The organism is Arthrobacter sp. 35W, from assembly GCF_000482545.1.
In the GTDB taxonomy this organism is placed as follows: domain Bacteria; phylum Actinomycetota; class Actinomycetes; order Actinomycetales; family Micrococcaceae; genus Specibacter.
In genome coordinates, this window is record NZ_KI519455.1 from 1,172,918 (window position 1) to 1,286,552 (window position 113,635).

A 113,635-nucleotide genomic window follows, 5' to 3' on the forward strand; every position below is an offset into this window, starting at 1 on the left:
AGGTCCGGTGGTCGAGCTTGTCGAGACCCAGGGCACTGAGGCGGGTTCACCGTTTGAAGAGACTCTCCTCCTCAAACGCATGACCCAATTCCTCTGCGTCGATGACCCCGAACGCGCCGATGCCTACACAATGCTCACGTCATCGGGCTGCCCGCAGTACGCGGACCTTGGGCCGCGTGAGCAGACCTTTGGCGCCATGCTTGTTTTCGCGGTGTGGCCCGAGGCCACCGGATTCAGCAGCTACGACGAAGCCCTGAAATTCCTGCGGCGGCACCCTCTGGTCTGCTCCGAGATCCAGCAGTTGGTTGCGTTCACCCTCGAGCGCTCTCGGTACGCACCCAAGGGCCTTGGCCGTGGACTCCAGCACGTACCGCTCTACTCCCACGCTACATACCGCCGCGAGGAGATCCTGGCAGCCCTCGGCTACCTCGCCATTGACGGCCGCCGGTCCCGACACAGGGAGGGAGTGGCTTGGTGCGACGCGACGGCAACAGACGCCCTTTTCGTCACTCTGGAGAAGGACGCCAAAGACCGTGCGGCGTCCATCATGTACAAGGACTATGCGATCAGTGACGAGCTTTTCCACTGGGAGTCCCAGAACTCAACCACGCCGGACAGCCCGGTCGGTCGCCGCTACCTGGACCACAAGGCCAACAACTCGCAAATCGTCCTCTTCACGCGTGCAACGGAGAACGACGACGCAGGCATGACCATGCCGTATACATGCCTCGGCCAGGTCGACTACGTTCAGCACTCCGGGTCCAAGCCGATCGCGATTACTTGGAAACTACAGCGGCCGATGCCGGCGGATGTCCTGGCTGTTGCCCGGGCCGTAGCTCAGTAGCATCGCTCCTCCACAGACGGTGTCGGGCAGCCATGCAAGCCGCGCCCCATGAAAGATGGAGCTAGACGTCCGGCGCCTGCTCGGAGCCTGGCGCGACAGCAAAATCGGCAAGACCAAGGGCGCTGGCAAAGCTCCAGGGGAGTATGGGGTTGTCGCTCGGCTGCGCCGCGGGGTCTCGACCGGCTCGACCAGCGAGCTGGACTACGCCGAAGCGCCGACTAGCTCCCCGGAAACCCGTGACTCCGAAACGCTCCGCCGGTGCCCAACCCACGCCACTGCACCAGTAATCACCGCAGACAATGCCGGCCCGAGCCAGAGATGCACGTGCAGGGCGGCGGATCCGGCCAGGGCGCCCAGCAGGATCAGCGCGATCGCCAGTGCGCGGCGTGCCCACAGGGCACCTGAACCGCCGGCCAGGCGGGAATCTGCGGCCAGGCCGGTGATGGTGGAGGTGACCACCACCGTCGTCACGTCGGCGACCTTGAGGCGGCGGGCCGTCGCAGCCTGGATGCCCATGAGCAGCGCCATCACCGAGGTGGTGATGCTGCCCTCAAGCTCGCTGTGCTGCACGGGCGCCACTGCCACGAAGATGGACAGTGCCGCCATGCCCGCGGCCACGGCGCCGAAGACCGCCGAGGTGCGTGGGGACCATCCCGACGGGGCCGCGCGCAGCACGCGGCCGGCGCAGGCGGCGCCCACCATGAACGCCACCAGGGCCAGGGCGGGCCGCAGGATAGGCAGGGTGGTGCCGCCGGCGAAGGCCATGCCCAGCATCACCACGTTCCCTGTCATGTTGCCGGTGAAGACCCGGTCAAGACCCAGATAGCCCACGGCATCCACCACTCCGGTGGAGAAGGTCAGGGCGAGCATCAGGATCAGGTGCAGTCGGTCGGTGGCGAGCGGCAGTCGGCTTCTCATTCAGGATTCCTCATGTCGAAGGCTTGTTTTTAATGTATACGAAGCTTAGGTTCTTTAGAACGATTGTATGCAATCCAAGTGAATCATGACTCCCTGAGGAATTGAATGCAGCACCCACCACACCTTTTGCCGCATGCCGGGGGCCGGCGCCGGGGCCTGGGGCGGCTGGCCAGCCTGGCCGCCGTCGTCCTCGTGGCGCTGGGCACCAGCGCCTGCCAGCCGATCCAACCCCTGCAGGAGGCCCCTGACCGGGCGGACATCACCTCGGTCCCGCTCGAGGGCCGGACCATCATCGAGGGCGGGGACCTGGTGATGGCGCTCTCCGCCGAGCCGGACCGCCTGGACCCGACCACGTCGTCGTCGCTCTATACGCGCTACGTAATGCAGACCATGTGCCAGAAGCTGTACGACATCGACGCCGACGGCGCGATTGTGCCGCAGCTGGCCACCGCCCTCCCCGAGGTGTCCGCGGACGGGCTCACGGTGGTCATCCCCGTGCGCACCGACGCCACCTTCGCCGACGGCACCCCGTTCAACGCCGAGGCCGTCCGCACCACCCTGGACCGGGCGCTGACCATGAAGGGCTCGGTCCGCAAGGGCGAGCTGGGCCCGATCAGCGCCGTGGAAACGGTGGATGGCTCGCATGTGAAGATCACCTACAAGACGCCGTTCGCGCCGCTGACCGCCGCCCTGGCCGACAGGGCCGGGATGATGCTTTCACCCACCGCCTTGGCCGACACCAGCAAGGCCTTTGGCGACCACCCGGTGTGCGTGGGCCCCTTCAAGTTCGTCAACCGGGTGCCGCAGACCTCCATCAAGGTGGAGCGCGATCCGTTGTACTACGACGCCGGAAACGTCCACCTGGACACCATCACCTACCGGATCATGACGGATTCCAACATCCGCGCGGCCAATCTGCGCTCGGGTGATGTGGACGTGGCGGACTCGATCTCCCCGCAGGACGTTGACCCGCTGATGCAGGAGAAGGGCGTGGGCGTGCTGCAGGTGGGTTCGCTGGGATACCAGGGCCTGACCGTCAACGTGGGCAATGTGAATGGAACCGGCAAGCCGGTCGGCACGATCGACACCCCGCTGGCCCAGCAGGCGGCCGTGCGCAAGGCGCTCTCCATGGCGGTGGACCGCAAGGCGCTGGTGAACACAGTCTTCAACAACTGGTACCAGCCGGCCTGCTCGCCCATCCCGCCGTCGAGCCACTTTGCCTCCGAGCTCAGCAACGCCTGCCCCGAGTACGATCCCGCGGCCGCGAAGAAGCTGCTGGCCGACGCCGGCGTGCCGGTGCCGTACCCGATCCAGATGAAGGTGAGCAATTCCCCCGATGCGCTGCGCTATGCGCAGGCCCTGCAGGCGGCCATTGCCGACGGCGGTTTTGCCCTGACGGTGAACCCGGTGGAGTACGCCACCCTGCTGGACGTCCAGACCCGCGGCGACTTCGAGATGATCCAGCTGGGCTGGTCCGGGCGCATCGATCCGGACGGGAACCTGACCCGGTTCCTCTCCACCGGTGCGGGCAACAATGATTCCGGCTACAGCACTCCGGCGATGGACAAGCTGCTCAAGTCCGCGGCCCAGACCATCGATCCCGCCGAGCGCGCGGCACTCTACGGGCAGGTGGTGGAGCAGGTCCAGGCGGACAATCCCGTCATCTACCTCTACCGGGTCCGCAGCCTCACCGCCTACAGCACCGCTGTGGCAGGGATCCAGACCTTCGCCGACGGCGTGGTCCACCTGAGCAATGCGGCGTTCGTGGAAGCGGGGAAGTAGCACGATGATTCGATACATTGGCACCAAATTGTGGCAATCCGCCCTGACCCTGGTCCTGGCCTCCCTGGTGGTGTTCATCGGCGTCCGGCAGCTGCCGGGCGATCCGGCCCTGGCCATGGCGGGGGAGGACGCCAGCCCCGAGGTGCTGGCCGCCGTCCGCACCCAGCTGGGCCTGGACCAGCCGCTGGTGAACCAGTACCTGACCTTTGTGGGCAACATCCTGCGCGGCGATTTCGGCAACTCCACCCGCACCGGCACCCCCGTGGTGGATCTGATCGGCACCACGCTGCCGGTGACGATGTGGCTGTCGGTCTACGCGATTGTGGTGGCCATCGTGGTCGGTGTGGCCTTCGGTGTCATCGCCGAGCGCTTCCGCGGCCGCTGGCCCGAGTGGATCACCAACGGCTTCGCGCTGGTCGGCCTCTCCGTCCCCAACTTCTGGCTGGGCATCCTGGCCATCCTGTACCTGGCCGTCACGCTGGGCTGGTTCCCGGCGTCGGGCTATGTCGACGTCCTCACCGACCCGGTCCGCGGCATCTACTACCTGACCCTGCCGGCGATGATCCTGGGCACGGCACTGGCCGCGGTGATCATGCGCCAGACCCGGGCCTCCATGATCGAGACCATGAACACGGACTATGTGCGCACGGCCCGGGCCAAGGGGCTGGGGCGTGGACGGGTTCTGGTGAAGTACGGCCTGCGGAACTCGCTGATTGTGGTGATCACCATCGTGGGCCTGCAGCTGGGCGGCCTGATTTCCGGCGCCGTGGTCACCGAACGCATCTTCGCCCTGCCGGGGTTTGGCAAACTGACCCTGGACGCCGTCTTCACCCGTGACTACCCCGTCATCCAGGCCGTGGTGCTGGTGATTACGGTGAGCTACATCCTGATCAACCTGGCCGTGGACGTTCTGTACTCGGTGGCCAATCCGCGGATCCGAGTGGGAGGAAGCAACTGATGTCCGTCATCACGGCTCAACGAACAAGAAAGTCCGACGCCGAGGGGCTGGGTTCCGGCCGCGGCCGGGTGTGGCAGCTGCTGCGCCGCAACCCGCTGGGCATGGCCGGCGCCGTCATGCTGGCGCTGGTGGTCCTGGTGGCCGTCTTCGCACCACTCATTGCCCCCTATGGTCCGGCCGAGGTGCACTTCTCGACGCCGTACCAGAAGCCGGGCACGGTGGGCTTCCTGCTGGGCACAGATGATCTGGGTCGGGACATCTTCTCCCGGATGGTCTACGGCATCCAGGCCTCGCTGAAGGTCGGCGCCCTCTGCGTGGCGGTGTCGGTGCTGGTCGGCACGCCGCTGGGCCTGCTGGCCGGCTACTGGAAGTGGCTCGATGCGATCATCTCCCGGCTCACTGACGTCACGCTGGCGTTCCCCTTCCTGATCATCGCCGTCGGCCTGGCCGCCATCAGCGGACCCAGCCTGACCAACGCCGCCATCGCCCTGGGCATCGCCCACATCCCCACGATGATCCGTGTGGTGCGCGGGGAGACGCTGCGGCTGAAGGAGAGCGACTTTGTGCTGGCGGCCAAGACCATGGACGCATCCGGCCTGCGCATCATCTTCAGCCACGTGCTGCCCAACGCGGCCTCCGCGATCATCGTGCAGGCCACCGTCATCATGCCGGTGGCGGTGATCGGCGAGGCGCTGCTGTCCTTCCTGGGCCTGGGCATCCAGCCGCCCACCCCCAGCCTGGGCATCATGCTCTCCGACGCCCAGCAGTACATCTTCCGCTCGCCCACCGCGGCGATCTTCCCCGGCCTGGGCATCGCCGTCATCTGCCTGGGCTTCAACCTCTTTGGCGACGCCCTGCGCGATGCCCTTGACCCGACCTCCTCGAGCCGAAAGTAGCACCGATGACCTTTACAGTTCCCGATTCCTTTACAACGCGCCCCACCCTCGAGGGCACCTTCGGCATGAGCGCCTCCACCCACTGGATTGCCACTGCCACCGCCCAGGCCGTTCTGGAGCGCGGCGGCAACGCGTTCGACGCCGCCACCGCCTCCGCCTTTGTGCTGCATGTGGTGGAGCCGCACCTCAACGGTCCCGGCGGCGACATGACCGCTGTCTTCACGACGGCGGACGCCCCCGGGACGCCGGTGGTGCTGATGGGCCAGGGCCCCGCACCCGCCGCGGCCACCCGCGAGCACTACCTGGCCGAGGGCCTCGAGTTGGTGCCCGGCGCCGGTGCCCTGGCCGCTGCAGTGCCCGGGGCCGTGGATGCGTGGCTGCTGCTGCTGCGCGACCACGGCACCTGGGAGCTGGGGCCCATTCTGGAGTTCGCCATCGGCTACGCCCGCGATGGACACCCCATGCTGGCCCGGGTGGGAACCACCATCGCCTCGGTGGCCGAGCTGTTCGCCGAGCACTGGCCAACGTCGGCGCAGCAGTGGATGCCCGGCGGCCGGATCCCCGCCGAGGGCGAGCTGATCAGGAACCCGGCCTACGCCACGGTGCTGGAACGGCTGGTTGCCGCCGGTGGCGCCTCCGGCGGCGGTGGCGCGCTTGGCGGCCCGACGGCGGTTGCCGCGCGGACCCGCGCGGAGCGGATCGACGCCGCACGCGCCGAATGGAGCACCGGATTCGTCGCCCGCGAGGCCGTGGCCTTCCTGGCCGAACCGCACCGGCACTCCTCCGGCACCGACCACGCCGGCGTCATGACGGAGGCGGACTTTGCCGCGTTCTCGGCGTCGTACGAGCCCGCCGCGGTGCTGGATTTCCGCGGCTACACCATCGCCAAGACTGGCCCCTGGGGCCAGGGCCCGGCGCTGCTGCAGACGCTGGCCATCCTGGACGGCTTCGATGACGAGCATCTGGATCCCTCCACAGCCCTTGGGGCGCACACCATCCTGGAGGCCCAGAAGCTCGCCATCGCGGACCGCGAGTCCTACTACGGCGATGCGGACGTGGATCTGGACCACCTGCTCAGCCCGGAGTATGCCGCACAGCGCCGCGCACTCATCACCGAGACCGCCTCCCACGAGTTCCGCCCCGGCACCGTGGGCGCAGAGGCACCCTTCATGCCGCCGTTGCGGACCGAATACCTGCCGCCGGCGCTCGCCGAGGGCGGGATGGCCTTTGCCGGCGTCGGCGAACCCACCGTCATGGCGACGGGGGAGACGCGCGGGGACACCTGCCACGTGGACGTGGTGGACCGTTGGGGCAATATGATCTCGGCTACGCCCTCCGGCGGCTGGCTGCAGTCCTCACCCACCATTCCGGCCCTGGGCTTCTGCCTCGGTTCTCGCCTGCAGATGACCTGGCTGGAGGAGGGTGCGCCCTCCACGCTGGAGCCGGGCAAGCGCCCGCGCACCACGCTCACCCCCACGCTGGTGCTCAAGGACGGCCACGCCGTCGTCGCACTGGGCTCCCCGGGCGGGGACCAGCAGGACCAGTGGCAGCTGCTCTACCTGCTGCGCACCATCGTGGGCGGCTACACGCCGCAGCAGGCTGTCGACGCTCCGGCCCTGCACACCACCTCGGTCCCCGGCTCCTTCTGGCCGCGCACCTGGACCCCGGGCGGCGCCGTGGTGGAGGACCGGCTGGGTGAGGATGTCATCACCGAGCTGGAACGCCGCGGCCATGTGGTCACGCGCGCCGGCGACTGGGCGCTGGGCCGGCTCTCCTCGGTGGTCCGCGAACCCTCCACCGGCCTGTTGAAGGCCTCCGCCAACCCGAGGGGAGCTCAGGGCTATGCTGCAGGACGTTAAGGAAACCCCGCTGCCGATTCTTCAGGTCAGGAACCTGGAGGTCTCCTTCGGTGCGGTGCCGGTGCTCCACCAGGTCAGCTTCGACGTGCAAAAGGGCGAGCGGGTGGCCATCGTGGGCCAGTCCGGCTCCGGGAAGTCCACCACCGTGGCGGCCATTCTGCGGCTGCTGCCGGGCCTGGGCCAGATTTCCCGCGGCGAGATTCTGCTGGATGGCCTGGACCTGGCCGACGCCACCGAACGGCAGCTGCGCACGGTCCGCGGCCGCCGGATCGGCCTGGTGCCCCAGGACCCCATGTCTAATCTGAACCCGTCCATGAAGGTCGGGGCACAGATTGCCGACACGCTGTGGGGCGCCGGAATGCGCAACCGCGCCGAGATCAAGGCGCGGGCGGTGGAGCTGATGGCGGAGGCCGGCATCCCCGACGCCGAGCGCCGCTACGGGCAGTTCCCGCACGAGTTCTCCGGCGGCATGCGCCAGCGGATGCTCATCGCCATTGCGCTCGCCGGGGAGCCGGAGCTGCTCATCGCCGACGAGCCCACCTCCGCGCTGGATGTCACGGTGCAGCGGCAGATCCTCAACCACCTGCAGACACTGGTGGATGCCCGCGGCACCTCGCTGCTGTTCATCACCCATGACCTGGGGCTCGCTGCGGACCGCTGCGACAGGATCATCGTCATGGCGGACGGCCGGATTGTGGAGGTGGGCACCCCCGCGGAGATCCTGCTGAATCCGCAGGAGGAGTACACCAAGGCTCTGGTGGCGGCCGCGCCGTCGCTCTCCCCGGAGCCCCCGTCCACATCCACGTCCACGGGCGCGCCGGCCGCCGTCGTTCCCGACACGTCGTCAAAGGCCGTGCCGATTCTCGTGGTCAAGGACCTGGTCAAGGAGTTCAAACTCCGCGGCCAGCGCGGCGGCATTGTCCGCGCCGTCGACGGAGTGTCCTTCGCGGTGGAGCGCGGGACGACGACGGCGGTCGTGGGGGAATCGGGCTCGGGCAAGACCACGCTGGCCCGGATCATCCTCGGCCTGGAAAGCCAGACGAGCGGCGAGACCCTGATCAAGGGCCAGAGCCTGTCGGCCAGCGGTTCCGCCGAACGCCGGGCGCTGCGGCGCATGGTCCAGCCGGTGTTCCAGAACCCCTACGGTTCACTGGATCCGACCTACAGCATCGAGCGGCTGATCGACGAGCCGCTGCGGATCTTTGGCGTGGGCACCAAGGAGAGCCGGCAGCGCCGCGTGGCGGAACTGCTGGACAACGTCGCATTGCCGCGCTCGATCGCCCAGCGGCGGCCCAACGAGCTCTCGGGCGGCCAGCGCCAGCGGGTGGCGATTGCCCGGGCACTGGCGCTGGATCCGGAGCTGATCATTTGTGACGAGGCCGTGTCCGCGCTGGATGTGCTGGTCCAGGACGCGGTGCTGACGCTGCTGGGGGACCTGCAGGATAATCTGGGGCTGACGTACCTTTTCATTACCCATGATTTGGCCGTCGTGCGCCAGATTGCCCACAATGTGGTGGTCATGAAATCCGGCCGAATCATCGAAAACGGTGGTGTGGACCAGGTGTTCCTGGCTCCGCAGGCCGACTACACGAAAGAGCTACTTGGTGCCATCCCCGGTGCGGCCTTCGCCAGATAACGGCGATCTTGCCCCCAAACAGCGCGTCCAGGACGAAATCCGCCGGGACATCATTTTGGGCACCCTGCCCGCGGGAACCCGCATCACCGAAACGGCGCTTGCCAAGAAGTACGGCATTTCGCGGGTTCCCGTGCGGGAGGCGCTCCACGCCCTGGAGGCGGAGGGGTTTGTCGAGTCCAAGCCCTTCGCAGGCTCAACCGTCTGCGCCATCCCGGTGGATGATGCGGACGATCTCTTTGCCGTTCGCGAGGCTCTGGAGTCCGCCACCGCACGCCGGGCGGCGGAACAGGCGGCCGCGCAGTTCGCCTCCGGGGCTCCGGACGAGCGCTGGTGGCGGATCCGCAAGGAACTCGCCAAGATCCTGGACGACGGCGATGTGGCGGTGCAGAGAGATGAGCTCCACCGCCTGCCGGAGCTGAACATGCGCTTCCACCTGGGCATTGCCGAGCTCAGCGGCAGCGCCTCGCTGGCGGGGCTGCTGCGGCAGATCGCCAACAAGATCGAATGGCTCTACGCCTCGGATGTGGGCTCACGCGGCAAGCAGGCGTGGGCCGAGCACCGGGCCATCATGGCTGCCATCGACGCCGGACACTCCGGTGACGCCGAGGGCGCCATGGGGCGGCACGTCCACAAGTCCCGCGAGGGCTACATGCGCCGGTTCTCCGGGAAGTGACCTTGTCTCCGTCCGGGACGCAGTTTCCCGCTTGGGACATGACCACTACTGCGTCCTGAAAGGGAATCGACGTCGGTGGCGGATCCGTCGTGCGGGGTTTCGGCTTCGCTCAACCAGCGAGAGTCACCGGAGCGCCCTCGTCGCGGCGGCGCGGACGGCGTCGGTGAGCTGGTCCAATGCGGGGGAGTGGAGCTTCCAGCGCTGCCAGTAGAGGGCGACGTCGGTGGGGGTTCCGGGAAACAGCTCGACCAGCGTCCCATCGGCCAGATCCGACAGGCAGTGCTGCTCGGGCAGCAGGGCCCAGCCCATGCCGAGCCGGGCCGCGTGCGCAAACTCGGCCGGATCTGGGATGAAGTGCTGCGGTGCGGAGATCGTTCCGCCGGTGCGCTCCCGGAAGAAACGGTCCTGCAGGGAGTCCGACCTGTCGAACTGGACGACGGGCGCCAGGGCAAATGATTCGGCAGAAACGCCGTCGGGCATCCACCGGTCCACGAACCCCGGGCTGGCCACGGCCCGGTAGCGCAGGGCACCCAGCGGCGCCACGCTGCAGCCCTGGACCGCCTCCGGGATCGACGTCACCGCCGCCATGACGGCACCGGAGCGCAGCAGCGCGGTGGAGTGGGCCTCGTCCTCGCGCAGGATCTCGAAGGTGCAGCCGGCGTCCGGCGGCAGCGAGGCCAGGGCGTCCAGAAACCACGTCGCCAGCGAATCGGCGTTGACCACCAGTGGAATGGGCGCGGCGCTGCCGAGGCCGTTCAGTCCAAGCTCGGAGGCAGCGTCCTGCTCGAGCTGGCGCAGCTGCCGGGCCAGGCGCAGCACGGTTTCTCCCGCGGCCGTGGGCTGGACCGGAGTGGTGCGCCGCAGCAGGACCTGCCCCGCCGCCTGTTCCATGGCCTTGATCCGTTGGGAGACCGCGGAGGCCGTGACGTGCAAGGCACCCGCGGCGGCGTCGAAGGTGCCGGCCTCGACGACGGCGGCAAAGGTGCGCAGGTGTTCCGACTGGAAGTGGACCATAAGTTTTCCTTAGCTATCCCAAGAATCATTAGCTGTACTCATCATGGTGCACGCCGTAGCGTCAACTGTGTGAATCCCTCTGAATTTCTCTCCGCTGCGGGCCTGGGCCTGGGCACCGGGCTGGCCTTGATCGTCGCCATCGGTGCGCAGAATGCCTTCGTGCTGCGCCAGGGCATCCTTGGCCAGCATGTCCTGCCCGTGGTGCTGGTCTGTGCCATTTCCGATGCGCTGCTGATCGCGGCCGGAATCGCCGGCATCGGCGTCGTGATCACGGCGGTTCCCGCCGTCGTCGTCGTGATCCGGCTGGCGGGGGCAGCATTCCTGGTGGCCTATGGGGTGCTGGCCGCAAAGCGGGCCATACATCCGGGGGCGCTCACGGCGTCGGGGCCGGGGTCTCGACAGGCTCGACCAGCGGGCCCGGCTCGACCACCGTTGGCCCCAGTGCTGGCGACGGTGCTGGCGCTGACCTGGCTGAATCCGCACGTGTATCTGGACACGGTGCTGCTGCTGGGATCGGTGGCAAACCAGCAGGGGCCGGAGCTGCGCTGGTGGTTTGGTGCGGGCGCGGGGCTGGCAAGCGTGCTCTGGTTCAGCGCGCTGGGCTTTGGTGCGCGGTACCTGCGGCCGGTGTTCGCCAAACCGGCGGCCTGGCGCGTGCTGGACGGCATCATCGCCGTCGTCATGGTCGCGCTCGGCGTGAAGATGGTCCTGGGCCTGTAGCCCGCCCCAACTGAGTGACAGTTATCGCACATTTTTGGCGGTTTTTTGTGCGATAACTGTCACTCAGTTGGGGGGGGCGGGGCGGGTTGGCTCAACCAGCGACGACGGCGGCTACCACGGGAGTCGGGCCGGTGATGGGGACGTCGGAGACGGTCTGGACGAAGCGCTTGATCCGGGGATCGGCGCCGGGGCCGAAGACGGATTCCGGCGGGCCCTGCTGGCCCACGGCGCCATCCTCCATGAAGACCACCCAGTCCGCCACATCGCGGGCCAGTTTCATTTCGTGGGTGACGATCACCATGGTGATGCCCTCCTGCGCCAGGTCGGCGATGACGGCGAGCACCTCCTGCACCAGCTCCGGATCCAGGGCCGAGGTGGGCTCGTCGAAGAGCATCACGGACGGCTTCATGGCCAGCGCCCGGGCGATGGCGACGCGCTGCTGCTGTCCGCCGGAGAGCTGGTGCGGGTACTTCTTGGCGTGGGCGGCCATGCCCACCTTGCGCAGCAGCTCCATGCCGAAGGCTTCCGCCTGCGGAGCTGACATCTGCCGCAGCTGGACGGGGGCCAGGGTGACGTTCTCCAGCACCGTCTTGTGCGGGAAGAGGTTGAACCGCTGGAACACCATGCCCACATTGCGCCGCTGGATCGAGATGTCCTTGTCGGACAGCGCCACAATCCGGCCATGGGAGCCGTGCTTGTTGCCCAGCAGCTGGCCGTTGACCTCGATCACGCCGCCGTCGGCCGGCTCCAGGTGGTTCAGCGTGCGCACCAGCGTGGTCTTGCCTGAACCGGAGGGCCCGATGACCACCACCACCTCGCCGGCGTGGACATCGACGTCCACGCCCTTGAGCACCTGGTTGCCGTGGAAGGACTTGGTGACGCCCTGGGCGCGGACCAGCTTCTCGCCGTCGTGCGGCCGGCGCTCGCGGCCCCGGGCCACCCGCAGGTCCTCGGCAGCCTCCGGCTGCGTCTGCAGGGCGGGCCGGCGCCGGTTGACGTCCAGCTTGCGCTCCAGCAGGGCCCGCAGCTGGTCGAACACCGTCACCAGCAGGATGTAGAAGATGGCGACGGCCAGCAGGGTTTCCAGCACGAGGAAGTTCTGCGTGTACAGGCGCTGGCCCACCAGCAGGATCTCCTGGAGCGAGATGACGCTGGCCAGGGAGGTCAGCTTCAGGATGGAGATGAACTCATTGCCCAGGGCGGGGAGGGCAATCCGGAAGGCCTGCGGAATCACCACGTGCCGCTGGACGTGCCCGTACGGCAGGCCCAGGGCCCGCGCCGCCTCACGCTGGTCGATGGAGACGGCCAGCAGACCGCCGCGGTGGATCTCCGCCATGTAGGCTGCCTCGCTCAGCACCAGCGCAATGAGAGCGGCGTTGAACGAGGAGCCAAGCACCACCTGCGTGGCCGGGAAGACCTGCGGCACGTTGTACGCGAAGACCAACAGCACCAGCAGCGGGAGCGAGCGGAACAGCCACACGTAGACGCCGGCCACACGGGAGAGCAGTTTCGACCGCGATTCCTTCATCAACGCCAGGAGGATGCCTGCAATGTTCGCGATGAACCATGCGAGAACGCTCAGGACGACGACGACGCCGGCGGCCTTCCAGAGTTCTGGATCGCCAAAGAGGGAGAAGGTGTAGGCCCAGTCGAAGGTCATGGCTAGCCCTGCTTCAGGGATTCGGCCAGCACCGCGGAGTCGACGGGCTCAAGGTTGTACTTCTTCAGGATGGTCCCGTAGGTGCCGGCGGAGGTCAGGTTCGCCAGGCTCTTGGTGAGCGCCTCCTGCAGCTCCGCGTTGCCCTTCTGGACCGCGAGGCCGACGGCGACGGGGTAGATGAGGGCGCCGGAGCTGATCTTCACGCGGCCGTTGGACTTCTCCACCACCGTGGTGGCCACGGCGGCGTCGGTCATCTGGGCATCAACCTGGTTGGACAGCAGGGCCTGGGTGGCCTCCGGGTCCGTGGGGAATTCCTGGACCGTGATGGCGTCCTTGCCATTGGTCTTGCACTTATCGCTCTCGGTGGTGGTCATGAGCTTGGCGATCACCGTCGCCGTCACCACCGAAACCCGCTTGCCACACAGCGACTGGGCATCGGCCAACGGTGCGGCGTCCTTGCCGACGATGATCGAGTTGCCGGTCTGGAAGTAGGGGACAAAGTCCACTTCCTTGCTGCGGGCGGAGGAGACGTAGAGGGTGGAGGCAATGACGTCGTAGCGGTCGGCCTTGATGCCGGCCACGATCTGGGCAAAGCGGGTGTCGGCGAACTGCGCCTTGAGCCCCAGATCGGCGGCGACGGCGTTCATCACCTCGACGTCGAAGCCGGCGGGCTTGCCGTCCACCAGCATGTCGTAGGGCGGGTAGGTGAGGTCGACGCCGACGTTCAGCACGCCGGAGGTGTTGGTGGACACCGACGGCGACTTCCCGGCGTCGGCGGCCGGAGCGGACCCGCCGCAGGCGGAGAGGGTGAGGGCTGCGGCCAGGGCAGCACCGGTCAGAACGGAGATGCGGGTGAGATTCTTCATGGGAGCAAAGTTCCTTTTCGCGTAGGGGGGAGCGCTTACTTGCACCAGAGGTTGACGGCGTTGGCGTAGATGTCGACGATTTGCCGATACTTGGCCAGTTCGACCCACTCGTCGGCCCAGCTGTAGGGGGGAGTGCCGGGGCCGACGTTGACGGCCGGGATGCCGAACTGCTTCAGCGGCACCATGTCCGTCCAGAACTGGATGCCTTGGTAGACGGGTTCTGTGCCCGTGGCGGCGACGGCGGCCGCCACGGTGGTGGAGATGTCAGAGGATTTGTCGATCTCGTACGGGAACCGCGGGCCGGAAAGCCAGTGGTCGCTGAACTCCACGGTGGCCTCGATGCGGGGATCGACGGCCTTGAGGTTCGCGATCATCTGCTCCACCTGGAGTTTGACGTCGTAGGGGTCCTGCGAGGGGAGCAGGCGGATGTCGCAGGTCATTTCGCAGCGGTCCGGCACCTGGTTGTGTTTGGTGCCGCCGTTGATGGTGCCGATGTTCAGATTGGGGCCGCCCGGAAGGTCCGGGTGCGGGGTGTAGGGCATCACGCCCTCGAGTTCGCGCATCGCCACGAGGATGGGTTCCATGGTCTCGATGGCGTTCAGGCCCAGCTCCTTGGCGGAGGTGTGCGCCTGCTTCCCGAAGGTGGTGATCTTCAGGTACGCGGCTCCGCGGTGCACGGTGCCGATGGTGTTGTCGGTGGGCTCGCCGCAGATGGCCGCATCGGCAGTGAAACCGGCCTCCAGCAGCGAGCGGGTCCCCACGCCACCCTCAAAATGACACGAAACACCCTGGAATATTACGTCGCCGCGGGGGCGCTCGCCGGAGGTGGCGATGCGGCGCATGACGGCCAGGGCCGCCGTCGTCGCGGCCTTCATGTCGGCGATTCCGGCACCATAGACGCGGCCGTTTTCGACCACCGGGCCGAAGGGGTCCTTGGTCCAGTCGGGGGAGGCTGCGTAGATGTCCAGGTGGCCGTTGAGAATCAGCGATTTTCCGCCGCCTGTACCGCGGATCCGCCCGCCAACGCTGGGCCGGCCGGGCATGGACTCGACCAATTCGACGTCGTCCACGCCCCAGGAAAGCATCTGCTCGGCCATGAATTCGGCCAGCTCCTTCTCCAGTCCCCACGTTGAATCGATGGCGAGCGTGTCGAACAAAAGCTGAAGATCGGGATCGATCATGGTCTTCTCCTTGGGTCTAGCGACTGCGTTGGCGCTGAGATCGACTATGCAGTGGAACACACACCGTGTAAAACAGATGTATTCGAAGAAGGGTTTCGGTTAAATCGATGTCTAACGTCAGTCTGCGCCAACTTGAGTACCTGATAGCCGCCGCGGAAACGGGAAGTGTAACGGCGGCCGCAGCACGCGTCTACCTTTCCCAGTCGGCAGTTTCGACGGCGTTGACCGACTTGGAAGAGGCCCTCGGGGTGCAGGTGTTCATCCGGCATCCGCGCGGACTGTCGCTGACCAATGTGGGCCAGCAGGTGCTCACCGATGCCCGCCGGCTGCTGGCCGGCATGGAGGACCTGCGCAACTCGGCGCGCGAGTCCAGCGAATCCCTCTCCGGCAAACTGGTGGTGGGCTGCTACAGCACGCTGGCGCCCATCCTGCTGCCGCGCGTCATTGCGGACTTCACCAAGAACCACCCCGGAGTGGACCTGAGCTTCATCGAGGGCTCCCACACCCAGATGGAGGAGCAGCTGCGCGACGGCTCGCTGGACCTGGCGATCATGTACGAATATGACTTCGGCAAGGGCCGTTTTTCCAAGGATTTGGCGGTCAGTGTGGTCGTCTCCACGCCGCCGTACGTCATCCTGCCGGAGCGCCACGAGCTGGCCAGCCGCGAGACGCTGACCCTGAAGGAGCTGGCTCCACAGCCGCTGATCCTGTTCGATCTGCCGCCGGGTGGGGACTACTTCCTGTCCTTCTTCAGTGCCGAGAACCTGATCCCGAACATCCGCTACCGCACCACCAGCTTCGAAATGGTGCGCGCGCTGGTGGCCCGCGGGCTGGGCTATTCCATCCTCAGCCAGCGCACCAACATCAACATGAGCTACGAGGGTCTGGGCTTTGTCACCCGCCCGCTGGCCGGCGCGCTGCCGGGGCTCAATGTGGGCGCCGTGCACCTGAACGGCGTGCGCCCCACCCGCCGCGCCGTGGCCTTCATCGACCAGTGCCGCACCTCGCTGGGCGCCCGGGCCTAGCCGCACCTCCCCTCGCACGGCCAGCCGCCGTCGTCGTCCGCTTTGGTTGAGGTATCAAAAAAACCGAAGGCATTGGTCTGAAAGAACTGTTGGACACATATCGGCCTCGCTCCCAATACTGATTGCAGAACACACCGCATCTGCACAGAAGGAGCCAACGATGTCTGTTTCAGCCGATAGCACCTCCGCGGACGCCCCGCCGGCCGCCCGACCCTACGATCCGTTCATCGCCGCGATGGGCGCCGTCGCCACCGGCGTCACGGTGGTGGCCACCGACGGCCCCACCGGCAAGTTCGCCCAGACGGTGAGCGCCATGTGCTCCGTCTCGGTGAACCCCCGCCTGGTGCTTGTCTGCATCAACAGCCGCAGCCCCATCAACGAGGCCATCCACGCCAATGGGACGTTCACCGTCAACGTGCTGGGCAGCCAGCACGACCACGTGGCGGACACCTTTGCCGGCCGCCCCTGGCCCGGCAAGGATCCGTGGGACTTCAGCTGCGGCGAATGGGTGCCGGCCCCCTCGGGATCGCCGCGCATCCGCGACGCCGTCGCCAGCTTCGACTGCACCATCCACCAGGTGGTGGAGGCCGGCACCCACCAGATCTACATCGGCGCCGTCACCGACGTCGAAACACACAGCGGGGACCCGCTGATCTACAGCGCCCAGACCTACGCCAAACCCCTCCCCGTCCCGCCGTCGGTCTTTGACGACTACCCCGGCTCGGGCCCCACCTACCGCAAGCACACCAAGGAGACCACCAAATGATCCGCACCGGAGATGAATACCGCGAGTCCATCCGCGACGGCCGCAAGGTCTGGATCAACGGGGAAAAGGTCGACGACGTCACCACCCACCCGATGTTCAAGCCGATCGTGGATGTCCGCGCCCGGATCTACGATCTGGCCCACGAGGACGCCACCCAGAAGGTGATGACCTACAAGGACGAGGCCACCGGTGGGCTGAACGCCATCGCCAACCGGCTCCCCACCACCCAGCAGGATTGGCACGACAAGCGCGCCGCCGTCGATCTGGTCCAGCGCGAGGCCGGCGGCGTCGTCACCCGGGTGGGCGATGAGACCATTGGCGAAATGTGGTCGCTCTACGACGGCCAGGACGTGCTCAACGAGGTGGATCCGCGCTTCTCCGAGAACATCCGCCGGCACATCGAAAAGTCGATCACCGCGGACCCGTTCCACGTCTCCGCCAACACGGACCCCAAGGGCGACCGTTCCAAGGCCCCGCAGGACCAGGACCCGGACATGCTGCTCCATGTGGTCCGCGAAACCGACAACGGCATTGTGGTCCGCGGCGCCAAGTACGAGACGGCCGCCGCGTACTCCAACCAGGCCTTCACCAAGCCCACCATCGCCAACTGGGGCAACAGCGAGCTCTCCGACTACGCCGTCGGCTTCGTCATGGACATGGGCACGCCCGGGCTGAAGTTCATCTCCCGCAACGGCTTTGCCGGCAAGGGCCCGGCGGCGGACTACCCGCTCTCCAACCGGGTGGACGAGGTGGAATCGCTGGTGGTGTTCGACGACGTCGAGATCCCCTGGGAGGACGTGCTGTTCTACCGCCACACCAAGGCCGCGGCCTTCATCCGCTCCACCCTGCACCGCTACAGCGCCTTCCCGTTTGTCCAGCGCACGCTGCACCTGGCGGACCTGATGATCGGCGCCGCGCTGTGGAATGTGAAGCAGACCGGGCTGGAGAAGCAGCAGGCCGTGCAGGAGAAGCTGGCCCAGCTGGCGGTCTACCGCGAGGGCATCAACGCCCACCTGACCGCCGCCATCGCCAATGCCGAGACCAGCCCCGGCGGGCTGCTCATGCCCAACCAGTCGCTGCTCTACGCGGGCCGCGTCTCCGCGCTGTCCCAGCTGCCGGCCATGATGCACATCGCCCGCGAGCTGTGCGGCGGCCAGATCTGCATCACGCCCGACGCCGCCACCTTCGGCAACCCCGAGGCCTCGCCGTGGCTGGAGAAGTTCTACTCCATCAACGACAACTGGGTCTCCGAGGACCGCCGCAAGCTGCTCTCCTTTGCCCGCGACCTGCTCAACAGCGACTACGCCGGGCACCGCCTGACGTTCCAGCTGTTTGCGCAGTCCCCGCCCTTCGCCCAGTTGGGTGCCGTGTACCGGAACTTCGACTTCGAGGGTCCGCTGGATCTGGTGAAGTCCACCGCCGGACTGTCCGACAAGATCCTCGGCCCGGTGCCGGACTGATGCCCGCCACCCGCCTCCACAGCAATACGCCATTCCAGGAAGGAACCCCGTGACGTTTTCCCTTGTAGCCCGCGACCCTCTGACCGGTGCGTTCGGCATGGTGGTCACCTCCTCCTCGCCCGCCGTTGCCGCCCGCTGCGTGCACCTGCGCCAGGGCGTGGGCGGTGCCGCCTCGCAGAACATCACCGATCCCGGTCTGGGCGGACAGCTGCTGGACCTGCTCGAATCCGGCACGCCGGCGGATGAGGCCATGGCCAAGCTGGTGGCCGGCACGCCGGACATCAACTACCGCCAGCTCGGCTTGGTGGATGTCCACGGCCGCACGGCCTCCTTCAGCGGCTCCGGCACGCTGGGCGCGCACCGCACGGTGGAGGGCGACGGCGCCGTGGCGGCGGGAAATCTGCTCTCCTCCCTGGACGTGGTGGACGCGATCATGGACGCCTATTCCTCGGCGACGGGCGCCTTCGAGGCCCGGCTGCTGGCGGGCCTGGCCGCCGGACGCGACGCCGGAGGTGAGGAGGGGCCGCAGCATTCGGCGGGGCTCGTCGTCGTCGACCAGGCGGCCTGGCCCGTTACGGACCTGCGCGTGGACTGGGACGACGAGGACCCCATCGCCGCCCTGGGCCGGCTCTGGGAGCTGTGGGAGCCGCAGAAGATGGACTACTACATCCGGGCCATCGCGCCGGAGACGGCCCCCAGCTATGGTGTTCCGGGGGACCTGTGAACAAGATGAAGGACATTGTCGGCGCCCGCGTCGACGCGCTCGAGGGGCGGCTGCTGGCGCTCTCGCACCGCCTGCATGCCAACCCGGAGGTTGCCTGGGCCGAGGTCAACGCCTCGGCCTGGGTGGCCGCCGAGCTGGCCGGCGTCGGGTTCACCGTGGAAAAGAACCTCTGTGGACTGCCGACGGCGTTTGCCGCCACGGTGGGCAGCGGCAGCCTGCATCTGGGCATCTGTGCCGAATACGACGCACTGCCGGGGCTGGGGCATGCCTGCGGGCACAACATCATCGCCGCGGCGGCCGTGGGGGCGGCCGCCGCGCTGGCCCCGGTGGTCGACGCACTGGGCATCACGCTCACCGTCTTCGGCACCCCGGCCGAGGAGGGCGGGGGTGGGAAGATCGAGCTGCTGGAGCGGGGCGCGTTCGACGGCGTGCACGCCGCCATGATGGTCCACCCGGGCCCGCTGGACGTCGCCCGGGCCGAGCCCTACGCCGTCTCGCACAGCAAGATCCGCTACCGGGGCAAGGCCAGCCACGCGGCCGCCTACCCCGAGCGCGGCGTGAATGCAGCGGACGCCTTCACCGTGGCGCAGGTGGCCATCGGGCTGCTGCGCCAGCAGTTGGAATCCGGCGTCCGCGTGCACGGCGTCGTCACCCATGGGGGAGATGCACCCAACGCGATCCCCGAGGTGACGGAGGGCCGCTGGTACGTGCGGGCCGGCTCGCTGGCCGAGCTGGCGGAGCTGGAGGAGAAGGTGGCGCGCTGCTTCGAGGCCGGCGCCCTGTCCACCGGCTGCGAGCTTCAGATCGAGGCGGAAAGCAAGCCCTACGCCGAGTTCGCCACGGATGAGGCGATGCTGGAGTTCTACGTCGCCAATGCCACAGCCCTGGGCCGGACGTTCACCACGTCGGGGCCGGACATGCGGATGAACCGTGCGTCCACCGACATGGGCAATGTGTCCCAGGTGCTGCCGGCCATCCATCCCTATATAGGGATCGATTCGCTGCCGGCGGTCAACCACCAGAAGGAATTTGCCGCCGCCGCCATCACGGCCGCCGCGGACCGCGCCGTCGTCGACGCCGCCAAGGCGATGGCCCACACCTGCATCGACCTGGCCACGGATGCCGGGCTGCGCGCCCGGCTGGCCGGTCTTCTGGCGGAGCGGACCGCCGCCCGGCTCCTGACCGAAGCTGTTGCCCTGCCGCTGGATCCGTCCCTCGAACCTCCCCTGGAATTGGAGACAGCCGATGTCCGCTGATCCTTCTGTTGCTGCGAGCTCCGGCACCCGCCGGGAACACGACCTGATCGGCTGGCTCGATGTGCCGGCCGAGGCCTACTACGGCGTCCACACGGTGCGAGCCAGCCTGAACTTCCCCATCTCTGGGGTCTCGATCGGCCTCTACACGCATCTGGTGGCGGCGCTGGCCGACGTCAAGGAGGCGGCCGCCACGACCAACCATGGGCTGGGCCTGCTGGACGGCCCGCGCACCGAGGCGATCGTTGCCGCCTGCCGGGAGATCCGCGCCGGGAAGCTGCACGAGCAGTTCATCGTCGACGTCGTCCAGGGCGGCGCCGGCACCTCGACCAATATGAATGCCAACGAGGTGATCGCCAACCGCGCGCTGGAGCTGATGGGTGCGCAGCGCGGGCAGTACGAGCTGCTGCATCCGCTGGACCACGTGAACCTGGGCCAAAGCACCAACGACGTCTACCCGACCGCACTGCGCGTGGGCCTGCACCGCGCGGCGGAGGATCTGCTGGGGGCCATGGCCCTGCTGCGGGAATCCTTCGCGGCCAAGGCGCTGGAATTTGCCACGTATTTGAAGATGGGCCGCACCCAGCTCCAGGACGCCGTGCCGATGACGCTGGGCCAGGAATTCGGCACCTTTGCCGTGATGATGGCGGAGGATGAACAGCGCCTGCGCGAGGCGATGGACCTGATCCGCGAGGTCAACCTCGGCGGCACGGCCATCGGCACCGGGCTGAACTCGCATGTGGACTACGCCCGGCTGGCCTGCGAGGCACTAGCGCGGATCAGCGGCGTCGACGTCGTTCCGGCGGGGGACTTGATCGAGGCGACGCAGGATGTGGGCGGGCTGGTCCAGCTGCACAGCGTGCTCAAGCGCATCGCCGTCAAACTTTCCAAGGTGGCCAACGATCTGCGGCTGCTTTCCTCCGGCCCGCGCGCCGGCTTCGGCGAGATCCAGCTGCCGGCCGTCCAGGCGGGATCTTCGATCATGCCCGGCAAGGTGAATCCGGTGATCCCCGAGGTGGTCAACCAGGTGGCCTATTCCGTGGTGGGCAACGACATCACCATCACGATGGCCGCCGAATCCGGGCAGCTGCAGCTCAACGCCTTTGAACCGGTGATGGCCCGGGCGCTGTTCTCCTCGCTGACGGAGCTGCGCTCGGCGTGCACCGTGCTGGCGACCCGCTGCGTGGACGGCATCACCGCTGATCCGGATGCGCTGCTGGCCAGCGTGGAGCGGTCCATCGGACTGGTCACGGCGCTGGTTCCGTACCTCGGCTACAAGGCATCGACGGAGGTGGCGCAGCAGGCAATGGCCAGCGGTGCCAGCGTGGTGGACGTGGTCCGCGACAGGGGCCTGATGAGCGACGACGAACTCGCCGCCGTCCTCGGTTCCCCCCTCCTCCTCACCGCCCCCTCCCAACTGAGTAACACTTATCGCACACTTTCGGCCCCGGAACGTGTCACAACTGTCACCTAGTTGGGCTCTTCCGGCGGGTGGTCGGGGCTTCCGCCGGAAGGGTGTGGGACGTAGTGTTCCCCTTGGTTGGCGCCCATCCGAGGGTGCTGGATTCAAGGAGGAACCATGACCCGCTTTGTCGTTCTCTACCACGCACCGCAGTCGGCCCCCGATGCCATGGCGGGCAACGACGACGCCGCCGCGGCGGAGGGAATGCAGCTGTGGATGGACTGGGCCGCGCGGGCTGGCGAGCATCTGGTGGACATGGGCCAGCCGCTGGGCAACGCCCAGGAGATCACCACCATGGGCGACGTCGAGGCCAAATCCACCGTGGGCGGCTACTCGATCCTTGAGGCCGACAGCCTGGACCACGCCGTGTCCCTCATGAACGGGCACCCGCATCTGATGATGCCGGGTGCCTCGATCCAGGTGTTTGAGGCGCTGGCCCTTCCGGGGATGTAAACCCGATGGCGGGCCCCGCCGGGCCGGCCAGCAATCGCTGGTCGAGCCCGGCGAGACCCGCCGGGGGCGGAAGACCCACTCTGGGGGGATGAGCCATCCGCCGGGAGGTGACCTATGGGGGAGGGTCACCTGCTTTGGGGGGATCAGCCGCCGAAGACGCCACCCTTGGTGAAGACGGGGATGATGTTGATGACGGCCGGTCCCATGATGATGATGAACAGCGTGGGGAAGATGAAGAACAGCAGCGGGAACAGCACCATGACGGGCAGCTTCATTGCCTTTTCCTCGGCCCGCTGGCGCCGCTTGATGCGCATCTGCTTGGCCTGGGCGCGCAACACCTTGGCGATGCCGATGCCATAGGTGTCCGCCTGCACCACGGCCCGGACAAAGCTCCTCAGCTCAGGGACGGTGGTGCGTGCGGCCAAGGCCTGGTAGGAATCGCGGCGGGCCCGGCCCATCTGCATATCCTGCAGGGTGCGGACGAGCTCCTCGGCCATCGGCCCCTTGCCGTTGGCCCCCGCCCGGGCCATGGCGCTTTCAAACCCCAGGCCGGCCTCCACGGAGATGAGCATCTGGTCCAGGGTGTCGGGCAGCTCCATCTGGATGGCCTTCTGCCGCTCCTGGGCCTTGCTCAACACCATCAGGTCCGGGATGAAGTAGCCCAGAGCCACCACGAACAAGGCCAGCAGCACCATGGGTGCGCCCGGCTTCAGCGCCACCACCAGCAGGCCGAGGGCGGCGCCGGCCAGGGCCAACAGCGGCTTGGCCACCAGCAGCCGCGCCAACGGAATGGTGGCCGGGCGCCCGGCGCGGGCCAGCAAAACATCCAGCTTGGCCACATAGGCGGCCGGAGTGAACCTGCGCGCCATTGACAGCAGGCTCCGCTCGTCGCGGGCAACTGCACCCTGCCCCGCCTCGCCGCCGCGGTTGAGGTTGTTGCGGATGACGAGCCGGGACTTGGTGTCCACGCTGATGAAAGACCAGATGAGGTAGCCAACGGGCAGGACAATCGCCGCGATGTACACCCAAGGAAGAGCATTCATGTGCTGTCACCCTCTCAAAACTTGATTTGGACGATTTTGCGCAGCCACAGACTGCCGATGACCATCATGACGGCGCCCACCCCGAGCATCACCCAGCCGAGCACATGAGTGGTGAGGACGCCCAGGTATGTCGGGTTGACCACCATCAACGACAGACCGATGCCGAAGGGCAGCACCAACAGGATGATGGCGGACAGCCGTCCCTCGGCGCTCAGAGCCTTGACCTGCGCCTTGATCTGGCCGCGCTCGCGGATGGTTTCGCCCACGTGGTCAAGGACTTCGGCCAGATCACCGCCCACCTCCCGATTGATCTGGACGGCCTGGCCAATCCAGGCAAAGTCGTCACTCTTCATCCGGGCCGCGGTGTCAGCCAAGGCCGCCTCCAGATCGCGGCCGATCCGGACCTCGTTGACGATCCGGGCGAATTCCTCCGACGACGGCGCCAGCGCTTCCTGGGCCGCCGCGTCAAGCGATGCCAGTACGCTGTGGCCCGCACGCAGGCCGCCGGTAATCAACATGATGTTGTCGCCAAGCTGCTGATCGAATTTTCCCCGGCGGCTGTCTGCCCGAAAGGTTAGGTAGGCCATGGCTGCCAGCGGAGCCACGAGCGCCAGCACAATGGCGAGCAGTGGGCCTGCGAGCAGCAGGCCGGACAGCCCCGCAACGGCAGCTGAGGCAATGACCAGAACCAGGAAGTTCGACGGCGGCATCCGCAGCCCCGCGTCCTCCAGCTTCGAGCGGCTGTAGGGTCCGCCGCCCACCGTCCTGTCCAGTACGGCAACCGTCGAATCGGTGATGTTGCTCAGGGCAGTCTTGTTCTTGTTGCTGCCAAAGGGCCGCCGCCGTTCCGCCGGAACGGCGGAGCGGAATGGCTTGAAGACCACCAGCAGGGCCACGAGGATGGCGCCGAAGCACAGGGCAAACCCAAGGATCGGGATGATGACCGGCATGGCTACCGCCTCCCCACGGGCTGGGGCTGTGCGCCAAAGATGTGGGCGGGGATAGTGATGCCAACGTCGGCGAAGTGGTCAACAAAGCGCGGCCGAACGCCCGTGGGCACTGGCCTGCCCAGGAACCGCCCCGTGCTGTCCACTCCGGCGGAGTAGTCGAACACGAAGGCATCCTGGAGGGTGACGACGTCGCCCTCCATGCCCTGCACCTCGGTGATGTGCGTGACGCGCCGGGTGCCGTCCCTGAGGCGGGACAGGTGGACGATCAGGTTGACGGCGGAGGCAATCTGCTCGCGCACGGCGCGCAGTGGCAGGTCCATGCCGGCCATCAGCACCAGTGTTTCCAGACGGGCAATGGCATCCCGGGGGGAGTTGGCGTGGACGGTGGAGATGGAGCCGTCGTGGCCGGTGTTCATGGCCTGCAGCATGTCCAGGGCCTCGCCGCCACGCACCTCGCCCACCACGATCCGGTCCGGCCGCATGCGCAGCGAGTTCCGCAGCAGATCGCGGATGGAAATCTCGCCCCGGCCCTCGATGTTGGCCGGCCGGCTTTCCAGACGCACCACGTGCTGCTGCTGGAGCTGCAGCTCCACAGCATCCTCAATGGTGACAATCCTGTCCTCGGCCGGAAGGAATCCGGAGAGGACGTTCAGCAGCGTGGTCTTTCCGGTGCCGGTTCCGCCGGTGACCAGAATGTTCAGCCGGGCTCTCACACAGGCGTCCAGCAGCTGGGCCATGTCCGGAGTGAGTGTGCCGTAGTCGGCCAGATTCTGCACCGTCAAGGGCACCCGGCTGAACTTTCGAATGGTCAGCGAGGGCCCGTTGACGGCCAGCGGCGGGATGATGGCATTCACACGTGAGCCGTCCTCCAACCTGGCGTCCACCATGGGTGAGGACTCGTCGATGCGCCGGCCGATCCTGGAGACGATCCGCTCGATGACCCGGCGCAGGTGGTCCTCCGTGGCAAACTTCGAGTCCGTGAGGGACAGCTGTCCGGCCTGCTCGATGTAGATCTGGTCAGCCCTGTTGACCATGATCTCCGTGACCGAATCATCGTCGAGGAAACGCTGCAGCGGCCCGTAGCCGAGCACGTCGTCGCCGATTTCACGGATCAGCCGGCGTCGTTCCTCGGGGCTCAGTGGAACCTGCTCCTCGTCAATGACCTGGCTGAGTTCCTCCCGGGCGGACTTTCGCAGCTCCTCCTCGGACATAGTGGGGTCGGTCAGCCGCGCCCCCATCCGCTCAAAGAGGGCCGCGCCCGCGCGCTGCTTGAGGCTGGCCAGCGCCGTGCCACCCGCACCCGAGGTGGCCGACCCGCCCGCGCCCTGGGTGGAGGCGCCGACGGTGCCCAAGGAGGGCGGGTCGGTGGGTGCCGGCCGTGTGACGGGCGGGACTGCCGGTGCTGCTTGGACTGCCTGGGCCGCCGGCAGCCCTGCCGGACCCTTTCCCCTGGCTGCATTCAACCGCTCTGAGAGATTCATGAGACCACCGCCCGTCGATGAAGTTTCTTGTGCACTTGTGCGCCCCATGTGGGCTCGAAACGCTCCACCAGCTTGCGCAGGCTTCGCGTGGCCGAATTCTTGACGCCCTCCTGGAGTGCGGGGACGCCCTTGTTCGTGGCGAACGGCATGGCCGGTGAATGGGGGATCACGACGTCCACCGGAACGTGGATGGTGGCCTCGATGTCCTGAACATTCAAGCCGGAGCGCCGGTTGGCGAAGTTGAGCACCACATGCCGCCCCTGGGGGATCAGACCGAGCTCATGGAGGATCCCGAGCCCGGTGCGCAGTCCCTTGACGCTGGGAATGTCCATGCCCACCACCCAGACGACGTCCGTGGCAAATTCCAGCGTGGCCAGGGCATGCTCGCCCAGGCCGGGGGCCGTGTCCACCACCACGTACTTGAACTCCGTGGCCAGTTGCGCCAACAGCCGCCGCACGTGGTCCGCCGTGATCAGGTCTGCCTCGTTCGGATTCCGCGGTGCGCAGAGCGCGTACACCCCGCCGGGGTGCACTGTCAGAAACGCCTTGAGCACCATGGTGTCCTGCGCCGCAGCCCCCGTCACGGCATCCAGAAGAGTGTGTTCCGGATCCAGCAGCATCCCCGAGGCGACGTCGCCAAACTGGAGGTCCAGATCAACGATCACCACGCTCATGGGTGCCACTTTTCCCAGCCCCACGGCCAGGTTGGTGGCGATGGTCGTCTTGCCCACACCGCCCTTGGGTGACATGACGGCAATGATCCGTCCGTTCTCCTGCTCGGAGTTTCCCTGGACGGACAGTCCGCGGCGCCGTCCTGCCGAGGACAGGCAGGCCCGCTCCAGCAGGATCCGGATGCTGGCCGTGTCGGCACTGGGGCTGATGATGTCCCGGATGCCGGAGCGCATGGCCGTCAGGACCAGCTCGGCCGAGGTGTCCGCGGCCAGAATGACGCTGATCTCCGGGAATTGGAGGTCGACGACGGTGGCGAGCTTGAGTGCCTCATCGATGGACACCCCGGGGCCGAGGATGATGACCTCCGGCGGCTCGGCGACATCCTGGCGGACGATGTCGTGGGGGACGGAGTTGATGGCTGATTCGGGCAGAGACTGGACGCTCCCATGCAGGCCCTCCGCAACGGCGGCACGGACGCGTTGTTCAAAGTCCGGGGCTGTTGTGATGAGAATGAAGCGGCTCATCGCAACACACCGTCCTTGAACAGATTGTCGACGTTGGTGGTGTCGGTGTCGGCATTTTCCTTGGAGAGGTAGATCTTGCCGAACTCGATGCCATGGACGGCCTTCACGGCGTCGGCGCCGGATAGTGCCACGGTGATGAAAACACTCCCGCCGGCCGAGGAATCTTTGGCCGGGGCGGTTTCGCCGTTCGCGGGGGCCGGGGCGCCTGTTCCCACGTGGGTGACCAGCACCTTGTGGAACTGGAGCTTCGTAGCCGGATTGTCACTGGTGCCGGGGGCAACGCCACCCATGTAGGAAATGAAGACTCCCACGGTGTCGCCGGCCTGCAGCTGCCCGCCGAGCACCCGTTCGGCGTCCAGCTTCAGCGTCAGCTCTTCGAGCCCCTTGGGGACATCCACCTGGTTCGGTGCTGCGAGTGCGTTTTTGTCCACCAGGCGTGCACCCAGCAGCTGCTCTCCCGGGACCAAATCCACGGCCGCAACCTTGCCGGTGAACTCCGAGAGGTCCGTGACGGCACCTTCCGGGACGGAGGCCTTTGGCACGGCTTGTGCCTTGACCAGCTCCTTGAGCTGATCAACCGTGGTGCCGGCGGCAACGGGCTGCTGGACTACCAGGACCTCCACCGGATCCATGCCGGACTGCGCGCGGCGGTCAGCCGCTTGAACATATGAGGCGAGGAGGACAGCACCCACAATGGCTAAAACCAGTGCGGCAACGCCCCCCAGAAGGCGTGTTTTCACTTTTTGACTCCTAGTTCACTTGTAGTTCACTTGATGAGTTGGACGGTGAGGCCGCCAGGGCCGGTGCCGACCTGAAATGCGTCCTGAAGACGTGTAAATCCTGTGAAATAGCCGATGAATCCTTCGCAAGGAGGACCGCAGGTAGGCGCAGCGGTGGAAGTGTCCGCATGCGATGTTGAGGGGAACCGCCATCCAGTCACCTGGAACTGGGCGAATCCGTAAATCGTGTAGGTCGCCTTCTGCCCGCCCTTCTTGCCTCCTTCGGATAGGGAAGAGGAAAAGACGGGGATAGAGACAGGCTTGCTGAGCATTCCGTCAAGAAGCGGTTTGCAGCTGTTGTCAATGGAGCCCCCAGGGGCGCTGCCGGCGCCGTCGACCCCCAACTTAATGGTGGCGCTGCATGTCTTTGCAACCGTTAGATCCAGCCAGCCAAATCCACCATCGGGATACCCGAGGGCTTCGGTGCAGCCCGGAAGAGCTCCATTCGTATCCGAGCGCAGCAGTACATGGGTGGCGTCCGGGCTTCCGGTAAAGGTTCCGGTGTTCTTCAGTTCGTCCCGCTGGGCTGTGGAAAGCCTTTGGTCAAGCACGCACTTTCCAAAGGTCCAAGGGATTGAATCGACGCTTGTCTTCTTTGCAGCCCACTTGGCCGTCGCCGTGGCGGGGATGTCCGTCTCGGTCACTCCGAAGATGCTGGCAAACATGAGAGTGATGGCATTGTGGCCGGCACTGTCACGGCTCGAAACGTTCACCTTGACGGTGTCGGCGGTGGGGAAGGTGACCTTGGCGGTGTTGGCGGCGTGGTCGTTGGCGTTGGCGTTCGCCATGTTTCCGGCGGTTGCCTGTTGGATGGTGCTGCTGCTGGCTCCGCTGCCGCAGTTGCCGTTGCCCTTGGCGCATTCGTTGGCAACGGCCAGGGCGGCGGAATCCGCGCCGTTTTGAAGCTGCACCTTCTCGGAGTACATCATGCCAACATCCACGGCGATGGCCGCGAAACCGATCAGCGCCACCATCAACAGGGCCACCACCACCGAGGCGGCTCCCCGCTCGCTGCCAGTATTGGAGCGCTTTTTCGTGAATCGCATTATCCGCCGCATTGCATTACCGCCACTCCTGTGATCGTGGGCCCATCGAGGGGCAGGTAGCCGGTCATCCACTTCAACTGGTGCACCACCGTGACAGTCACCGTGTTGCCCGACGCGCATTTCGTGGCCGCGGCATTTGTGGATGTCTTGTAGGTGGCCTTGGCGGTGGTGCCGCTGGGCAGCGTGGGTGCGGCCTTCAGGCCGGTGCTCTCAGCCACGGCGTCGGTGAAGCCGGTGTCAATGTAGTGGACCGCCGCATAGCGCGCTCCTTCGCGCGCCGCCTGGCTGGCCGAAATCTGGATGTTGTAGGCCCGGCCAAACTCCATGATGCCTATCACCAGCAGGAGCAGAACTGGCAGCAGGAGTGCAAACTCAACCGCTGCCGCACCGCGTTCGGAACCATTGCGCTTCATTGCATTCCCCTCCCGGGTGGAAAGCAATGGAGGCGGCTCCAGATGAAACTGGAGCCGCCTCCAGGGGTGGCTTGCGGGATGCTAGACCACCTTGTCGAGCTCGACGTTGACGGCGTCGAACGCGTGGTCCAGGTTGGTGCCGATGAGGGCGACGGCGGCGATGATGACGACGGCGATCAGGGTGACCATGATGCCGTACTCAACGGCGGTGGCACCCTTCTCCTCGTTGGTGAGGCGGTTCTTGACGCCGGCGATGAAAGCGAGAGTGGAAACCATAAAAGTGTTCATTGTCGTATTCCATTTCTTCAGCAGAGATAGGACACGAAATTCATGATGCATTCCCCAGATTTAGGTGCTGCCGAACTTCGATAAACAATGTTTACTCGTGCCGGCGAAGGCGTAGCAACGAAATCCAACACTCGTCTTTGCGGACCTGGGTACTTGGGAGCCGCCCGAGTACTTGCTAAGTACCGGCTACGCGAACAGCCCGCCCGCGATCGCGGAGCCGATCGCCGGCCCGAATGCCACCGCCACGATGCACCCCGCGAACATGGAAGGACCGAAGGGCACGGAGGTCTTCAGCCCTGCTTTTCCGCGGGATATCAAGGCCAATCCGACCACGGCGCCCACGATGAACCCCAGCAGCAGGCCGAGCAACGCGGACCCCAGAGAGAGGTATCCCAAGTACAGGCCAAGTAGTGCGGATAGCTTCACGTCACCCATGCCCAGGCTCCTTGGCGATATGACGGCCAGAATCAGGTAGAAGACAAAGCTCGATCCAGCTCCGACAAAACCGGTCAACAGGTTTGTCCAGTGGCCACTAAACAATGCGTCGATAAGCAACATTGCCAATCCAGCTGCAAATGCGGGAATAATGATCCGATTGGGCAGCAATTGATGCTTCAGGTCGATGCGAGACAAGACAATTCCGGCAAGAGAGAGGAATAGAAATGCAGGGAGGATCAATACCGGGCCGAACCGCCATGCCAAGAGCCCAAACGCCGCTGCGGACAGTCCCGCCGTCGTCAGGGTCTGGCTGCTGCCGTATCCCTCATAGAGATGCGGCAGCAGCCGGCGTGCGGCGGCATCGGCAGCCGGGCCGGCAACAAGGCCGGTGATTGCCGCCACGGTGATGAACAAGGCGCTGGCAGGCAGATCGGTCACGGTGGCACCTCGGGTTTCAACGGCGGGCAGGCGCGGACAAAGTCCCAACCGCAGCCGGGATCCGATTCCGACTGTAGGGGAAGGTCCCCGTCAACCCCCGCACGCCGCGCCCCCGCCCAACTAGGTGACAGTTATGACACGTTCCAGGCCTCGGAACGTGTCATAACTGTCACCTAGTTGGGCCGGGCGCGGGGCGGGTCCGATCGGCCGGCGGAGTTGTCAGCAGGTGGCGAGGACCGTGTCCATGGCGTCGTGCTCGGCCTGGGTGACCCAGAGGCCGTAGGTGGACTTTACGGTGATCTGGCGGCTGACGTACTGGCAGCGGTAGGCCTTGTTCGGCGGGAGCCAGGTGGCGGCGTCGCCGTCGCTCTTGCTGGAATTGGTGGGGCCGTCCACGGCCAGCAGGTTGGCGGGGTCGTTGGCCAGGGCGGTGCGCTGTTCAACGCTTAGCTGCTGCGCGCCCTTCTGCCAGGCATCGCTGAGGGCGACGACGTGGTCGATCTGGACGGCGGTGCTGGTGCCCTGCCCGCGGGTGAAATCGATGGTGGTGGCGGTGTACGGATCGGACAGGCGGCCGGTCAGGACGACGCACTGCTTGCGGCCCTCCTTAAAAGTCGGCGTAGCGAGGTCGCGGGCCAGGATGTCGTTGCGGGTGTCGCAGCCGTTGTGGTCGACGTCGGTCCAGGCCGGGCCGAACTCCTCGCGGCTGTAGCCGGTCTTGGGGGCGCGGCCCTTGATGGCCAGCCCGGCCAGCTGCTGGCGTGCCGCGGCGGTCGCCTCCGGGGACATGGGCGCGACGGCGGATTCCGGCACCACCGTCTGGGCCGGCGCCCACCCGGGAGCGCCGCAGGCCGTGGCGGTGAACAGCAGTGCTGCCACGATGGGGGCGGCCAACAGGCGCTTGGCGGAACGGGTGGGCAGGGCGAAACGCGGCAAATCAAACTCCAACAGCAATAACGGGCGGTGCGGCCGCAGCGGGTGCGGCCATCGGAAACGGGGAAAAGACCCCTGACAGGCTATCGGGGCGGTGCGACACGAAGGGACAACCGTGGGCCGGGCATTCTTCCGCTGCCGGCGACGCAGTTTCCCGTTCACGATGCAGTAGTAGTCATGTCCTGGGCGGGGAAGGGCGTCGCGGGTGCAATGGTGTGTCCCGGGAGTCATCAGGGGTAACCGACACGCCGGTGGGGCGGTGCGTGCCGCATCGCGGACGGATTTGACTGGTATACGGTGCCACGGTCTAATGAGAAACGGCCGAGACTTGGGTTACGTTCGGCCGGGATGAGGATCACATGCAGGGCGCCAACGAGCCACGGGCCGTTGGCGTTTTCAGCTTAAGTGGCCCCCTCGTGAGCGGCATCACAAGTGGCGTTTCGCGGACGAGAGTTTGCTCACACGGCGGACTCGCCAATGCCCGCCCGGGCCCTAGGATTTCCCCCTCTGAGGCAATCCTTTGCCTTAGAGGGTAGGACGTGGATTGTGTCCTAGAACACGCCGCACAACAGCTCCACGATAGCAAGAAACACCGGATTCAACCGGCCGCACGGCAACCGACTGCTGCGGCCAAGGATAGGACAAAATGAGCCAGGAAACGCCTCTGCAGCGGCTGGACGGCATCGCCCTCTGGGACGGCACCACCACCCGCGGCGCCGGTTCCATCAGCTGGGCGAACGGCACCATCGTGGAGGTGGCCGAAGGGCCCGCCGACGCCGAGGGCGCCAAGGCCGAATACAGCATCATCCCGGGCCTGGTGGACACCCACGTGCACCTGGGCGGCTACGCCGGCGAGGGCTCTGTTGACTGGATCTCCTGGCCGCTGATCACCCCGGGCGAGGAGCGCGCACTCCACATTGCCGCCAACGCCCAGAAGGCTGCCCGCAACGGCGTTACCACGCTGCGCGATCTGGCTGGCGACAAGCACCAGCTGGCCGTCAGCCGGGCCTTCGAGGCCGGCGTTCTTGAGGGCCCGCGCGTGCTGGTCCACGGCCAGGTGGGCATGACCGCCGGGCACGGCGACCTGTTCATCCCCCCGCACTACCCGCACCGCGAGCCCGTGGCCGACAGCCCGGACGAGTGCCGCAAGCTGGTGCGCCAGTGGGCCCGCCAGGGCGCGCACGGCGTGAAGATCTACACCAGCGGCGGCGTGCTCTCCATGGGCGACAAGGTGGGCTGGCGCAACCAGACCAACGAGGAAATCGCCACCACGGTGGATGAGGCCCACGCCCTGGGCATGCCCGTGGCCGCCCACACGCACTCCAGCGAGGGTGTGGACATCGCCCTGGCGCACGGTGCGGATTCGCTCGAGCACGGCACGGGCATCGTTGCCCGCCACTGGCCCACGCTGGTGGAGCGCAACATCGCCGTGGCCCCCACGCTGCTGATCAACGACGCCATTGCCGACGGCCGCATCAAGATCTCCGCCGAGGCCCAGGAAAAGGCCCAGGCCGTGGTCGAGGAGCGCAACCGCAACTTCGACGGCGCCGGCGCCGCCGGCGTCCGCTTCGTGCTGGGCACCGACGCCAATGGCTTCATGGTGGCCTTCGGCGACCAGATGGAAGAGGTCCGCCTGATGGCCTCGATGTTCGAGTGGACCCCCGACCGCGCCCTCGTTGCCGCCACCTCCGACGCGGCCGACGTCGTCGGACTTGGCGAGACCGTGGGCCAGCTGAAGGCCGGCTTCGGCGCCGACTTCATCGTGATCAAGGGCCGCCCGTGGGAAAACATTGGCGACCTGCGCACCGAAAACATTGCCGCCGTCGTCTCCCGCGGCCGCGTCATTGCCGGCTCCCTGCCGGTCTAAAGTATTCCCCCACCCCGTTCAAATCACCACCTGCAAGGAACCACAGTGAGCTTTTTGAAGAACCGCACTCTGCGCATCGGGGCCACCGCCCTGGCCGCGCTCCTGGCCGGCGGCGCGCTGGCCTCCTGCTCCACCGGCGAGACCGCCGCCACGGGCACTCCGGCCGAGAACGTCGTTTTCGCCCTTAAGGAGGATCCGGGCTGCATGGATCCCCAGCAGGTCACGCTGACGACGGCGCTGAACGTCAGCCGCCAGCTGACCGATTCGCTGCTGGACCAGGACCCGGCCACCGGCGAGCTGAAGCCGTGGCTGGCCACGAAGTGGGAGCCCAACGCGGACCTCACCAAGTTCACCTTCACCCTGCGCGACGGCGTGACCTTCTCCGATGGCACCGCCATGACGGCCGACGTCGCCAAGGCCAACCTGGACGCCCTGTTCGCCCTTGGCGCCAAGGCCTCCCTGGCCTCGCAGCTGCTGGCCGGCTACACCGGCACCGATGTCGCCGACGCCTCCTCCTTCACGGTGAACTTCTCCGCTCCGAACGCCCAGTTCCTGCAGGGCTCCTCCACCACCACGCTGGGCATGCTGTCCCTGGCGACGACGGCTGCCACGGCCGAGGCCCGCTGCCAGACCGTCGTCGGCTCCGGCCCGTTCGTGCTGGATTCCTACACGAAGAACGACTCCGTGGAGATCTCCAAGCGTGCCGGCTACAACTGGGGCTCCGAGCTGCGCGAACACACCGGCGAGGCCCTGACGGCCCACGTCTCCTTCCCGATCATTCTCGAGAACAGCGTGCGCACCGGCGGCCTGGCCTCCGGAGAGTTCGACGTCATCCAGGACCTGCCCTACGCGGACGAGTCCCGTTTCACCGCTGGGGAATACCACCTCTACGCGGCCGCCAACCCGGGCATCCCGAACTCCCTGGTGGCCAACACCAGCGCCGGCGTGCTTGCCGACACCAACGTGCGCCAGGCCATCATGATGGGCCTGGACCGCAACGAGATCAACACCCTGGCGGGCTCCGCCAGCGGCAAGGCTCCCACCAGCGCCCTGACCTCCACCACCAGCGGCTACGTGAGCCAGGCCGACGCGATGAAATTCAACGCCGACGGCGCCAAGGCCAAGCTGGAATCCGCCGGCTGGGCCATGGGCTCGGATGGCTTCTACGCCAAGGATGGCCAGAAGCTGACCGTCACCGTCACCGCCTTCTACGCCCAGGACGTGCTCGAGGCCGCCCAGATGCAGCTGAAGAAGATCGGCGTGGACCTGCAGCTGAAGATGGTCACCGCCGGTGACTTCTTCGGTGCCGTGGCCAAGAAGGACTACGAGTTCCTTGGTGCCGCACTGACCCGTACGGACCCCGATGTACTTCGCGTGGCCCTCTCCGCCAAGTCCAAGGCTGCCTGGGCCGTCGTCGCCGACCGCGAGCTCGAAGAGCTGCTGGCCGCCCAGGCCTCCACGGCCGACACCGCCAAGCGCCAGGAGATTGTCGCCAAGATCCAGAAGCGCACCATCGACCAGGCCTATGTGATCCCGACGCTGGAGACCGTGCAGCTGCACGCCTCCTCCGCCAAGGTCACCGGCATTGAGTTTGACTCCGCCTCGCGCGTCAACCTCTTCGACATGGCTGCCAACAAGTAACTGGCGCCTCCCCGCCACGCAACTTCTCTAAGGACAAGACATGGAATCAGCAGGAGCGTCGCTCGCCAACCGGGCGCGGTCAGCCTTGATATTTGTGGCACCCAAAGTGCTGCAGTTCGTCTTCGTGATCTGGGCAACGTACACGTTGACGTTCCTGCTGATCCATTTCCTGCCCGGCGATCCGGTGCTGGCGGCACTGTCCCTCAAGGGCGGTGACGCCACCACCACGGATCCGGCGGCCTTGGAGAAGCTGCGGGCCCAGTACGGCCTGGACGGCTCCCTCTTCGAGCAGTACTTCCGCCACCTCGGCGGCGTGCTGAGCGGGGATCTGGGCGTCTCCATCTCCACCGGCCAGCAGGTCTCCACCATGATTGCCCGCGTGATCCCGCACAGCGCCTCCATCGCCGTGTTGGCATTGGTGATGGGCATCGCCCTGGCTGTGCTCGTCACCTACCTGGCGTTCATCACCCGCTCCACCTGGGTGCGCCAGACCCTGCTGCAGATCCCGCCGCTCGGCGTGGCCATCCCGGCCTTCCTGACCGGTCTGGTGCTGATCGGCGTGTTCTCCTTCGGTCTGGGCTGGTTCCCGTCCTCCGGTACGCGCAGCCCGCTGAGCGTGTGGCTGCCCTCCATCACTCTGGCCCTGCCCGTGGGTGCCATCTTCTTCCAGGTGTTCTCCGCGGCCGTCTTTGAGGCTGCCGGCGGCGCCTACGTCTTCACCGCCGTCGCCAAGGGCCTGTCCCCGCGCGCCATCTTCACCCGGCACGTGCTGCGCAACTCGATGCTGGCCTCCATCACCATTCTGGGCCTGCAGATCGGCTACCTGGCCGGTGGCACCGCCGTCGTCGAGACCGTCTTCTCCCGCGATGGCATTGGGCGCATGACTGTCAACGCCGTGCTGGCCCGCGACGTCAACGTCATCACCGGTGTGGTGATCGTCGTAGCTGTCGTCTACTCGCTGGTGAACCTGGTGGTGGACGTCCTCTACGGCCTGATCGACCCCCGCACCCGCCCCTCGCTGGGCCGCGCCAAGGGTTCCAGCCCGAAGAGCCCGACGACGACGTCCACTCCCGCTGCAGCCGACAGCCTTGTTGCGTCCGACGACGCCTCCGCCGAAAGGACCTCAGCATGAGCGCGCTGAAGAAACCCGGGCTGCTGCTGGCATCCCTGATCCTGCTCCTGGCCCTGCTGGCCGTGGCTGCCCCCGGGCTGCTCGCCACGCAGAACCCGCTGGAGGGCGTGGCCACCCAGAAGCTGCTCGGACCGAGTGCACAGCACTGGTTTGGCACCGACCACCTGGGCCGCGACCTCTACTCCCGTGTCATCTACGGCGCACGGCTCTCCGTGGCCGCCGCCGCCCTGGCCGTGGTGATCGGCGTCCTGGTGGGCGCCGCCGTCGGCCTTCTCGCCGGCGCCATTGGCGGGGTGGTGGACTTCGTGATCATGCGTGTGGTTGACGTGCTCATCGCCGTCCCCGGCATCCTGCTGGCCCTGATCGTTGTGGCCACGCTGGGCTTCGGCCCGTGGTCCGTGGCCATCGGTGTGGGTCTGGGTGCCGCCGGCGCCTTTGCCCGCGTGATGCGCTCCCAGGTGCTGCGCGTGCGCAACGAGGAGTACGTGGAGGCCGCCGGCGCACTCGGTGTACGCCGCGGCACCGTCCTGGTGACCCACGTGCTGCCCAACGCCGCCCGCCCGGTCATCTCCATGGCCGCCCTGGAACTGGGCACGGCCATCCTGTCCGTCTCCGCACTGAGCTTCCTGGGCTTCGGCCCGCAGCCGCCGGCCCCCGAATGGGGCTCGCTGGTGGCGGCAGGCCGTGAATTCGTGGCCACCTCCATGTGGCTGAGCGTACTGCCCGGTGCCGTGATCGTTGCCGTGGTGCTGTCCGTGAACCGCATTGCCCACCAGCTAGGAGCATCCAAGTGAGCCAGACCCCCTCACCCGAACCGTCCGGCACGCTGCTGAGCGTCACCGACCTGCACATCGACTATGTCACCGGCGGGGAGACCTTCCACGCCGTGCGCGGAGTCAGCTTCTCCGTCCCCCGCGGCGGAATCGTCGCCATTGTGGGCGAATCCGGCTCCGGCAAGAGCACCATCTCCGCCTCGCTGATCCGCCGCCTGTCCACGGGTGGGCGCATCACGGGCGGCCGCATCGAGTTTGACGGCACGGACCTGGCCAGCGCCGGCGAACGCTTTCTGCGCTCCGTCCGCGGCGCCCGGATCGGCTTTGTGCCGCAGGACCCGTCCAACTCGCTGAACCCGCTGATGAAGATCGGTGAGCAGATTGCCGAGCCGCTGCGCCTGCACCAGAAGCTGAGCACGACGGCGGCTGCCGCCCGCGCCGTCGAGATCCTCGCCGAGGTGGGCATCCCGGATCCGGGCGCCCGCGCCCAGCAGTACCCGCACCAGCTCTCCGGTGGACAGCGCCAGCGCGTGCTCATCGGCATGGCCTGGGCCTGCAACCCGGAGCTGGTCATCGCCGACGAGCCCACCAGCGCCCTGGATGTCACGGTCCAGGCCCAGGTGCTGGACCGCATGGAGCGCCTCGCCAAGGAGCGCAACACCGCCGTCCTGCTGGTCACGCACGATCTGGCCGTGGCTGCCGACCGTGCCGACCGCATCGTCGTCATGCAGGCCGGGCGCATCGTGGAGCAGGGCATCGCCCGCGAGGTGCTCGCCAACCCCACGCACGAGTACACGCAGCGCCTGGTGGCAGCGGCCCCGGGTCTGAACAGCCAGCGGCTGGGTCCGCGCGTGACCACGGGCAAGGTCTCCGGAAGCAGCCTGTTCGCCGAGCGCCCGACCTCCCCGCAGCAGGGCCCCATTCTTGAGGCGAAGGATCTGGTCAAGACGTTTGCTCTGCGGACGCCTGGAGCCCCGGCCACCACGCTGACCGCCGTCGGCAATGTCTCCTTCTCCGTGCCCCGCGGCAAGACGGTGTCCATTGTGGGCGAGTCCGGTTCGGGCAAGACGACGACGGCGCGGATCGCCGCCCGGATTGCCGAGGCCGACTCCGGCACCGTGCACTTCGACGGCGAGGACATTACCACGCTCAAGGGCGAGAAGCTGCGCCAGCTCCGGCGCAGGATCCAGGTGGTCTACCAAAACCCGTTCGGCTCCCTGGACCCGCGGATGTCCATCGAGAAAATCATCACCGAGCCGCTGCGCGCCTTCAAGATCGGCAATCGCGCCGGACAGGCAGCCGCCGCGCGCGAACTGCTGGACTGCGTGCAGCTCTCCCCGGGACTGGCCAACCGCCGCCCGGGCCAGCTCTCCGGCGGACAGCGCCAGCGTGTGGCCATCGCCCGCGCCCTGGCCCTGGGCCCGGAGATGATCGTGCTGGACGAGCCGGTGTCCGCGCTGGACGTCTCGGTGCAGGAGCAGATCCTGCAGCTGTTGGTGGATCTGCAGGCGCAGTTCAACCTGAGCTACCTCTTCATCTCCCACGACCTCGGCGTGATCCGCCAGGTCTCCGACGAGATCGTGGTGATGCGCTTCGGCAAGGTGATCGAGGCCGGAACCGCCGCCGAGGTGCTGAACAACCCGCAGCAGGACTACACCCGCGAGCTGCTGGCCTCCATCCCCGGCCAGCTGGCGGTGCGCTGATGACTGCTGCCTCATTTAGCATCGTGCCCGAGCTGGGGCGCCCGTACGGGGCCTACAGCCACCTGGCCGAGGTCAACGGCATGGTCTACTCCTCGGGCATCGGCCCGATGGACCCGGCCACCGGCGTCGTGCCCGAGGGCATCACGGCCCAGACCGAGGCCGTGGTGGACAACCTCGAGGCCGGACTGGCCGCCGTCGGGCTCAGCCTGCGCGACGTCGTGAAGGTGACGGTGATCGTGGAGGACTTTGCCGCGAACTTCGCCGCCGTGAACGAGGTCTACGCCCGCCGCTTCCCGCAGCCCTACCCGGTGCGCACCGTGCTGGGCGCGGCGCTGCCGGGGCCGCTGGTGGCCATGGACATCACCGCCGCCGCCCGCCCGGCTCTCTAAGGGCGGTACCCGAGCCGGGTCTCGCTCCCCACCCGCACCCTAACCTCGGGCGCTCGGCCAGGGGACCCTGCGGGCGTGGGCCCAGCTCGACCGCCGGGGCCACCCGGTGATTGGGCGGAGCTTGCGGAGCCGAAATCCGGCGGGCTGATAGTGTTCCCGACCAGCGCCGACGCGGATTCCCGCTGAGGACGTAGTCGTGGACGCGTCATGGGCGGGAAACTGCGTCCTGAATGGATGCGCTACCGTACGCGGGAGGCCCCGGCTTCGCCCGACCAGCGAACCGCGGTGATTGAGCGGAGCTTGCGGAGCTGAAATCCGGCGGGCTGATAGCGTCCCCGGGCGCCGTCGTCGGCCGCCGGGTCTCGCTCCCCACCCGCACCCTAACCTCGCTGCGCTCAGCCGGGGGACCCTGCGGGCGTGGGCCCTGCTCGGCCCTCGGGGTTACCGGGTCTCGACAAGCCCGACCAGCGGGTTTAGCCGCACCAGCTGGGGAGGAAGCCGGGCACGGTGCCCACCAGGGCCCCGGTCTTCGCGTCGACGACGGCGGTTCTCATGGGGGTGGGTGCGGCCCGGTTCGGATACTTGTCGCCGACATAGAGCGGCGCACTGGTCTCGATGGCGAGGTAGCCTCCCGAAGGGTCGAGGCAGACGGCAAGGATCCGAGACCAGGCCCGATCCGGCCGGAACAGCAGGCGGGGGCTGTTGCCGTCCACGCGATTGACCACGGAACTTTCCCGCCCCGCGCTGGAGGTACTTGCCACCTGCGCGTACCCGCCGCCTCCATCCACCAGGAGCGGCTGGCCCACGGTGGACGTTGACGTTCCGTCGGGGTTGGTCTCAAGCCCGGCGTTGACCGTGATGTCGAGGGGTGTGGCAATGCCGGTGGCCAGATTGATTGTGGAGTACCGGGCCGGGTCTACGCCAACCTTCAGCCCCCGGTCCGAGACGACGAGGTCCCCCGTGCCGGGGACAAAGCCGAGGATGCCGCCGTGCGAACCCAGCGGGTCCACTTTTCCCGGGCTTGTGGGGTCAAGAACGAACATGGACTGGTCATCCGTCTGCGCCACCAGCGAGGTGGAGACCGGGACAAAGGTCCAGTCCGCCGCTGAGACCGGGCCATTGATCCCCTCGACCGGTTTGGGTGTGGCGGCCGGGTCTTTGACGTCGACCACGAAGAGTGTCTTCCAGTACTGTCCAGTGGCCAGGGAGCTGGAAAAGGTGAAGCCGATCAGGTCCCCGGACGCGGATGCGTGCAGTTTCTCAACTGCCCCGGAGGTAGGGAGCGGGACCAGACGCGGGGCGCCGCCGTCGAGCGGGACAATCTCCAGGGAGCTCGAGGCGTCGTCGTTGAGCGTGGCAATGGCCAGGGCCGAGGGCAGGACCGCGTACTCCTGGATCCGCGGCGCGGTGAGAACCACGGTGCCGGCTCCGCCGCCCGCAGGGTTGGCGCCCAGGATCGCGTCGGGCTCCTTTTGGCCCGACCCGTCCAGGCCCGTCCGCCGTTCCAGGGCGTAGAGGGCATAGCTCGTTCCGGGGGCAGACGCCAGCGTTGAAACGGCGGTGGGCTGCGGCAGCCGCGCCACGTTTCCTGCGGCCAGGGCGCCGGCCAACAAGGTCAAGACGGCGAAGCTGCCGTAGAGCGAACGGGTGAACCTGCGGTTGGCCCGAAGTGCCGCTGCCGCCTGTTTGGCTGACTGCTTGGCTGGCTTCTTGGGCCCGGGCCTGGCGGCCGGCTGGGCGGCGGTCCTAGTAGACATAGGGCTGCGCCGGTTGTTCGGTGGGCGTGATGGCATCGGGGATGAGGACTATCGGCACGCGGCTGGCGGCATCGGGGTTGGCCTGGAAGGTGCTGGTGGCGGTCACCCAGCTGTCCGTTGCGAACTCGTCCTGCCAGCCCGGATGGTAGACGGGCACGCCGATCGGCTGGGCGTCGACGGCGCAGCAGGTCACGACAAAGCGCGCCACGAAGAACACATTGGCCGGATCATTCTTGTCCGACGTGACAAACCCGGTGACGGTGGCCGTCTTGCCGGCAAAGAAGTCCAGGTCTGCGCCCGAGCGGAGCAGCGAGGCCCAGTCCCTCACGGTGAAGGCGGAGTAGTCCCCACCCGAGAGCTTGCCGATCTCGAGCTGGGTGAGTGTGGCGGCGGAGCCGTTGAGGTCGCGCTGGCTGACGGTTGCGGTAGTGAGGGTCGACGGCGGCAGTACCAGCAGGCCTACGACCGCTGCGGTGATGGTCACGATGCTTCCGGCGGGCCATAGCCAGCGCCACCGGCCGGCGCCAGCACCGGTGTCCGCGTGGTCATGCTCATGGTCATCCACTTTGGCGGAGCCCAGGGCGAAGGCGGCCAGGACCAGCACCGCGGCAATCACCGTCATGACCACACTGAAGACGAAGTACCGGGGGTGGATGTACAGCGCCAGCTGCCCCGTCAGACCCAGCCACAGCGTGGCCACGATGCCGATGAGGCTCAGGACCACCCCCTGCCAGCGGCGCACGAGGACCCTAGCTGACATAGTTGACCGCCAATCCGAGCACGGCGGCGGACAACGCCACCAACAGACTCACCTGGAGCAGGGCCTTGGCGGTGAACGTGGTCCGCAGCAGGGCGAGCATTTTCACATCGATCATCGGTCCAAACACCAGGAACGCCACGATGGCCCCTGGCATGAACGTGGCACCGAAGGAGAGGATGAAGAAGGCATCCACGTTTGAACAGATCGCCACAACAAAAGCCAGCAGCATCAGGGCCAGCACGGACCAGACAGGGTCGCTGCCCAGGGCGAGAAGTACTTCCCTGGATACGGCCACCTGGATGAGCCCGGCCAGTGCGGCGCCAATGAACAGCGCCGGCATCATCGCCGAGGTCTCTTGGACGAACATCCGCACGCTGCGTGCGGCCCGGCCCCGCCGCCCATCATGGTGGTCGGCCACGGCGCAGGCTGCCTGGAACCGGGGCGTCAGCAGCTCGTCGGGGCGCGGATGCCGGCTGTAGATCCAGCCCACCAGATTTGCGATGGCAAAACCACCCACGATGCGCGCGGCAAGAATGTTGTTGTCCCAGCCAAAGGCCTGCTGGGTGGTGATGATGGTGATGGGGTTCAGAATCGGGGCTGCGAACAAGAACGTCATTGATTCCGCCACGGTGAGGCCCTTGACCATGAGGCCGCGGGCCAGCGGAACGTTGCCGCATTCGCACACCGGCAGCAGCATGCCCAGCATCGAGAGGACCATTCGGCGCAGCATGGCGTTCCGCGGCAGCCGGCGCAGCAGCAACCCCTCCGGCAGCCAGATCTGCACGGCGATCGAGAGCACGATGCCCAGGAAAACAAAGGGCAGCGACTCTATGACAACGCTGATCGACAATGTGGCGAAGTCGCGTGCAGCATTGGGAAGCCCGGCCCCGGCCGAGCCCTGGGGTGAAAGCCATCGAACCACGAACAGCACGGCCACGACGGCGAGACCAATGAGCAATCCTGTGGCCGGCCTTCTCCACTGGCCGCGGTCCTGTCCGGTTCTCTGGCCGCCGGGCATTGAGTGTCCGAGTTTGTCTATCGCTGGCAACGGCACGGGCACTCCTTCCGAGACTGGACCGGAAATCCCGGCCCGAAGGGCTGACACGGGAGACTGTACAGCCGGCGGCGGCTGGGTGGCCAGAGCCCTGGTCTGGTTTTACGGACATTGCCTCCGCCCGGGCCAGGGCCTGCCCCGGCCACCCCATGCTTACATGAGAATGATTCTCATGTAAGATAACGACTATGCACGTTACCGTTGTCAGCTCCCTGGAAGTTTTCAGCCGCCAGCAGTCCTGCGCCGAACTGGCAGCCCAGTCGCCCGGCGCCGTCGTGGTTTTCCATGATCTTCTGGAAAACTCTCTCGTCGTCCGGCGCATTTTCCATAACGGCCGGCTCGTCGAACGCAATGAAACACGGCTTGAGCACGGATGCCTCAGCTGCACTGTGCGCCTCGACGTGGTTCCCACCGTGGAACGGCTCATCGAATCGGGACACCGGATCATCGTGGGCCTGCCTCCGGCCGTGGCGTCATCGGCGGCCGTGCAGGCCCTGCGCCGCGGCCTTGGGTCCGCCATCACCATCGATGCCGCCGTCCTGGCCTGCGCCCCGGACGCCGTCGAGGACCACATCTGGGACCACCACTCCCTGTTCGAATCGGGATTCACTCCCATCCCCGAGGATGAGCGCACGCCAGGCGAATTCCTCATCGGGGAGCTGTCCTTTTGCGACAGCATCCTGCTGGCCGACCCTGCCCTTGTGCCTGTCGACGCTGCCGCACGGGCCCGTGGCGTTCAGCTTCTGCGTGAGCTCGCGCCGCATGCCGTGGTTGCAGAAGCCGAGGGGAACATCACCCTTGGGCGGCACCATCCCGGCGAGGCAACCGCCAGGACATTGCTGGGCTCCGTGCGGATCCCGGCAGCGTCGTCGTCGCCGTTCAGCACGGTGCTCCAGCGGATCGAGCGCCCCCTGCATCCGGGCCGCTTCCACGAAGCGCTGGCCAGCATCGCCGCGGGCTGCTGCTGGCTGCGGGGCCGGCTTTGGGTGGCATCGGCGCCCAACTGCAGGGTCGCCCTGCAGGGCATCGGGCCCCGCCTTTGGCTGGAGAACACCGGACCCTGGCAGGCAGACAGAACGACACTGCCCACCGTTGATCCAGTGGCCGGTCCGGACGCGGCACTGGACTGGCACCCCCAGTATGGCGACCGTGGAACGGTTCTGGCCATCACCGGAGACGACGTCGACGCCGCCGAGATAGCCGGGCTGTTGCGGGCCTGCCAGCTGACTGACTCCGAGATGGCCTCGGGAGAGACCATGCCGAACCCCTTCCACCTCAACCAACCCACCGAAACCCCATCAAGGAGCACACCATGAAAGTCCGAAACTCACTGCGGGCCCTGAAGAAGATTCCGGGCGCCCAGATCGTCCGCCGCCGCGGACGCACCTTCGTCATCAACAAGAACAACCCCAGGATGAAGGCCCGCCAAGGCTGACCCCGGTCCCAGCCGCTCCCTCGGCCGGCGACGCAGTTTCCCTTTCCGGACGCAGTCTTGGACGCGTCATGGACGGGAAACTGCGTCCTGGCTGGATGCGCCGCCGGGGTCAGCGGGTCTCGACGAGCTCGACCAGCGAGTCCGTTGGTTGAGCGGAGCTTGCGGAGCCGAAACCCGGTGCGACGACAGTGTCCTCGACCACCGGGGCGAGGGTCTTGGTAAACGCGAGGAATTTCAACGTCTCGGGGTCCGCTCCGACGTCGAACTGGGGCTCGTAGCCCGTGGACAGGTACAGGTGCTTGGCCTCGGGCTGGCGCGGTCCGGTGGTCAGGAACACGCTGCTGTAGCCGCGGGCCGACGCCGTGGCCTCCAGTTCCGCCAGAACCCGGCGGGCCAGGCCGCGGCGCCGGTGCGCCGAATGCGTCCAGATCCTTTTGAACTCGGCCGTTCCGCTGCCGTAGCGGCGGAACGCCCCGCCCGCCACGGACTGGCCGTTCTCCTGCAGAATCAGCAGCGCTCCATGCGGGGCGGTGAACTCGTGGGCGGGGTAGCGTTTCAACTCCTCCTCCGCCGAGCCCGGGCCAAAGAAATCGCCGTACCGGGTGTCGTACTCGACGGCCAGTTCGTCCAGCAGCGGCTGCACCCGGGGATCATCCAGTGGAAGTTCCAGCACCGACAGCACGGGCCGTGCCGTGGCTTCGAGCCGCCCGGATGATGCGGCAGCCGCGGTTGTGGCTGATGCGGTGGCCGCCGCCGCACGCAGCAGCTGCCGGGACAGCGCATCATTCTCGCGGAACGGCGCCGCATTGGTGCCCGGCCGGGCGAAGGCCCCCGAACCCCAGCCCGAGGTGCCCGGGCCGATGGCAAACACCGTGGCGTGAGCCGTTCCGCCAGACCCTACAAGCTGGTGGGAATCCGAAACCAGCAGGCGGCCGGTCGACACCGGGCCGTCAGCTGAGGCATGCTGCTGCTCGCTGCCCAGGCCGCGCCGGTGCAGGGCGCGCAGCAGTGGATTGGCCGAGCGGGCTACGGTGGGCTCGGGCAGCCTGGCCTCGATGAAGGCCCTGGCCCGCACCCCTGGCCCGGCGGCTGCCGAAGATGCCACAAACTCGCCGGTGTCCTCATCGGTCTCCACCCGCAGGCCGGGGCCGAGGAAGTCCAGCAGCCCGGCACGGTGGATGGCCAGCAGTTGGCGGAGCCGGTGCGGGGGAGGGCCGGAATCGACAAAGCTGAAGAAGCCGTGCCACCAGCCGTGGAGGGCGGCACGGGAGGCGGTGTTGAGCCGTTCGGCCGGAACCAGGGACCCCAGATCCATGTAGGCCCACAGCAGCGCCAGGAACAGGGCCAGCGTCTGGGGATCCTCGCCGCCGGTCCGCAGGGCGAGGTCCCGTTCAATGTGCCCGGCCACGGCGGCCTGCACCTCCGCGTGGTCCCGGAACAATAGGCCAGCCAGCGGCTGGTCCAGCTCCTCAAAGTCCAGCCACAGGGCTGGATCGGGGACGGCCGCGGCCACCAGATCCCGGCGGGCCTGGCTGTACCAGTCCACCGCCGCGAGCTGGTCGGAGAATTCCGCCCAGGGCAGGGTCGTCCGCCCGGGGCTTCCGGTGGACAGCTCCCGGTAGTAGGCGTAGCCGACGTCCTTGGCGATCAGGGGCCACAGCTGCGTGCGGAAATCAAGCTCGCCGGTGCCCTCCAGCAGTTCTGCGACCGCCGCTTCGGTAAGGAACAGGGGCGTGCCGGTGGCCCCGCGCAGCGTGGCGGTGACCTTGGAATGGTAGGGGACGCCGCGCCGCGAGCCGGCCCACAGATGCGGTTCGGCCCCCGAGGGAAGGTACCGCAGGCTGCCGTCGCCGTTCTCGGCAAAGCGGCCGCCACGGCCCTCCATCAACAGCACCACCAGATCCACAAAGGCCAGCCCCATGCCGGAGATGATCACGTCAGTCCCGGGGGCCAGCGGGGTGTAGTCGACGTCGGTGGTGTAGCTGGGCGCGGCGTGGAAGCCGCCGTGCCGGGCGGCGAAGGTGGACAAGGAGGCCGAGGCATCACCGGGCAGGGCATCGGTGTGGCCCAGGGCAAGGACGACGGCGTCGGCGGCCAGCGTTGCGCCGCCGGCCAGCAGGACAAGATGCCGGCTGCCGGACGGGCCGGAGGTGCTGGAAGCGCCCAGCGGGGCGATGTCGACGGCGGTGTCCCGGTGGACCGTGACGGTGGCGGCCGGGCCGAGCCCGGCAACGGCCCGGCGGAAGAACCACTCCAGGTACTGGCTGTGCAGCTGGCGGGTGGGAAAAGACTCCGGGGTAAGGGCGCGCGCCTGCTCCAGCAGCACCGGCGGCAACGCCGGAATGTCCACAATGCTGCCGTCCGCCACACCCGCGGCCCACGCCGCCAGGGTGGGCCCTTCGGCGGTGGGCCCGCTGCACTGCACCGAGGAGTCGCTGAACATGGTGACGTCGCCCGCCGTCGAATTGAGCATCAGTCCGCCGTCCTGGTCGAAGCGCCAGATCCGCCCGGACCCGGGCTCGTGGGGCTCCACCACATGGATGTGCAGCGGTCCATCGAAGAGCTCCGGGCGGTTGGTGCCGAGGCGTTCGAGCAGTCCGGCCGTGCGGGGGCCGCCGCCGATGAACACGATGGACGGTGCGTGCGCTGGCATGGCGTCTCCTTGCCTGGTGTGCTGCCGGGGTGCCCCTGTGGCGGGGTGCCTCGGTGTCGGAAAGGTCCCATGCTAGGGCGCCTCCACGGGCCGCTGCGACGTCCAGGTCATGACCGTTCACCACGCGTCACGGCGGGTAAATCAATGCAAAGAATCGACATGTGACGCCGGGAGAACGGCCGTGACGCAGTGCAACAAACCACCTTGTTCCAGTGCTGCGGCGGCGCCTAGATTGGCAGCCATCCAACCCCAACACCGCATGGAAGAAGCGAGGTGGCACATGAGTTCAGCAGCAACCCAGGTGGATCAACCGGCATCACCACCGGAGGCCACCGCGTCCGGCGGCCACGAGTCCCCGGCGGCACCGCCGGCCACAGCGCCGCCCGCCCTCCCGCCGTCGTCGGACGGCACAGGGCAGGCGGCCACGGTGGCCGACTACTCCGGCTACAAGCTGGTGGCGGCCAAGCATCCCTGGCGCTGGGTGGGCACGGCAGTCGTGGCCCTCGGCGTCGCCGCCGTGGCGTGGTCGCTGGCCACGAACCCCCGGTGGGAATGGGGCGTGGTGGCGCAGTGGTTCACCGCGGAATCCGTGATCCGGGGCCTGGGCGAAACGCTGAAGCTGACGGTGATCGCCGGCTCACTGGGCTTTGTGCTCGGCTTTGTGCTGGCCCTCATGCGCCTGTCTGCCTCCCCGCTGCTGGTCTCCGTGTCGTGGACGTTCTCGTGGATCTTCCGCTCCACCCCGCTGCTGGTGCAGATGCTGCTTTGGTACAACCTGGGCTACCTGTACGAGAAGATCAGCCTCGGCATCCCCTTCACGGACGTCCGCTTCTTTGAAGTGCAGACCACCACCCTGATCAGCCAGTTTGCCGCTGCCGTGCTGGGCCTGACGTTGAACCAGGCCGCGTACTCGGCGGAGATCATCCGTGGCGGCATCCTCTCCGTGGACCAGGGCCAGCTCGAGGCCGCCGCAGCACTGGGCATCCCGGCCTGGCGGCGGTCCACGCGGATTGTCCTGCCGCAGGCCATGAGGTCCATCCTGCCCACGGCCTTCAACGAGATCATCGGGCTGGTCAAGGGGACGTCCATCGTCTACGTGCTGGCCTATTCGGAGCTTTTCTACACCATCCAGGTCATCTACAACCGCACCCAGCAGGTCCTGCCGCTGCTGCTGGTGGCCACTCTCTGGTACGTGGTGATCACCTCCGTGCTGAGCGTTTTCCAGTACTACATCGAGCGGCACTACGCCAAGGGCGCCGTGCGCACCCTGCCGCTGACGCCGCTGCAGAAGGCGCGCAAATACTTCGCCCTCCACGCCACCCCCAGGAGCACCCGATGAGCACCGCCACCAGCGCAGCAGCCACCCGCGGGCTGGTCGAGATCACCGGCGTACGCAAGAGCTACGGCGCCGTCGAAGTGCTCAAGGGCGTCTCCCTGACGGTGCCCCCGGGTGGCGTCGCCGTGATCGTGGGGCCCTCCGGCTCCGGAAAGTCCACGCTGCTGCGCACCATCAACCATCTGGAAAAGGTCGACGGCGGCTACATCACCATCGACGGTGCCCTGGTGGGGTACCGGGTGCGCGGGCGCACGCTCCATGAACTGCCAGCCAAGGAGATTCTGCGCCAGCGCACCGAAATCGGCATGGTGTTCCAGAACTTCAACCTGTTTCCGCACCTGACGGCGCTGGAAAACGTCATCGAGGCGCCCGTGGTGGCCCAGGGGAAGTCCAAGGCCGAGGCGCGTCGTCGTGGGCTGGAGCTCTTGGACCGCGTGGGCCTCAAGGACCGGGCCGGTGCCTATCCGCGCCAGCTCTCCGGCGGCCAGCAGCAGCGTGTGGCCATTGCCCGCGCGCTGGCCCTGGACCCGAAGATCCTGCTCTTTGACGAGCCCACCTCCGCGCTGGACCCGGAGCTGGTCAACGAGGTGCTCGATGTCATCCGGGAGCTGGCCACCTCCGGCACCACCCTGATCATCGTCACCCACGAAATGGGATTCGCCCGCGACGTCGCGGACACCGTGGTGTTCATGGACGACGGCCGGATCGTGGAGGCGGGCACCCCCGCAGAGATCTTCAGCAACCCCCGGGAAGAACGCACCCGCAGCTTCTTCTCCAAAATCATCGAACCCGCTTTCAACATCTAAGGAACCAGCCATGAACCAGCCCTTCCCGCGCCTGCGCGCCACGGCCGCCCTGGCCGCCGTCGTCCTCGCCGGTGCCGCCGCGCTGACCGGCTGCTCCGACCCCGGCGCCCAGGCGTCCACCCAGCAGGAGACGACGGCGGCGCGCAACGGCGTCGTCTACAACAGCTCCCCGGAGCAGGACCGCATCCACGCCCAGAAGGACGCCGCCCTCGCCGCTGCCGTGCCGGCCAGCATCGCCAAGGACGGCAAGCTCACCGTGGGCACCACGGCAGGCTCCGTGCCGCTGTCCTACTACGCGACGGACAACAAGACGCCGATCGGCTCCGAGGTGGACATTGCCCAATTGGTGGCCGACAAACTGGGGCTGGCCCTGGATGTGCAGGTCACGTCCTGGGAGAACTGGCCGCTGAAGACGCAGTCCGGCGATTTCGAGGCCGTGTTCTCCAATGTCGGCATCAACAAGGACCGCGTGAAGCTCTTCGACTTTGCCAGCTACCGGGCCGCCTTCATGGGCTTCGAGGCCAAGAAGGATTCCACCTTTGACATCAAGGGCTCGGCTGACATCTCGGGGCTGAAGATTTCCGTGGGATCGGGCACCAACCAGGAGAAGATCCTGCTGGCCTGGAACAAGGAACTTGAAGACAAGGGCAAGGCGCCCGCCGTCCTGCAGTACTACTCCGCCGAGGCCGACACCATCCTTGCGCTGGCGTCCGGCCGGACCGATCTGAACCTGGCCCCGTACCCGTCCGCCGTCTACCTGGCCAACACCCGGGACGATCTGAAGGTGGTGGGCAAGGTCAACGCCGGCTGGCCCAACGAAACGCTGGTGGCAGCCACCACACTCAAGGGCAACGGTCTGGCACCGGTCATCACCGATGCGCTCAACTCCGCCATCAAGGACGGCTCCTATGCCAAAGTGCTTGCGCGCTGGGGCCTGGCCGACGAGGCGGTCCCCACCGCAACCACCGTCACCCTGGACAACTATGCCGGGGCCGCAAAATGAAGTTCCAAGTCCTGGACATCATTCCGCATCTGAAGAACCCCATCACCGGGAAAATCATCTCCACGGCGGATCGCCTCAACCAGGTGGTGGAGACGGCCCGGCGGGCCGAAGAGCTTGGCTACGACAGCTTTTCCGTCGGTGAACGCCATGCCGGCGAATTCATCTCCTCCTCACCCACCACGGTGCTGGCCGCCATCGCCGCCGTGACCAGCACCATCCGCCTGCAGAGCGGCGTCACGGTCCTCTCCGTGCTGGATCCGGTGCGGGTGGCCGAGGACTACGCCACCATTGACCAGCTCAGCCGGGGCCGGTTGGAACTGGTGGTCGGCAAGGGCAATGAGGTGCTCCAGTACCCGTTGTTCGGCCTGTCGCTGGAGAACCAGTGGGAGCTGCTGGCCGAGAAGTACGCCCTCCTGCGCCGGCTGTGGCGGGAGGAGAACATCACCTGGTCCGGCCGTTTCCGCTCCGCACTGGCCGAGCCGACCACCACCACGCCGCGCCCCTTCGCCGGTGCGCCGCGCGTCTGGCACGGCTCTGCCACCTCGCTGGCCTCTGCGGCGCTCGCGGCGCAATGGGGGGACCCGCTCTTTACGGCCAATGCCATCCAGCCGCGGGAGAACTACAAGGTCCTCATCGACCACTACCGCAGCGAGTACGCCCGCCACGGCCACGACCCCCGCCACCAGTACCTCGGTTCCGGCAGCGGTGCCGGCGGCGTGTTCCTCGCCGACAGCACGGCCGAGGCCAAGCGCCAGTACGGGCCTGTCTACGAGGCGCTGACCTATGGCCGGAACGTCCCCGGCAACAATTCGCCCTTCCGGGACATCGACCACGCCGTGGCCGAGGGACCCGCGCTCGTGGGCAGCCCGGAGGATGTGGTGGAGAAAATCCTGGCCTACCACAAGCTCTACGGCCACGACCTCCAGTCCATCTCGCTGCCCACCACGCTTCCCTTCGAGCAGCAGCTGGAGATCCTCGAGCGCTTCGCCGCCGAAGTGGTCCCGGCCGTCCGCGCAGCCGCCCCCACCACGCTCTGGGAGGCCAGGGACCCCTATGCCGGCCGTCCAGACTTCGCCGGCGCGGTGGTGCCCGACGCCGCCGCCCGCACCAGCATCGACCACGCCAACCACAGGAGAAACCATGTCCTCGCCAACACTCACTGACGAAGGGTTTGCCGCAGACTGGGCGCAATGGCACGCCGGCCACGAAGCGCACCTCAGCGCACCGCACGGCTTCCTGGCCGTAACCCACCTGCACTGGCTGGCGGCCGGGGCCGCCGCGCTGGAGGGTGCCCCCGGGCACTGGCGTGTGGACGGCGACGTCGTCCGGCTGGTCCTGGCCCCGGGCGAAAGCCTGGTCCTTGACGGACGGGAGCTGAACCCCGGCGGCGACGGCGCCACGCTCACCTTCGGCCCCATCGCCGAGCGCGGGGGCATCAACCTGGACTTCGGGGCTGCCGTGCTGGAACTGGCCAAGCGCGGGGGAGCCTACCTGCTGCGGCCGCGCCATCCGGAGAATGCGCTGCTGCGCGGCTACCGCGGCACCCCCGCCTACGCGCCGAACCCGGACTATGCGGTGTCCGGCACCTTTGTGCCGTTCCCGACGCCGCGCGCCACCACGGTGGGCGCCGCTGTCGAGGGGATTTCGCATGTCTACGAGGCACCGGGCGAGGTCCGCTTCCGGCTGGCTGGCCAGGATCTGGCCCTGACGGCCTTCAACGGCCACGTGCCCGGCACGCTCACCGTGCTGTTTACGGATGCGACCTCCGGCAAGACCACCTACGCCGCCAACCGCTCCCTGACCCTTGCCGCCCCCGCGGACGACGGCACGGTGGAGGTGGACTTCAACCGTGCGGTGAACCTGCCCTGCGCCTACACGGACCTGGCCACCTGCCCGCTGCCTCCGGCTCAGAACCGGCTGCCGGTGGCCATCGAGGCCGGCGAGCAGATCCCCTTTGAACGACGGGCCACCTCATGAGCGCCGCCACGAACACGACTGCCCGCCAGGGGTTCCTGGCGCTGGAGCTCGACGGCGACGGCGCGCATCCGGCCGCCTGGCGCGCTGCCGCCCACGCGCCGGCCGCTCTGCTCAGCGGAGACCGGATCCGTGCCACGGTTCTGGCTGCGGAGTCGGCAGGGTTCCACGCGGCGACCTTCGCCGATGGCCCTGTTGATGCCCAGCTTTCCCGGCCGGGGGTCGGTGCTGCCGGCCGTCTGGACGCCGTGCAGCGGGCGGCTTTTGCCTCCCCACTGACCCGCTCCATCGTCCTGGTGCCCCAGGTGGACACCGTCTTCACGGAGCCCTTCCACGTGGCCACCCAGTTGGCCAGCCTGGACTACGTGTCCGGCGGCCGGGCCGGCTGGCTGGTGTCCGCCTCCGGCACCGCCGCCGAGGGGGCCGCGGTCGGGCGCACCGCCGTCGCCGGCGACGGTCTGGCCGGCGAGGCCGCGGCATCGATCGAGGTGGGCCGCCGGCTGTGGGACAGCTGGGAGGACGGCGCGGTGGTCCGCGACGTCGCCAGCGGCAGGTATCTGGACGTTGACCAGCTGCACTATGCGGACTTTGACACCGAGAAGTTCTTCCCAGCCGAGGGTTTCCCCGGCGCGGGCTACTCGGTCAAGGGCCCGGCGATCATTCCGCGCCCGTTGCAGGGCCAGCTGCCCGTGCTGGTCCCCGCGGAGCTGTTTGCCCAGCTCCCGGACCCCTCGGCGGCCGACGCCGTGCTGGTCTCCGCGCCGTCGACGGAACTGCTGGCCACTGAAGTGGCGGAACTGCGCGGACGCCTTGATGGTGCCGGGCCCGCCCCGGCGATCATCGCCGAGCTGGACGTCGTGCTGGACGCCCGCGGACAAAGCGCCGCGGACCGCGTGGCGGCGCTGGATGCGCACACGCCCTGGCACAACCCGCGGGCCCGGTATGTGGGCTCCGCCGAGGGCTTGGTGGAGCTGCTGGCCGAGGTGCTCGCCGCGGCCGACGGCGTGCGCCTCCACCCCGCCGTCGTGGATGTGGACGTTGAGGAACTGTCCCGGCTGGTGCTGCCGGCCCTGCGGAGGCGCGGCACCCTGGCGCCCACCCTGGTGGATGGCACCTTCCGCGATCTGCTGGGGCTGGGCCGCCCCGCCAACCGCTACACAGCCGAACGAGAAGAAGGAGAGCGCAATGAGTGAAAACACCGAGATCGGGTCCGGCTTCCGGCCCAGCGGGCAGCTGCAATTCGGCGTCTTCTTCCAGGGCGTGAACTCTGGCACCATCTGGAAGGCGCCCGAGGCCGGCTCGCAGACGGACTTTGAATCGTTCCGCCGGCTGGCCCAAACGGCCGAGCGCGGCCTCTTCGCCGCGTTCTTCCTCGGGGAGGGGCTGCGGCTGCGCGAACACCTGGGCCGCCCCCACGCCCTGGACGTGGCCGGGCGCCCCGACGCGCAGACCATGCTGGCAGCCTTGGCCGCCGTCACCACCAAGATCGGCCTGGTGGCCACGCAGAACACCACCTACAACGATCCCGCTGATCTGGCCCACCGGCTGTCCTCGCTTGACCTGCTCTCCGGCGGCCGTGCGGCGTGGAATGTGGTCACCACCGACAACGCCTGGACGGGTGCCAACTTCCGCCGAGGCGGCTATCTGGACCACGCGGACCGCTACCGCCATGCGGAGGCCTTCGTCGAGACGGCCAAGCGGATCTGGGACGCCTGGGACGACGGCGCCATTGCGGGTTCCACAGCCGCGCCCGGTTGGGCGGCGCCGGATTCCATCCGGAGGGTGCGCCACGAGGGCCAGCACTACAGCGTGGACTATGTTCCGCGGCTGCCGCGCAGCGCCCAGCACCGCCCGGTGCTGTTCCAAGCCGGCGACTCCTCGGAGGGGCGCGACTTTGCGGCCCGCCAGGCCGATGTCATCTTCTCCGCCCATGCCAAGTTCGACGCCGCACTGGACTTCCGCCGGGACATCGTGGCCCGCACGCTGAAGGCGGGCCGCGGCGCCAACGACGTGCAGATCATGCCGGCCAGCGAGTTCATTCTGGCGGCCACCGCGGCAGAAGCCCTGGAGAAGAAAGAGTGGGTGCGGAGCCTGCAGATTGGCCCGCGCCAGGCCATCGCGTATCTCGAGCAGTTCTGGGGCCGGGAGCTGTCCAGTTACGACCCCGATGGTCCGCTGCCGGAGATCGACCCGGTGGTGGAGGAGACCTCCGAAACCCGGGGGAGCGGCTTCCACGGCGCCAAGGCGCGCCAGCTCGCGGACCAGTGGCGCGCCGAGGCGAAGGACAAGGGGCTGTCCATCCGTCAATTTGTCTCCGCCAAGACCAGCCGGGTGGACGCCACGTTCACCGGATCCTACGCGGAGATTGCTGACAGGCTGGGGGACTATGCCCGCGCCGGCGCCGTCGACGGCTTCAACATCTCGCCCTGGCTGGTTCCGAGCGGGCTGGATGACATTGTGAACCACCTGGTGCCCGAGCTGCAGGAGCGCGGGATCTACCCGACCGAATATGGCGGGAGCACGCTGCGCGAGCACCTGTCGCTGCCCGTGCCAGTCCGCTCCGCCGACGCGTCGCCGGTGTCTGCGGCCTCTGATGTCGACACCGCCGGGGACGACATCAGGCTGGAACTGGCGGTGCGCTCCCAGCAGCTCTAGACGGCTCCCACCGCAACAGTTTCAAGCAACAGCGGCCTCGCTATTTGGATTTGGTTGGTCAAATCTAAATAACGAGGCCGCTGTTCGGGGTTCCGGACGGTTCATGAAAACCTGCTGGGCTCCGTTGACGGATGCAGCGTACGGCACGCCACTTTGCAGCGTCGAGGCAGCCTGTCATTAATTGCCCGCGAGAAATCAGCCTTAGGGCATGGCGTGGGACCAGGCCGCACCTTCGTGTTCTGCAGTGTGCTTGAGCGCCAGCCAGTTCTGGGGCTTGCCCGATTCGTTTTCGACGCGAGCCAGATCGTCATAGATCCCGCTGATCGCTGTTTGGACGAGCGGATGGGCGAGGAGCGCTGCGTTGTATTGAGGGGTAGATTCATCGGCGTCTGAAAGCAAGTGCTGGGCTGCAGAATCCGCCGCCTCATAGACCTGGTAGGCCGCCCAGGCGCACTCTTGGTTGTCCCCAGTGAGTGCCACAGCGGCGGCATAGGCAATGGCTGCTGCCGCATTCTGTCCATACGTCATCTCGAAGACCCAGTCATCTACGTCGTTGTCGGGAACCATTTCTTCAGCAAGCGCCTGCCCGGACGCGAGACCAGGTGTCGCTCGTTCCAGCGACGACCAAACGTCATCGAGGACTGTGGTGAGAGAGGCAGCATCTCCTTTTGACGTTCGCTGGGTGTATCTGGCGAACAAAGGCAGCAATCGTTGGGCGCAACAAGCTGCAAACGCCGTCTTGGCTGGATGCGGCAATAGCGATACCCGTCCAAGGATCGCCTGCTCGTCGTAGTCCATGGAACCCTTTCATCTAGCGAATCTCCACCGCACGGTTGATTTCCGGCCGCCGATGACTGCTGCCGATTCTTCCAGAGAAGCCAGCCATCTGGATGTCTCCGGATAGGTGCAGCGCCGCCAAACGCCAAGGGCGTGGAACCCGCCATGCGGGTCCACGCCCTTGGGCCCGGTGCTTGCAATCAGCTCTTGGGCAGCCCGGGCGGATTGAGCTCGGACGTCTTGACGGCCTCGGTGGAGAGACCCCAGCGGTCCAGGATCTTGGCGTAGCTGCCGTCCTGGATCAGGTGGTTCAACCCGGCCTGGGCCGCGGCGGCCAGGCCGTTGCCCTTCTTGGTGGTGGCCGCGATGCTGGCCTTCAGCGGCCAGCCGCCGTCGACCAGCCCCACGAGCTTTGTCTTCGCATCCGTGGCGGCCTTGTAGGCCGACGTAGCGTTGGGGCCGAAGGTCAGGTCCGCCCGGCCGGACTGCAGGGCCAGCGTGGAGGCGGAATCGTCGTCGTAGTACTGGAACTCGACCGGCGCCAGGCCGTTCTTCTTGTTCTCCTTGTCCCACGCCAGCAGGATGGACTCCTGGTTGGTCCCCGAGCCGACAATCACCTTCTTGCCGGCGACATCCTTGGCGGACTCCACCTGGGTGATGCCGCTGTCCGCCTTGGCGTAGAAGCCCAGCTTGTCCTCGCGGTAGCTGGCGAAATCGAACTTGAGCTTGCGCTCCTCCGTGACAGTGACATTGGTGATGGCTGCCTCGTACTTGCCGGATTCCACGCCCAGGGGCCAATCTGCCCACGCGGTCGGGACGATGTCAGCCTCCAGCCCCAGGGACTGGGCAAGTGCGGCGGCGATGTCCACCTCGTTGCCGACGGGCGTCTTGTTGTCGGTGGCGTAGACGGCCAGCGGCGGGGCAAACGGGCTGACCGCAACGGTCAGCTTGCCGTCCTTCTTGACGTCGGCCGGGACCAGGGCCGCCGCCGTGGGATCGACGGTGACCGCAATGCGGGCCTGGTCCGGGGAGAGGTTGAACTGCTTGGCGACGGCGGCCGCCCCCGATGTGGCCGCCGGGGCTCCTGCGGCATTGGCGCCGGCGTTCGCTCCGGGGTCGGAGCAGGCCGCCAGGGAGAGAAGGGTGGCGGCCGCAAGGACCGCGCTGATGCCTGGTTTGACGCTGTTTCGAGCCATGGAATCCTCCGCTGGGTGGTTGCACGTGATGGTGGTGGCAGCAACTATCCGCGAGGCACCCAACCCGGTCAAAAGTCCACGACACCGGCGGATACACGGGGTAACAGCGCTTAGTGAACGGCGGCTTTTCATTACGTCCCATGCCTGTTTGTTGACCCGTGTTGAGCCGTGTGGCCCCGCATTTCCGCCGCAGTTGAGGCAGGCCCGCAGGGGTGGTTGTGTGGCATCACAGCGTCGAAAGGACTCGCCATGACAACCCCCACGATCCCCACTCCGGAGAGACTCCGCAGCGTTCTGGGCCACTTCGCCACCGGGCTGACCGTCATCACCGCGGCCACCCCCAACGGCCCTGTCGGATTCACCTGCCAATCATTCACATCACTGTCGTTGGAGCCGGCGCTGGTGTCCTTCAGCCCGGCCCGGACATCGTCCACGTGGCCGCTGCTTCGCGATGCGGGCTCATTCACCGTCAACATCCTGCCCGCCGGTCACCAGCACCTGTCCGGGCAGTTTGCCCGCTCCGGTACCGACAAGTTTGCCGGCGTCGACTACACCGCTTCGCCGCTGGGGAACCCGGTGCTGGATGGTGCGCTGGCCTGGGTGGACTGCACCTTGGACCGCGAGTACGACGGCGGCGACCACACCATCGTGGTGGCGGCGGTGCGGGCCCTGGAGGCACGCGGCGATGCCGGTCCACTGCTCTTCTACAAGGGCGGCTACGTCCACGTCCAGCCCGCCGCCGAACTGCTCGGCACCGTCGCCTGAGGGCGCTCGACCTTTCATCTGTGCGACAGCAGACGCTCGAATAACCGATCATTGGAGCATCTGCTGTTGCACAGATTGTGGATGAGCGGGTAGGAGGCCGCTGGCCGGTGGTGCCCGTCAGTAGACTTGTCCAATGACTTTTTCAGCTTCCGCAGCCCCCGCCCCCGCGATGCCGCCGCTGGCGGAACTGCACCTGCACATTGAGGGGACGCTGGAGCCGGAGCTGATCTTTGCCCTGGCCGAACGCAACGGGATCGAGCTGCCGTACGCGGACCTGGACGAGCTGCGCGCCCGGTACGAGTTCAGCGATCTGCAGTCCTTCCTGGACCTGTACTACGCCAACATGTCCGTGCTGCAGACCGAGGCGGACTTTGCCGACATGACTCGGGCCTACCTGCGCCGCGCCGCCGCCGCGGGCGTCCGCCACGCGGAGATCATGATGGACCCCCAGGCCCACGTGGACCGCGGCGTGCCGCTGGCCACCGCTGTCAACGGCGTCGCCTCCGCGCTGGCGGCCAGTGAGGCCGAGTTTGGCATCTCCACCGGATTGATCGCGGCATTCCTGCGCGACCTCTCCGAGGAATCCGCATTGATCGTGCTGGAGGAACTGCTGGCCATGGACGCGCCGATCATCGGCATCGGCCTGGACTCGGCCGAGGTGGGGAACCCGCCGTCGAAGTTCATCCGTCTCTACGACCGTGCCCGCGAGGCCGGACTGCGGCTGATCGCCCACGCGGGCGAGGAGGGCCCGGCCAGCTACGTCACCGACGCGCTGGACCTGCTGAAGGTTGAGCGGATCGACCACGGCATCCGCTGCATGGAGGACACCGCCCTGGTGGCCCGCCTGGCCGAGGAGCAGGTGCCGCTGACGGTGTGCCCGCTGTCCAATGTGCGCCTGGGCGCCGTGGACACCCTGGCGGACCACCCGCTGCCGGCCATGCTCGACGCCGGGTTGAACGTCTGCGTGAACTCGGACGATCCCGCGTACTTTGGCGGCCACGTGGACGACAACTTCGCTGGATTGAAGGCAGTTTTCGGATTTGGCACAGATGTGCTGGAAACCTTGGCGGGGAATTCCATCCGCTCCTCGTTCATCACGGCTGAGCGCAGGGACGTGCTGCTCGCCGAACTCGACGCCTGGGTCCGCGCCCAGGGGTAACCGCGCCGACGGCGTCAGCCTTCCGGCTCCGTCCAGCCGAGGTTGCGGGCCATGCGCTGGAGCACGTCGAGGGTGGCCTCGTACTCTTCCTCCGGAATGCCTTGTGCAACCTGCTCGCGGTTGCGCCGGACCACCTCGGAGATGGATGCCAGGCTGGTCTGGCCATGCGGGGTCAGGGAGTAGCTGCCGTCGTCGTCCTCGATCCAGCCGCTCTCCAGCAGCTCGGCCATCTGCTCCGACGCGAGCGGATCCCCGGGGTCGTCGTGGAAAGGCTTCAGCGCGGCATCGATGTCGCTGCTGGTCTGCGGCCCCTCGTGCAGCAGATTCATGATCTGCCACTGCCGGCGCGTGATGCCGTGCTCCTCCACGATGGCCTCGAACTGCGCGCTGATCAGCGAATCCACAAGTTTGAGCCAGAATCCGATGGGCCGTTCCGTTGCCATGGTTCTCCCAATGTGAGTGGTGCGTGCGCCTCCGGTGGCCTTGGAACGACTCTAACGCGGGGGCCCGTGGATTTCGACAGGCTCAATCACCGGGTCGGTGGATCTCGCTGGTCGAGCTTGTCGAAACCACCGGCGAGAGGGTGCCCTATTTGGCGGGGTTGGGGGCGAAGGTGTGGCCGAGGGCCGTCGACAGGCCGACGAAAACGCGGGTGGCGGGGGAGGAGCAGGGCAGGTCCGCGGGGTTGTCGGTGAGCGTGGGGGATTCGGAGCAGCCGCCGGAGGAGATGTCGCTGTTGACCAGCACGACAACCGAGGTGTCCGACGTCGTGTCGTAGAAGAGGGAGGTGTTGAATCCGGGCAGCTCACCGGTGTGGCCCATCCAGCCGTCGATGCAGCCCACGGCCAGGCCGTAGCCGGTCGGTCCCGGGAAGGACTTCAGCCGTTCGATCTGGGCGGCCTGCGACAGCAGCCCCTGCCCGGTTCCGAGCGCCCTGTCGTAGACCAGCAGATCGTCGACGGTGGAGATCATGGCGCCGGCGCTCCAGCCGAAGGAGGGGCTCCAATTGGTGGCATTCGCGGGATTCTCCGGCGTTCCGCTGCCCTGCAGCGTGAACCCCTGCGGGTGCGGGTTGGGAATGTCAGACGAATCGCCGGGCCAGGACGTGCCAGTCAGGCCCAGCGGGTCCAGGATCTTCTGTTGGAGGACCGTGCCGAAGGGCTGGCCGGTCACCTTCTCGACAACCTTGCCGAGGAGGATGGTATTCGTGTTGGAGTAGTTGAATTTCTCGCCCGGGGCGAAGATGGGCGAGGCAGCGACGCCGTACGCGATCAGCTGCTCCGGCGTGAAGATGGTCGCCGGATGCTCAAAGTAGATGGGCAGGAAGTCCGGCGTGAAGTAGCTGGAGATGCCGCTGGTCATATTGGCCAGCATCCGCAGGGTCACCGTGCTGCCGTTGGGAATGCCCGGGTAGTACTTGTCGATGGTGTCATCCAGCGACAGCTTCCCATCCTGGGCCAGTTGCAGGATGAGCGTGCCGGTGAAGGTCTTGGTGACGGAGCCGATGCGCATGTGCAAATCCGTGGCCATGGGCGTCCCGGTGGCGGGGTCGGCCACGCCATAGGCGGCAGTCCACGATCCCTGCGGCGTCCGCACGCCAACGATGGCGCCCGGGGCGGCGGCTTCCTTGAAGGATGCCTGCGCCGCGGCGTCAAGGGTGGTGACGAGGTCGGCAGGAAGCGCAGCGGTCGTCGAGGCGGTGGTTGCCGCCCGGCCCGCGACGGCCGCCGGATCGGCGACGCACCCGGCGGCCGCCGTCGTCGTACTGGCCGTTGTGCTGCTTGAGGTTGAGGCGCCCGTTGTGGGTGGGCCCGACGACGACGGACCGCAGGCCGTGAGCAGAAGGCCGGCTGCGAAGGCCACGGCCAACAGGTGGGAGGGGTGGACCTTCTGAGGCCTCAGGACACCAGTCACGGCGGATCCCTTGTTCGTCGGTTCAGGCGCCACGATGGATCCCGCCGAGCAGGCCGGGGAGGGGCGCAGGGCAACTGATGCCAGTCTGTGCCCCGCCTCCGGGCGTGTCAACGGCTGCGGGAGCGGCCGGGCCTAGCTGCCGTCTGCGCGGAAGTCGACGACGAGCTCGGCCGGCGGCGGGCTGGCCAACTGCTCGCTCGTCAGACCGTGGATCTCCAGAAGGCCCTGGCGGAACCACACATCATAGGGATCGTCGGAGGCCGCCAGCAGTTCAAAGGCCTTGGCGATGTCCTCTGCTTCCTGGAAGACGGCGACAAAATCTCCGCCCGGCGTCTGCACGAGCGAGGCGACCTCGCGGGTGACGCCCAGCCGGGCGCGCGACCGCGCGTGGTCCGGGCGCCGGGGCCCGTTGACCTCGGCCGTGAACGCCTTCCAAGCATCCACCTTCCCCGGCAAAATTGGCGCAAACCAGCTGATGCACGACATGACGATCCCCTTTCAAGAAGTGAGTGGCAATTTCAGGGTACGCCGGGACCATGGGGCCGTACATAGCTCTGTGGGGGGGGTCCGGAGCCGGCTGATGCCTCGGTTTCAGCGCCCGACGGCGGCGAGGACGGGGGCGGCCTGCTGGGCCAGGAGGGTGGCACCGAGGCCAAGCATGATGATCCCACTGGCCAACGTGACTCCCCGTGCGGCGCCGGGGCGTGAGCGCAGCAGCCGGCGGGAGACAACTGCCACCACCGAGTAGATCAGGCCTGCGGTGAGCACGAAGACCAGGCCCAGAATGCCCGATTGCACGGGTACGGGGAGCGCTGCCGTGGGGCTGATGAACTGCGGCAGCAGGGCCACGAAGAGCAGCATGCCCTTGGGATTGATGCTGCTGGTGCCCAGTCCGCGCAGGTAGCTGGCCAGCCGCCCGCCGGACTGAGCATCGCCGGTGGAAAAGCCCGCGGAGCGCCAGGACTTGGCCGTGGTGAAGCCGAGCCACAGCAAGTAGAGCGCGCCGGCAACGGTGAGCCAGACGAGCACCGAGGGCATGGTGGCCACCAGAGCGGCGATGCCGAAGGCCAACAGCACGGTGTGGAGCAGGTAGCCGCTGCACAATCCGGCGATGGCCGGTGCGAAGCTGCGCCTGCCCAGGCCGGCGGCAATGGAATACGCCCAATCGGGGCCCGGGGTGCAGGCCAGTGTGGCGGCAACGAGGAAAAAGCCGGCGAGGGCGTGCGGTTCCACGGGGGCTCCTGGGTGGTGGCGGCGGTGGGGCGCCGCGGTTCTTCCGGGCATCCGGGAGCAAGTTTAGAGAAGCACGGACCATAAGTGCTGACCCAATCCGATGGTTTGACGGTGGTTAGCCATAGGATTTTGCTGTGATTGACAACCTTGACCGCAGTATCTTGCGCCACCTCCAAAACGATGGCCGCATGACGGCCACAGCCCTTGCCGCAAAGGTGGGTTTAACGGTGGCCCCGTGCCACCGGCGGCTGAAGGATTTGGAGTCGAGCGGGGTGATCCGGGGGTATCGCGCGGACATCGACCCGGCCGCCGTCGGACTTGGATTTGAGGCGATTGTCTTCGTCACGCTCAGCCGCGTGGACACCGCGACGCTGGCGGAATTTGAGGCCCAGGTGGCTGAGAATGTGCACATCGTGCAGGCCGAACGGCTTTTTGGGGATCCCGATTATCTGCTCAAGGTGATTGCCGCCGATCTGCCCGCCTACCAGCGCTTCTACGACGGCGAACTGGCGGCCCTGCCCGGCGTGCAGAAGCTGACCTCCACCATGGTGATGAAGAATCTCAAGCAAGTCGCCGGACTCCCGCTCTAGGCGCTCGGCCCGGGCCGGCCGTTCGGGATGGCCCGGCGCTGGTCTCGACGAGCTCGACCAACGGAACGTTGGCCGAGCTCGTCGGGGACCCTGGGTGGCCGATAGGGATTTTTTGTAGGCGACGTCAAGGGCCGCAGGCCGCCCAGCGGCCGTCGCGGCACAGTCGCCGGAAAAATCCCTATCAGCCACCAATCCCCGCTGTACTACTTGCCGAGGGTGGCGTTCTGCTGGTGTCCGCGGGTGCCGGCGAGCTGGACCTCGAGGACGAGCGGCTTGGTGCCGATGAGCTTCACGTTGGGATCGGCCGCTGCCACGGTGGAGAACTTGGTCTGGGGGAGTTCCAGCCGGATGGAGGTCTGGGTCCGGGAGGGATCCGCCACGGCAATCTCCAGACCAGCCTTGGTTTCGCGGATGGCCACGGTGCACGGGCCGCTGGCTGTATAGCCTCCGGCGCTGCCCGCGGCGAAGAAGTTGGCCAACACCAGATCCTCGCCCTTGACCTGGATCATCTGGCACACCGCCGTATTGGCCAGCACCGTGGTGCCCGGGTTCGCCGCCTCCTTGTAGGTGTCCGAATGGGACCCCGCCGGAAGAACCATGTAGGCGTAGCCTTCGCCGGCCGGGTTGGTGCCGTGGCTGTGGGTGATGGCCACATAGTCGCGCTCTACGACGGCGTCGCTGCCGCCGGTGTCGGTGCCAGAGTTGATGGCCTTCCAGGTTCCGGAGCGCCGCACCACGGACACCACAGGCGTTCCGCGCACGCCGTCGACCTCCAGGAAGACATACCCGCCGTGCCCGTCGATGTGGACGGAACCGCGGACCTCCTGGCTGTCACCGGGCGCCATCGACAGCCGCTTGTGGTCAACACGCAGCGAGGGGACGGCGCCGGTGGCAAAGGACCGGTTCTCGATGGTCGTGTGGACCTCCGTGCCGCCCGTGCCAGTGATCCCCGCGCCCAGGCAGACAACGGCGTCGTCCAGGAAGAACCAGGATTTCCGCCCCGACAGCGACTTGTTGTGGTTCAGGTGGTCCATGCCGACGACGCCGAAACGCTCCGCCAGGGTGAGGCCGCCGGCGAAGGGCTGGTAGCCGCGCGGGATGCCCGTACCCGCCCCGGAGGCGCCGGAGGGGCGGATTTCACTGTTGACGGTGGTGCCCGGAAGTCCGTAGGGATCGACGGTCGGCCAGAAGTTGGCGCTGAACTGGGCGGCATCTGCGCGGGTGTAGAGGTACGCCATGCCGTCCCCCTGGTACCAGCCCAGGTTGTTCTCATTGTTGCCCCATTCGTACCGCCCGATCCTCGAGGACGTGGTGCTGACGGTGAATCCCCACTCCGGGCGGTGGTGGACCAGGCGGTCCTGGTCGGCAAACATGCGGCTGTAGATGGGTGCCGGCGCGGCCACCACCGAGGCGTCGTTGAGGACGTCCAGGGCCAGCAGCGAACGGGCCAGGCGCTGGCTGGGGTGTCCCACCAGGGACTGGTCGGTGCAACGTTCCAGCCAGCCCTTGGCCAGGGCGAGGAAGCGGGAACCATAGGGCTCTCCGGCGCCCGGGGCCAGCAGCAGCACCGCCGAGATCAGGCCGAAGCCGTCCACGTAGTCCGGGGCGGCCATGCGGGACACGGCGCGGCCGCGGATCGTTTCCATGATGCGACCGTCCCAAATAAAGGGCGCAAAGGTCTTCTCGACGGCGTCGAGCAGGATGGTCCGGTCCGGATCGGTGACGATCCACTCGCTGCCGCCCAGCATGCCGATGATCTCCGCGACGCCGGCCAGGGCCACCACGCCGTAGGTGCCGGCGTAGGGGAGGGCCGTGTGCTGGACGAAGGAACCGTCCTCGTAGAAGCCATCGCCTGCGGATACGCGCTGGAAGAGGCTGTTTTTGCCCCCGCCAACGGTGTCGCTGAGGGCGTCGCGCCCCAGGGCGATGTCCGACGTCGTGCCGTCCAGGATGCCGCGCATGCAGCAGGCCAGCGCCTTGTCCACGCGGTTGGCGCCCGTTTCGGCCAGGGCGGTGGTCCGTCCGCGCCAGTTCGGGTTGGGGGTGAACCAGCGGACGGCGGCCAGCAGCGAGGCCCGGAGCTCGGCGGGGACCTCGTCGTACATCAGCGTCAGGATGTCCACTACCTTGCGCGGTACACCGATCTGCCAGAACCACCAGTTGCCGGCGGCCTTGGTCTCGGGACGGTACGCCGTCCGGCTCAGGAGCGTGAGTCCGGAGATGATGTCCGCAGCCAGCGCACTGTTGCCCGAAAGCGCGGTGCCGGGCAGTGCGTGGCCCATTGCGAGGTCGAAGATGCGGTTGAAGTGCAGGCCCATGTTGTCCGTTGCCACGGCGGCGGAGCCGATGCCGGTGATGGAGATGTCGCTCCACAGGCTTGTCCGGGCGGCGGAGGTGTCCATGGCCTGCCAGCTGGCGGTGGCGGCCGCGGTGAGCTGGTTGAGCTGGCCGGCCAGCTCCGGAACGTCGGCCGCATTGATGCTGCCGGTCAGGACGATCCGCCGCCGGGCGATCATCTCCCGCGCGCTCAACGGCGGCGCGGCGGAGGCCGTACCGGCAGCGGTGCCCATCAGTATGGAGGCCAGTGCTGCGGCGCCGGCGGTGCGGAAGAGTGTTCTACGGCTCATGGCTGGTGTTCTCACTTAAGTGGTCCTATTCCTGAGGACGCATCGGGCCCTCGCTGGCAGGGGCGGCGCCTGTGCAATCCTGTTGCACGACATGACTCCCTTGTTGATGTGGTACGACTCACATCATGGAATGCCTAGGGAAAGGGCGTCAAGCAAAATAGGCAAAACGAAGCTTATTTCGAATGAAACAAAAGAAACGAAAGTTATTGACGTGGCGGGGCTGAGGATTCCCGGACGATCAACCGGGGCACCAGCAGGACGTGCTCGGCCGCGGCGGCGCCGTCGTCGGTTCCGGCGTCCGTTCCGCCGGCAGGACGGCGCAGCCTTTCCAGCAGCAGCTGGACGGACCGCTCGCCGACGGTGCTCCGCCAAGGCGACACAGTGGTGAGCGGGACCGGTGCAAAGGAGGCGATGACGTCGTCGTAGCCCACGATCGAGACGTCCCCGGGAATGCTTCGGCCGGAATCCTGGATCCAGGCCATCGCCCGAATGGCCAGCTGGTCATTGTGGATGAACAGGGCCGTCGCGCCGTCGTCCAGCAGCCGCAGCATCTCGCCGGCCGCATCATTGGAGCCCGGCGCCCCCTCAGCGATGATGCCCAGCGAGGACAGGCCAAGGGAGTCGACGGCGGCCGCGTAGCCGGCGGCGATCTGGGCGCTGTTCGGCCCGGAAATCATGAGGCAGGCGAGCTTGGTGTGGCCGAGATCCGCCAGGTGGCGGATGGCCGCGGCGGCGCCGATCATGTGGGAAGACCCCACCGCATCCAGGATGGCCGCTGGTCCACCCGGGGCCACCGGGCGTTCAACAAGAACCACCGGAACGGGCAGCGACCCCAGCCACTGCTGCTGTGCCGCATCGAGGTCCCCGGTGGCCGGGTCCGGGGTGGGGGCAATGACCAGGCCATCCACGCCGTTGGCGACAAGCCGGGCGCCCTGCTGGAACTCGGTTTCCCTGTCGTAGGCCGAGACGCCCAGCACGAGGCGGACACCGGCGGCCTGGGCTGCCGCTTTGGCTCCGGCGATGATGCCGTCGTAGTAGTAATTGCTGTGCGGAACCACCAGGCCGACGGTGAAGCGATGATGTGCGGGCGCGGGCCGGCCGGCCGGGATGGGCGCCACCGAGCCATGGGTGCGCAGCACGGCCCCGGCCAGTGCCAGCTCCTCAATGTCCCGGCGAAGGGTGACGGCGGAGATGTTGAACCGGGTGGCGAGGTCCTGGACCCGCTGGGCGCCCTCACTGGCGATGAGGTCCACAATCGCCTGCCGCCGCTGGGCCACACTTCGACTCACTTCTGCTCCCACGTATTGGCTTCACTTTGGTCTGTCGAGGCCATTCTATGATCGTTTTGATCGTTTGCCGGGTGCGTGTCGGGGTCAGCCGCGGTTGTGGTCTCCGGTGGCGCCGTCGATGAGTTCGCGGAGAATGTCCACATGTCCGGCATGCCGGGCGGTCTCCTCGAGCATGTGGATCAGCACCCAGCGCATGCTGACGGCGTCGCCGCCCCAGGCGGTGCCCGTTTCCTCCAAGCCGACCTCGGCGATGACGGCATCCGCCGCGGCACGGGCCCGGGCGTAGAAGGCGAGCACGTCCGCCGTCGACGTCCCCTCCGGCACGCGCAGGTCCGCGTTTTCATCGTCCTCGTCGAAGGGGAGCGGCTCGGTCGGGCGGCCAAAGGTTTCGCAGAACCAGCCGTACTCGACGGCGGCCAGATGCTGCACCAACCCCAGCAGATTGGTGCCCGACGGCGTCATCGGACGGCGCAGGCCGGCGTCGTCAACGCCGTCGATCTTCCACAGGATCGCGTCGCGGTGGCGGTCCAGGGCGGCAAGCAGGCTGGTCTTTTCATCGCCGGTCCCCGGCACGGTGCGGTACATGGAAGAACTCTAGCCCGGGTCCCGCTTTCCTCTCCGCCGAAAGAGCAGCTTGGGACAATGTTGGCGCCCGGGACTGTCCCCACGTGCTTGTTCGCGGGGATCGCGGAGAGTGTCCCGGAGGGGAGGACATGACGAACTTAGGGTGTGGTCAGTCCACATCCCCCACGATTTGTTCTAGAGTGTCGTTTCATGAGAATTGCACTCTTCGCCACCTGCATTGTGGACGCGATGTATCCGCGGACGGCACAGGCCACGGTGGCCATTTTGGAGCGGCTGGGGCACACTGTGGTCTTCCCCGCGGGCCAGGCCTGCTGCGGCCAGATGCATGTGAACAGCGGCTACTTCAAGGAGGCGCTGCCGGTGGTCGCCAACCATGTGCGCGCCTTCGACACGGAGGATTACGACGTCGCCGTGGCGCCGTCGGGCTCCTGTGTCGCCAGTGTGAAGCACCAGCACGGGATGGTGGCCAAGCGCTGCGGCGAGGACGCGCTGGCGGCCCGCGCCGCCGTCGTCGGCGCCAAAACCTATGAACTCTCCCAGCTGCTGGTGGACGTCCTGGGCGTCACGGATGCCGCCGCGCAGCTGGGCTCGCACTTCCCGCACACCGTCACCTACCACCCCAGCTGCCACGGCATGCGCCTGCTCAAGCTCGGCGACCGGCAGCTGGACCTGCTCAAGACCGTGGGCGGCATCGAGGTGCGCGAGCTGCCGGAAGCGGACCAGTGCTGCGGCTTTGGCGGGACGTTCTCGATGAAGAACGCCGATGTCTCCACAGCCATGCTCGAAGACAAGACCGCCAACATCTGCGGCACCGGCGCCAGCCTGTGTTCGGGAGGCGACGCCAGCTGCCTGATGCACATCGGCGGCGGCCTCTCCCGCCAGGGCAGCGCCGTCGGGACCCTGCATTTTGCCGAAATCCTGGCCGCCACCCTCGAAAACCCCGCGCACATCGCTGGCGACGTCCAGCTGGCCGGAAGGAAATAGCAATGAGCGGAACATTTTTGGGCATGCCCACGCTGCCCGTTTTTGGGCACGGCAACCTGAACGCCACCGAGCCCTTCCCGACGGCCGCGCGCAGCGAGCTGGCCAATCCCCAGCTGCGTGCCAACCTCGGCCACGCCACCCACACCATCCGCGACAAGCGCCTGCGCGTGGTCGCGGAGCTGCCCGACTGGGAGGAGCTGCGCGACGCCGGCAGCGCCATCAAGGAAAACGTGATGGCCAACCTGCCCGCGCTGCTGGAGCAGTTCGAGGCCAATTTCACCGCCCGCGGCGGCGTGATCCACTGGGCACGCGACGCTGGCGAGGCGAACGCGATTGTCACGGACCTGATCCGCGCCACCGGTGAAACCGAGGTGGTCAAGGTCAAGTCCATGGCCACCCAGGAGATCGGCCTCAACGAGCACCTCGAAGAGCAGGGGATTGCCGCATTTGAGACGGATCTGGCCGAGCTGATCGTCCAGCTGGACCACGACAAGCCCAGCCACATCCTGGTCCCGGCCATCCACAAGAACCGCAGCCAGGTCCGGGAGATCTTCCTGCGCGAGATGCCCGTGGTGGACCCGGAGTTGACGGACGAGCCCGCCAAACTGGCCGAGGCGGCCCGCAAACACCTGCGCGCCAAGTTCCTCTCCGCCAAGGTGGCCGTCTCCGGTGCCAACTTCGGCCTGGCGGATTCCGGCACGCTGGCCGTGGTGGAATCCGAGGGCAACGGCCGCATGTGCCTGACCCTGCCGGAAACGCTGATCACCGTGATGGGCATCGAAAAGCTGCTGCCGTCCTGGGCGGACCTGGAGGTGTTCATGCAGCTGCTGCCGCGCTCCTCCACGGGGGAGCGGATGAACCCGTACACCTCCGTCTGGACCGGCGTGACCCCCGGGGACGGTCCGCAGAATGTGCACCTGGTGCTGCTGGACAACGGCCGCAGCGCCGCGCTGGCCGACGAAATGGGCCGCTCCGCGCTGCACTGCATCCGCTGCTCGGCCTGCATGAACGTCTGCCCCGTCTACGAGCGCACCGGCGGCCACGCCTACGGCTCCACCTACCCCGGGCCCATCGGTGCCATCCTGTCTCCGCTGCTGACGGGCATCAAGAGCGAGGAAAACAACTCGCTGCCCTACGCCTCCTCGCTCTGCGGCGCCTGCTATGACGCCTGCCCGGTGAAGATCAACATCCCGGAGATCCTGGTGCACCTGCGCGCGGAGGACGTGGATTCCAAGCGCTCCGCCACCAAGGTGCCCACCCAGATGGACCTGATGATGAAGGGCGCCTCGTGGGCGTTCTCCTCCGGCCGCAACCTGGGCCTGCTGGAAAAGGGCCTGCCGCTGGGGAAGCTGGCCGCGGGCAAAAAGCGCAAGATCACCAAGCTGCCGGGCATCGTCGCCGGCTGGACCCAGAGCCGCGACATTCCGGCCCCGCCGTCGCAATCGTTCAGGCAGTGGTGGGCCAAAGAGCACCAGGAAGCCAACCACGACGGCGGAACCAGTACGAATCCAGCAGCCACCAAGGGAGACGCATGAGCGCGCGGGCAGACATTCTTGAGCGGATCGCCTCGGCGCTGCGGGACCACCCCGCCGTCGAGCCCGTGCCGCGGGCCTACCGTAGTGCGGGCACTCTGGACCGGGCCGCGCTGGTGGAGCAGCTGGTGGACCGGCTGGTGGACTACAAGGCCAATGTGTTTGTGGTGGCCGCGGCCGATGCCCCGGCACAGCTGGCCACGCTGCTGGCCGGCGTCAGCTCCTATGTGGTGCCGCATGGGCTGGACGAGGGCCTGCTGGCCGCCGTCGACGGCCCCGTCCGCGAGGTGGATTCGCCCGAGCGCCGGCTCGACGTGGCCGGGCTGGACGCCGTCGACGCCGTGGTGACCGGCGCCGCCGTCGCGGTTTCGGAAACGGGCACCATCATGCTGGACGGCAGCGACGACCAGGGCCGGCGCATCATCTCGCTGGTGCCGGACCGGCACATCTGCCTGCTGAGGGCGTCGGACATTGTGCAGATCCTGCCCGAGGCCATCGCCCGGCTGGACGCCACGCGCCCGCAGACCTGGATCAGCGGACCCAGCGCCACCAGCGACATCGAACTCGAACGCGTGGAGGGCGTCCATGGCCCCCGCACCCTTGACGTCCTCATCCTCACCTGACCCAACTGAGTGACAGTTATCGCACACTTTTCGGCGAAAAATGTGCGATAACTGTCACCCAGATGGGTGGTGGGGCTAGGCGTCCTGCAGTTGGGGCGCGTCCTTGGAGGGTGCACCGGCGCCGGGCGTCGTGTCCCTGGCCGGGATGAATGCGGCCAGCACGACGGCGGCCACGGCGGCGATGGCGCCGATCGCAAAGGTGGTGTGGAAGCCTGCCATGGTCGGGACCTGCACAGGCCCCAGGGGCATGGTCATGTTGGCCAGGACCACACCCATGACGGCGGCCGAGGAGGCCGTGCCGAAGGCGCGCATCAGCGAGTTCAGGCCATTGGCCGCGGCGGTTTCCGTCAGCGGCACAGCACCCATGATCAGGGCGGGCATGGCGGCATAGGCCAGGCCGATGCCGGCGCCGATGACCATCGAGGCCGCAATCACCTGCCACACCTCGGCGGTCAGCAGGAACGCCAGCAGGTAGCCCGCGCCGATCACTGCCGCACCGAGCATCAGCGTCACCTTGGGTCCGCGCCGGGTGGTGAGCCGGGCCGAGACGGGGGAGACCAGCATCATCACCAGACCGCCCGGCGCCAGGGCCAGACCGGCCTGGACCATCGTCTGGCCCAGCCCGTAGCCCGTCGCGGAGGGGGACATCAGCAGCTGCGGGAAGGCCAGATTCATGGCGTACATGGCGAAGCCGACGGAGATCGAGGCCAGGTTGGTGAACAGCACCCGGGGCCGGGCGGACACGCGCAGATCCACCAGCGGCGAGGCCACCCGCAGCTCAAAGACGCCCCACAGCACCAGGACGACGGCGGCCGCGGCGAAGAGCCCCAGCGTCAGCGGGCTGTTCCAGCCCCAGTCGGCGCCCTTGGTGATCGGCAGCAGCAGGGCAACGAGCCCCACCATCAGCCCGGCGGCCCCCACGCCGTCGAACTTTGCCGGCGTGCGGACAGGGGACTCCGGCAGCACCAGGGCAACCAGGGCCAGGGCCAGCACGCCCATTCCGGCGGAGGTCCAAAAGAGCACATGCCAGTCGGCGTTCTGGGCGATCAACGCGGCAACGGGAAGGCCAATGGCGCCGCCCACGCCCATGGTGGCGCTCATGGTGGCGACGGCGGAGCCCACCTTTTCGCGCGGCAGCTCGTCGCGCAGGATGCTGATGCCCAGCGGAATCGCACCCGCGGCCAGCCCCTGCAGGATGCGGCCGGCCAGCATCACCGGCAGCGAGCTGGTCACCGCGCACAGGATCGAGCCGAGCGTCAGCAATGCGAGGGAGATGATGAGCATGCGGCGCTTGCCGAACATGTCGCCCAGCCGGCCGCTGATGGGGGTGACGACGGCGCCGGCCAGCAGGGTGGCGGTGATGATCCACGAGGTGTCGGTGGCCGTGGCGTGCAGCAAGACCGGAAGCTGGGGCAGGATCGGAATGACGAGGGTCTGCATGAGCGAGACGACGATGCCGATGAACGCCAGGATGGTGACGATGCTGCGGGGTGAGGTGGATCGTTGCCGGGAAACGGCTGGGGGCTGGACCATGGAGCTCCTGGATGGGAAGGGCTGGCGTGCCGAGTGGCGCTTATGCATCATACACAAGATATGTATCATGCACATGGCTTGGTAGGCTGGGACGTCGAACCACTACGAAAGGCCGCCACGATGCAGGACGCCGATGCCCATCTGGCCGGGATCGAGCACGAAATCATGCTCTTCTCCCGCTACCACCTGCGCCCGCAGCACAACGCGGGTGAAGTCCTGGAGCGGTCCGCCTATGTATTGATGAGCCGCCTGGAGCTGGTGGATCCGATGACGCTGAAGGAACTCTCGACGGCCCTGCGCCTGGACGCCTCCACCATCCACCGCCAAGTGGGCGTGCTGCTGCGCCGCGGGCTGGTGGCCTATGCCGCCGTGGCGCCCGGCGAGGTGGCGCGGCGCATCACCCCGACCGAGGAGGGCCTGGCGGAGCTGGCCGCCACACGCTCGATCTTCGAATCCGGGCTGGGCCGGGTGGTGGAGCATTGGCCCGCCGCCAAGCGCGGCCAGTTCCTGGAGCTGCTGCTGGACTTCAACAAGGATGTGGAGCGGCTCGAGGGAGCCCCCTGGCCCCGCCGCCCCGCCGTCGACCCCAACTAGGTGACAGTTATCGCACATTCCGTGGCCGGGAACGTGCGATAACTGTCACCCAGTTGGGGTGGGTCAGGAGAAGTCCATGCCGGCGTCGGCGCCCATGCTTATGGTGGTGTTGGCGCCGTCGAGCTGCTCGCGGATGATGTCCGCATGGCCGCTGTGCTGGGCAGTCTCGCGCAGCACGTGCAACAGGATCCGCCGGACCGTCCAGTACTCCTTCTCCGGCTGCCACGGGGCAACGGGCAGCGGCACCAGCCTGTCCAGATCATCCAGTGCGGCCAGCGCCGCCGTCGTTGCCGCCGCCGTCGAGTGGTAGGCGGCCAGCAGCTGCTCGAACGTTTCGTCGGGGTGGACGGTGTGCGATTCCATCCCTTCGGCCATATTGAAGACGGCGTTCTCGTCCGGCTCCAGAATGCTCTTCAGCCATCCCGCCTCGGTGGCCGTGACGTGCTTGACCAGGCTGCCCAGCGTCAGCGCACTGTCGGTGCTGTGCGTCCGGGACTGCTCCTCGGTGAGGCCGCGCATCGGGATCAGAAAGGTCCGGCGCTGGTCTGCCAACAATGCCGCAATGTCGGCCAGTTCTCCGCCCAGTCCACGGGCTGGTTCCGTGGTGGAAGGGTGTGGGGGTTCCATCACGGGGCTCTCCTTGGGTCCAGACGTGGGGCCGGCCGGCGCGGCGGCCATCCGGCCCCGCCCCGTCCAGCACCCAACCTAGACCCATGCTGGCCCCGGTGGCAACGAACAAGCCCAACCGGCCGCCGCCTGCCGGATCAGCCGGATCAGCCGGATCAGCCGGTGACGGCGGTGAGCTCGTTGGGCACCTGCGGCAGCGGAGCCGAGGACAGGACCTTGCCGGTGGCCAGGTCCACCGCGTGGATCGTCCGCGTTGCCGGTTCGGTGACGTAGGCGGTGGATCCGTTGACGGTGATCGCGGGACGGGGCTGCTGCCAATCCAGCGGCTCGGTCCAGGTGCCAATGACCGGGATGGTTGCCGCCACGGCCGCTGTGTCCGGGTCGATGACGTGGATGGCGCCGTCGGTGCCCAGCACCAGGACGTCACCCTCCGGGCCGCGGGCCAGCGAGCGGAAGGTGTAGCTGGTGCCCAGCTCCACCAGCCGCAGTTGCTGGGTTGCCGTGTCGATCAGGGACACCGTCTGCGGCCGCTCCAACTCGGCGTCCTTGTCCTTCTTGTAGTCGCCCAGAACCACTGGTGAGGCATCAGAGCCGGCCTGGTTGCCGATCCGGCCGTAGGCGTCGGGGCTTTGGATCTTGGTGATGGTGCCGCCACGGTACACGAGCACGCCGTCCTGGCAGCCCACCACAACCGTTTCGTTGGCGGCCGCCGCTTCGCCATGGACCCCCGGGCACTGCTCGTTGCGGACGATCTCCCTGCGGTCCTTGTCCAGGACCACGATGCCGGTGCGGGATTTTTCATTGCCCAGGGTGGTGACCAGCTCGCCGTTGGCCAGCTCGATGGCGACGCCGTGGTGGGCCTCGGCGGTGGTGTGCACCTCGGTGGCGGGCCGGCCGCCGGCGATGGCCGCGGAATCGAAGATCTCCACCCGCCCGGTGCCGTCGCTGAACAGGACCGTCTTGCCCGCATGGCGCACCACGTGGCCGGGCTTGTTGGCGGGGAACTCGACGTCGGTGAAGGCCGGGACGGGTGCCCCGGCGTCCAGAGCCCGGAACGAGGTGGGCGTGGAGACCAGCACATGGCTGCCGTCGCCCGCCGGGTTGATGCGGGTGAAGCCGTCAAGTTTGATGTCCTGGACCACCGCCAAGGTGGCGGCATCGAGCACCAGGACGCCGCCGTCGTAGGTGGTGATGACGCGCGGCTGGGTGCCCACGGAGGCCGACGACGACGACGGGGCCTCGGCCTGGGGAGTTGTCGCGGCGGCACCGCAGCCGGTGAGCAGTAGGGCCCCGGCGGCCAGTGCGGCGACGGCGGAACGGTGGCGGACGGTGGAGGTGTGTTTCATGATGACCCTTCGGTGGTTGGTGGGTGGTGCTGGTGCATGTGGGGTCCGGCTCAGCCGGCGAGTGCTGTGGTGATGGCTGCGGTGTTGAAGCGCATCATGTCCAGGTAGGTGGCGGCCGGTGAGCCCGCCGGGCCGAGCGATTCGGAGTAGAGCGGAACCACCTCCACTTCCAGCCCTGCCTCCTGGGCCAGGACGTCGACCAGCCGCTGCGGGGAGGCGGTGTCGGCGAAGATGGCGCGCACCCCGGCGTCCCGGATGGCCGTGGCCAGGCTGTCCAGATCCGAGGAGCTGGGGGAGGCCAGCGTGGATCCGCTGGGGATCACTGCGCCCAGGACCCGGAAGCCGAACCGCTGGGCGAGGTAGCCAAAGACATGGTGGTTGGTGACCAGGGTGCGGCGCTCCGGCGCGATGGCGGCAAAGGAGGCCGCCATCGAGGCATCGAGGTCCGCCAACTGCCTTCCGTAGTCGGCCGCCCGCTCCCGGACCACTGCCACGTCCACGCCCGGGACATGCTCGACGACGGCCTCGGCGAGCATCGCCGCCACCGCGGCCATCCGCTGCGGGTCCGTCCAGAAATGCGGATCCTTGGTCGAGGTGGACCGGCCCGCGCCGAAGCCCAGGGGGTTGGCGGCGTCGGTGGCGGCCACCACGGGAACGCCCTGCGCGGCCACCGCCTGAACATGCCGCAGCACGTTTTCCTCCAGCCCCAGTCCGTTGGAGACCACCAGGTCTGCCTGCTCGAGCTGGGCGGCCTGGCGGGCCGAGATCCCAAAGGAATGCGGATCGGCCCCCGCCGGCATGAGCACGACGACGTCGGCCTCGCCCCCGGCAATGGCCGCCGCCACGTCGCCGAGGATGTTGGTGGTGGCGACGATGGTCCCCCTGCCGCCCGCCGTGGACGGACTGCAGGCGGCCATCGCCGCAGCGGCCAGCGGCAGCACCAGCAGGGCGGCAAGGGCACGCTGCCAAGCGCGCACCGCGGGGGCAGGACGCCTCATCGGCCCGTCTCCACCAGCAGGCTGGCGGGATGCCCGGCGTCCAGTGTCCGTGCCGTGCGGAGGGCATCGGCGTAGTCGATTTCGTAGACGGCACCGGTGGCCGGGTCGTTGAGGTAGGCGCGAGAGGTGTCGATGGCCAGTGCGGGGGTGCGCGGTGCCGCACCATCCGGGAGCGCGCCGCCGGGGGCCAGCAGCGGTGTCCGCGCGGTGATGGATCCGGTGGCGGCGTCGCGGGCGGACAGTGCGCCATCCGCGTCCACGGCCAGCACCGTCCGGCCGTCGCCCACCGCCGCGGCAGCCAGCACCGCGGAACCGGTGGGCAGCAGCGTCCAGGCGCCGGCGGCCACATCAAGATGCCAGATCCCCGAGGTGCCGGCCGGGCCGGCCAGTTCATTGGTGCCGGGGCGGTGGGACAGTTGTACGGCGCGCTGCTGCGCGGGCGTGCCGGCGGGGTAGGGGATCTTCCGCCCGGTGAACGTGCCATCATCCTCGGAGACCAGCAGCGCGCCGTCGGCACAGTTGAAGACCACGCCCTTGCGCACCACGGCATGGCCGGCCAGCCCCGGGCAGGCCGGGTCGATGGCGGCCGCCACCGAGTTGTCAGTGGCTCGGATCTCTACGCGGTCCCCGGCCGCGGCCGAATCCTGCGCGCCGCCGGGGATGCTGGCCGCGAAGTGCCCGGCAAACGGGACGACGACGCCGTCGTGCCGCCCGGTGGTGATCCGCACGCTCTCCCGCAGCACGCCGGCGTCCAGATCCTCCCGCTCGAGGATGGCCGCGTAGCCGCCGTCGGCGAAGAATACGGCCACCCTGCCATCGCCGGCCGCCACCCGGGCGGCACCGGCGCCGTCGAGCCGCCCCAGGCCCCGGACCGGGGCACGGTAGTAGTGCTTGTGGTCTCCGTGGTCCACGGCCCAGCCGCCGGCGTCGACCACCTGGACCGTGCCCGTGGCGGCGTTGGCGAGGAAGGCGTATCGGCCGTCCGCGGCCAGTGCCGTGGTGCCGGGGAAGGTGCCGGCCGTCGTGGGGGCGCCATCGACGTCTGTCAGATCGAGAACGGAGGTCCGCCCCGTTGCTGAGTCGACGGTGGCCAGCCGGGTTTGGGGCCCGGCCATCTCCTCGGCGCCGGCAATGTAGCCGTGGACCGGATCTGCTGCCTCGGCGGCGGCGCCTGGTTGCGGTGCACGGCCCGGTGCCGCGGCACAGCCGGCCAGCAGGGCGGCGGTGATGAGCAGAGCTGCGCCGGCCAGGCGCTGGGTTCCCTGCATGAAGAGCTCTCTTTCCATATTCCTAGTGCTAATGAGAATCATTCTAGATTAAGCAGCGACGTGCGGATGACGCCGCGGCCAGCAGGGCGAAGAGGGCCACGGCCGTGGCGGCAATGGTGGCGCCCGCGGCGGTGCCGGCATGCCAGGACACCAGCAGCCCCGTGGCCACGGACAGCGCACCCAATCCGCAGGCCAGGGCCATGATGCCGGGGATGCTCCGCGCCCACAGGGATGCAGCCGCCGCCGGCGCAATCAGCAGGCCGAAGACCAGCAGCGTGCCAACCACCTGGAAGGAGGTGGTGACGGCCAGTGTCACCAGGCCGAGCAGGGCGAAGTGCGCCAGACGCGGACACAGCCCCAGGCTGGCCGCCTTGCGCTCATCAAAGGCCAGGGCGGTGAATGGTCTGTGCATCGCGGCGGCGGCGACGGCGGTGGCAGCCAGTGCGGCAGCGAGCGTGGCCAGATCCTGTCCACGCACCGCCAGGATGTCCCCGAAGAGGAATCCCGCCAGGTCCACGGCAAAGGATTGGGAGCTGGAAATGATGATCACGCCCAGCGAGAGCATGCCCACAAACAACAGTCCGATGCTCGCGTCATGGCCCAGTTTGGTGCTGCGGGCCACGAGCGTGACGCCGGCGGCCATGGCTGCGGCGCTCAGGGCGGCCCCGAGCAGCAGGTTTCCGCCCAGCAGGGAGGCGGTGGCGATGCCCGGAAGCATGCCGTGGGACATGGCATCGCCCAGAAATGACATTCCGCGCACCACGATCCAGGTGCCGACAATGCCGCAGAGCGCCGCCGCCAGGAGTCCGGCCCACAGCGCGCGGCGGACGAAGGCGACGTCAAAGGGTTCAATCAACCAGTCCATGGAGCCAAGAGCCTACACTGATAATGAGAATCAAATGCATTAAGACAAGGATGTGGACATGACAAAGGACCAGACCCCGGCGGCGGTCATCATGGAGCGGGTGGTCTTTGGCCACCCCGGGCAGCGGCTCTTCGACGGCGTGGACCTGCGCATTCCCCGCGGCCAGGCAACCGCCGTCATCGGTTCCAACGGCTCCGGAAAATCGACGCTCCTCTCCCTGCTGGCGGGGACGGTGCGTCCGCAGAAGGGGGCCGTCCGGCATCTGGTGGAAGGCGGCTGCGCGATGGTGGTGCAGCGCAGCAGCGTAGACGACAGGCTGCCGATGTCGGTGCGCCGGTGCGTGGAGATGGGTCGCTGGGCGGACAGGGGACCGTGGGGGCGGCTGCGTCCAAGGGACCGCGAAGTGGTGGCGGACTCGATGGAGCGGCTGGGCATTGCATCATTGGCCGACCGTCAGTTGGGCGAACTCTCCGGAGGGCAGCGCCAGCGGGCCCTCGTGGCGCAGGGCCTGGCCCAGCGGGCCGGGCTGCTCCTGCTCGATGAGCCGGCGGCCGGACTGGACGCCGTGGCCCAGCAGTGGATTTCGGAGGCCGTTGCCGCGGAGGTTGCCCGCGGTGCCACGGTGGTCCAGGCGACCCACGATCTTCAACAGGCCGCGGGCGCCGACTACTGTGTGGTGCTCGACGCCGGGCGGCTGGTGGCGGCCGGGCCGCCCGGGCAGGTGCTCGCCCAGAACCGGTTGGCGCCGGACAGCGCCCTGTCGGCCCCAACTAGGTGACAGTTATCGCACGTTCCGGGCCGCGGAATGTGCGATAACTGTCACCTAGTTGGGCCGCGGGCGGGGTGTGGCGATGGAAATGTTTTCCTTATTGCCGCCTTGTGTTTGCCGCCGGGCGGCCCGGACTCTGGTTGGATGAGGGGAAGCCGAAGCTACATCCGGGGTTCCGCCCCCATTCGATCAGAGGCAGCAATGAAGCGCATCGAGGCCGAACACCCCCGGCCACGCCATTTCCTTCTCCATCTCAGCGACACCCATCTTCTGGGCAGCGGGGCCCCGCTCTACGGGGCGGTGGACAGCGCAGCACGGCTGAGGCAATTGTTCACCGAGCTCGCCGCCTCGGGTTCCCGGCCCCAGGCCGTGGTGGTCACGGGCGATCTGGCCGACAAGGGCGAACCCGCTGCCTACGCCACCCTGCGGAGCATTGTGGAACCCGCCTGTGTGCAGATGGGCGCGAAGATCATTTGGGCGATGGGCAACCACGACGACCGGGCGCACTTCCGGGCCGCACTGTTGGACGCACCGCTGGGCGCGCCAGCCGCCCCCGGGCAGACGTCGGGAGCGGCCGACGGCGGCCGGGTTCCGGGCCATGCGCCGGGGCCGGTGGCGGATCCGATGGCCCCCGTTGACCACTGCCACTATGTGGACGGCCTGCGCATCATCACCCTGGACACCACCGTGCCAGGGTTCCACCACGGCGAACTCAGCCCGGAGCAGCTGCACTGGCTTGCCGATGAGCTCTCGACGCCTGCCCCCGATGGGACGGTCCTCGCGCTGCACCACCCGCCCGTGCCCAGCGTGCTGGATCTGGCGGTGCTGGTGGAATTGCGCGGCCAGGCGGCCCTGGCCGAGGTGCTGCGGGGATCTGATGTGCGGATCATCCTGGCGGGGCATCTGCACTATTCGACCACCGCGATGTTTGCCGGCATCCCCGTGTCGGTGGCCTCGGCGACCTGCTACGCCCAGGACCTCAATGTCCCCACCGGGGGGACCCGCGGCCAGGACGCCGGCCAGTCCTACAATCTGGTCCACCTCTACGAGCACACGGTGGTCAGTTCCGTGGTGCCGCTGGGCAGTGCCGCAACGGTGGGCGAATATGTCGACGCCGCCGAGACCCAGCGCAGGCTGGCGGCGGCGGGCATCACCATTCCGGAGCGCTCCGCGCAGCACCCGCCCAGCCGGCGCGCTACTTCTCCCAGGGTGCCTTGATCGGGAAGTACTTTTGCAGGAAGTCCGTCACCAGCGCGGCCCGCTCGTCGGCAGCCACCTCGGGGAAGCTGCCGTCATTGAGGCAGAAGAAGTCCGCGTTGCGCTTGGCCAGCAGCCGCGGCAGATAGGTCAGTCCGGCGCGCATCGTGGTGTCGATGTAGCGGACCTTGGCGTCTGTCTCGGTGACGGCCCGCCCGGTGAGCAGCGCGTAGTAGTGGTAGAGCGAGTTGGTCACGGAGATGTTGTCCGCCGCCCGGAAGGTGCTCGCCGCCGTGGCGGCAAATTCCTCGGGGAACTCGTTTTCCAGTTCCGCCATCACGGAGCGGCGCAGCGGTGCGGCCGAATGCTCCAGGTGCCGGGTGGTGATCCGGCCGAACCGGTTCCAGAGCAGCCGCCGGTTGACCCGGGCCGCGTTTTCAAAGCCGCTGCGATCGGCGTCGCTCTCGCCCAGGCCAATCCTGGTCTGTGCCCGGATGAAGCGGGTGATGCCGCCGGGGGTGAAGAACATCTCGGGGCTGATGGAGCGGCCAAAAAACATGTCGTCATTGGAATATAGGAAGTGCTCGGCCAGCCCATCGATATGGTGCAGCTGGCATTCCACGGCCTGCGAATTGTGGGTGGGCAGCACGGAGGGGTCGGCAAAGAACTCCTCGCTGCGGACAATCGTCACGCCCGGGTGCTCGGCCAGCCACGACGGCGCGGGGGAATCGGTGGCAATGAAGATCCGGCGCACCCAGGGCGCGTACATGTAGATCGAGCGCAGCGCGTACTTGAGCTCGTCGATCTGGCGGAAACGGGCCTCGTGGTCGTCTCCCTCGCCCAGAATGGCATCGGCCTCGCGGGCGCGGCGGGCGGCCTGGTATTCGGGGGAGCTGCCGTCCACCCAGGAAAAGACCACGTCTATGTCGAAACGGATGTCCGAGGCGTGGTCGGCAAACATGTTCTCGATGGTGGGCCAGCTGCGGCCATAGCGTTCCACAGTGCCGCGGACCGCCTCCTGGGCCGGCAGGATCCGCCGGGTCAGGGAGTTCTCCATGGGCAGGACCAGCTCGGGCCCCTCGAAGCTCCACAGTTCCAGCTGGACGCCCAGGGATGCGCCGTAGACCAGCCCACCCTCCGGCTCCACCCGCGGGCGGTACAGCCGTACGATCCGCGATTTGCGGTTCCTGGCCAGCTCGCCGTCGGCCACCAGCAGCGAAGACTTCTTCTTGGCGTCAACCGTGATGGAGTAGAACGGCTCATTCTGGCAGGCCGCCGCCAGGGCCGCGCGCAGGGCCTTGCGATGCTTCCAATCCACGGCCAGCACCGGACGTTCACCATTGCCGCGCACCAGCAGGTAGGTGATGCCGGCACCGTCGAGGGCATCCCGGAGGAACAGCAGATCCTCCACCATCGCCTCGGACGGGGTGGTGCCGGTGTTCAGCAGCGCGTACCGCCCGCGGTAGCGGATGACGTCGTTCCGCGTGGTCAGGCGTACGACGGCGGCCGGCGACGTTTCTTCAACGAGGTGGCGTTCGTCGCCGTCGGAGGGGCTGCCGAAGTAGACGTCTGGCTGGTCGGGCGCTTCTGTAATGGGGAATCTCCAAGGCTTGGGCACTAAGTGCTGTTTCTTGAATCGTAGCCCCGTTCCAGTCCGGTCGTTCCGCGGGGGCTGCCGCTCCGGGGGATTGTGACCCCGGCACGGATTGTTCAGACGCGCACCGGGACCTGGCCCAGCCGGAAGACGTGGTCCGGATCGTAGTGCGACGCCAGCTGGGCCAGCCGGGAGAGCGACGCCGGACTGTAGCTGGCGGCGAAACCGGCGGCCCCGGCCCCGACGGCAAAGTTGGGCAGCATGGTTCCGGGGCTCCATGCGGACATGGCGCCGTGGATCCCGCGGGCATTCCCGGCCACGTCCGGAAGGTCCGGCGGCGGGGCAATGCCCACCGAGTACAGGGCGTAGCCGACGCCGCGGTGCGAGAAGGCGCTGGGCACCTCCGGTTCGCGGGCCAGGGCGCCGCCCAGTTGGCGGACCTCCACCACCGTCTGGCGCGACGCCGACGCCGGCCCGGCCCCTGCGAGCAGCGCGTCCACCGCGGGGGCGGAGAAATCGGCCAGCATGGAGCCGTATTCCGATGCGGGAATGCTTTCCTCCGGGTCCGCGTGCACCATGCCGATCTGCGCATAGGGCATGGTGCCCACGGCATCGATCAGCAGCCTGCCGGCGGCACGCATGGGCGCCAGGACCCGGGCGCCGTCGTCGGCCCCGCCGGTGTAGACAAACCGGACGGCGGCGGTGAACCGGCCGGCCAGCGGCGCGGGGATCCCGGGGATCTCGGGAAGCTGCATCAGCGCCAGGGAGGTGGTGGCCTCGGCCGGGAGCGTGGGGCACCACTGGCTCCACAGCAGCGCCACGTCCGCCACGCTGTCCGCGTCGAAGTACAAGGCGCCGGCATAGATCTCGGGCTGGTCCAGCAGATCGAACTCGACGGCCGTCACAATGCCCAGCGACCCCTTGCCGCCACGCAGCCCCCAGAAGAGGTCCGGCTCCGACCTCGCCGTCGCATGGCGGATCTGCCCATCTCCGGTGACCACGTCGAAGGAGCGCACGCGGTCCGAGGCCGCCCCGTGGCTGCGGACCAGCGGTCCGATGCCGCCGCCGGTGGTGTAGCCCACCACGCCCACGCCCGGGGCGGAGCCGCACAGGGCGCCGCGGCGTTCCCCCGCAGCGTCGGCCAGGACCGTCGACCAGCGCACGCCGGCACCGGCCCGGGCCCACCCATCGGGGTGGAGGGTGCATTCATCCAGGGCGCCGGTGTGGACCAGGAGGGCGCCGTCAAGATCGCTGGCAATGCCGTGCCCGGTGGCCTGGACCGCCACGGGCATCCCGGCGGCCGCGGCAAACTTCACGGTCTCGGCAACATCCCTGGCGGTGGCGGCCGCCACCACAACTGCTGGCCGGGTGGCCACGGCGACGTTCCACGGCATGGCCAAGGCGGCGTAGCGCGGATCGCCGGGCTCATGCAGCTGCCCGGCCAGGTGCTGGCGCAGCGGCTCAAAATCCTCGTCGGGCTGTGGATGTTCGGGTTCGAAAACGGCCATGATCGTCCTCCCGGTGCGGGTGGCCGCGTGCCCTGCACCGTGTTGATCCTCTGCTGTGACGGCCCGTGGCAGCCACGGGGAGAGGTGCCATCCGGGGCGGGAGCGGCCCTTGTCCTAGGGTGGCATCAACGGCCCCGGCCCGCCAGAGGCTGCAGCAAAAGCTCTCGTCAGGGACCGCCCGCGGGGTTGGTCCCTGGTGGTGCTCAGCGCGCTGGGGGCGCGTTCTTCCCCGGCATTGCGGCGTCCAGCGAGGACAGCAGGGCCTGGATGAACTCCGTCTGTGTCTCCAGGACGCTGTCGGGGGCGGACTGGAACGCTTCAGCCACGGCGTCGATGTAGAGCCGGGACATCCATTTCATGGCCTGCCGTCCCCCGGGCGTGAGCGCCAGGAGAACACTCCGCCTATCGGTCGGGTGCGGATGGCGCGTCATCAGACCGGACCGTTCAAGCCTGTCGATCATCGTGGTCATCGAACCAGTGGTCAGATCCATCAGCTCGGACAGCTTCTTGGGGGTCAGGTTCTCGTGGTCGGCCGCATGGTTCAGCGCATTCAACTCCGCCATGCTGATGCCGAGTTCCTTGGCGATCGCGGACCTCAGATTGCCGCTGGTGAGTTGGAGGCGGCGCAGCAATGAAACGAACGGGATGTATTCAGCTGCGGTGCTGGTCATGGCAGACGGTCCTTCTATAGCTTGATTGCAAAGTTACCCTACTATAGCTGTATTTTGCTGTGCCACGCATCCCCTGTAGATGGGGATATCCACGCGGTTTTTGATGAAGTAGCTTGATGGAAAAGTAGCTCTTTGGAAATAAAGCTTGACAGCCAAGCAATTATTGATAGTCTGGTTATCGAACCCGCGCCGGAGCGTTCGGTTCACCCCCGGTCTCAATAGCTTCCTACTCCCAGGAGTCATCATGCGTTCCTCACACCGCGCAGCGCGCATCGCAAAATTCGCAGTCCTGCCCGCCGCCCTGCTGGTCAGCGCCCTGGCAGTGTCACAGGCCTCGTACTCGGCCTTCAGCGCAACCACCAACAATGCCGGCAACAGCTGGGAATCGGGCACACTGGCACTGGCCAACAACGCGTCCGGCACGGCACTGTTCACTGCCACCGCGATCAAGCCCGGCGACACGGGAAGCAAGTGCATCACCGTCTCCACCTCCGCCACCGTGCCCAGCACCCTGAAGCTGTACGCCGCTGCGGGCTACAGTGCCGGTGCCAATAGCCTGGGCGACCACATCAATGTCACCGTCTCCAGCGGCACGCTCCCCGGCACCACGACGACCCCGGGGGACTGCACCGGCTTCACCGGTTCAGTGGTGGTCCCGTCCACCAACACGCTGACCACTTTCGCCGCGGCCAAGACGAGCTACGCGACCGGCGCCGATTCGTTCGCCCTGCCGGCGGGTGGGACCCGCACCTACAAGATCGACTGGACCTTCACCTCGACAGGGTCCCCCGCAACCGACAACCCGCTCCAGGGCAACACCGCCTCGATCGGCTTCACCTGGGAATCCCAGAGCTAGACCACCCCGCCCACCGCCCGACCCACCACCCAGGAGCCGGCCATGCACCCTCCAGAGCAAGCCCCCGCTCTGGGGGGTGTACTGGCCTCCGGGCACCCGGCAGCAGCCGCTGAACCTTCCGAAGTCATGGCCTGGCTGCGGGTTCTTGGCGCCGCTGTGGGGCGGGCGCTGCTGATGGTGGTCGTGATCATGGCGGCCTGGGCAGCCGCGCCGGCCCTGTGGGGCTGGCAGTCCACCACAGTGGTCAGCGGTTCAATGGAACCGGCGATCTCCGTCGGTGATGTGGTGGTCGCCATGCCGGTGGGGGCCAACGTCCTGACTCCGGGGCGGGTGGTTCTGGTGGATGATCCCGACCATTCCGACCGCCTGCGTCTGCACCGCATTGTGGCTGTGGACCCGGACGGCTCGCTGGTCCTGAAGGGCGATGCCAACGCCACCAGGGATTCCTCGACCGTGTGGGCTTCGGCCGTCCACGGTGTGGGCTTCATCAGGGTCCCCATGATTGGGCTCCCGATCGTCTGGACCAGGTCGGGCCAATGGATCAAGGTGGCCGCCGCCGCCGGCGTGCTGGCCGGGGCTCTGGCCCTGTCCACGTTGGACAGGTCCCAGTCCAGGGGCCGGCGCCGGACGGAGGGGGAGGCCTCGCGGCATCCCCGGCCCGGCGATGCCGCCTCCGCCCGGGGGGCCGGCAGGGCCGTCTCGGTGCTGCTGGTGCTCGGCGGTGCCGCGGGACTGGCCTGGGTGCCATTGGCGGGGGCATCCACCGCCCACGCGGCGTTCTCCGGGACCATCCCCAACGCCGCCAACACGCTGGCGGCCCGGCCGTACTTCAGCTGCACGGCGGCCGTCCTGGCCGATTCGCCGTCCCTGTTCTTCGCCTTCAACGACGATCCCAAACCGCCCAAGACCGTCACGGATAGTTCCACCAACAAGGTGGATGGCCAGTTCCAGAAGAATGAATCCCTCTCCACCGCCGTGCCCTGCAGCGGTGACACCCGCCAGAACCCGGCGCTGAGCCGAAGCGCGGACCTCGACGACAAGCACTACATTTCCACCGGCGGGTCCGGTATCGCAGGCCCCGCCGTGTTCAGCTGTGAGATGTGGTTCAAGACCACATCCGCCACGGGTGGGAAGCTGGCTGGATTCCAGACCACCCAGGACAAGGACACGGGCACGAGCGACAGGAATCTGTACATGCTTTCCGACGGCCGCCTGGTGTTCGGCATTGCCCCCGGTGGTGCCAAGACGACCATCGCCTCACCGTCGGGGTACAAGGATGGGCTGTGGCACCACGCTGCCGTGACGCTTTCCGCCGCGGGGATGAAGCTCTACGTTGACGGCGCCGTCGTGGCGTCAAACGCGGGCGCCACCACGGCCCAAGCCGCCTCCAGTGGCTGGTGGCGCTTCGGCGATGGCGATCTCGCCGGCTGGCCCTTGGCCGGTGCCACGGCGTTCACCGGCCAAGTGGACAACATCGCCGTCTACAACGGAGTTGCCCTGACCCCGGCGCAGGTTCTGGCGCACTACGTGGCGGGCGCACCCTAGCGCGGCCCGCCGCGCCAGTGGAATCGCTCTAGTGCCTGGCGGCGGCCCCGGCCCTCGCGGCGGCCAGCTTTGCCTGGACCGCGGCCCTGGGCCGGTGGCGGCGGTCAAAGAGCAGCGCGACGCCGATGCCCACCAGCCAAATGTCCTTGGCCATGGCCATCCCCGCCGGGGTGGGGCGGATGCCGTCCGCCTCGGTCATGCCCGGGGTCTTGAGGTACATGGCAAAGAGCCCGCCGGAGAATCCGCCCAGAAGCAGCCCCGCGAGCCGGGAGGGGATGAAGGGAGCCAGCACTGCGGCGCCGACGCCGATTTCGGCCAGGGCAAGGAGCTTGCCAAACCTCTCCGGATCCAGATCCTTCACCTGGGGGATGACATGGCTTGCCGCGGCCTGCAGGCCGGCGGCATGCTCCTTCTCCAGCGAGAGTTTGCCGACGCCGGAATTGAGGATGAAGGCGCCCGAAACGAGGCGGAGTGCGGCGTGGCTGATGCTGAATCCCATGGTGGTCTCCTGAGCTGGTGCGGTTTGTGCCATCCCGGTCCAGCCTAGGCAGGGCGGCTGCCCAGCGCCAGAGGGCGGCCGGGGCGCCCCAACGGAGGGCCCGGCGCTATGCCCGGGGCAGCCACCGGGGCGCGAGGCCGGAAATCATGGCGTCCAGCCCGACGGCGAAGGCCGCATCGGCGTTGGAGTGGCCCAGGGTGTTGCTCCGCGCTGCCACGGCTCCGGCAAACTGCGGCGTGGTCTCGGCAAGGTCGCCGGAATCGAAAATATTGTCCGGAGCATTGACGTCGTAGGCGGAACCGTAGATGAATGATTCCAGGGCGACGACGGCGTCGATGATGTTCCCGCGCGGCCAGCCGGCGTCGGCAAAGCCCGCCGTCACGGCCTCGTACATCCGCACCGTCTTGGGCGCATTGGTGACGGGGAGCAGGGCGATGACGGGGATCAGGGGGATGTGGTGGGCGAAGATGTCCCGATAGGAGTGGGCCCAGCGGCGGACCGCGTCCTCCCACCCAAGTGTGGCAAAGCCGGAGACGTCCACCATGTCCATCAGGTGGTCCTCCACCAGCAGCAGCACATCCTGTTTGGACGACACATGGTTGTACAGGGCGGAGGGGGCGACGCTGAGCATCCTGGCCAGGGCGGACATGGTCAGCCCCTTGTAGCCGTCGCGGCCAATCAGCTTCAGGGCACCCTGGGTGATCCGCTCCGGACCCAGCAAGGCCCGCGGCGGACGACCGGCCCGCCGCCGCTGCGGCGCGGACTGCTCCGGCGCCGAATTCCCATCCACCTGGACTGCCCCCTTGTCTAGCGGGCCGGAAGAAGTTTTCCGTTCCCTCTTTACGCACCAACGTGTTCCGCGTTACAGTCTAGTCTAAATGAACGTCATTCATTTAGTGAAGCCAGTCACCGGCGGATCTGCGGAGAGGAAAACATGCAGAACACACAGGCCATCGAGCGCGACGTCGTCATCATCGGCGCGGGGCCCTCGGGATTGACGGCGGCCCACGAGCTGCGCAAGGCCGGCCTCAGCGTGGCCGTTCTGGAGGCCCGCGACCGCGTGGGCGGACGCACCTGGAGCAACACCATTGACGGCGCGTGGCTGGAAATCGGCGGCCAGTGGGTCTCCCCGGACCAGGAGGCGCTCATCGGCCTGCTGGGGGAGCTGGGCCTGGACACCTACTCCCGCTACCGCGAGGGGGAGAGCGTCTACATCGCCCCCGACGGCACGCGGACCCGCTACACCGGTGAGATGTTCCCGGTCAGCGAGGTCACCGAGAAGGAAATGAACAAGCTCATTGCCACCTTGGATGAGCTCGCCGCCGCCATGGATCCGGCCCGGCCGTGGGAGCACCCGCAGGCCCGCGAGCTGGACACCATCTCCTTCCACCACTGGCTGCGCAGCCAGTCCGGCGACGAGGAGGCCTGCAACAACATTGGCCTGTTCATCGCCGGTGGCATGCTGACCAAGCCCGCGCACGCTTTCTCCGCCCTTCAGGCGGTGCTGATGGCCGCCTCCGCAGGCTCCTTCTCCAACCTGGTGGACGAGGACTTCATCCTGGACAAGCGTGTGGTGGGCGGCATGCAGGGTGTGTCCCTGGCCCTGGCCGCCAAGCTGGGCGAGGACGTCATTCTCAATTCCCCGGCGCGCACCGTGCGCTGGAGCGGGAACGACGGCGACTGGCGCGTCACCGTGGAGGGCGACAACGCCACCGTGACAGCCAAGCGCGTGGTCATGGCCGTGCCGCCGAACCTCTACTCGCGCGTCTCCTTCGACCCGCCGCTTCCCCGCCGCCAGCACCAGATGCACCAGCACCAGTCCCTGGGCCTGGTTATCAAGGTCCACGCCGTCTACGAGACGCCGTTCTGGCGCGGGGCCGGCCTGTCCGGCACGGGCTTCTCCGCCTCCTCGCTGGTCCAGGAGGTCTATGACAACACCAACCACGAGGACCCCCGCGGCACGCTGGTGGGCTTCGTCTCCGATGAGAAGGCCGACTACGCCTTCTCCCTCAGCGCCGAGGACCGCAAGAAGGAAATCACCGCCTCGCTGGCGCACTTCCTGGGTGATGAGGCGCTGGAGCCGGTGGTCTACTACGAGTCCGATTGGGGCTCGGAGGAGTGGACCCGCGGGGCCTACGCCTCCAGCTACGACCTTGGCGGCCTGCACCGCTACGGCATGGACCAGCTCACCCCCGTGGGCCCCATCCACTGGAGCTCCTCCGATCTGGCGGCCGAGGGCTACCAGCACGTTGACGGCGCGGTCCGGATGGGCCAGTACACCGCAGCAACCCTGGTGGCCTCGCTCAAGGGCTGAGCCGATCCACCCCTGGCCGGGCCCGCACGGGCCCGGCCATCCAGCACCAACCGGCCGTTGAGCACCAACCGTCCAAGGAGGACCGCATGAGGTACGTAGTGGGATATTCCGCCACCGACAGGGGCTGCGATGCGGTCAATCTGGCGGTGGCCCTGGCCCGGCGGCAGGGCGCCCACCTGGATCTGGTCATGGTGGTCCCCGAGGACTCGCCCTACGCCGTGGTGTATCCGCCGGACGCGGGCTTTGAAAGCATCCTGACCGAGCAGATCAAGAAGTGGCTGGACGAGGCCGTGGCCCTGGTGCCGGAGGATGTGCCGGTGCAGGCGCACATCCGCAAGGGCGAATCCGAGGCCGGTGCGCTGATCGCCGCCGCCGAGGAGTTCTCCGCCGGGCTGCTGGTCATCGGTGCCAGCAGCTACGGCATCTTCAAGCGGTTCACCATCGGCTCCGTGGCCAGCGCACTGCTGCACGCCTCGACGGTTCCGGTGGCCCTGGCCCCGGCCGGGTACAGCCGCACCGAACCCATCACCCGGCTCACCTGCGGGCTGGGCACCCGCCCCGGCGCCGAGGACGTGCTGCACGTCGCCGTCGCGATGGCGGCCCGCCGCTCACTGCCGCTGCGGCTGGTCTCCCTGGTCGCCCTGGATGCCAACTCCACCGAGACCACCGTCTCCGACGCCCAGGCACACCTGGACGCTGTCGTCCGTTCCAGCCCCACGGTGGATGCCGCCGTGCTGGAGAACCTCAAGCCCGACGTCGTCGTCGGCCAGGGCCGGAGCATCGAGAACGCCGTCGACAACCTGGGCTGGGACGACGGCGAAGTCCTCATGATCGGCTCCAGCCGGCTGGCCCAGACCAACTCCATCTTCCTGGGCTCCACGGCCAATCGGATCCTGCGCTCGCTGCCGGTGCCGATGATCGTGGTGCCCCGCCACTACGCCACCGGCCACAACACCGGCACGGCACAGAACGAGGTGACATTGTGAGTGCAGAAGCTCTCAAATCCCGGGATTCCGGAGGCCTGAGCGAGAAGGGCCTCAAGGCCGGCTCCGTGGGCCTGATCGGCGCCGTCGTCATCGGCGTCTCCTGCATCGCCCCGGCCTACACGCTGACGGCGGCCCTGGGCCCCACCGTCTCGGAGGTGGGCGTGCAGCTGCCGGCCATCTTCCTGGTCGGGTTCATCCCGATGCTGCTGGTGGCGCTGGGCTACCGCGAGCTGAACAACGCCATGCCCGACGCCGGCACCTCCTTCACCTGGGCCTCGCGCGCCTTTGGACCGTGGATCGGGTGGATGGGTGGCTGGGGGCTGATCGCCGCCACCATCATCGTGCTCTCCAACCTGGCGGCCGTGGCGGTGGACTTCTTCTACCTGATGCTGGCACAGATCTTCAACAACCCTGAGCTGGCGGATCTGAGCACCATCCTGCCGCTGAACATCGCCACCACGCTGGTGTTCATTGCCTTGGCCTGTTGGATTTCCTACCGCGGCATGGAGACCACCAAGTCCTTCCAGTACGTGCTGGTGGCCTTCCAGCTGCTGGTGCTGGGCTGGTTCGCCATCGCCGCCTTCAGCCATGTGGCCAACGGCACGGCCTTCGACGCCACGGCCATCTCCCCGGACTGGTTCAACCCGTTCGCCGTCGGATCCTTCTCCCAGTTTGCCGCCGGCGTCTCGCTGTCGATCTTCATCTACTGGGGCTGGGACGTCACCTTGACCATGAACGAGGAGACCAAGAACCCGGAGAAGACCCCGGGCCGCGCTGCCACCGTCACGGTGCTGGTGATTGTGGTCATCTACATGACGGTTGCCCTGGCCACGCTGTCCTTCGCGGGCATCGGCGACACCGGGCTGGGTGCCGGGAACCCGGAGAACCAGGGCAGCATCTTTGCTGTCCTCGCCGGGCCGGTGATGGGGCCGTTCGCGATCCTGATGTCGCTGGCCATTCTCAGCAGCTCCGCCGCCTCGCTGCAGTCCACCTTCGTCTCCCCGGCGCGCACCCTGCTCTCGATGGGCCACTACCGGGCCCTGCCAGCGAGCTTCGGCAAGATCAGCCCGCGGCACAAATCGCCCAGCTACGCCACGATCGCCTCGGCCATCGCCGCCGCCGGGTTCTATGTGCTGACGCGGACCCTGAGCGAGAACGCGCTGTGGGACACCATCACCGCCCTGGGCATGATGATCTGCTTCTACTACGGCATCACGGCTCTGGCCTGCGTCTGGTACTTCCGGGCCGAGGTCTTCAGCAGCGCCCGGGCCTTCTTCTTCAAGTTCCTGGCCCCGCTGGTGGGCGGCGTGATCCTGCTGGTGATGTTCGTCAAGACGGCCATCGATTCCATGGACCCCGAATACGGTTCCGGCTCGGAGATTGGCGGCGTGGGTCTGGTGTTCATCCTGGGTGCCGGCGTGATCCTGCTGGGAGTGGTGCTGATGCTCATCATGTACAAGAAGAACCCCGAGTTCTTCAAGGGACAGATCCTGTCCCGCGGCAAGGAGACGGTGGCCTGACAGCTGCTGCTCCTGCACCAACGAAAACCGCGTCCGTTCCCACCCTGTCAAAGGGGTGGGGACGGACGCGGTTTTTGCGTGGAAGGCTTTCCGGTTCCCGTGCAGGGGGTGGGCCCGGTGGGTCAGGTGGCCATGGTGGCGAACATGGCGGCCATGGCCGCGGCGCCCAGGGCCTCCAGTGCGTGGCCTGCGCGGACGGAGCGCTTCCGGGCTCCCGCATGCCCGGTGGTTTTCGGTGCCCGGGGCCGCAGGAGCAGGATGGCGAACAGCAGTGCTGCGGCGCCGAAGAGGACCGTTAGTGCGATGGCCAGGGCCGGGGACCCGGCCAAGGGTGCGGCACCTCCGCCCGTGGTGGGGGTTGCGGCTGCCATGGCGTGGTGGGTGTGGGCCATGGGCGCCCCGCCGGCCGGGGCGCCGGCCCCGGGGGTGCCCAGGTGGGCCATCATGGCGACCATGAGGGCGGCGCCGGCCATGGTGAGGGCGTGGTAGCCGCATTTGAGCCGGCCCTGGCTGCCGGCGCACAGGATGGTGAATTCGGGGCGGGCGACGGCCTGGATGATGAACCACAGGGCGGCGCCGGCCAGGAGGATGACCTGGGCCAGGGTGGTGGAGGCGGCGAGGTTCCACAGCATGGCGGCCATCAGGGCGTTCATGAGGGCGTGGAGGCTGTTGTTGACTCTGTCGGTGAGGTGGCGGGACCGTGCTGCCGCCAGGGCGTGGTGGCCTGTGCCGAGCAGCAGCACGGCCGTGAGGGCCCAGGTTATTGCGGGGATGTTGAACACGCCTGTCACGCTCCCTGGTGGGTTTTTGGGGTGGGTGTGGGAATGGTCCCCGGCGCTGCTGTGAACAGCAGCACCGGGGACCACGGGTTGGGGGACTAGTCCTTTTCCAGCGCTAGTTCATTGCGCTAGTGGTGAGGGGTCGTTAGTCGGTTTTGCAGCAGGTGTCGGTGGTGGTGGTGGCTTCGATCCTGGCCGGGAGGTTCAGGGTCGGGTTCTGGTCGAAGAAGCCGTGGGGCTCGAGCATGAAGCCGATGTTCTGGCGGGGCATGATGGGCCAGTCCTCCAGACGCACGACGTGGTGCATGCCGAACGTGTACCAGACCACGAGGTCCTGATCGACGATGTTGCGGTCCTTCTGGGTCCAGATGTGCAGTCCGTCATCGGCGCCGGTGGCCTGGTTGGGGAACTCGCCGGCAGCGAAGCGTTCGCTGCGGTCGTAGGCGGTGACCCAGAGGTTGTTGCGGGCGAACTGTGCCCGCTTGCTCACGTAGGACTCGTCGCCGGCGGCCAGCTGGATGCCATCGGTGGGGATCAGCCGGTAGGCGACGGGTTCATCCACGATGTTGCGGCTGTCGCGGTTGGCGATCTTCCAGAAGCGGTGCTTGGAGGAGTCGGTCTTGCGGATGGCGGCCTGTTCGGTCTCCAGCAGCCGGTCCACGGCCATGAAGGCGGTGTGGGTCGGATTGTGCTCGGGGATTTCCATGTCCACTTCATAGACGGCGTTGCGCGGGCCGTCGATTTCAAAGTCCATGCGGACGTTGAACATGTGCTGGTGGATCGGGGCGTAGAGGCCGTCGTTGTTCAGGGTCTGCCCGTACGGGCTCTTCTCACCGGGCTTCTGGCCGGCGGTGGAGAGGATGCCGGTGGCCTTGACCAGGAACTCGATGCTGCCGTCCAGGAACAGGTGCCAGTAGAAGGCGTACTCGTAGTTCGCGACGGTGGCGATGAAGGAGATCACGAGCTTGCGGCTGCGGCGGGTCTCGGTGGTGCCCTCGCGGAAGTCGAAGTGCTTCCACAGGATGCTGTCGTCCTCCTCGTGCATGCAGATCGCGTTTTCGATGGTCATCGGGTTGCCGTGGCTGTCGGTGGTGATGCCGTCGAAGTACTTGATCTCCCCGGTGCAGTCGCAGCCCAGGGTCAGGGAGTTGGCCATGTTGCCGATGTTGTACTCACCGGAGTCGAAGGCGTTCTTCTTCGCCTGGACCGGGGCGGTGTCTCCGTACGGGACGACCATTTCCGACAGGGAGGCCCGGTTGATCACGGGACGCTCGGTGTCCTTGTTGCGGAAGCGCAGCTGGTGCAGGACCAGGCCCTCGCGGGGGGTGAAGCCGACACGGAAGGACCAGTCGGCCCACTGGACGTGGTTGCCGGTGACCGTGAAGGACGCCCCTTCGGGCTGGGTGATGGAGATCGGCTTCAGATCGGTCCGGGCCTCTCCAACGTACTTGGGCAGGTAGTTGCCGCTAGCGCTGGGAACCGGGATCGCCTGGTCGTCCTCGACCTTGACGACCTCCCCGGAGTTCAGGTCCACGATGACGATGAAGTTCTCGATCGGGTGCGCGTACGGGCTGTCGTCGGCCTCGTCACGGACAAAGACCAGGGCGCGCATCAGGCGCCGGCCCTCGTTGTCTTCACCGAAGTAGCCCACGGACCACGGTTCGAAACAGACCAGGTCCATATCCGTGATGCCCCGCTTGGCCAGGGCCGCCTGGACCTCGGGGTTCTGCCGGCAGGTCGCTTCACCCTCGGCAAACTCGTCCAGCATAAAGGGCGGGTGGACGTTCGCGGCCAGTTGCGTCCACTTCGACACGAGGCCCGCATCAAGATCGACGACGGCCTCATAGGCGCGTCCCTCGGCACGGTTGACCAGCACGGCGTCTGCTTCACGCGCCGTCGCGGCACCGGTGCGCAGCAACTCCTTCTCGGGCTCGCGCAGCTCCACGCTGATGAAGCGGAAGGACTCCGCCGCGGCCGGGCCGTCCTTAAGGATCGCGGCCGCCCGGGAGATCTCGGCGCGGGAGAGTGGATCCAGGGGGTGTGCTGTCCCTACCACGGTGTGGGTTTCAGTATTGATCGTCATGGTTTACTCCTTAGTTCTTTTTCAGGACGAGGGCCGTGACGGGTGGTGGCCCGTACAGCCCGGTTGGATTCCCAGTGCTGTTCACCTTTGACAGAACTGTTCATTCCTGGTTGCGAATAAGATTGCGCCGACGTTCCCTCCAAACCCCTTGCTGGGACTCGGAGGGAACGTCTGCCACCCCTGCATCCCTACGTTCCAAGGGGCCGGCTGGGCTCCACTTCGAACTCTGCTGGTGTGACGCGCGCCACGTACATTCCTTCTGTAAGTAAGCTACGTCAGATAAATCATCTAGTCCAGACATTTTTCTTAGATAACTTATGTGACATTGATGTTGCGGTGGTGTGGTTGGATGGGGGTGCTATGTGGCGAGCAGCCAGTCGGATGCCGCTTTGCGGTAGCGGATGATGCCTTTGTACTCGGCCATGTCTTCGGGAAGCTCGGCCAAGACGTGCCCAAACGTTTCACGCCAGACGGGGACCCGGGCAATGTCGGCGAGGGGCAGGAGATAGCTCCGAACCAGGAACAGCAGGACTCCGGTGTGCGGGAGGCGGATCAGGTGCTGAACCTCCACCCGGAGGTGGAGCTTGTCGGGCAGGTCAGGGTCGTCGGCGATGGTGGCGCGGTCCGGGCCCCATTCGGGGTAGGTTTCGGTGGACGTGTCCAGGCGCTGGCCGACGGTCATGGTCCAGTTGGTTCTGCGGTATTGCTCCCCCGGCTGCAGCCGCATGAGGAACTGATGCGCCCGGGAGACGATCCTTTCTTCCTTCACCCGCGGAACCGGACCATGGATTTCAAGGAAGTTCATGCCGACGTCGAAACCGAAGGACCAGTCCGCAGCAAAGGTGACCAGTCCTGCGTCGAGCCACATTGTATCCTCGCGGATGTCAAGGAGCACGATGTCGTCCTGGATCTGGCTGCCCAGAAAGCGGAGCGGGCCCATGGGCAGCGAATCGTCGTCACCGACGGTGAATTCCACGTCGAGGTCCTGCAGGGTGTTCCGCCAACGGCAGGTGTTTCCTTCGCGGTCGAAGGACATGATGCTTGGGTTTTCCTCGGCCATGACGGGAAGCAGGGCTGTGATCGCGTCCCACACGGCAGGCCCCATGTGGGGCAGGACCTGCATGCGCGAGGGGTCGCGGGCCAGAATCCCGTCGCGTTCGGCCAGTTCCTGAAGGTAGTTTTCGTCGATGTCGATCAGCCCTGCACCCCAGGCGCCGGCTTCTGTCGGCACTGTCTTGTGGGCCGGTTCGACGTTGGCGCTGTAACGGTAGATGTCATTGGCAAAAGGAAAGGGAAAGCGCCTGATCCGTTCGGGGAGGACGGCGCTGCCAGGGTCTTTGTCGATGGTGATGCTCAAAGGTCCAACTCCAATTCTGGGTCTTCGCTGCGCGAAACACAGCACATCATTGTGGTGTTCTCAGCCTTTTCCTCGTCGGACAGGTAGAGATCCCGGTGCCGAGGTGTGCCCCGAAGGACGGACAGGGAACATTCGCCGCAGATGCCTTTACGGCACATATTGGGGATGACCTTGCCCGCATTTTCAAGGGTGTCCAGCAGCGAAACGCCGGCCGGAACTTCCAGCTTGATGCCGCTGCGGACCAGGTTCACCGTGAAGGGTTCGCCTTCGTCCAGCAAGGCAGCGCCGAAGGCTTCCGAATGCAGCCGGGACGAAGGCCAGCCAAGCTCCCGGGCCTGGTCCAGGACAGAATCCATGAAGGCATTCGGCCCGCAGACGTAGAGGTGGGTGCCGAGGGGCTGGGCCGCGAGCTGGTCGGCCAGAATCGTCTGGAAACTGTCCCGATCGGTACATTCGATCAGGGCGGACAGCCCCAGTCCCAGCAGTTCAGTCGCTTCAGCCACGTGCGCCCCGGCCCCTGGCCGGTGTACGTAGATCAGGGATGATGCTGTTCCCCGTTCGGCCGCCGCCCTGGCGTGCGAAAGCACTGGCGTGATGCCGATACCCGCCGCAACCAGCAGATGATGCGTCGCTGTTGACACCGGGGCAAAGGCGCTGCGGGGACGTGAAACGTAGACAAGGTCACCGGCTGCGAGTTGGTGCATGGCCACGGATCCGCCGGCGCCGTCTTCGACACGGAGGACCGAGATGGAGTACTCGAACGGGGCGTTGCCTGAACCGGTGAGCGAATAGGCATTGACTCCGCTGCCGTACTGGACCACAAGGTGGCTCCCCGGAACATAGGAGGGAAGCCTGTCCCCCGACGGATCGGCGAACGTAATGCTGACAATCGAATCCGTCTGAAGGCTGACGTTTGCCACCTCCAGCAGGAGACCGCCTTCCACCGCCGGGTGGACACTGGTCTTGAGCGCCGTCATTGTCATGATGCCTCCTCGGCATGAGCTGCGTAACCCAGATATGCACCCTTCCGGCGGGAGAAGTGCTCGGTGGTGGCCAGGACGGTGGAACATCCCTGGCACTCCACCTCGGAGCCGGCCAGCCGGTCAATGGTGGTGGCATGGCAATGCGGGCAGTAGATAACGCGGGGTCCGGCATCGTCGGAGAGGAGGGTTACCTCCTCATCCAGCAGCCCGCAATCCGCGGCAACGGCTGCAGCTGCGCGGACGTCCGCCGGCGGTCCGGCGAGTACAAGACGGACACCGACCTGGGAGGCCCCAAGCGCATTTCTCAGGCCCGAGAGAGTCTGTGGTGTTGCCGAGTGGAAACGGAGGTCGTGCCTGGGCTGGCTGCCGGTGTCGTGCTCCGCGGTGCCACCTGTTGCCCCAAAGGAGGCACAGATGACACCGCGGAAACCCGGTTCCAAGCCGGTGCCTGTTGCCGGCGGCATGGACGCGGTACGCATGGTGGGTCTTACGGGGCGAAGGTGCGGTCGCCGGCGAAGAAGCCCAGGGCGTAGTCACGGGTCTCAAACTTGACCGTGGTGCCCTTGGGGAAGAACAGCACGTCGCGTTCCTTGGCGTGCGTCACTTCTCCCGTGGTCTGGTCGGTGAGGATGAATTCACCCTGCACGACAACCTTCATCTCGTCGTAGGTGTACGTGTACACCAGCGGCTCGGAGGCCTTCAGTTCGAAGAATCCGGCGCACATGACCGATCCTTCGGGGTTGTGCAGGGAGTCGCCGATGGCCGCGATCGTGCCGGGCTCGTTCATCGACGGCAGGCCGATGTAGCCGCCTTCAACCTTGTGGATGGATCCGGCCTTGCTCAGTGTTCCTACGAGGGTGGTTTCCATGGTCTCTCCTGTGAATACCGTTGGGAATGGTTCATCTTGGGTGTATTTGAGACTGCATTGAGGATGAGTCAGAGCGCTGGCTACAGCGTCTGTAAGAAGAAGATCGCAGACCCGGCGTCCTCTATTTCTAGGGGCCAACCAAGCTCTGCACTGAACTCTTCGGGTGTGTGATGTGAGTCACGGGGTTCATCCCAAAAGCAAAGCTACGCCAGTTAATTCATATAGTCCAGACTTTTTTACAAAAATTCCTGCGACGTCCTTAAGTTGCGTCTCCGACGGTCCCTTGGTATCTCGGAGGGGCCCACGTGCGGCCGTGGACGGCGCCACCGGACATCGGCGTTCTCTGGCCCAGGGGCAGGGAAGAGCGCGTTCGGCAGAAGGGCCGGGCCTGCACATTCACCAGATGCAAAGATGGGAGGCAGGACCCGGTTCCGTGACCGGTCCTGCCTCCCATCCTTGAAATGATCCGCAACGGGATGGCCGCGAATGTTCCCTACCTAGTGCGCGGCACGTCCTTCACTACTGGCTGTCAGATCTGCGGCATCGTGGTCCGAGGGGCCAGGAGTACCTGCCTTTCTGGAGCGCCTTGACTCATTCTGGGAATGCAGCCAGATGGGTACGTAGAGTGCCAGCACGAGGAACCCAACCCACGTGGAGGTCCAGCCAACCTCCAGGCTGTTCAGGTAGACAACCCCCACCAGGCACAGCGGAAGATTGAAAAGACCAAAGGCCATGGCAACGTTCTTCCAGCCCTTGGGTGCCTTGAAGGGCCTGTCCAGAGCAGCAAAGTCAGGGTGTTTTCTGGCTTTGACATAGGCGAACAGGCTGATGCCGTTGGCGCAGGTGTAGCCAATCGCCGATGCCGCGACAATCGCTGCGGGGTTTCCCATCGAAATCAGGACCAGGTTGAAGCCTCCGATGACCAGCATGGCAACGAACGGCGTTCCGTGGCGGTTCAGTTTGCCGAGGGACTTGGGAAGGTTGCCTTCCGTCGCCATCGAGTGCATGGCGCGGGAAGATCCCAGATAGGCGGTTTGGATGATCAGTACCATGGCGGCGATCAACATGATGATGGTCACCATGGAGCCGGCTTCGCCAAAGACAGCATGGGCGACAGGGATCAGGGGCGACACAGGTTCAGCCAGTACGCCGTCGACACCCAGCACGCCGATCACTGCAGCTTGCACCAGTACAAACGAGAAGAAGCAGATGATGCCGCAGGCAAACAACGCCTTGGAGACATCTTTGGCCGGGTTTTTGTATTCAGGGCCGTAGATGGCCGCTGTTTCCCAGGCGCAGGCGCTCCACTGTGCAATCCCAAAGATGCCAAAGAGAATCAGGATATGGTGCAGATCCCAGGCCCAGTCGGTCGGCAGCCAATTGCCGATGATGTTGGACATCTCAACGTGCCCAGTGGCAAAGGGGGCCACAGTCAGGATGACCAGTGGTATCAGGGAAAAAGCGGCCAGAATGTAACCCAGCTTGGCGCCGTCCTTGAGGCCGAACCAATTGACGACGAACAATCCGCCGAAAATCAACAGGCCTGAGATCAACGAGAGCTGATACGCCGTGAACGTCTCGCCCAGCACCGGAAACAGCCCGTGCAGGTAGCCGCCGATCAGGATGGAAAAGATCGCCAGCACCGGAGTCCAAGCGAACCAGTAGCTCCAGGCACTGAAGCCGCCGAGCAGCTTGCTCTTGTCGTACTTGCCCTGGTAATTCTCGGTGCGAAATACATGCTGCGCGAAACCCGGCAGACCAGAGGCCTTGGGGAACGTGGTGGCCATCTCAGCATATGCGGTGCTCTGTATGAAGCCCTGAATGACCGACAGCCCCCAGATAAGAATGGCGGCAGCCGACAAGTACATCGGAAGGTAGCCCAACGAGGGCAGAATCAGCAGGGGCACACCCAGCGCAATGGCCAGACCCTGCTTCCAGTCGATCGACCTTTCCAGATGATCGACTCCAACTGAACGATTTTCACTCATAACAATCTCCCTTGATCGTCTGATTTGGCCTATTTAGCCGACGAATGCGCCATTGGGTCGTTGAGGAAGAACACCGGGGGCGGGTTCACGCCGTCTTCGACGCAGCTGCGTCGAAGACGGGGAAAAGCTTCTTCATCCGGTCTGCCAGCTTGTGCGAGACTTCGGACCGTTCAGGCGATGCCTGCTGTGAAGCGGGTCACGTCATCTCCGAGATTACAACCAAATAGCTGTAGTCCAATAGTTTTTTCCGAGAATCAGATTCTCTTTACGCCGTTGAACCTTTGTCGGGAGGGCTGCCACAGCTGCCCCTCGCCGGCCCCGTGCGAACACACCCCTGCACCGCGGCTGAAGTGAGTATTTAACGCTTTGAGCACCACTCGATCGTGCGGGAGAGCACCAGTGGTCGTGTGGCCCAGCACCACTGGCGCTCCCGGTCACGGATTACGCGGTGGCGAAGGCGGTGGGTTCCCCATCCAGCCGGCTCACAGGGTTCTCCGGCGTAGTAGTCACCGCTGCGGATATAGCAGCCATCGTCGCCTTCGGGTTCATGCGGTGAGGACGGGGCGCTGCGGGCATCTACCCTGCGAACTCAAAGCCGATGGTGATTTCGGGATCGACGCTTGCGATGATTCCGGAGTAGAACACCTTGGCCTGCTCTTTCAGCGCTGCTGCGTTTTGGGTGATGTACTTCTGCTTGTTCTCGTCGCTGAGAATGTTGTTGATCATGCGAGTTTGAACGGCTGGCGGTGCCAGCCAGCTAAGCGCGTTGTTGCTCTCGAGGGGGTCCTCGAACACGGGATCGTCAAAGCCGATGCCAATAAATTGAGGGATGGTCACCCGAAACGACTCTGGGCCGGTGGGTTCGATCTTCACCTGTGATCCATCGATGCCTAATTTTGCGTCGAACTTGTACTGGATCAGCGTCGTTTTCTCGCTCGCGGGTATGGCCACGCCGAGAATCTCGCCATTGCTTTCGTGCCTCGCAACACCCTCGATGTGAAGGCTCAGCAAGGCGACCTCTTGCACGTGCGTGACCGACTGAACCACCTGCGAATCGCGTTCGTTCGAGCTGCTGGTGAACAGCGAACTGAGAGCGAGAGCGTTGAGTCCACCGAATGCGAAAGAGGCGCCGGTTCCCGCGACAACCAAGACGGTGATCAGCAGGAGAGGCCAGAGCAGAACCCTTGCTTTGAAAAAGATCATGACGATTCAGTCTCCAGTTTCGTTCGACGTCGCAACGTCCTCGGAATTCCGCGGCGTGGAACGGCCACAACAGATCGCCGCGTCAAGTCCCCTAGAACCATATACGTAAGCAAGAGCTGGCCGATTATGGCGCGCCCCACCGGCCCTGGAGATGCGGCCGCGAGCCGATGCGCACCGAACCACAGAGAAGGCGATGTCCACCGAGACGCAACACCTACGATCTCCCGGCAAGCATCGTTCAATACGCCCTCGCCCTCGCGCAGGTGGGAGATCACCCCGGTCTTCGAATTGTCCGGCACCAGGCGCGACGCTTCCGCCCAAGAAAGCGAACATTGTTGTGTGGGCGCGCAACCGCGACTCGTGCCGGATAGCCGGGCTCACTTCTACGAGCGCATACCGGCTGGCCGGCAGGCACGCGACAAACAAATACACTTTGACATCTCACCCGCGCTCGGAACCAAAAGCTGCATCGTGGATCCGGACCAGTCGACCTCGATGCTGCGGCCGGCGTTGTGGCTGACACGCGAGGTCGCCCCTGAAACAGCGGCGTGCTCGCCTTAAAGGCGGCAGAACCGGTCATAACTCATCGTCGCCTGCGCCATCGAAGACGCGTCGACATACGCCTGATGGAGGAGCTTCAACGTCGGTGTGCTGCCGAGGCCATGCCGGCTGTGCGAACATGGACTCGCGGACGCCGCGGCCGGGAAACAACGCCGCATGTAGCTGGGCCTCCGACATTTCCGCCATCTCGTCCCAGCCGAGACCGGGCAGCTCCGCAGCATCGAGTACCGCGCGGATGCTATGCCGGGATACCCCCTGGGCGGACTCGATCGCTCTTCAAGACAAGCCCTGACTACGCAGCTTCAACACCAGCTTCGCTTTGAGCTTCCGTACCATGACCGGCACTCCTTCCACCATGTGGCCGTCACAAGGTGGAAGGGGCATAGTGAGTTGGTGCACACCCATCCCAGCGGTGGTGCTCACCCACGCCAATCGGGCTGGCGAGCAACGGTGCTCGCCCGCACCACAGGTGGTGACCGTAAGAGCGAATATTCAGAAGCTCCCGCGGTGCGGCGGCGACCACGCCGAAGAACCGATGATCCAGCCCATAGCACTGGATCATCGGGGAGGGACGTCCGCATGGTTTCCTGGCAGTCCCAGGAAACCAGAGGCTAGGCGGTGTAGATCAGCGAGAGCCCCAGATGGGGGACATCCAGAGCCATGCGATGCTGGTTTGCGGATCCGGATTTCACCCGTTCACCGACCAGGTACATCCCGGAATTGCCGAGAATGACACGGTTGCTGGCGTTGATGAGGGCGGCATCGCCTGGGATGCTGCGCAGGTTTGGCATGATGAGCGGTTCCAGATCTTTGATCCGGATGTCGCACCCCGACACCCCGGTGAAGTGTCCATGCACAGAAAAAGGTGCCGCGAAGGTGAGGATGTATTCCTCGAAGCCGAGATAGTCGATGTACGGACCCCACAGTGTCTGCTCACCTGTGGCAGCGGCGGTGGAAAAGAACGGCAGCTTCTCGTAGTCGTAATATCGATTGCTGCCCGGCGTCAGGTCGAGATGAAGCCTTTTCATGACGCCAGATTCCTTGCGGGACCACCATTCCAAAGCGTGGCCGCCCTCCTCAACGGATTCAGTGGCGAAGAAGGTCCCGGAGCCCACAGCAAAAGCGTTCTGGGTCAGGAACTCCCGTGCAAGTTCGTCCAGCCCGGTCAGCGAAGACTTGCCGACTTTGGACTTGCCGGCGAGATTTCGTTCAAGCAACGAGGCCACGTTTCGGGAGAGGTTCTCGGTCTCCGTGCAGACGCCGTTGATCCACGAGGTGAGGCCAGTGGCAGCGTGTACGACTTCGGTGCTGGGTTTCATTGGACATCCTGAATTGATTGGGCATACCCAAGGGTGAGTTTCGTGTCAATCAGGTGGAAAATGTTTCGCCTGATGTGCTCAAGGACTAGTTTCTGGGCTTTCTCTGGCTGGTCCTGGGCCACGGCCCGGACCAATTCCAAGTGTTCAGCTGTTGCCTGTTCGGGGTCAAAGGGCACAGTGAGGGGGGTCCACAGCTGTTGAACAGTTTCTTCCTGAAGCCGGATTTCGGCAGCGGCAAGCCTCGGTGATTGCGCGGAAATCGCCAACTCGACATGAAAGCGGCTGTCGGCAGGTGCACGCGCCTCGGGTGTCGCGGCCAGCACCAATGCCCGCGCAAGTTCCTGAAGCCGATCGAAGTCGTGCGCTTCCGCGCGCTCACATGCCAGGCGGATGGTTGTGGCGGCTATGGCGGAATGTTCGTCGCCGATGTCGCGTATTTCCGAAATGGATGTCGAGAGAAACCAATCCCGGATGACATCGGTTTGGGTTCGAGGCTGGCTGACGACGAAGGTTCCTCCGCTGCGGCCTCTGCGGGTCTCGACGACGCCCTGCCCGCGCAGTGCCGCCAACGCCTCGCGAAGGGTCGCACCACCAACGCCAAACATCTCGGAGAGTGCCGCTTCCGGGGGCAGGCGTTCACCTACTTTGAGCAGCCCGAGTGCGATGGCCTTGGAAATTCTGTCGACAATCGCATCGGCCCTCTCGATTTCCGGCAGGGTCCGATATATCTGCAAGTGGAACAAGGTTGGCGAGGCCAAGAGTCTGCGCTCCGAAATGGGCTACGGGTCGGGTTGATACTCACCAGTCCGGGCAGTATTTACAGGACTTAGCTTGTTCATCTGAGTCTATGCACATAAATCCTTCATTGCTACGGCTTTAAGTGCTCTGGGCCCCCGCGCTCCGCGCTGTAAATCATGGACGGGCACCTCCCCGCCGCAGCCTGCCGGCTGCCGACTGGCACGGTGCCCATTCTGGCGGCCGCACCGGGGTGGGAACCGCCACCTATCCCAAAGGGTAGTCAGAACCGTCAGAAAACAGTGTTACCCCTGCCCGTTTGTCTCTGGATTATTGATACCAGCCAGCAAGCCTCGCTCAGCCTCTACAGACTGAGCACCGAATCGAAAGGGACAAATCGTGAATCCGACAGCAAATACGACCGAACGGGTCTACAGCACCACAGATGACATTGTCCGCAACCTGTCCCTCGTCAGGGATGAGATCGCGGACACGGCTGCCAAGATCGACGAGCACGAGATCGCCACACTGGCAGGCCTCCTGGGCCCGAACAGCCGGGTGTTCGTCGCCGGAGCGGGCCGCAGCGGTCTGGTCCTGCGCATGGCCGCTATGCGGCTGATGCACCTGGGCCTGACCGTCCACATCGCCGGTGACACCACCACTCCGGCCATCAGCTCCGGGGACCTGCTGCTGGTGGCCTCCGGATCGGGAACGACCTCCGGAGTGGTGAAGTCGGCGGAAACAGCTGTGAAGGCCGGTGCACGCATTGCCGCGTTCACCACCAACGCTGACTCGCCGCTGGCCCGGCTCGCCGACGCACTGGTGATCATCCCCGCCGCACAGAAGACCGACCACGGCTCCAATGTGTCCCGCCAGTACTCCGGGTCCCTCTTTGAGCAGGTGCTGTTCCTGGCCACCGAGGCCATCTTCCAGTCTTTGTGGGACAACACCGATGTAGCGGCCGAGGAGCTCTGGCTCCGGCACGCCAACCTCGAATAACCGGGGCCACACCTTTCCATACCCGCATTTTCCAACCCACTGCAGTTCCCTATAGAAAGAAGAATCATCATGAAGCTCCAAGTTGCTATCGACCTGCTCACCACCGAAGCCGCCCTCGAACTGGCCGGCCAGGTTGCCGAATACGTCGACATCATCGAACTCGGCACCCCCTTGATCAAGAGCGAAGGGCTGTCAGTCATTACCGCCATCAAGGCCGCCCACCCCGACAAGATTGTCTTTGCTGACCTGAAGACCATGGATGCCGGAGAGCTCGAAGCCGACATCGCCTTCAAGGCCGGCGCCGACCTGGTCACCGTGCTCGGTGCCGCCGACGATTCCACCATTGCCGGTGCCGTCAAGGCAGCCAAGGCCCACAACAAGGGCGTCGTCGTCGACCTCATCGGTGTGGAAGACAAGGTCACCCGTGCCAAGGAAGTCCGCGCCCTGGGTGCGAAGTTCGTCGAGATGCACGCCGGTCTGGACGAGCAGGCCAAGCCCGGCTTCGACCTGACCGGGCTGCTCCGTGCCGGTGCAGAGGCCCGCGTTCCGTTCTCCGTCGCCGGTGGCGTGAGCATCAAGACCATTGCCGCCGTCCAGCACGCCGGTGCCGATGTAGCTGTCGCCGGCGGCGCCATCTACGGTGCAGAGGACCCGGCCCTGGCAGCCAAGCTGCTCCGCGGCGCCATCGTCTAGTCCCCGATTGACGGTGGCGCCCGCACCCTTGACCAAGGGCAGCGGGCACCACCCCGGGGTTGACGGCTCCGTACGTCCAGGAGCCACCAACCGCAGAACTTGCTTGTTTGTACTGCCCGCGGAGAAACACCACCGCGGGCAGTGCAGGTTCGGCGGACGGTCTGCGCCATGAATCAAAGGCACAGGCTGCCGCCGTCTGACGGCTCATGACGATCCCGTCACGCTGACATCAATCCACGACACACCACATCCCACCGATGGGACCCAAAATCCTGGGAAGGAAGCTGTTCATCATGCATAGTCAAGCCCCCGAGTATTTGGAAGTTGTTGTTACCAAGCCTGGCCGACTCTACGAGTTGCTCGACGATGCAGAGGCAGTGCTCCGCCAGGCAGCGATGTGCCAGCAGTCCGCCGGCATCCTGGTCACCCGGCATAGTCATGCCCGGTACACGCTCGCGCTCAGCGACTCGGTTCCCTTCGGGGAGACCTGGGAGCAGAAACTCTCGTGGCCGTCGGCCGGCGCCCGCACTGCCGCACTGTCACCGGTCTCACAGTAGAAGGCCAGAATGTCTGTAACGTACGTTGATGCGGGTTTGAAGTCCGGGCGCAATCCGCTGCGGGACGGCCGCGACCGCCGGCTGTCCCGGGTGGCGGGCCCCTCGTCGTTGGTGCTCTTCGGCGTCACCGGCGACCTCGCCCGCAAAAAGCTCATGCCAGCTGTCTACGACCTGGCCAACCGCGGCCTGCTGCCGCCCAGCTTCGCGCTGGTCGGCTTCGCCCGCCGCCGGTGGGCGGATGAGGACTTCGCCGCCGAGGTCAAGGACGCCGTGATGGCGCACTGCCGCACGCCCTTTGACGAGAAGGTCTGGGACCAGCTGGCCGAGGGCATCCGCTTCGTCCAGGGCGAGTTCGACGACGACGCCGCCTTCGAGCGGCTCAAGGCCACGATCGAGGCGTTGGATGAGCAGCGCGGCACGCGCGGCAACCATGCGTTCTACCTGTCCATCCCGCCGAAGGCGTTCGAACTGGTCTGCCGCCAGCTCTCCGAGCACGGCCTGGCCGCCGGCGACGGCACCAGCTGGCGCCGGGTCGTCATCGAAAAGCCCTTCGGGCACAACCTGGAATCGGCGCGGCAGCTGAATGACATCGTCGAATCCGTCTTCCCGCCCGATGCCGTCTTTAGGATCGACCACTACCTGGGCAAGGAGACGGTGCAGAACATTCTGGCGCTGCGCTTCGCCAACCAGTTCTTCGAGCCGTTGTGGAACGCCAACTATGTGGACCACGTGCAGATCACCATGGCCGAGGACATCGGCACCGGTGGCCGGGCCGGCTACTACGACGGCGTGGGCGCGGCCCGCGACGTCATCCAGAACCACCTGCTCCAGCTGCTGGCCCTGACGGCGATGGAGGAGCCGATCTCCTTCAACGCCGAGGACCTGCGCGCGGAGAAGGAAAAGGTCCTGGCCGCCGTCAAACTTCCCGCGGACCTGTCCACGCATTCGGCCCGCGGCCAGTTCGGCGGCGGCTGGCAGGGCGGCGAGCAGGTCCTGGGGTACCTGGAGGAGGAGGGCATTCCGGCCGATTCCACCACGGAGACCTACGCGGCCATCCGCCTGGACATCAACACCCGGCGCTGGTCCGGTGTGCCGTTCTACCTGCGCGCCGGCAAGCGCCTGGGCCGGCGCGTGACGGAGATCGCCGTCGTGTTCAAGCGCGCCCCCAACCTGCTGTTCACCGACCACACCGAGGACGACTTCGGCCAGAACGCCGTCGTCATCCGGGTCCAGCCGGACGAGGGGGTGACCATCCGCTTCGGCTCCAAGGTGCCGGGCACGCAGATGGAGGTCCGGGACGTCACGATGGACTTCGGCTACGGCCACGCGTTCACCGAGTCCTCCCCGGAGGCGTACGAGCGGCTGATCCTGGATGTGCTGCTGGGCGAGCCGCCGCTGTTCCCGCGCCACCAGGAGGTGGAGCTGTCCTGGAAGATCCTGGACCCGTTCGAGGAGTTCTGGGCCGCGGAGGGCACGCAGCCGGAATCGTACGCGCCCGGCTCCTGGGGGCCGGCCGCCGCCGATGAACTGTTGACCCGCGATGGAAGGACCTGGAGAAGACCGTGATCATTGATCTGCCGAACACCACAACCTCAAAGGTCACCAAGAAGATCGTCACCCTGCGCGAGCAGGGCGGCGTGGTCGCCCTGGGCCGGGTGATGACCCTGGTGGTCATCACCCGGGACGGGCACGAGGAGGAGGCCATTGCGGCAGCCAACCTCGCCAGCCGTGAACACCCCTGCCGGATCATCGTCCTTGCCGCCGGCAGCGCCGCGGAGCCGACCCGACTGGACGGGCAGATCCGGGTCGGCGGCGACGCGGGCGCCTCGGAGGTCATTGTGCTCCGCGGCTACGGGGAGCTGGCCACGGACAGCGAATCGGTCATTTCGGCGCTGCTGCTGCCCGATGCCCCGATCGTGGCCTGGTGGCCGCAGGGCATGCCGGAATCGGCCAGTGCCAGTTCCATCGGACGCATCGCGCACCGCCGCATCACGGACTCCGCCAACGAGACCAGCCCGGAGCGGGCCTTGGAGAACATCCGCCGCACCTACAAGGCAGGCGACACGGACCTGGCCTGGACGCGCCTGACGAACTGGCGCATCCAACTCGCGGCCGTGTTCGACCAGCTCGATGATGAACCCGTCACGCACATCACCGTCGAGGGTGCCACGGACTCGCCCAGCACGATGCTGCTGGCCGCCTGGCTGCAGCGCGCCCTCGGCGCCCCCGTCACCATTGTCGGGCACCCCGCAGGAAGCGGGATCCGGGGCGTCCGGCTGACCCGGGCCTCCGGGGACATCCGGTTGTTCCGGCCCGGCCACGCCGAAGCCGTACTGACCCAGCCGGGCCAGCCCGCACACCGGATCTCCCTGCTCCGGCGCACCCTGCAGGACTGCCTGGTCGAGGAACTGCGCCGGTTGGATCCGGACGAGGTCTTCGGTGAAACAGTGGGCAGCCTTGGTGCTTTCAGGGTGCACCGGGACAGCCGTGTGACAGTCACCGGCAGCACGGACCGGGAACGCCACCACGGCCTCGTGTCACTGTCCAACTAGTGCGGTCGGCGCCAAGGCGCCAGACCGTGGAAACCATTGCTCTACCTACAACACTTTGGAGTTTTGATGTCTGCGCAAATCGGCGTAACCGGTCTGGCCGTAATGGGTGCAAACCTGGCCCGCAACCTGGCCCGCAACGGCTTCACCGTTGCCCTGCACAACCGTTCGGCCGCGAAGACCGATTCCCTGTTGGAGAACTACGGCCACGAGGGCAGCTTCGTGCGCACCGAGACGCTGCAGGAACTCGTTGACTCGCTGGAGAAGCCCCGCCGTGTGCTGATCATGGTCAAGGCCGGGGCCCCCGTGGACTCCGTCATCGAGCAGCTGGAGCCCCTGCTGGAGCCGGGCGACATCGTCATCGACGCCGGCAACTCGCACTACGAGGACACCCGCCGCCGCGAGGCCGCCCTGGCCGCGAAGGACCTGCACTTCGTGGGCATCGGCGTCTCCGGCGGCGAGGAGGGCGCCCTGCTGGGCCCCTCCATCATGCCCGGCGGGTCCAAGGAGTCCTACGACGCGCTGGGTCCGCTGCTGGAAAAGATCGCCGCCCAGGTCGACGGCAGGCCCTGCTGTGCCTGGATCGGCACCGACGGCGCCGGCCACTTCGTCAAGATGGTCCACAACGGCATCGAGTACGCCGACATGCAGGTCATTGGCGAGGCCTACGACCTGCTGCGCTCCGGCGCCGGCATCGAACCCGCCGCCCAGGCGGAGATCTTCACCGAGTGGAACCGGGGCGAGCTGGCCTCCTTCCTGATTGAAATCACCGCCGAGGTCCTGGGCCACGTGGACGCCAAGACCGGCAGGCCGCTGGTTGATGTGATTGTGGACTCCGCCGGCCAGAAGGGCACCGGCCGCTGGACCGTGCAGTCCGCCCTGGACCTGGGCTCGCCCACCTCCGCGATCGCCGAGTCCGTCTTTGCCCGGGGCCTGTCCAGCCAGCGCGGCCAGCGTGCCATCGCCCAGGACGTCCTGGCCGGCCACGAGGTCGAGCTGACGCTGGATGGGACCTTCGTGGAGGACGTCCGCCAGGCGTTGTTCGCCTCCAAGCTGGTCAGCTACGCCCAGGGCCTGGACATGCTCACCGCCTCCGCCACGGAGTACGGCTGGGACCTGAAGCTGGATGAGATCGCGGGCCTGTGGCGCGGCGGCTGCATCATCCGTGCGGAGCTGCTGAAGGAGATCACCAAGGCCTACGCGGCCGAGGACAAGCCCGCGAACCTGTTGTTCGCCCCGGCCTTCGCCGAGGCCATCGCCGGTGCACTGCCGGCCTGGCGCCGGGTGGTCTCCACCGCCGTGCAGCTGGGCATCCCGGTTCCGGTGTTCTCCTCCTCGCTGGCGTACTACGACGGCCTGCGCCGCACGCGTCTGCCCGCGGCCCTGACGCAGGGTCTGCGCGACCTTTTCGGCGCCCACACGTACAACCGTGTCGATGCCGAGGGCACGTTCCACACGCAGTGGAGCGGTGACAAGTCCGAGGTTGAGGCCGTGGACACGCACTAGGCCCCCACCCAAGGACGCGGCCGGCGGCGGAACCCCATGTTCCGCCGCCGGCCGCGTCCTTTTAACACGCGCGCCCTATAAAAACCTCGTGTGTGTACATTCCTTCCGGGTCAGGAGCCCCGGCACCCGCACCGTCTGTACACCCCACGGGGCTGTGGGGCGGGGCCGTGCCGACGAGGCGGACCAGGGCCGAGGGGTCGAGTGATGCCGGCGACGTCGGCGCGGGCCATTCATGATGGGCGGCCACTTCGGGGCCCTGCTCCTGAAGAGCCCTGCGGACAGGCCGGGCGGTATCGCCCCGAAGCCGGCAACGAGGCCGGCGGTGGGCGCCACTCGCAGCGAGTCCTGTCCACAGTTAAAGGGGCGGGGTGGCTGGGAAGAATCCCAGCCACCCCGCCCCCGTCCTTCGAAGAGGTGGCATGCAGGCCCAGCCCACCTCTTTTTCAGTGCATCGTCAGCGCTTAGTCAGTGCGTCACGGGCTCCGAATGACACCGCACCCGGTCCGAACGCCTTGGGCTGAAGCCGCGCCAGAAGCACATAGATGATGGCCGTGGACACCGTTGCCGGCAGCGAAGCGGTTGTGAAGGCAAACAAGGGAGCGGATGCAAACGTGATCGGGTCAAGCAGAAGGAGGTAGACCACGATGCCAACGGTCATGCTGGCAAAGCCCGTGACATTAATGCCCTTCCAATACCAGTACGCGGTCCCCGGGCCGTCCTTGTACAGACCATCCAGATCCAAGCGTTGCTTCCGGATGATGAAGTAATCGACGATTTGCAGCCCACACAGCGGACCGAAGACGACACCCGACAGGGTGAGGAATGCCCCGAAGTTGTTGTAGAAGGGCTCTGCCAGGAACACGATCAGCACGGCCGCGGTCAGCACCGCCGTCGTCGTCGCCCCCCTCCAGCTAAGACGGGAGTCGATGGCAGGCTGCTGCTTGAGCGAAAGGGCGGCCGTGTAGGTGCCAACCATGGTTGTGCCGATGTTGGCAATGATGATGAACGCGAAGGCCGGCAAGGCCACCCATACACCGCCGATTTCCAGAAGCCCGGGCACTGGATTCCCACCGGAGTCCGGGAAGGCCAGGCCGGTGTAGAGGCCAATTAGACAGATGACCGAGAGGGACAGTCCAAGCCCCAGCGTCACCGGTCGTACGGACTTCTTCGTGCTCTTTGAGAACCGCGTCATGCCGCCGATAAACGGCCACCAGGACAGGGCCGTGGCGAGCATGAGCTCTACTGCCGTCGTGTAGTCCAGGAGCTTGTTGCCGCTGGCGGCGCTCGGCTTGGCCTCAAGGAGGGTGCCCACGCCGACCTTGGCAACAATCACGACAATGACCATGACCCCCAGCACAAGGACCGAACACGCAACGATGACACCGATGCGTCGAAGAATGCCGGGGCCGCGGCTGATCAGCCCCCAGACCACCGCAAGGCAGATGAGGCTGCTCAGTGTCTCGGCAATTGGTCCATTGCCTTCGCTGACGACGCCAAGAGTGATCAGCAGCAAAGAAGCAGACTTTCCACTGAAGATCATCAGCGTCGTCCCCCACCCGACAGTAAAGAGAAATGTGAGAGCGACGGCGAAGAGGGAGCCACGGGTCCCGAAGACCGGCCGCGTTGAGCGGACAGCCTCCAACCCATACCGTGTAGCCATGGGCACGGTGGCCAGATACACGAGGAGCATCCCAGCCATCATCGACGCAATCATCACGATCGACCCTTGCACCGCTGGCAGATAAAACGCCACGTATCCACCGATGATGAAGCACCACGTGGCCACTGCAGTTTGGGAGGAACTGAAGAACAAGGCTTTGGGGGTCCAGTTCCGTTCATGGCCCAGCAGAGGAAGCGATCCCTCGGTTCCCGATGCTGAGACTTCTTCCTTGGTCTGGCTCACAGGAACCACCCGACGATCAAAGCAATCACGGGAAAAGCAAGGGTGATGGCAAATAGGGTCCGCATGTCGGCAACCCTGAAAGGGGTTTCCAGCGTGCCAGACTTCCACTCAGCCAGCCTGGTGGTGAGGTCTTCTTTATACTGCTCTTGGATTTTGCCCACGTTGTGCCTACTTTCAATGCGTTGGAGTAGTGCCGGGCCTCGGCGGTGCCGAGCCATGAGTTCGATGTTCCGCTCGCCTGGAGGGCGGACCCAAACGCCCCTCGATCCACCCGGGTCAGCCGGAGGCGAGGTTGGAGTCCGCGAAGTGCACCCGGCCGTGCAGGGCCTGAAGGCGGTGGAGCACTTCCTTGAGTGCTCCTGCGTTGCGCGAGCGTCCGGCTAATCCGCGCATTATGCGTATGCGGCAGTGCCATGATGGGCATGCCGATTCCGGCTTTGAACCAGGATGACCGCGCCCGCTCCACCGAGCAAACAAGTGCTGAGTTCATCAGTTTGTTTGCCGGTTGCGTGCCACCGCCAGCCTGGTGGAACCCGCCGGAAGGCTCCGGATCCCTTGGCTGCAGTGGAAAGGCTTCGTCAATAGTGCGTCAAAGCTGGTCCTGAAGGGACAGGCATCGTTGCCGGCACCTTCGGGAGGGACTATGCGGGGATGTGCGCCAGCCCTCAGATTTCGAAGTATCGGAAGGAGTGCGACTCCAGGCCCTGGGGGTTGGGGCCGTAGATGGTGACCATGCGCGCGTAGACCGGCGCCCAGTATCGGCCGGTTCGTCCGGGGTTTACCCGTGCCGAATCGCCCGGCTTCAGAATGACTGTCTTGCCTTCGGTCTGGACGTGGAGTTCGCCTTCCAGCACGAAGTTCGTCTCGGTGTGGGGATGGAAGTCCTCCCAGCCACAGGCCCGCAGATCCCACTCCGAAAGTATGAAGTCGTCCCATGCGCCTACAGGAAGGGAGTTGATGAACCTGCAGCGCAACCGCGGCCATTCATCCTTCATGAACGGCAGGGACTCCGCCGGCCAGAAATCGATCTCTTCCCCGGTCGTCAGCGACGGGGACTCTGTGCTGGTTGTGGCCATTGTTTTAACCGTTTCGTCAGTAGGGAATCTGCTGTGCGGCATGCCCTGGTGCATTCAACTACCCTCGCATCAGCGTGATGCAGGTCACGGCGCTGTCAAAACATTGACATGGACAGATGTTCAAGTCAATGACTCGAGAAGAACATATTCAACCTATTCCATGCTCCAAGCCAATAGTCTTAGGACGTGTCCCTATCGGACCGGGGCATGGATAGTGGGGGAGTGAGCTATGCGGATACCCGCAACAGAACGAAAAGAACAGCTGATTTCAGCGACCGTGGAACTCATGAGGCGTGAAGGAGTCCAGTCGGTGACCATGCGGGCCATTGCCAAGGAGGCCAATGCCCCCCTGGCCACCGCGCACTACTGCTTCAGCAACAAAGACGAGCTCATGGACGCGGCCGCCGAAGCCTGGTTGAAGAACTTGAACCGCTTCTCCCATGACGTCCCGGTCCATGCGGGGCTTCGCAAGGCCGTGGAACAAGTGGCCGCAGGCTACTGGCGCGCCCTGGAGGAAGAACCCGCCAGCCTGCTGGCCGAGATTGAACTCATTCTGTGGGCAACACGCAATGCCGCCACCAGTCCGCTGGCCGCGAAGATCTATCCCGCCTATGAAGTGGAACTGGGAAGCATTTTTTCGTCCGCAGCCCAGGGCAGCGGCGACCAGTGCCTCATCGGCTTCCCTGCGCTGGTCAGGGCCTTTCTGATGATCTACGACGGAGCGGCCATCCAGTACATGACCGACCCTAAGGCTGCGGACCACCGCGCCACATTCTTCATGATGGTCGACGCCCTTCTGGCCAAGGCCGGCGTCTAGGGCCCCGATGGCGCCGGGTCCATCGCGATCCGGCGCATGGTCCGCGCTGCTCCCCGCGGGGCGTGCGGGGAGCAGCGCACCCCGATTCCCAGTTGCGGCACTTTGGCGCGCCCTGTTCCCCCGGGAACGGTGGGCGTGCACCTTCATGACGCCCAGGTGCTCGGCGTTCAGGGTTCGACGGCGTTCGGCGGCCGGGCCATGCGGCGGATTTCTAAATCTTCATCATGAACTATTGACTTGAACATCTGTTCATGTGAAAGTTTGTGGAACGCGAATACGTGACCGGCATCACACCGACGGGGCTCGAAGCAGCGCCCCGTTGGCCCTCTGGAAATTGGAGGATGTCACGTTTGCAGAAGATCCCTCCCGGAACCCCATCCGAGTTTCTGGAGGTCTTTTTCAGCACAGTCCCATGTGCACCACGACCATCAGTTCTGCCAAATATTCCCAACGGTATTCACAGGAGAGACCATGGAAACCACCCTCGTAGGAACACTGAGCAAGGCCGGATCCATCCACAAGGTTGAAGGCGGCTACATCGGCCTGCCGTCGATGAACGAGCCCGGCACGATCGCGGCCATCGGCGACTCCCTGCACAACCCCGAAGGATCGGTCATGTGCGCCGGATTCTTCGAACTGAAGGCCTCCGAGCCGCTGGTGTACACGTACACCTACGACGAGATGAAGGTTGTCGTGCAGGGTGAATTCATCCTCACCGACCAGACCACGGGAGAAGTGACGCACGCCAAGGAACGCGACGTGCTGTTCTTCCCCAAGGGCACCACGGTCAAGTTTGAGACCCGTGACTACGCCCTGGGCTTCTTCGCCGGCGACCGCACCTTCGCCCCGTAAGACCCACCATCCGCGGTGTCATCTGTGCCTCTTTTGACCCAACAGGTGGCACCGCCGATGGTGGACCACGGGAGGAGGTGGACCTCCCATCAGGCGATGCCGGACCCCACGGCATCTACTACCCGCATTGCGAAGCCACCACCATCGATCGGTTGGCCAGCTCCGAGGTGGAGCGCCACCGCCCTGGCCGCCACCGGCCACTTTTCCCGCCGGGTTGGCGGGTACTTGGGAATTCACGCCTGGGCAACGTTCTGGCCAAACGCCAGGAAGACCCGGCCGAGTACCAAACGCAGCGTTACTCACAGGGGCGCACACCAGCGACCCAAACGATCTATTGTAATGAGGAGAGCAGCATGACATTGCGAGTCGGAATCATTGGTGCAGGACCCAGCGGTATGGCACAACTGCGGGCGTTTGAATCAGCACGGCAAAAGGGTGCCGCCATCCCCGAGATCTTGTGCTTTGAGAAGCAGGACGACTGGGGCGGACAGTGGAACAGCAGCTGGCGCACCGGCCTGGATGCCCACGGAGAGCCGGTCCACACCAGCATGTACCGCCACCTCTGGTCCAATGGGCCCAAGGAGTGCCTTGAGTTCTCGGACTACTCCTTTGACGAGCACTTCGGCCGCGCCATTTCCTCTTTCCCGTCCCGCGAGGTCCTCTTCGACTACATCAAGGGCCGCGTGGAAAAGTCGGACGTACGCAAGTACGTCCGGTTCAACACCGTTGCACGCCACACCAGCTACAACG

General features: G+C 66.6%; 105 protein-coding genes and 1 pseudogene (2 of these 106 cut by a window edge). 53 read left to right on the top strand and 53 right to left on the bottom strand.

Annotated elements, in window-relative coordinates:
• On the top strand, positions 1-844 hold the final stretch of the coding sequence (locus K254_RS23890; RefSeq protein WP_269209038.1) for a DEAD/DEAH box helicase. The gene continues 2,393 nt to the left of window position 1, outside the view; the window shows 844 of its 3,237 coding nt (coding positions 2,394-3,237); its start codon lies off the left edge, out of view; its stop codon occupies positions 842-844.
• Between the two features lie 201 nt (positions 845-1,045).
• On the opposite strand, the gene K254_RS0117425 is transcribed toward K254_RS23890, so the two are convergent.
• Positions 1,046-1,762, bottom strand: coding sequence for a YoaK family protein (locus K254_RS0117425; protein WP_026556446.1), 717 nt, complete (start codon positions 1,760-1,762; stop codon positions 1,046-1,048).
• Positions 1,763-1,867: 105 nt separating this feature from the next.
• Here K254_RS0117425 and K254_RS0117430 point away from each other — a divergent pair, with 105 nt between their 5' ends.
• Genes K254_RS0117430 through K254_RS0117455 form a run of 6 tightly spaced genes read left to right on the top strand, consistent with a single transcriptional unit; the run spans position 1,868 to position 9,566 of the window.
• Complete coding sequence (locus K254_RS0117430) at positions 1,868-3,544, top strand: ABC transporter substrate-binding protein (RefSeq protein ID WP_026556447.1); 1,677 nt, start codon at positions 1,868-1,870, stop codon at positions 3,542-3,544.
• A 4-nt stretch (positions 3,545-3,548) separates the two neighbouring features.
• The gene (locus tag K254_RS0117435; protein ID WP_026556448.1) at positions 3,549-4,502 is read left to right on the top strand and encodes an ABC transporter permease; all 954 of its coding nucleotides are present in this window, start codon (positions 3,549-3,551) and stop codon (positions 4,500-4,502) included.
• Entirely contained in the window at positions 4,502-5,398 is an 897-nt protein-coding gene (locus K254_RS23895; RefSeq protein WP_035750295.1) for an ABC transporter permease, read from the top strand. The genes K254_RS0117435 and K254_RS23895 overlap by 1 nt, the downstream gene beginning before the upstream one ends.
• A 5-nt stretch (positions 5,399-5,403) precedes the next feature.
• On the top strand, positions 5,404-7,257 hold the full coding sequence (locus K254_RS0117445; RefSeq protein WP_026556449.1) for a gamma-glutamyltransferase family protein: 1,854 nt from the start codon (positions 5,404-5,406) through the stop codon (positions 7,255-7,257).
• Entirely contained in the window at positions 7,241-8,893 is a 1,653-nt protein-coding gene (locus tag K254_RS0117450) for a dipeptide ABC transporter ATP-binding protein (RefSeq protein ID WP_026556450.1), read from the top strand. Before K254_RS0117445 ends, K254_RS0117450 begins: the two co-directional genes overlap by 17 nt.
• The gene (locus K254_RS0117455; RefSeq protein WP_051389337.1) at positions 8,874-9,566 is read left to right on the top strand and encodes a GntR family transcriptional regulator; all 693 of its coding nucleotides are present in this window, start codon (positions 8,874-8,876) and stop codon (positions 9,564-9,566) included. Before K254_RS0117450 ends, K254_RS0117455 begins: the two co-directional genes overlap by 20 nt.
• Positions 9,567-9,689: 123 nt before the next feature.
• Here K254_RS0117455 and K254_RS0117460 read toward each other — a convergent pair whose 3' ends face one another.
• The gene (locus K254_RS0117460; protein ID WP_026556452.1) at positions 9,690-10,580 is read right to left on the bottom strand and encodes a LysR family transcriptional regulator ArgP; all 891 of its coding nucleotides are present in this window, start codon (positions 10,578-10,580) and stop codon (positions 9,690-9,692) included.
• Between the two features lie 69 nt (positions 10,581-10,649).
• On the opposite strand from K254_RS0117460, the gene K254_RS0117465 reads away from it, so the two are divergent.
• The gene (locus tag K254_RS0117465) at positions 10,650-11,300 is read left to right on the top strand and encodes a LysE/ArgO family amino acid transporter (RefSeq protein WP_026556453.1); all 651 of its coding nucleotides are present in this window, start codon (positions 10,650-10,652) and stop codon (positions 11,298-11,300) included.
• A 91-nt stretch (positions 11,301-11,391) separates the two neighbouring features.
• Here the strand turns inward: K254_RS0117465 and K254_RS26355 are convergent, their stop codons facing one another.
• From K254_RS26355 to K254_RS0117480, 3 genes are read right to left on the bottom strand one after another with little or no spacing between them, the layout of a single operon-like run.
• The gene (locus K254_RS26355; RefSeq protein WP_051389338.1) at positions 11,392-12,960 is read right to left on the bottom strand and encodes an amino acid ABC transporter permease/ATP-binding protein; all 1,569 of its coding nucleotides are present in this window, start codon (positions 12,958-12,960) and stop codon (positions 11,392-11,394) included.
• 2 nt (positions 12,961-12,962) lie between these two features.
• Positions 12,963-13,826, bottom strand: a complete 864-nt coding sequence (locus tag K254_RS23905) for an ABC transporter substrate-binding protein (protein ID WP_051389339.1) — start codon at positions 13,824-13,826, stop codon at positions 12,963-12,965.
• Between the two features lie 35 nt (positions 13,827-13,861).
• Positions 13,862-15,007: a M20 family metallopeptidase gene (locus tag K254_RS0117480; RefSeq protein ID WP_026556454.1), complete on the bottom strand. Its 1,146-nt coding sequence runs from the start codon at positions 15,005-15,007 to the stop codon at positions 13,862-13,864.
• Positions 15,008-15,114: 107 nt separating this feature from the next.
• Here K254_RS0117480 and K254_RS0117485 point away from each other — a divergent pair, with 107 nt between their 5' ends.
• The 7 genes from K254_RS0117485 (at position 15,115) to K254_RS0117515 (ending at position 22,150) form a co-directional block, all read left to right on the top strand.
• Positions 15,115-16,032, top strand: coding sequence for a LysR family transcriptional regulator (locus tag K254_RS0117485; RefSeq protein ID WP_026556455.1), 918 nt, complete (start codon positions 15,115-15,117; stop codon positions 16,030-16,032).
• 160 nt (positions 16,033-16,192) lie between these two features.
• Positions 16,193-16,798: a flavin reductase family protein gene (locus tag K254_RS23910; protein ID WP_155848614.1), complete on the top strand. Its 606-nt coding sequence runs from the start codon at positions 16,193-16,195 to the stop codon at positions 16,796-16,798.
• Positions 16,795-18,258 (top strand): 4-hydroxyphenylacetate 3-hydroxylase family protein, encoded by a 1,464-nt coding sequence (locus K254_RS0117495; protein ID WP_026556456.1) that lies wholly within the window; start codon positions 16,795-16,797, stop codon positions 18,256-18,258. The genes K254_RS23910 and K254_RS0117495 overlap by 4 nt, the downstream gene beginning before the upstream one ends.
• A gap of 49 nt (positions 18,259-18,307) precedes the next feature.
• The gene (locus K254_RS0117500; protein WP_026556457.1) at positions 18,308-18,982 is read left to right on the top strand and encodes a DUF1028 domain-containing protein; all 675 of its coding nucleotides are present in this window, start codon (positions 18,308-18,310) and stop codon (positions 18,980-18,982) included.
• Between the two features lie 5 nt (positions 18,983-18,987).
• Positions 18,988-20,238 (top strand): amidohydrolase, encoded by a 1,251-nt coding sequence (locus tag K254_RS23915; RefSeq protein WP_081710335.1) that lies wholly within the window; start codon positions 18,988-18,990, stop codon positions 20,236-20,238.
• Positions 20,228-21,709 carry an aspartate ammonia-lyase gene (locus K254_RS23920; RefSeq protein WP_051389340.1) on the top strand — a complete coding sequence of 494 codons (1,482 nt, stop codon included), beginning with the start codon at positions 20,228-20,230 and terminating at the stop codon, positions 21,707-21,709. Before K254_RS23915 ends, K254_RS23920 begins: the two co-directional genes overlap by 11 nt.
• A gap of 105 nt (positions 21,710-21,814) precedes the next feature.
• A complete protein-coding gene (locus K254_RS0117515; RefSeq protein WP_026556458.1) occupies positions 21,815-22,150 on the top strand; it encodes a hypothetical protein in 336 nt (111 codons plus the stop codon).
• Positions 22,151-22,293: 143 nt separating this feature from the next.
• On the opposite strand, the gene K254_RS0117520 is transcribed toward K254_RS0117515, so the two are convergent.
• From K254_RS0117520 to K254_RS0117565, 10 genes are all read right to left on the bottom strand, one after another.
• Positions 22,294-23,193 (bottom strand): type II secretion system F family protein, encoded by a 900-nt coding sequence (locus tag K254_RS0117520; RefSeq protein ID WP_026556459.1) that lies wholly within the window; start codon positions 23,191-23,193, stop codon positions 22,294-22,296.
• Positions 23,194-23,207: 14 nt separating this feature from the next.
• Positions 23,208-24,143, bottom strand: coding sequence for a type II secretion system F family protein (locus K254_RS0117525; RefSeq protein ID WP_051389341.1), 936 nt, complete (start codon positions 24,141-24,143; stop codon positions 23,208-23,210).
• Between the two features lie 2 nt (positions 24,144-24,145).
• On the bottom strand, positions 24,146-25,624 hold the full coding sequence (locus K254_RS0117530; protein ID WP_026556461.1) for a CpaF family protein: 1,479 nt from the start codon (positions 25,622-25,624) through the stop codon (positions 24,146-24,148).
• Complete coding sequence (locus tag K254_RS0117535) at positions 25,621-26,820, bottom strand: AAA family ATPase (RefSeq protein ID WP_026556462.1); 1,200 nt, start codon at positions 26,818-26,820, stop codon at positions 25,621-25,623. Before K254_RS0117535 ends, K254_RS0117530 begins: the two co-directional genes overlap by 4 nt.
• Positions 26,817-27,560: a Flp pilus assembly protein CpaB gene (gene cpaB, locus K254_RS0117540; protein ID WP_026556463.1), complete on the bottom strand. Its 744-nt coding sequence runs from the start codon at positions 27,558-27,560 to the stop codon at positions 26,817-26,819. The genes K254_RS0117535 and cpaB overlap by 4 nt, the downstream gene beginning before the upstream one ends.
• Positions 27,561-27,586: 26 nt before the next feature.
• A complete protein-coding gene (locus K254_RS23925) occupies positions 27,587-28,645 on the bottom strand; it encodes a Tad domain-containing protein (RefSeq protein WP_051389342.1) in 1,059 nt (352 codons plus the stop codon).
• Complete coding sequence (locus tag K254_RS0117550; protein ID WP_026556464.1) at positions 28,645-29,058, bottom strand: TadE/TadG family type IV pilus assembly protein; 414 nt, start codon at positions 29,056-29,058, stop codon at positions 28,645-28,647. The genes K254_RS23925 and K254_RS0117550 overlap by 1 nt, the downstream gene beginning before the upstream one ends.
• Positions 29,059-29,139: 81 nt before the next feature.
• Entirely contained in the window at positions 29,140-29,346 is a 207-nt protein-coding gene (locus K254_RS0117555) for a Flp family type IVb pilin (RefSeq protein WP_026556465.1), read from the bottom strand.
• A gap of 186 nt (positions 29,347-29,532) precedes the next feature.
• Positions 29,533-30,222, bottom strand: a complete 690-nt coding sequence (locus K254_RS23930; RefSeq protein ID WP_051389343.1) for a prepilin peptidase — start codon at positions 30,220-30,222, stop codon at positions 29,533-29,535.
• 219 nt (positions 30,223-30,441) lie between these two features.
• On the bottom strand, positions 30,442-31,158 hold the full coding sequence (locus K254_RS0117565) for an HNH endonuclease family protein (RefSeq protein ID WP_231391896.1): 717 nt from the start codon (positions 31,156-31,158) through the stop codon (positions 30,442-30,444).
• Between the two features lie 643 nt (positions 31,159-31,801).
• On the opposite strand from K254_RS0117565, the gene K254_RS23935 reads away from it, so the two are divergent.
• From K254_RS23935 to K254_RS0117595, 6 genes are read left to right on the top strand one after another with little or no spacing between them, the layout of a single operon-like run.
• Positions 31,802-33,022, top strand: coding sequence for a metal-dependent hydrolase family protein (locus K254_RS23935; protein WP_051389344.1), 1,221 nt, complete (start codon positions 31,802-31,804; stop codon positions 33,020-33,022).
• A 45-nt stretch (positions 33,023-33,067) separates the two neighbouring features.
• Complete coding sequence (locus tag K254_RS0117575) at positions 33,068-34,663, top strand: ABC transporter substrate-binding protein (RefSeq protein ID WP_051389345.1); 1,596 nt, start codon at positions 33,068-33,070, stop codon at positions 34,661-34,663.
• 40 nt (positions 34,664-34,703) lie between these two features.
• Positions 34,704-35,795, top strand: coding sequence for an ABC transporter permease (locus tag K254_RS23940; protein ID WP_051389346.1), 1,092 nt, complete (start codon positions 34,704-34,706; stop codon positions 35,793-35,795).
• A complete protein-coding gene (locus K254_RS23945) occupies positions 35,792-36,589 on the top strand; it encodes an ABC transporter permease (RefSeq protein ID WP_035750296.1) in 798 nt (265 codons plus the stop codon). Before K254_RS23940 ends, K254_RS23945 begins: the two co-directional genes overlap by 4 nt.
• Complete coding sequence (locus tag K254_RS0117590; RefSeq protein ID WP_026556468.1) at positions 36,586-38,271, top strand: dipeptide ABC transporter ATP-binding protein; 1,686 nt, start codon at positions 36,586-36,588, stop codon at positions 38,269-38,271. Before K254_RS23945 ends, K254_RS0117590 begins: the two co-directional genes overlap by 4 nt.
• On the top strand, positions 38,271-38,660 hold the full coding sequence (locus K254_RS0117595; protein ID WP_051389347.1) for a RidA family protein: 390 nt from the start codon (positions 38,271-38,273) through the stop codon (positions 38,658-38,660). Before K254_RS0117590 ends, K254_RS0117595 begins: the two co-directional genes overlap by 1 nt.
• 473 nt (positions 38,661-39,133) lie before the next feature.
• On the opposite strand, the gene K254_RS0117600 is transcribed toward K254_RS0117595, so the two are convergent.
• Genes K254_RS0117600 through K254_RS0117610 form a run of 3 tightly spaced genes read right to left on the bottom strand, consistent with a single transcriptional unit; the run spans position 39,134 to position 42,135 of the window.
• The gene (locus tag K254_RS0117600; protein ID WP_155848615.1) at positions 39,134-40,417 is read right to left on the bottom strand and encodes a hypothetical protein; all 1,284 of its coding nucleotides are present in this window, start codon (positions 40,415-40,417) and stop codon (positions 39,134-39,136) included.
• The gene (locus K254_RS0117605) at positions 40,407-41,177 is read right to left on the bottom strand and encodes a TIGR03943 family putative permease subunit (protein WP_035750297.1); all 771 of its coding nucleotides are present in this window, start codon (positions 41,175-41,177) and stop codon (positions 40,407-40,409) included. Before K254_RS0117605 ends, K254_RS0117600 begins: the two co-directional genes overlap by 11 nt.
• Positions 41,167-42,135 (bottom strand): permease, encoded by a 969-nt coding sequence (locus K254_RS0117610; protein ID WP_331271240.1) that lies wholly within the window; start codon positions 42,133-42,135, stop codon positions 41,167-41,169. Before K254_RS0117610 ends, K254_RS0117605 begins: the two co-directional genes overlap by 11 nt.
• A gap of 284 nt (positions 42,136-42,419) precedes the next feature.
• Here K254_RS0117610 and K254_RS0117615 point away from each other — a divergent pair, with 284 nt between their 5' ends.
• Both K254_RS0117615 and ykgO read left to right on the top strand, forming a co-directional pair.
• Positions 42,420-43,547, top strand: a complete 1,128-nt coding sequence (locus K254_RS0117615) for a GTP-binding protein (protein ID WP_026556473.1) — start codon at positions 42,420-42,422, stop codon at positions 43,545-43,547.
• Entirely contained in the window at positions 43,544-43,666 is a 123-nt protein-coding gene (ykgO, locus tag K254_RS0117620) for a type B 50S ribosomal protein L36 (protein ID WP_011775528.1), read from the top strand. The genes K254_RS0117615 and ykgO overlap by 4 nt, the downstream gene beginning before the upstream one ends.
• 109 nt (positions 43,667-43,775) lie before the next feature.
• Here the strand turns inward: ykgO and K254_RS26250 are convergent, their stop codons facing one another.
• Together K254_RS26250 and K254_RS26405 are read right to left on the bottom strand one after the other, a co-directional pair.
• Positions 43,776-44,348 (bottom strand): GNAT family N-acetyltransferase, encoded by a 573-nt coding sequence (locus tag K254_RS26250; protein WP_231391955.1) that lies wholly within the window; start codon positions 44,346-44,348, stop codon positions 43,776-43,778.
• Between the two features lie 1,440 nt (positions 44,349-45,788).
• Positions 45,789-46,319: pseudogene (locus tag K254_RS26405) on the bottom strand (FAD/NAD(P)-binding protein); the annotation flags it as partial.
• 280 nt (positions 46,320-46,599) lie between these two features.
• Here K254_RS26405 and K254_RS0117630 point away from each other — a divergent pair.
• From K254_RS0117630 to K254_RS23955, 7 genes are read left to right on the top strand one after another with little or no spacing between them, the layout of a single operon-like run.
• Positions 46,600-47,658 (top strand): amino acid ABC transporter permease, encoded by a 1,059-nt coding sequence (locus K254_RS0117630; RefSeq protein ID WP_026556474.1) that lies wholly within the window; start codon positions 46,600-46,602, stop codon positions 47,656-47,658.
• A complete protein-coding gene (locus K254_RS0117635; RefSeq protein WP_026556475.1) occupies positions 47,655-48,461 on the top strand; it encodes an amino acid ABC transporter ATP-binding protein in 807 nt (268 codons plus the stop codon). The genes K254_RS0117630 and K254_RS0117635 overlap by 4 nt, the downstream gene beginning before the upstream one ends.
• A 10-nt stretch (positions 48,462-48,471) precedes the next feature.
• Positions 48,472-49,464, top strand: a complete 993-nt coding sequence (locus K254_RS0117640; RefSeq protein WP_026556476.1) for an ABC transporter substrate-binding protein — start codon at positions 48,472-48,474, stop codon at positions 49,462-49,464.
• Positions 49,461-50,627 (top strand): LLM class flavin-dependent oxidoreductase, encoded by a 1,167-nt coding sequence (locus K254_RS0117645; RefSeq protein ID WP_026556477.1) that lies wholly within the window; start codon positions 49,461-49,463, stop codon positions 50,625-50,627. The genes K254_RS0117640 and K254_RS0117645 overlap by 4 nt, the downstream gene beginning before the upstream one ends.
• Positions 50,605-51,441, top strand: a complete 837-nt coding sequence (locus K254_RS0117650) for a DUF1684 domain-containing protein (protein WP_026556478.1) — start codon at positions 50,605-50,607, stop codon at positions 51,439-51,441. The genes K254_RS0117645 and K254_RS0117650 overlap by 23 nt, the downstream gene beginning before the upstream one ends.
• Positions 51,438-52,631: an LLM class flavin-dependent oxidoreductase gene (locus K254_RS0117655; protein ID WP_026556479.1), complete on the top strand. Its 1,194-nt coding sequence runs from the start codon at positions 51,438-51,440 to the stop codon at positions 52,629-52,631. The genes K254_RS0117650 and K254_RS0117655 overlap by 4 nt, the downstream gene beginning before the upstream one ends.
• Complete coding sequence (locus K254_RS23955; RefSeq protein ID WP_081710222.1) at positions 52,624-54,093, top strand: NtaA/DmoA family FMN-dependent monooxygenase; 1,470 nt, start codon at positions 52,624-52,626, stop codon at positions 54,091-54,093. The genes K254_RS0117655 and K254_RS23955 overlap by 8 nt, the downstream gene beginning before the upstream one ends.
• Before the next feature lie 201 nt (positions 54,094-54,294).
• Here K254_RS23955 and K254_RS25490 read toward each other — a convergent pair whose 3' ends face one another.
• A complete protein-coding gene (locus tag K254_RS25490; protein WP_081710223.1) occupies positions 54,295-54,891 on the bottom strand; it encodes a DUF416 family protein in 597 nt (198 codons plus the stop codon).
• A 179-nt stretch (positions 54,892-55,070) separates the two neighbouring features.
• Positions 55,071-56,066: an ABC transporter substrate-binding protein gene (locus K254_RS0117670; RefSeq protein WP_026556481.1), complete on the bottom strand. Its 996-nt coding sequence runs from the start codon at positions 56,064-56,066 to the stop codon at positions 55,071-55,073.
• A 249-nt stretch (positions 56,067-56,315) separates the two neighbouring features.
• Here K254_RS0117670 and K254_RS0117675 point away from each other — a divergent pair, with 249 nt between their 5' ends.
• Together K254_RS0117675 and K254_RS0117680 are read left to right on the top strand one after the other, a co-directional pair.
• On the top strand, positions 56,316-56,831 hold the full coding sequence (locus tag K254_RS0117675) for a flavin reductase family protein (protein WP_026556482.1): 516 nt from the start codon (positions 56,316-56,318) through the stop codon (positions 56,829-56,831).
• 133 nt (positions 56,832-56,964) lie between these two features.
• The gene (locus K254_RS0117680) at positions 56,965-57,990 is read left to right on the top strand and encodes an adenosine deaminase (protein ID WP_051389349.1); all 1,026 of its coding nucleotides are present in this window, start codon (positions 56,965-56,967) and stop codon (positions 57,988-57,990) included.
• A gap of 14 nt (positions 57,991-58,004) precedes the next feature.
• On the opposite strand, the gene K254_RS0117685 is transcribed toward K254_RS0117680, so the two are convergent.
• The 4 genes from K254_RS0117685 to K254_RS0117700 form a co-directional block, all read right to left on the bottom strand.
• Positions 58,005-58,433 carry a MarR family winged helix-turn-helix transcriptional regulator gene (locus tag K254_RS0117685; protein WP_026556484.1) on the bottom strand — a complete coding sequence of 143 codons (429 nt, stop codon included), beginning with the start codon at positions 58,431-58,433 and terminating at the stop codon, positions 58,005-58,007.
• Between the two features lie 145 nt (positions 58,434-58,578).
• Positions 58,579-59,904, bottom strand: a complete 1,326-nt coding sequence (locus K254_RS23960; protein ID WP_231391897.1) for a serine hydrolase domain-containing protein — start codon at positions 59,902-59,904, stop codon at positions 58,579-58,581.
• 132 nt (positions 59,905-60,036) lie between these two features.
• On the bottom strand, positions 60,037-60,348 hold the full coding sequence (locus tag K254_RS0117695) for a hypothetical protein (RefSeq protein ID WP_231391898.1): 312 nt from the start codon (positions 60,346-60,348) through the stop codon (positions 60,037-60,039).
• Between the two features lie 147 nt (positions 60,349-60,495).
• Positions 60,496-61,137: a LysE family translocator gene (locus K254_RS0117700; protein ID WP_026556487.1), complete on the bottom strand. Its 642-nt coding sequence runs from the start codon at positions 61,135-61,137 to the stop codon at positions 60,496-60,498.
• A 134-nt stretch (positions 61,138-61,271) separates the two neighbouring features.
• Between K254_RS0117700 and K254_RS0117705 the strand changes: the two genes are divergently transcribed.
• The gene (locus K254_RS0117705) at positions 61,272-61,727 is read left to right on the top strand and encodes an Lrp/AsnC family transcriptional regulator (RefSeq protein WP_081710225.1); all 456 of its coding nucleotides are present in this window, start codon (positions 61,272-61,274) and stop codon (positions 61,725-61,727) included.
• A gap of 203 nt (positions 61,728-61,930) precedes the next feature.
• Here the strand turns inward: K254_RS0117705 and K254_RS0117710 are convergent, their stop codons facing one another.
• The 3 genes from K254_RS0117710 to K254_RS0117720 form a co-directional block, all read right to left on the bottom strand.
• On the bottom strand, positions 61,931-64,354 hold the full coding sequence (locus K254_RS0117710; RefSeq protein WP_026556489.1) for a polysaccharide lyase 8 family protein: 2,424 nt from the start codon (positions 64,352-64,354) through the stop codon (positions 61,931-61,933).
• A gap of 203 nt (positions 64,355-64,557) precedes the next feature.
• A complete protein-coding gene (locus tag K254_RS0117715; protein WP_035750299.1) occupies positions 64,558-65,643 on the bottom strand; it encodes a substrate-binding domain-containing protein in 1,086 nt (361 codons plus the stop codon).
• An 84-nt stretch (positions 65,644-65,727) separates the two neighbouring features.
• On the bottom strand, positions 65,728-66,228 hold the full coding sequence (locus K254_RS0117720) for a DinB family protein (RefSeq protein ID WP_026556491.1): 501 nt from the start codon (positions 66,226-66,228) through the stop codon (positions 65,728-65,730).
• A gap of 189 nt (positions 66,229-66,417) precedes the next feature.
• Between K254_RS0117720 and K254_RS0117725 the strand changes: the two genes are divergently transcribed.
• Genes K254_RS0117725 through K254_RS0117735 form a run of 3 tightly spaced genes read left to right on the top strand, consistent with a single transcriptional unit; the run spans position 66,418 to position 69,367 of the window.
• The gene (locus tag K254_RS0117725; RefSeq protein ID WP_026556492.1) at positions 66,418-67,212 is read left to right on the top strand and encodes a (Fe-S)-binding protein; all 795 of its coding nucleotides are present in this window, start codon (positions 66,418-66,420) and stop codon (positions 67,210-67,212) included.
• Between the two features lie 2 nt (positions 67,213-67,214).
• Entirely contained in the window at positions 67,215-68,747 is a 1,533-nt protein-coding gene (locus K254_RS0117730; RefSeq protein ID WP_026556493.1) for a LutB/LldF family L-lactate oxidation iron-sulfur protein, read from the top strand.
• Positions 68,744-69,367: a LutC/YkgG family protein gene (locus tag K254_RS0117735; protein WP_026556494.1), complete on the top strand. Its 624-nt coding sequence runs from the start codon at positions 68,744-68,746 to the stop codon at positions 69,365-69,367. The genes K254_RS0117730 and K254_RS0117735 overlap by 4 nt, the downstream gene beginning before the upstream one ends.
• A 75-nt stretch (positions 69,368-69,442) precedes the next feature.
• Here K254_RS0117735 and K254_RS0117740 read toward each other — a convergent pair whose 3' ends face one another.
• Complete coding sequence (locus tag K254_RS0117740) at positions 69,443-70,900, bottom strand: MFS transporter (protein ID WP_026556495.1); 1,458 nt, start codon at positions 70,898-70,900, stop codon at positions 69,443-69,445.
• A 120-nt stretch (positions 70,901-71,020) separates the two neighbouring features.
• Here K254_RS0117740 and K254_RS0117745 point away from each other — a divergent pair, with 120 nt between their 5' ends.
• Entirely contained in the window at positions 71,021-71,494 is a 474-nt protein-coding gene (locus K254_RS0117745; RefSeq protein WP_026556496.1) for a MarR family winged helix-turn-helix transcriptional regulator, read from the top strand.
• Between the two features lie 63 nt (positions 71,495-71,557).
• Here K254_RS0117745 and K254_RS0117750 read toward each other — a convergent pair whose 3' ends face one another.
• The 5 genes from K254_RS0117750 to aztB all read right to left on the bottom strand — a co-directional run bounded on the left by K254_RS0117750 (position 71,558) and on the right by aztB (position 76,598).
• On the bottom strand, positions 71,558-72,121 hold the full coding sequence (locus K254_RS0117750; RefSeq protein WP_051389351.1) for a DinB family protein: 564 nt from the start codon (positions 72,119-72,121) through the stop codon (positions 71,558-71,560).
• A 155-nt stretch (positions 72,122-72,276) separates the two neighbouring features.
• Positions 72,277-73,467 (bottom strand): zinc metallochaperone AztD, encoded by a 1,191-nt coding sequence (aztD, locus tag K254_RS0117755; RefSeq protein WP_026556498.1) that lies wholly within the window; start codon positions 73,465-73,467, stop codon positions 72,277-72,279.
• Between the two features lie 50 nt (positions 73,468-73,517).
• Positions 73,518-74,465, bottom strand: coding sequence for a zinc ABC transporter substrate-binding protein AztC (aztC, locus tag K254_RS0117760; protein WP_051389352.1), 948 nt, complete (start codon positions 74,463-74,465; stop codon positions 73,518-73,520).
• A complete protein-coding gene (locus K254_RS0117765) occupies positions 74,462-75,733 on the bottom strand; it encodes a hypothetical protein (protein ID WP_035750301.1) in 1,272 nt (423 codons plus the stop codon). The genes aztC and K254_RS0117765 overlap by 4 nt, the downstream gene beginning before the upstream one ends.
• A gap of 43 nt (positions 75,734-75,776) precedes the next feature.
• Positions 75,777-76,598 (bottom strand): zinc ABC transporter permease AztB, encoded by an 822-nt coding sequence (gene aztB / locus K254_RS23965; RefSeq protein WP_035750304.1) that lies wholly within the window; start codon positions 76,596-76,598, stop codon positions 75,777-75,779.
• Between the two features lie 58 nt (positions 76,599-76,656).
• Between aztB and aztA the strand changes: the two genes are divergently transcribed.
• Both aztA and K254_RS0117780 read left to right on the top strand, forming a co-directional pair.
• A complete protein-coding gene (gene aztA / locus K254_RS23970) occupies positions 76,657-77,376 on the top strand; it encodes a zinc ABC transporter ATP-binding protein AztA (protein WP_051389353.1) in 720 nt (239 codons plus the stop codon).
• A 192-nt stretch (positions 77,377-77,568) separates the two neighbouring features.
• Positions 77,569-78,585: a phosphodiesterase gene (locus K254_RS0117780; protein ID WP_026556501.1), complete on the top strand. Its 1,017-nt coding sequence runs from the start codon at positions 77,569-77,571 to the stop codon at positions 78,583-78,585.
• On the opposite strand, the gene K254_RS0117785 is transcribed toward K254_RS0117780, so the two are convergent.
• The 3 genes from K254_RS0117785 to K254_RS24975 all read right to left on the bottom strand — a co-directional run bounded on the left by K254_RS0117785 (position 78,563) and on the right by K254_RS24975 (position 82,337).
• Complete coding sequence (locus K254_RS0117785) at positions 78,563-80,182, bottom strand: stealth family protein (RefSeq protein WP_196811002.1); 1,620 nt, start codon at positions 80,180-80,182, stop codon at positions 78,563-78,565. The genes K254_RS0117780 and K254_RS0117785 overlap by 23 nt on opposite strands.
• Positions 80,183-80,274: 92 nt before the next feature.
• Positions 80,275-81,666, bottom strand: coding sequence for an FAD-binding oxidoreductase (locus K254_RS0117790; RefSeq protein WP_051389354.1), 1,392 nt, complete (start codon positions 81,664-81,666; stop codon positions 80,275-80,277).
• A 203-nt stretch (positions 81,667-81,869) separates the two neighbouring features.
• Positions 81,870-82,337, bottom strand: a complete 468-nt coding sequence (locus tag K254_RS24975) for a MarR family winged helix-turn-helix transcriptional regulator (RefSeq protein ID WP_051389355.1) — start codon at positions 82,335-82,337, stop codon at positions 81,870-81,872.
• 244 nt (positions 82,338-82,581) lie between these two features.
• Between K254_RS24975 and K254_RS0117800 the strand changes: the two genes are divergently transcribed.
• Positions 82,582-83,193 carry a hypothetical protein gene (locus K254_RS0117800; protein ID WP_035750306.1) on the top strand — a complete coding sequence of 204 codons (612 nt, stop codon included), beginning with the start codon at positions 82,582-82,584 and terminating at the stop codon, positions 83,191-83,193.
• A gap of 42 nt (positions 83,194-83,235) precedes the next feature.
• Positions 83,236-84,738, top strand: coding sequence for a LamG-like jellyroll fold domain-containing protein (locus tag K254_RS24980; protein ID WP_155848616.1), 1,503 nt, complete (start codon positions 83,236-83,238; stop codon positions 84,736-84,738).
• A gap of 28 nt (positions 84,739-84,766) precedes the next feature.
• Here K254_RS24980 and K254_RS23985 read toward each other — a convergent pair whose 3' ends face one another.
• Both K254_RS23985 and K254_RS23990 read right to left on the bottom strand, forming a co-directional pair.
• Complete coding sequence (locus tag K254_RS23985) at positions 84,767-85,237, bottom strand: hypothetical protein (RefSeq protein WP_051389357.1); 471 nt, start codon at positions 85,235-85,237, stop codon at positions 84,767-84,769.
• A 106-nt stretch (positions 85,238-85,343) separates the two neighbouring features.
• Positions 85,344-86,027, bottom strand: coding sequence for a TetR/AcrR family transcriptional regulator (locus tag K254_RS23990; protein ID WP_051389358.1), 684 nt, complete (start codon positions 86,025-86,027; stop codon positions 85,344-85,346).
• A 144-nt stretch (positions 86,028-86,171) separates the two neighbouring features.
• Here K254_RS23990 and K254_RS0117820 point away from each other — a divergent pair, with 144 nt between their 5' ends.
• The 3 genes from K254_RS0117820 (at position 86,172) to K254_RS0117830 (ending at position 90,057) form a co-directional block, all read left to right on the top strand.
• Positions 86,172-87,551, top strand: coding sequence for a flavin monoamine oxidase family protein (locus K254_RS0117820; RefSeq protein ID WP_026556505.1), 1,380 nt, complete (start codon positions 86,172-86,174; stop codon positions 87,549-87,551).
• Between the two features lie 86 nt (positions 87,552-87,637).
• The gene (locus K254_RS0117825) at positions 87,638-88,537 is read left to right on the top strand and encodes a universal stress protein (RefSeq protein ID WP_026556506.1); all 900 of its coding nucleotides are present in this window, start codon (positions 87,638-87,640) and stop codon (positions 88,535-88,537) included.
• Positions 88,534-90,057: an APC family permease gene (locus K254_RS0117830; protein ID WP_035750309.1), complete on the top strand. Its 1,524-nt coding sequence runs from the start codon at positions 88,534-88,536 to the stop codon at positions 90,055-90,057. Before K254_RS0117825 ends, K254_RS0117830 begins: the two co-directional genes overlap by 4 nt.
• Positions 90,058-90,179: 122 nt before the next feature.
• On the opposite strand, the gene K254_RS0117835 is transcribed toward K254_RS0117830, so the two are convergent.
• The 10 genes from K254_RS0117835 to K254_RS0117880 all read right to left on the bottom strand — a co-directional run bounded on the left by K254_RS0117835 (position 90,180) and on the right by K254_RS0117880 (position 101,956).
• On the bottom strand, positions 90,180-90,848 hold the full coding sequence (locus K254_RS0117835; protein ID WP_026556507.1) for a DUF5134 domain-containing protein: 669 nt from the start codon (positions 90,846-90,848) through the stop codon (positions 90,180-90,182).
• 133 nt (positions 90,849-90,981) lie between these two features.
• Positions 90,982-92,919, bottom strand: coding sequence for a primary-amine oxidase (locus K254_RS0117840; protein WP_026556508.1), 1,938 nt, complete (start codon positions 92,917-92,919; stop codon positions 90,982-90,984).
• Between the two features lie 358 nt (positions 92,920-93,277).
• Positions 93,278-94,276 (bottom strand): heme-dependent oxidative N-demethylase family protein, encoded by a 999-nt coding sequence (locus K254_RS0117845; RefSeq protein WP_051389359.1) that lies wholly within the window; start codon positions 94,274-94,276, stop codon positions 93,278-93,280.
• The gene (locus K254_RS0117850) at positions 94,273-95,259 is read right to left on the bottom strand and encodes a PDR/VanB family oxidoreductase (RefSeq protein WP_026556510.1); all 987 of its coding nucleotides are present in this window, start codon (positions 95,257-95,259) and stop codon (positions 94,273-94,275) included. Before K254_RS0117850 ends, K254_RS0117845 begins: the two co-directional genes overlap by 4 nt.
• Positions 95,256-95,738, bottom strand: a complete 483-nt coding sequence (locus K254_RS0117855; protein ID WP_026556511.1) for a dimethylamine monooxygenase subunit DmmA family protein — start codon at positions 95,736-95,738, stop codon at positions 95,256-95,258. The genes K254_RS0117850 and K254_RS0117855 overlap by 4 nt, the downstream gene beginning before the upstream one ends.
• An 8-nt stretch (positions 95,739-95,746) precedes the next feature.
• On the bottom strand, positions 95,747-96,127 hold the full coding sequence (locus K254_RS0117860; protein ID WP_051389029.1) for a cupin domain-containing protein: 381 nt from the start codon (positions 96,125-96,127) through the stop codon (positions 95,747-95,749).
• A 497-nt stretch (positions 96,128-96,624) separates the two neighbouring features.
• On the bottom strand, positions 96,625-98,115 hold the full coding sequence (locus K254_RS0117865) for an APC family permease (protein WP_026556512.1): 1,491 nt from the start codon (positions 98,113-98,115) through the stop codon (positions 96,625-96,627).
• Between the two features lie 576 nt (positions 98,116-98,691).
• Complete coding sequence (locus K254_RS23995; RefSeq protein WP_051389360.1) at positions 98,692-99,318, bottom strand: hypothetical protein; 627 nt, start codon at positions 99,316-99,318, stop codon at positions 98,692-98,694.
• A 1,172-nt stretch (positions 99,319-100,490) separates the two neighbouring features.
• The gene (locus tag K254_RS0117875) at positions 100,491-101,198 is read right to left on the bottom strand and encodes a cache domain-containing protein (RefSeq protein WP_026556513.1); all 708 of its coding nucleotides are present in this window, start codon (positions 101,196-101,198) and stop codon (positions 100,491-100,493) included.
• Complete coding sequence (locus K254_RS0117880; RefSeq protein WP_051389361.1) at positions 101,195-101,956, bottom strand: FadR/GntR family transcriptional regulator; 762 nt, start codon at positions 101,954-101,956, stop codon at positions 101,195-101,197. The genes K254_RS0117875 and K254_RS0117880 overlap by 4 nt, the downstream gene beginning before the upstream one ends.
• A 376-nt stretch (positions 101,957-102,332) precedes the next feature.
• Here K254_RS0117880 and hxlB point away from each other — a divergent pair, with 376 nt between their 5' ends.
• The 6 genes from hxlB to gndA all read left to right on the top strand — a co-directional run bounded on the left by hxlB (position 102,333) and on the right by gndA (position 108,237).
• Positions 102,333-102,932, top strand: coding sequence for a 6-phospho-3-hexuloisomerase (gene hxlB / locus K254_RS0117885; RefSeq protein ID WP_026556515.1), 600 nt, complete (start codon positions 102,333-102,335; stop codon positions 102,930-102,932).
• Positions 102,933-103,001: 69 nt separating this feature from the next.
• Entirely contained in the window at positions 103,002-103,625 is a 624-nt protein-coding gene (gene hxlA / locus K254_RS0117890) for a 3-hexulose-6-phosphate synthase (protein WP_026555341.1), read from the top strand.
• Between the two features lie 293 nt (positions 103,626-103,918).
• Positions 103,919-104,182, top strand: a complete 264-nt coding sequence (locus tag K254_RS24005; RefSeq protein ID WP_035750314.1) for a hypothetical protein — start codon at positions 103,919-103,921, stop codon at positions 104,180-104,182.
• 9 nt (positions 104,183-104,191) lie between these two features.
• Positions 104,192-105,748 (top strand): glucose-6-phosphate dehydrogenase, encoded by a 1,557-nt coding sequence (gene zwf / locus K254_RS0117900; protein WP_026556516.1) that lies wholly within the window; start codon positions 104,192-104,194, stop codon positions 105,746-105,748.
• Positions 105,745-106,734: a glucose-6-phosphate dehydrogenase assembly protein OpcA gene (locus K254_RS24010; protein ID WP_051389362.1), complete on the top strand. Its 990-nt coding sequence runs from the start codon at positions 105,745-105,747 to the stop codon at positions 106,732-106,734. The genes zwf and K254_RS24010 overlap by 4 nt, the downstream gene beginning before the upstream one ends.
• A gap of 66 nt (positions 106,735-106,800) precedes the next feature.
• Positions 106,801-108,237, top strand: coding sequence for an NADP-dependent phosphogluconate dehydrogenase (gndA, locus tag K254_RS0117910; protein WP_026555223.1), 1,437 nt, complete (start codon positions 106,801-106,803; stop codon positions 108,235-108,237).
• A 454-nt stretch (positions 108,238-108,691) separates the two neighbouring features.
• Here gndA and K254_RS0117915 read toward each other — a convergent pair whose 3' ends face one another.
• The 3 genes from K254_RS0117915 to K254_RS0117925 all read right to left on the bottom strand — a co-directional run bounded on the left by K254_RS0117915 (position 108,692) and on the right by K254_RS0117925 (position 111,216).
• Entirely contained in the window at positions 108,692-110,140 is a 1,449-nt protein-coding gene (locus tag K254_RS0117915; protein WP_026556517.1) for a purine-cytosine permease family protein, read from the bottom strand.
• Positions 110,137-110,301: a hypothetical protein gene (locus K254_RS26035; RefSeq protein ID WP_196811003.1), complete on the bottom strand. Its 165-nt coding sequence runs from the start codon at positions 110,299-110,301 to the stop codon at positions 110,137-110,139. Before K254_RS26035 ends, K254_RS0117915 begins: the two co-directional genes overlap by 4 nt.
• 504 nt (positions 110,302-110,805) lie before the next feature.
• Positions 110,806-111,216 carry a cupin domain-containing protein gene (locus K254_RS0117925; RefSeq protein ID WP_231391899.1) on the bottom strand — a complete coding sequence of 137 codons (411 nt, stop codon included), beginning with the start codon at positions 111,214-111,216 and terminating at the stop codon, positions 110,806-110,808.
• Positions 111,217-111,445: 229 nt separating this feature from the next.
• Between K254_RS0117925 and K254_RS0117930 the strand changes: the two genes are divergently transcribed.
• From K254_RS0117930 to K254_RS0117940, 3 genes are all read left to right on the top strand, one after another.
• Complete coding sequence (locus K254_RS0117930; protein WP_081710227.1) at positions 111,446-112,033, top strand: TetR/AcrR family transcriptional regulator; 588 nt, start codon at positions 111,446-111,448, stop codon at positions 112,031-112,033.
• 471 nt (positions 112,034-112,504) lie between these two features.
• Complete coding sequence (locus K254_RS0117935; protein ID WP_051389029.1) at positions 112,505-112,885, top strand: cupin domain-containing protein; 381 nt, start codon at positions 112,505-112,507, stop codon at positions 112,883-112,885.
• Positions 112,886-113,238: 353 nt separating this feature from the next.
• Positions 113,239-113,635 carry the beginning of an NAD(P)-binding domain-containing protein gene (locus K254_RS0117940; RefSeq protein WP_035750319.1) on the top strand. Its footprint extends 1,004 nt past the window's final position, so only the first 397 of its 1,401 coding nucleotides appear in the window; its start codon is at positions 113,239-113,241; its stop codon lies beyond the right edge, outside the window.

Coding starts and splice junctions, on each gene's coding strand:
- K254_RS0117425 (WP_026556446.1), bottom strand. CDS start 1,762: ATGAGAAGCCGACTGCCGCTCGCCACCGACCGACTGCACCTGATCCTG.
- K254_RS0117430 (WP_026556447.1), top strand. CDS start 1,868: ATGCAGCACCCACCACACCTTTTGCCGCATGCCGGGGGCCGGCGCCGG.
- K254_RS0117435 (WP_026556448.1), top strand. CDS start 3,549: ATGATTCGATACATTGGCACCAAATTGTGGCAATCCGCCCTGACCCTG.
- K254_RS23895 (WP_035750295.1), top strand. CDS start 4,502: ATGTCCGTCATCACGGCTCAACGAACAAGAAAGTCCGACGCCGAGGGG.
- K254_RS0117445 (WP_026556449.1), top strand. CDS start 5,404: ATGACCTTTACAGTTCCCGATTCCTTTACAACGCGCCCCACCCTCGAG.
- K254_RS0117450 (WP_026556450.1), top strand. CDS start 7,241: ATGCTGCAGGACGTTAAGGAAACCCCGCTGCCGATTCTTCAGGTCAGG.
- K254_RS0117460 (WP_026556452.1), bottom strand. CDS start 10,580: ATGGTCCACTTCCAGTCGGAACACCTGCGCACCTTTGCCGCCGTCGTC.
- K254_RS26355 (WP_051389338.1), bottom strand. CDS start 12,960: ATGACCTTCGACTGGGCCTACACCTTCTCCCTCTTTGGCGATCCAGAA.
- K254_RS23905 (WP_051389339.1), bottom strand. CDS start 13,826: ATGAAGAATCTCACCCGCATCTCCGTTCTGACCGGTGCTGCCCTGGCC.
- K254_RS0117480 (WP_026556454.1), bottom strand. CDS start 15,007: ATGATCGATCCCGATCTTCAGCTTTTGTTCGACACGCTCGCCATCGAT.
- K254_RS0117485 (WP_026556455.1), top strand. CDS start 15,115: ATGTCTAACGTCAGTCTGCGCCAACTTGAGTACCTGATAGCCGCCGCG.
- K254_RS23910 (WP_155848614.1), top strand. CDS start 16,193: ATGTCTGTTTCAGCCGATAGCACCTCCGCGGACGCCCCGCCGGCCGCC.
- K254_RS0117495 (WP_026556456.1), top strand. CDS start 16,795: ATGATCCGCACCGGAGATGAATACCGCGAGTCCATCCGCGACGGCCGC.
- K254_RS23915 (WP_081710335.1), top strand. CDS start 18,988: ATGAAGGACATTGTCGGCGCCCGCGTCGACGCGCTCGAGGGGCGGCTG.
- K254_RS23920 (WP_051389340.1), top strand. CDS start 20,228: ATGTCCGCTGATCCTTCTGTTGCTGCGAGCTCCGGCACCCGCCGGGAA.
- K254_RS0117515 (WP_026556458.1), top strand. CDS start 21,815: ATGACCCGCTTTGTCGTTCTCTACCACGCACCGCAGTCGGCCCCCGAT.
- K254_RS0117520 (WP_026556459.1), bottom strand. CDS start 23,193: ATGAATGCTCTTCCTTGGGTGTACATCGCGGCGATTGTCCTGCCCGTT.
- K254_RS0117525 (WP_051389341.1), bottom strand. CDS start 24,143: ATGCCGGTCATCATCCCGATCCTTGGGTTTGCCCTGTGCTTCGGCGCC.
- K254_RS0117530 (WP_026556461.1), bottom strand. CDS start 25,624: ATGAATCTCTCAGAGCGGTTGAATGCAGCCAGGGGAAAGGGTCCGGCA.
- K254_RS0117535 (WP_026556462.1), bottom strand. CDS start 26,820: ATGAGCCGCTTCATTCTCATCACAACAGCCCCGGACTTTGAACAACGC.
- K254_RS23925 (WP_051389342.1), bottom strand. CDS start 28,645: ATGCGATTCACGAAAAAGCGCTCCAATACTGGCAGCGAGCGGGGAGCC.
- K254_RS0117550 (WP_026556464.1), bottom strand. CDS start 29,058: ATGAAGCGCAATGGTTCCGAACGCGGTGCGGCAGCGGTTGAGTTTGCA.
- K254_RS0117555 (WP_026556465.1), bottom strand. CDS start 29,346: ATGAACACTTTTATGGTTTCCACTCTCGCTTTCATCGCCGGCGTCAAG.
- K254_RS23935 (WP_051389344.1), top strand. CDS start 31,802: ATGAGCCAGGAAACGCCTCTGCAGCGGCTGGACGGCATCGCCCTCTGG.
- K254_RS23940 (WP_051389346.1), top strand. CDS start 34,704: ATGGAATCAGCAGGAGCGTCGCTCGCCAACCGGGCGCGGTCAGCCTTG.
- K254_RS23945 (WP_035750296.1), top strand. CDS start 35,792: ATGAGCGCGCTGAAGAAACCCGGGCTGCTGCTGGCATCCCTGATCCTG.
- K254_RS0117595 (WP_051389347.1), top strand. CDS start 38,271: ATGACTGCTGCCTCATTTAGCATCGTGCCCGAGCTGGGGCGCCCGTAC.
- K254_RS0117600 (WP_155848615.1), bottom strand. CDS start 40,417: ATGTCTACTAGGACCGCCGCCCAGCCGGCCGCCAGGCCCGGGCCCAAG.
- K254_RS0117605 (WP_035750297.1), bottom strand. CDS start 41,177: ATGTCAGCTAGGGTCCTCGTGCGCCGCTGGCAGGGGGTGGTCCTGAGC.
- K254_RS0117615 (WP_026556473.1), top strand. CDS start 42,420: ATGCACGTTACCGTTGTCAGCTCCCTGGAAGTTTTCAGCCGCCAGCAG.
- ykgO (WP_011775528.1), top strand. CDS start 43,544: ATGAAAGTCCGAAACTCACTGCGGGCCCTGAAGAAGATTCCGGGCGCC.
- K254_RS0117630 (WP_026556474.1), top strand. CDS start 46,600: ATGAGTTCAGCAGCAACCCAGGTGGATCAACCGGCATCACCACCGGAG.
- K254_RS0117635 (WP_026556475.1), top strand. CDS start 47,655: ATGAGCACCGCCACCAGCGCAGCAGCCACCCGCGGGCTGGTCGAGATC.
- K254_RS0117640 (WP_026556476.1), top strand. CDS start 48,472: ATGAACCAGCCCTTCCCGCGCCTGCGCGCCACGGCCGCCCTGGCCGCC.
- K254_RS0117645 (WP_026556477.1), top strand. CDS start 49,461: ATGAAGTTCCAAGTCCTGGACATCATTCCGCATCTGAAGAACCCCATC.
- K254_RS0117650 (WP_026556478.1), top strand. CDS start 50,605: ATGTCCTCGCCAACACTCACTGACGAAGGGTTTGCCGCAGACTGGGCG.
- K254_RS0117655 (WP_026556479.1), top strand. CDS start 51,438: ATGAGCGCCGCCACGAACACGACTGCCCGCCAGGGGTTCCTGGCGCTG.
- K254_RS23955 (WP_081710222.1), top strand. CDS start 52,624: ATGAGTGAAAACACCGAGATCGGGTCCGGCTTCCGGCCCAGCGGGCAG.
- K254_RS25490 (WP_081710223.1), bottom strand. CDS start 54,891: ATGGACTACGACGAGCAGGCGATCCTTGGACGGGTATCGCTATTGCCG.
- K254_RS0117670 (WP_026556481.1), bottom strand. CDS start 56,066: ATGGCTCGAAACAGCGTCAAACCAGGCATCAGCGCGGTCCTTGCGGCC.
- K254_RS0117675 (WP_026556482.1), top strand. CDS start 56,316: ATGACAACCCCCACGATCCCCACTCCGGAGAGACTCCGCAGCGTTCTG.
- K254_RS0117680 (WP_051389349.1), top strand. CDS start 56,965: ATGACTTTTTCAGCTTCCGCAGCCCCCGCCCCCGCGATGCCGCCGCTG.
- K254_RS0117685 (WP_026556484.1), bottom strand. CDS start 58,433: ATGGCAACGGAACGGCCCATCGGATTCTGGCTCAAACTTGTGGATTCG.
- K254_RS0117710 (WP_026556489.1), bottom strand. CDS start 64,354: ATGAGCCGTAGAACACTCTTCCGCACCGCCGGCGCCGCAGCACTGGCC.
- K254_RS0117720 (WP_026556491.1), bottom strand. CDS start 66,228: ATGTACCGCACCGTGCCGGGGACCGGCGATGAAAAGACCAGCCTGCTT.
- K254_RS0117725 (WP_026556492.1), top strand. CDS start 66,418: ATGAGAATTGCACTCTTCGCCACCTGCATTGTGGACGCGATGTATCCG.
- K254_RS0117730 (WP_026556493.1), top strand. CDS start 67,215: ATGAGCGGAACATTTTTGGGCATGCCCACGCTGCCCGTTTTTGGGCAC.
- K254_RS0117735 (WP_026556494.1), top strand. CDS start 68,744: ATGAGCGCGCGGGCAGACATTCTTGAGCGGATCGCCTCGGCGCTGCGG.
- K254_RS0117740 (WP_026556495.1), bottom strand. CDS start 70,900: ATGGTCCAGCCCCCAGCCGTTTCCCGGCAACGATCCACCTCACCCCGC.
- K254_RS0117745 (WP_026556496.1), top strand. CDS start 71,021: ATGCAGGACGCCGATGCCCATCTGGCCGGGATCGAGCACGAAATCATG.
- K254_RS0117750 (WP_051389351.1), bottom strand. CDS start 72,121: ATGGAACCCCCACACCCTTCCACCACGGAACCAGCCCGTGGACTGGGC.
- aztD (WP_026556498.1), bottom strand. CDS start 73,467: ATGAAACACACCTCCACCGTCCGCCACCGTTCCGCCGTCGCCGCACTG.
- aztC (WP_051389352.1), bottom strand. CDS start 74,465: ATGAGGCGTCCTGCCCCCGCGGTGCGCGCTTGGCAGCGTGCCCTTGCC.
- K254_RS0117765 (WP_035750301.1), bottom strand. CDS start 75,733: ATGCAGGGAACCCAGCGCCTGGCCGGCGCAGCTCTGCTCATCACCGCC.
- aztB (WP_035750304.1), bottom strand. CDS start 76,598: ATGGACTGGTTGATTGAACCCTTTGACGTCGCCTTCGTCCGCCGCGCG.
- aztA (WP_051389353.1), top strand. CDS start 76,657: ATGACAAAGGACCAGACCCCGGCGGCGGTCATCATGGAGCGGGTGGTC.
- K254_RS0117780 (WP_026556501.1), top strand. CDS start 77,569: ATGAAGCGCATCGAGGCCGAACACCCCCGGCCACGCCATTTCCTTCTC.
- K254_RS0117790 (WP_051389354.1), bottom strand. CDS start 81,666: ATGGCCGTTTTCGAACCCGAACATCCACAGCCCGACGAGGATTTTGAG.
- K254_RS24975 (WP_051389355.1), bottom strand. CDS start 82,337: ATGACCAGCACCGCAGCTGAATACATCCCGTTCGTTTCATTGCTGCGC.
- K254_RS0117800 (WP_035750306.1), top strand. CDS start 82,582: ATGCGTTCCTCACACCGCGCAGCGCGCATCGCAAAATTCGCAGTCCTG.
- K254_RS24980 (WP_155848616.1), top strand. CDS start 83,236: ATGCACCCTCCAGAGCAAGCCCCCGCTCTGGGGGGTGTACTGGCCTCC.
- K254_RS23985 (WP_051389357.1), bottom strand. CDS start 85,237: ATGGGATTCAGCATCAGCCACGCCGCACTCCGCCTCGTTTCGGGCGCC.
- K254_RS0117820 (WP_026556505.1), top strand. CDS start 86,172: ATGCAGAACACACAGGCCATCGAGCGCGACGTCGTCATCATCGGCGCG.
- K254_RS0117825 (WP_026556506.1), top strand. CDS start 87,638: ATGAGGTACGTAGTGGGATATTCCGCCACCGACAGGGGCTGCGATGCG.
- K254_RS0117840 (WP_026556508.1), bottom strand. CDS start 92,919: ATGACGATCAATACTGAAACCCACACCGTGGTAGGGACAGCACACCCC.
- K254_RS0117850 (WP_026556510.1), bottom strand. CDS start 95,259: ATGACAATGACGGCGCTCAAGACCAGTGTCCACCCGGCGGTGGAAGGC.
- K254_RS0117855 (WP_026556511.1), bottom strand. CDS start 95,738: ATGCGTACCGCGTCCATGCCGCCGGCAACAGGCACCGGCTTGGAACCG.
- K254_RS0117860 (WP_051389029.1), bottom strand. CDS start 96,127: ATGGAAACCACCCTCGTAGGAACACTGAGCAAGGCCGGATCCATCCAC.
- K254_RS0117865 (WP_026556512.1), bottom strand. CDS start 98,115: ATGAGTGAAAATCGTTCAGTTGGAGTCGATCATCTGGAAAGGTCGATC.
- K254_RS23995 (WP_051389360.1), bottom strand. CDS start 99,318: ATGATCTTTTTCAAAGCAAGGGTTCTGCTCTGGCCTCTCCTGCTGATC.
- K254_RS0117875 (WP_026556513.1), bottom strand. CDS start 101,198: ATGAAACCCAGCACCGAAGTCGTACACGCTGCCACTGGCCTCACCTCG.
- hxlA (WP_026555341.1), top strand. CDS start 103,002: ATGAAGCTCCAAGTTGCTATCGACCTGCTCACCACCGAAGCCGCCCTC.
- K254_RS24005 (WP_035750314.1), top strand. CDS start 103,919: ATGCATAGTCAAGCCCCCGAGTATTTGGAAGTTGTTGTTACCAAGCCT.
- zwf (WP_026556516.1), top strand. CDS start 104,192: ATGTCTGTAACGTACGTTGATGCGGGTTTGAAGTCCGGGCGCAATCCG.
- gndA (WP_026555223.1), top strand. CDS start 106,801: ATGTCTGCGCAAATCGGCGTAACCGGTCTGGCCGTAATGGGTGCAAAC.
- K254_RS0117925 (WP_231391899.1), bottom strand. CDS start 111,216: ATGGCCACAACCAGCACAGAGTCCCCGTCGCTGACGACCGGGGAAGAG.
- K254_RS0117930 (WP_081710227.1), top strand. CDS start 111,446: ATGCGGATACCCGCAACAGAACGAAAAGAACAGCTGATTTCAGCGACC.
- K254_RS0117935 (WP_051389029.1), top strand. CDS start 112,505: ATGGAAACCACCCTCGTAGGAACACTGAGCAAGGCCGGATCCATCCAC.